The organism is Convivina intestini (genome assembly GCF_003096575.1).
In the GTDB taxonomy this organism is placed as follows: Bacteria; Bacillota; Bacilli; order Lactobacillales; family Lactobacillaceae; genus Convivina; species Convivina intestini.
Genome location: NZ_QEKT01000001.1, coordinates 121,444 through 236,786, shown reverse-complemented (window position 1 = coordinate 236,786; position 115,343 = coordinate 121,444). Strand labels below are relative to the sequence as shown.

111 protein-coding genes, 5 pseudogenes and 1 riboswitch (2 of these 117 only partly in view) are annotated in these 115,343 nt (G+C 40.3%); of the genes and pseudogenes, 64 read left to right on the top strand and 52 right to left on the bottom strand.

Annotated features, from left to right (window positions below; genetic code table 11):
* The 5 genes from adhP to C7384_RS01140 all read left to right on the top strand — a co-directional run.
* On the top strand, positions 1-309 hold the end of the coding sequence (gene adhP, locus C7384_RS01160; RefSeq protein WP_089937618.1) for an alcohol dehydrogenase AdhP. The gene continues 744 nt to the left of window position 1, outside the view; 309 of the gene's 1,053 nt are visible here — the last part of the coding sequence; the start codon falls outside the window, past its left edge; its stop codon occupies positions 307-309.
* 51 nt (positions 310-360) lie between these two features.
* Positions 361-858: a methylated-DNA--[protein]-cysteine S-methyltransferase gene (locus C7384_RS01155; protein ID WP_089937616.1), complete on the top strand. Its 498-nt coding sequence runs from the start codon at positions 361-363 to the stop codon at positions 856-858.
* Positions 859-959: 101 nt separating this feature from the next.
* The gene (locus C7384_RS01150) at positions 960-1,643 is read left to right on the top strand and encodes a CPBP family glutamic-type intramembrane protease (protein WP_089937614.1); all 684 of its coding nucleotides are present in this window, start codon (positions 960-962) and stop codon (positions 1,641-1,643) included.
* A 178-nt stretch (positions 1,644-1,821) separates the two neighbouring features.
* On the top strand, positions 1,822-3,126 hold the full coding sequence (locus C7384_RS01145) for a hypothetical protein (protein ID WP_089937612.1): 1,305 nt from the start codon (positions 1,822-1,824) through the stop codon (positions 3,124-3,126).
* Between the two features lie 80 nt (positions 3,127-3,206).
* Positions 3,207-3,467 carry a SemiSWEET family transporter gene (locus tag C7384_RS01140; protein WP_089937610.1) on the top strand — a complete coding sequence of 87 codons (261 nt, stop codon included), beginning with the start codon at positions 3,207-3,209 and terminating at the stop codon, positions 3,465-3,467.
* 32 nt (positions 3,468-3,499) lie between these two features.
* Here C7384_RS01140 and C7384_RS01135 read toward each other — a convergent pair whose 3' ends face one another.
* A complete protein-coding gene (locus C7384_RS01135) occupies positions 3,500-4,465 on the bottom strand; it encodes a LacI family DNA-binding transcriptional regulator (RefSeq protein WP_089937608.1) in 966 nt (321 codons plus the stop codon).
* A 128-nt stretch (positions 4,466-4,593) separates the two neighbouring features.
* On the opposite strand from C7384_RS01135, the gene C7384_RS01130 reads away from it, so the two are divergent.
* From C7384_RS01130 to hpt, 22 genes are all read left to right on the top strand, one after another.
* The gene (locus C7384_RS01130; protein WP_089937606.1) at positions 4,594-6,576 is read left to right on the top strand and encodes a sucrose-specific PTS transporter subunit IIBC; all 1,983 of its coding nucleotides are present in this window, start codon (positions 4,594-4,596) and stop codon (positions 6,574-6,576) included.
* 12 nt (positions 6,577-6,588) lie between these two features.
* Entirely contained in the window at positions 6,589-7,860 is a 1,272-nt protein-coding gene (locus C7384_RS01125; RefSeq protein WP_089937604.1) for a glycoside hydrolase family 32 protein, read from the top strand.
* 122 nt (positions 7,861-7,982) lie between these two features.
* Positions 7,983-8,312, top strand: a complete 330-nt coding sequence (locus tag C7384_RS01120) for a PadR family transcriptional regulator (RefSeq protein WP_089937603.1) — start codon at positions 7,983-7,985, stop codon at positions 8,310-8,312.
* 4 nt (positions 8,313-8,316) lie between these two features.
* The gene (locus C7384_RS08095) at positions 8,317-8,463 is read left to right on the top strand and encodes a hypothetical protein (protein WP_165806750.1); all 147 of its coding nucleotides are present in this window, start codon (positions 8,317-8,319) and stop codon (positions 8,461-8,463) included.
* Positions 8,464-8,581: 118 nt separating this feature from the next.
* Complete coding sequence (locus C7384_RS01115; RefSeq protein ID WP_089937600.1) at positions 8,582-8,992, top strand: hypothetical protein; 411 nt, start codon at positions 8,582-8,584, stop codon at positions 8,990-8,992.
* 57 nt (positions 8,993-9,049) lie between these two features.
* Positions 9,050-10,924, top strand: coding sequence for a glycoside hydrolase family 68 protein (locus tag C7384_RS01110; RefSeq protein WP_089937598.1), 1,875 nt, complete (start codon positions 9,050-9,052; stop codon positions 10,922-10,924).
* A 119-nt stretch (positions 10,925-11,043) separates the two neighbouring features.
* Positions 11,044-11,838 (top strand): sulfite exporter TauE/SafE family protein, encoded by a 795-nt coding sequence (locus tag C7384_RS01105; RefSeq protein ID WP_089937596.1) that lies wholly within the window; start codon positions 11,044-11,046, stop codon positions 11,836-11,838.
* Between the two features lie 226 nt (positions 11,839-12,064).
* A complete protein-coding gene (gene purE / locus C7384_RS01100; protein WP_089937595.1) occupies positions 12,065-12,550 on the top strand; it encodes a 5-(carboxyamino)imidazole ribonucleotide mutase in 486 nt (161 codons plus the stop codon).
* Entirely contained in the window at positions 12,547-13,668 is a 1,122-nt protein-coding gene (gene purK, locus C7384_RS01095) for a 5-(carboxyamino)imidazole ribonucleotide synthase (protein WP_089937593.1), read from the top strand. The genes purE and purK overlap by 4 nt, the downstream gene beginning before the upstream one ends.
* Positions 13,649-14,392: a phosphoribosylaminoimidazolesuccinocarboxamide synthase gene (locus tag C7384_RS01090; protein WP_089937591.1), complete on the top strand. Its 744-nt coding sequence runs from the start codon at positions 13,649-13,651 to the stop codon at positions 14,390-14,392. The genes purK and C7384_RS01090 overlap by 20 nt, the downstream gene beginning before the upstream one ends.
* 10 nt (positions 14,393-14,402) lie before the next feature.
* The gene (gene purS, locus C7384_RS01085; protein ID WP_089937589.1) at positions 14,403-14,669 is read left to right on the top strand and encodes a phosphoribosylformylglycinamidine synthase subunit PurS; all 267 of its coding nucleotides are present in this window, start codon (positions 14,403-14,405) and stop codon (positions 14,667-14,669) included.
* Positions 14,666-15,340: a phosphoribosylformylglycinamidine synthase subunit PurQ gene (purQ, locus tag C7384_RS01080; protein ID WP_089937587.1), complete on the top strand. Its 675-nt coding sequence runs from the start codon at positions 14,666-14,668 to the stop codon at positions 15,338-15,340. Before purS ends, purQ begins: the two co-directional genes overlap by 4 nt.
* 1 nt (position 15,341) lies before the next feature.
* Positions 15,342-17,564: a phosphoribosylformylglycinamidine synthase subunit PurL gene (gene purL / locus C7384_RS01075; protein WP_089937585.1), complete on the top strand. Its 2,223-nt coding sequence runs from the start codon at positions 15,342-15,344 to the stop codon at positions 17,562-17,564.
* On the top strand, positions 17,546-19,144 hold the full coding sequence (purF, locus tag C7384_RS01070; RefSeq protein ID WP_089937583.1) for an amidophosphoribosyltransferase: 1,599 nt from the start codon (positions 17,546-17,548) through the stop codon (positions 19,142-19,144). The genes purL and purF overlap by 19 nt, the downstream gene beginning before the upstream one ends.
* On the top strand, positions 19,141-20,178 hold the full coding sequence (gene purM / locus C7384_RS01065; RefSeq protein WP_089937581.1) for a phosphoribosylformylglycinamidine cyclo-ligase: 1,038 nt from the start codon (positions 19,141-19,143) through the stop codon (positions 20,176-20,178). The genes purF and purM overlap by 4 nt, the downstream gene beginning before the upstream one ends.
* Positions 20,172-20,762, top strand: coding sequence for a phosphoribosylglycinamide formyltransferase (gene purN, locus C7384_RS01060; RefSeq protein ID WP_089937579.1), 591 nt, complete (start codon positions 20,172-20,174; stop codon positions 20,760-20,762). The genes purM and purN overlap by 7 nt, the downstream gene beginning before the upstream one ends.
* The gene (purH, locus tag C7384_RS01055) at positions 20,759-22,285 is read left to right on the top strand and encodes a bifunctional phosphoribosylaminoimidazolecarboxamide formyltransferase/IMP cyclohydrolase (protein ID WP_089937577.1); all 1,527 of its coding nucleotides are present in this window, start codon (positions 20,759-20,761) and stop codon (positions 22,283-22,285) included. Before purN ends, purH begins: the two co-directional genes overlap by 4 nt.
* A gap of 15 nt (positions 22,286-22,300) precedes the next feature.
* Positions 22,301-23,548, top strand: coding sequence for a phosphoribosylamine--glycine ligase (gene purD, locus C7384_RS01050; protein WP_089937575.1), 1,248 nt, complete (start codon positions 22,301-22,303; stop codon positions 23,546-23,548).
* 17 nt (positions 23,549-23,565) lie between these two features.
* Entirely contained in the window at positions 23,566-25,230 is a 1,665-nt protein-coding gene (locus C7384_RS01045) for a formate--tetrahydrofolate ligase (RefSeq protein ID WP_089937573.1), read from the top strand.
* A gap of 46 nt (positions 25,231-25,276) precedes the next feature.
* On the top strand, positions 25,277-26,494 hold the full coding sequence (locus C7384_RS01040; protein WP_089937570.1) for an OFA family MFS transporter: 1,218 nt from the start codon (positions 25,277-25,279) through the stop codon (positions 26,492-26,494).
* Positions 26,495-26,620: 126 nt separating this feature from the next.
* Positions 26,621-27,916, top strand: coding sequence for an adenylosuccinate lyase (purB, locus tag C7384_RS01035; RefSeq protein WP_089937566.1), 1,296 nt, complete (start codon positions 26,621-26,623; stop codon positions 27,914-27,916).
* Positions 27,913-28,473, top strand: a complete 561-nt coding sequence (gene hpt, locus C7384_RS01030) for a hypoxanthine phosphoribosyltransferase (RefSeq protein WP_089937564.1) — start codon at positions 27,913-27,915, stop codon at positions 28,471-28,473. The genes purB and hpt overlap by 4 nt, the downstream gene beginning before the upstream one ends.
* A 72-nt stretch (positions 28,474-28,545) precedes the next feature.
* Here hpt and C7384_RS01025 read toward each other — a convergent pair whose 3' ends face one another.
* A complete protein-coding gene (locus tag C7384_RS01025) occupies positions 28,546-28,983 on the bottom strand; it encodes a hypothetical protein (protein WP_089937562.1) in 438 nt (145 codons plus the stop codon).
* A gap of 126 nt (positions 28,984-29,109) precedes the next feature.
* Between C7384_RS01025 and C7384_RS01020 the strand changes: the two genes are divergently transcribed.
* Positions 29,110-29,604, top strand: coding sequence for a PASTA domain-containing protein (locus tag C7384_RS01020; protein WP_089937560.1), 495 nt, complete (start codon positions 29,110-29,112; stop codon positions 29,602-29,604).
* 14 nt (positions 29,605-29,618) lie between these two features.
* Here the strand turns inward: C7384_RS01020 and C7384_RS01015 are convergent, their stop codons facing one another.
* Both C7384_RS01015 and C7384_RS01010 read right to left on the bottom strand, forming a co-directional pair.
* The gene (locus tag C7384_RS01015; protein ID WP_089937557.1) at positions 29,619-30,491 is read right to left on the bottom strand and encodes an ABC transporter permease; all 873 of its coding nucleotides are present in this window, start codon (positions 30,489-30,491) and stop codon (positions 29,619-29,621) included.
* Positions 30,491-31,357 (bottom strand): ABC transporter ATP-binding protein, encoded by an 867-nt coding sequence (locus C7384_RS01010; RefSeq protein WP_089937556.1) that lies wholly within the window; start codon positions 31,355-31,357, stop codon positions 30,491-30,493. The genes C7384_RS01015 and C7384_RS01010 overlap by 1 nt, the downstream gene beginning before the upstream one ends.
* A 260-nt stretch (positions 31,358-31,617) precedes the next feature.
* On the opposite strand from C7384_RS01010, the gene pdxS reads away from it, so the two are divergent.
* The 4 genes and pseudogenes from pdxS to C7384_RS00990 all read left to right on the top strand — a co-directional run bounded on the left by pdxS (position 31,618) and on the right by C7384_RS00990 (position 34,490).
* Positions 31,618-32,505: a pyridoxal 5'-phosphate synthase lyase subunit PdxS gene (gene pdxS / locus C7384_RS01005; protein WP_089937554.1), complete on the top strand. Its 888-nt coding sequence runs from the start codon at positions 31,618-31,620 to the stop codon at positions 32,503-32,505.
* A 7-nt stretch (positions 32,506-32,512) separates the two neighbouring features.
* Positions 32,513-33,079, top strand: a complete 567-nt coding sequence (pdxT, locus tag C7384_RS01000) for a pyridoxal 5'-phosphate synthase glutaminase subunit PdxT (protein ID WP_089937552.1) — start codon at positions 32,513-32,515, stop codon at positions 33,077-33,079.
* A 23-nt stretch (positions 33,080-33,102) separates the two neighbouring features.
* Positions 33,103-33,820, top strand: a pseudogene (locus tag C7384_RS08345) (DUF554 domain-containing protein).
* A 25-nt stretch (positions 33,821-33,845) separates the two neighbouring features.
* Positions 33,846-34,490: an HAD family hydrolase gene (locus tag C7384_RS00990; protein ID WP_089937550.1), complete on the top strand. Its 645-nt coding sequence runs from the start codon at positions 33,846-33,848 to the stop codon at positions 34,488-34,490.
* Positions 34,491-34,527: 37 nt separating this feature from the next.
* Here the strand turns inward: C7384_RS00990 and C7384_RS00985 are convergent, their stop codons facing one another.
* Entirely contained in the window at positions 34,528-35,403 is an 876-nt protein-coding gene (locus C7384_RS00985; protein ID WP_089937549.1) for a LysR family transcriptional regulator, read from the bottom strand.
* A 103-nt stretch (positions 35,404-35,506) separates the two neighbouring features.
* On the opposite strand from C7384_RS00985, the gene C7384_RS00980 reads away from it, so the two are divergent.
* A complete protein-coding gene (locus tag C7384_RS00980; protein ID WP_420838702.1) occupies positions 35,507-36,907 on the top strand; it encodes an APC family permease in 1,401 nt (466 codons plus the stop codon).
* A 28-nt stretch (positions 36,908-36,935) separates the two neighbouring features.
* On the opposite strand, the gene C7384_RS00975 is transcribed toward C7384_RS00980, so the two are convergent.
* Positions 36,936-37,283, bottom strand: a complete 348-nt coding sequence (locus tag C7384_RS00975) for a winged helix-turn-helix transcriptional regulator (protein WP_089937547.1) — start codon at positions 37,281-37,283, stop codon at positions 36,936-36,938.
* A 149-nt stretch (positions 37,284-37,432) separates the two neighbouring features.
* Between C7384_RS00975 and C7384_RS00970 the strand changes: the two genes are divergently transcribed.
* From C7384_RS00970 to C7384_RS00910, 13 genes and pseudogenes are all read left to right on the top strand, one after another.
* Positions 37,433-38,461, top strand: a complete 1,029-nt coding sequence (locus C7384_RS00970) for a zinc-binding alcohol dehydrogenase family protein (protein WP_089937544.1) — start codon at positions 37,433-37,435, stop codon at positions 38,459-38,461.
* A 37-nt stretch (positions 38,462-38,498) separates the two neighbouring features.
* Entirely contained in the window at positions 38,499-38,819 is a 321-nt protein-coding gene (locus tag C7384_RS00965) for an ArsR/SmtB family transcription factor (protein ID WP_089937542.1), read from the top strand.
* A 61-nt stretch (positions 38,820-38,880) separates the two neighbouring features.
* On the top strand, positions 38,881-39,612 hold the full coding sequence (locus C7384_RS00960; protein ID WP_089937540.1) for an SDR family NAD(P)-dependent oxidoreductase: 732 nt from the start codon (positions 38,881-38,883) through the stop codon (positions 39,610-39,612).
* A gap of 83 nt (positions 39,613-39,695) precedes the next feature.
* Positions 39,696-39,956 (top strand): SemiSWEET family transporter, encoded by a 261-nt coding sequence (locus tag C7384_RS00955; protein ID WP_089937539.1) that lies wholly within the window; start codon positions 39,696-39,698, stop codon positions 39,954-39,956.
* Between the two features lie 207 nt (positions 39,957-40,163).
* A complete protein-coding gene (locus C7384_RS00950; protein ID WP_089937536.1) occupies positions 40,164-41,447 on the top strand; it encodes a C40 family peptidase in 1,284 nt (427 codons plus the stop codon).
* 85 nt (positions 41,448-41,532) lie between these two features.
* Positions 41,533-43,065: pseudogene (locus tag C7384_RS00945) on the top strand (ClC family H(+)/Cl(-) exchange transporter).
* Positions 43,066-43,213: 148 nt separating this feature from the next.
* Positions 43,214-45,277, top strand: a pseudogene (locus C7384_RS00940) (DNA topoisomerase).
* 77 nt (positions 45,278-45,354) lie between these two features.
* Entirely contained in the window at positions 45,355-45,894 is a 540-nt protein-coding gene (locus tag C7384_RS00935) for a YagU family protein (protein ID WP_089937534.1), read from the top strand.
* 304 nt (positions 45,895-46,198) lie between these two features.
* Positions 46,199-47,143, top strand: a complete 945-nt coding sequence (locus tag C7384_RS00930; RefSeq protein ID WP_089937532.1) for a phosphate/phosphite/phosphonate ABC transporter substrate-binding protein — start codon at positions 46,199-46,201, stop codon at positions 47,141-47,143.
* A gap of 39 nt (positions 47,144-47,182) precedes the next feature.
* Positions 47,183-47,986 carry a phosphonate ABC transporter ATP-binding protein gene (gene phnC, locus C7384_RS00925; protein WP_089937530.1) on the top strand — a complete coding sequence of 268 codons (804 nt, stop codon included), beginning with the start codon at positions 47,183-47,185 and terminating at the stop codon, positions 47,984-47,986.
* On the top strand, positions 47,967-48,749 hold the full coding sequence (phnE, locus tag C7384_RS00920) for a phosphonate ABC transporter, permease protein PhnE (RefSeq protein WP_089937528.1): 783 nt from the start codon (positions 47,967-47,969) through the stop codon (positions 48,747-48,749). The genes phnC and phnE (C7384_RS00920) overlap by 20 nt, the downstream gene beginning before the upstream one ends.
* Positions 48,746-49,540 (top strand): phosphonate ABC transporter, permease protein PhnE, encoded by a 795-nt coding sequence (gene phnE, locus C7384_RS00915; protein WP_089937526.1) that lies wholly within the window; start codon positions 48,746-48,748, stop codon positions 49,538-49,540. Before phnE (C7384_RS00920) ends, phnE (C7384_RS00915) begins: the two co-directional genes overlap by 4 nt.
* Before the next feature lie 49 nt (positions 49,541-49,589).
* The gene (locus tag C7384_RS00910; RefSeq protein WP_089937524.1) at positions 49,590-51,128 is read left to right on the top strand and encodes a bifunctional metallophosphatase/5'-nucleotidase; all 1,539 of its coding nucleotides are present in this window, start codon (positions 49,590-49,592) and stop codon (positions 51,126-51,128) included.
* 97 nt (positions 51,129-51,225) lie between these two features.
* On the opposite strand, the gene C7384_RS00905 is transcribed toward C7384_RS00910, so the two are convergent.
* Entirely contained in the window at positions 51,226-51,690 is a 465-nt protein-coding gene (locus C7384_RS00905) for a CPBP family intramembrane glutamic endopeptidase (protein ID WP_089937522.1), read from the bottom strand.
* A gap of 7 nt (positions 51,691-51,697) precedes the next feature.
* On the opposite strand from C7384_RS00905, the gene C7384_RS08090 reads away from it, so the two are divergent.
* Together C7384_RS08090 and C7384_RS00895 are read left to right on the top strand one after the other, a co-directional pair.
* Complete coding sequence (locus C7384_RS08090) at positions 51,698-51,841, top strand: hypothetical protein (RefSeq protein WP_165806749.1); 144 nt, start codon at positions 51,698-51,700, stop codon at positions 51,839-51,841.
* 608 nt (positions 51,842-52,449) lie between these two features.
* Positions 52,450-53,692 (top strand): annotated as a pseudogene (locus tag C7384_RS00895) (DNA cytosine methyltransferase).
* Between the two features lie 249 nt (positions 53,693-53,941).
* Here the strand turns inward: C7384_RS00895 and C7384_RS00890 are convergent.
* Positions 53,942-54,769 (bottom strand): hypothetical protein, encoded by an 828-nt coding sequence (locus C7384_RS00890; RefSeq protein WP_089937518.1) that lies wholly within the window; start codon positions 54,767-54,769, stop codon positions 53,942-53,944.
* Between the two features lie 290 nt (positions 54,770-55,059).
* Positions 55,060-55,218, bottom strand: a complete 159-nt coding sequence (locus tag C7384_RS08085) for a hypothetical protein (protein ID WP_165806748.1) — start codon at positions 55,216-55,218, stop codon at positions 55,060-55,062.
* Positions 55,219-55,435: 217 nt separating this feature from the next.
* Between C7384_RS08085 and C7384_RS00885 the strand changes: the two genes are divergently transcribed.
* Both C7384_RS00885 and C7384_RS00880 read left to right on the top strand, forming a co-directional pair.
* Complete coding sequence (locus C7384_RS00885; RefSeq protein ID WP_089937516.1) at positions 55,436-56,263, top strand: undecaprenyl-diphosphate phosphatase; 828 nt, start codon at positions 55,436-55,438, stop codon at positions 56,261-56,263.
* 97 nt (positions 56,264-56,360) lie between these two features.
* On the top strand, positions 56,361-57,656 hold the full coding sequence (locus tag C7384_RS00880; RefSeq protein ID WP_089937514.1) for an APC family permease: 1,296 nt from the start codon (positions 56,361-56,363) through the stop codon (positions 57,654-57,656).
* A gap of 47 nt (positions 57,657-57,703) precedes the next feature.
* Here the strand turns inward: C7384_RS00880 and C7384_RS00875 are convergent, their stop codons facing one another.
* The 5 genes from C7384_RS00875 to C7384_RS00855 all read right to left on the bottom strand — a co-directional run bounded on the left by C7384_RS00875 (position 57,704) and on the right by C7384_RS00855 (position 60,091).
* Complete coding sequence (locus C7384_RS00875) at positions 57,704-58,471, bottom strand: DUF4097 family beta strand repeat-containing protein (protein ID WP_089937512.1); 768 nt, start codon at positions 58,469-58,471, stop codon at positions 57,704-57,706.
* Entirely contained in the window at positions 58,468-59,055 is a 588-nt protein-coding gene (locus C7384_RS00870; protein WP_089937510.1) for a DUF1700 domain-containing protein, read from the bottom strand. Before C7384_RS00870 ends, C7384_RS00875 begins: the two co-directional genes overlap by 4 nt.
* 1 nt (position 59,056) lies before the next feature.
* Positions 59,057-59,362 carry a PadR family transcriptional regulator gene (locus C7384_RS00865; RefSeq protein WP_089937508.1) on the bottom strand — a complete coding sequence of 102 codons (306 nt, stop codon included), beginning with the start codon at positions 59,360-59,362 and terminating at the stop codon, positions 59,057-59,059.
* Positions 59,363-59,483: 121 nt separating this feature from the next.
* Positions 59,484-59,813, bottom strand: a complete 330-nt coding sequence (locus tag C7384_RS00860; protein WP_089937506.1) for a type II toxin-antitoxin system YafQ family toxin — start codon at positions 59,811-59,813, stop codon at positions 59,484-59,486.
* Positions 59,810-60,091: a type II toxin-antitoxin system prevent-host-death family antitoxin gene (locus C7384_RS00855; protein ID WP_089937504.1), complete on the bottom strand. Its 282-nt coding sequence runs from the start codon at positions 60,089-60,091 to the stop codon at positions 59,810-59,812. The genes C7384_RS00860 and C7384_RS00855 overlap by 4 nt, the downstream gene beginning before the upstream one ends.
* Positions 60,092-60,302: 211 nt before the next feature.
* Between C7384_RS00855 and C7384_RS00850 the strand changes: the two genes are divergently transcribed.
* Entirely contained in the window at positions 60,303-61,331 is a 1,029-nt protein-coding gene (locus C7384_RS00850) for a serine hydrolase domain-containing protein (RefSeq protein WP_243400689.1), read from the top strand.
* A 60-nt stretch (positions 61,332-61,391) separates the two neighbouring features.
* On the opposite strand, the gene C7384_RS00845 is transcribed toward C7384_RS00850, so the two are convergent.
* Positions 61,392-62,393, bottom strand: a complete 1,002-nt coding sequence (locus C7384_RS00845) for a YeiH family protein (protein WP_089937500.1) — start codon at positions 62,391-62,393, stop codon at positions 61,392-61,394.
* A gap of 227 nt (positions 62,394-62,620) precedes the next feature.
* On the opposite strand from C7384_RS00845, the gene C7384_RS00840 reads away from it, so the two are divergent.
* From C7384_RS00840 to C7384_RS00830, 3 genes are all read left to right on the top strand, one after another.
* Positions 62,621-63,913 (top strand): adenylosuccinate synthase, encoded by a 1,293-nt coding sequence (locus tag C7384_RS00840; RefSeq protein ID WP_089937498.1) that lies wholly within the window; start codon positions 62,621-62,623, stop codon positions 63,911-63,913.
* A gap of 26 nt (positions 63,914-63,939) precedes the next feature.
* A complete protein-coding gene (locus C7384_RS00835) occupies positions 63,940-64,893 on the top strand; it encodes a GMP reductase (RefSeq protein ID WP_089937496.1) in 954 nt (317 codons plus the stop codon).
* Positions 64,894-64,957: 64 nt separating this feature from the next.
* On the top strand, positions 64,958-65,641 hold the full coding sequence (locus tag C7384_RS00830) for a YjjG family noncanonical pyrimidine nucleotidase (RefSeq protein ID WP_165806747.1): 684 nt from the start codon (positions 64,958-64,960) through the stop codon (positions 65,639-65,641).
* A 23-nt stretch (positions 65,642-65,664) separates the two neighbouring features.
* Here the strand turns inward: C7384_RS00830 and C7384_RS00825 are convergent, their stop codons facing one another.
* From C7384_RS00825 to C7384_RS00785, 9 genes are all read right to left on the bottom strand, one after another.
* Entirely contained in the window at positions 65,665-66,345 is a 681-nt protein-coding gene (locus tag C7384_RS00825; RefSeq protein ID WP_089937492.1) for a type 1 glutamine amidotransferase domain-containing protein, read from the bottom strand.
* 7 nt (positions 66,346-66,352) lie between these two features.
* The gene (locus C7384_RS00820) at positions 66,353-67,414 is read right to left on the bottom strand and encodes a zinc-binding dehydrogenase (protein WP_089937490.1); all 1,062 of its coding nucleotides are present in this window, start codon (positions 67,412-67,414) and stop codon (positions 66,353-66,355) included.
* 15 nt (positions 67,415-67,429) lie between these two features.
* On the bottom strand, positions 67,430-68,086 hold the full coding sequence (locus tag C7384_RS00815; protein WP_089937488.1) for a nitroreductase: 657 nt from the start codon (positions 68,084-68,086) through the stop codon (positions 67,430-67,432).
* Between the two features lie 133 nt (positions 68,087-68,219).
* Entirely contained in the window at positions 68,220-69,905 is a 1,686-nt protein-coding gene (dld, locus tag C7384_RS00810; RefSeq protein WP_089937487.1) for a D-lactate dehydrogenase, read from the bottom strand.
* A 155-nt stretch (positions 69,906-70,060) separates the two neighbouring features.
* On the bottom strand, positions 70,061-73,033 hold the full coding sequence (locus C7384_RS00805; RefSeq protein ID WP_089937485.1) for a type I restriction endonuclease subunit R: 2,973 nt from the start codon (positions 73,031-73,033) through the stop codon (positions 70,061-70,063).
* 27 nt (positions 73,034-73,060) lie between these two features.
* Entirely contained in the window at positions 73,061-74,104 is a 1,044-nt protein-coding gene (locus C7384_RS00800) for a hypothetical protein (RefSeq protein ID WP_089937484.1), read from the bottom strand.
* Entirely contained in the window at positions 74,091-74,795 is a 705-nt protein-coding gene (locus tag C7384_RS00795) for a hypothetical protein (protein ID WP_089937482.1), read from the bottom strand. The genes C7384_RS00800 and C7384_RS00795 overlap by 14 nt, the downstream gene beginning before the upstream one ends.
* On the bottom strand, positions 74,795-76,060 hold the full coding sequence (locus C7384_RS00790) for a restriction endonuclease subunit S (protein ID WP_089937480.1): 1,266 nt from the start codon (positions 76,058-76,060) through the stop codon (positions 74,795-74,797). The genes C7384_RS00795 and C7384_RS00790 overlap by 1 nt, the downstream gene beginning before the upstream one ends.
* Positions 76,057-78,153 carry a type I restriction-modification system subunit M gene (locus tag C7384_RS00785; RefSeq protein WP_089937478.1) on the bottom strand — a complete coding sequence of 699 codons (2,097 nt, stop codon included), beginning with the start codon at positions 78,151-78,153 and terminating at the stop codon, positions 76,057-76,059. The genes C7384_RS00790 and C7384_RS00785 overlap by 4 nt, the downstream gene beginning before the upstream one ends.
* Positions 78,154-78,308: 155 nt before the next feature.
* On the opposite strand from C7384_RS00785, the gene C7384_RS00780 reads away from it, so the two are divergent.
* Positions 78,309-78,572, top strand: a complete 264-nt coding sequence (locus C7384_RS00780; protein WP_089937476.1) for a type II toxin-antitoxin system Phd/YefM family antitoxin — start codon at positions 78,309-78,311, stop codon at positions 78,570-78,572.
* Positions 78,559-78,861 carry a Txe/YoeB family addiction module toxin gene (locus tag C7384_RS00775; protein ID WP_420838701.1) on the top strand — a complete coding sequence of 101 codons (303 nt, stop codon included), beginning with the start codon at positions 78,559-78,561 and terminating at the stop codon, positions 78,859-78,861. Before C7384_RS00780 ends, C7384_RS00775 begins: the two co-directional genes overlap by 14 nt.
* A gap of 82 nt (positions 78,862-78,943) precedes the next feature.
* Here C7384_RS00775 and C7384_RS08080 read toward each other — a convergent pair whose 3' ends face one another.
* The 11 genes from C7384_RS08080 to C7384_RS00725 form a co-directional block, all read right to left on the bottom strand.
* Complete coding sequence (locus C7384_RS08080) at positions 78,944-79,096, bottom strand: hypothetical protein (RefSeq protein ID WP_165806746.1); 153 nt, start codon at positions 79,094-79,096, stop codon at positions 78,944-78,946.
* A 40-nt stretch (positions 79,097-79,136) separates the two neighbouring features.
* A complete protein-coding gene (locus tag C7384_RS00770; RefSeq protein ID WP_089937473.1) occupies positions 79,137-79,703 on the bottom strand; it encodes a hypothetical protein in 567 nt (188 codons plus the stop codon).
* 93 nt (positions 79,704-79,796) lie between these two features.
* Positions 79,797-80,366 carry an anthranilate synthase component II gene (locus C7384_RS00765; protein WP_089937471.1) on the bottom strand — a complete coding sequence of 190 codons (570 nt, stop codon included), beginning with the start codon at positions 80,364-80,366 and terminating at the stop codon, positions 79,797-79,799.
* Positions 80,363-81,727, bottom strand: a complete 1,365-nt coding sequence (gene trpE / locus C7384_RS00760) for an anthranilate synthase component I (protein WP_089937469.1) — start codon at positions 81,725-81,727, stop codon at positions 80,363-80,365. Before trpE ends, C7384_RS00765 begins: the two co-directional genes overlap by 4 nt.
* Entirely contained in the window at positions 81,720-82,490 is a 771-nt protein-coding gene (trpA, locus tag C7384_RS00755; protein WP_089937467.1) for a tryptophan synthase subunit alpha, read from the bottom strand. Before trpA ends, trpE begins: the two co-directional genes overlap by 8 nt.
* The gene (locus tag C7384_RS00750) at positions 82,487-83,062 is read right to left on the bottom strand and encodes a phosphoribosylanthranilate isomerase (RefSeq protein WP_089937465.1); all 576 of its coding nucleotides are present in this window, start codon (positions 83,060-83,062) and stop codon (positions 82,487-82,489) included. Before C7384_RS00750 ends, trpA begins: the two co-directional genes overlap by 4 nt.
* A complete protein-coding gene (trpC, locus tag C7384_RS00745; protein ID WP_089937463.1) occupies positions 83,049-83,852 on the bottom strand; it encodes an indole-3-glycerol phosphate synthase TrpC in 804 nt (267 codons plus the stop codon). The genes C7384_RS00750 and trpC overlap by 14 nt, the downstream gene beginning before the upstream one ends.
* Before the next feature lies 1 nt (position 83,853).
* Entirely contained in the window at positions 83,854-84,873 is a 1,020-nt protein-coding gene (trpD, locus tag C7384_RS00740; protein ID WP_089937460.1) for an anthranilate phosphoribosyltransferase, read from the bottom strand.
* Positions 84,866-86,056, bottom strand: coding sequence for a tryptophan synthase subunit beta (gene trpB / locus C7384_RS00735; RefSeq protein WP_089937458.1), 1,191 nt, complete (start codon positions 86,054-86,056; stop codon positions 84,866-84,868). The genes trpD and trpB overlap by 8 nt, the downstream gene beginning before the upstream one ends.
* Positions 86,057-86,414: 358 nt before the next feature.
* On the bottom strand, positions 86,415-89,639 hold the full coding sequence (locus C7384_RS00730) for a GbpC/Spa domain-containing protein (protein WP_089937456.1): 3,225 nt from the start codon (positions 89,637-89,639) through the stop codon (positions 86,415-86,417).
* Positions 89,640-89,840: 201 nt separating this feature from the next.
* A complete protein-coding gene (locus C7384_RS00725; protein WP_176760686.1) occupies positions 89,841-90,635 on the bottom strand; it encodes a 2-keto-4-pentenoate hydratase in 795 nt (264 codons plus the stop codon).
* 450 nt (positions 90,636-91,085) lie between these two features.
* A riboswitch (TPP riboswitch) is annotated at positions 91,086-91,178 on the top strand.
* Positions 91,179-91,275: 97 nt separating this feature from the next.
* On the opposite strand from C7384_RS00725, the gene tenA reads away from it, so the two are divergent.
* The 4 genes from tenA to thiM are packed head-to-tail and all read left to right on the top strand — an operon-like array spanning position 91,276 to position 94,193.
* A complete protein-coding gene (tenA, locus tag C7384_RS00720) occupies positions 91,276-91,974 on the top strand; it encodes a thiaminase II (protein WP_089937453.1) in 699 nt (232 codons plus the stop codon).
* On the top strand, positions 91,968-92,783 hold the full coding sequence (gene thiD, locus C7384_RS00715; RefSeq protein WP_089937451.1) for a bifunctional hydroxymethylpyrimidine kinase/phosphomethylpyrimidine kinase: 816 nt from the start codon (positions 91,968-91,970) through the stop codon (positions 92,781-92,783). The genes tenA and thiD overlap by 7 nt, the downstream gene beginning before the upstream one ends.
* Positions 92,770-93,411 (top strand): thiamine phosphate synthase, encoded by a 642-nt coding sequence (thiE, locus tag C7384_RS00710; protein ID WP_089937450.1) that lies wholly within the window; start codon positions 92,770-92,772, stop codon positions 93,409-93,411. The genes thiD and thiE overlap by 14 nt, the downstream gene beginning before the upstream one ends.
* 2 nt (positions 93,412-93,413) lie before the next feature.
* Positions 93,414-94,193, top strand: a complete 780-nt coding sequence (thiM, locus tag C7384_RS00705) for a hydroxyethylthiazole kinase (protein WP_089937448.1) — start codon at positions 93,414-93,416, stop codon at positions 94,191-94,193.
* A gap of 57 nt (positions 94,194-94,250) precedes the next feature.
* Here thiM and spxB read toward each other — a convergent pair.
* Positions 94,251-96,071: pseudogene (gene spxB, locus C7384_RS00700) on the bottom strand (pyruvate oxidase).
* 382 nt (positions 96,072-96,453) lie between these two features.
* Here spxB and C7384_RS00695 point away from each other — a divergent pair.
* Together C7384_RS00695 and C7384_RS00690 are read left to right on the top strand one after the other, a co-directional pair.
* Positions 96,454-97,536, top strand: a complete 1,083-nt coding sequence (locus C7384_RS00695; protein WP_089937446.1) for a PTS sugar transporter subunit IIC — start codon at positions 96,454-96,456, stop codon at positions 97,534-97,536.
* A 48-nt stretch (positions 97,537-97,584) separates the two neighbouring features.
* Positions 97,585-97,803, top strand: a complete 219-nt coding sequence (locus C7384_RS00690; RefSeq protein ID WP_133240774.1) for an SHOCT domain-containing protein — start codon at positions 97,585-97,587, stop codon at positions 97,801-97,803.
* A 34-nt stretch (positions 97,804-97,837) separates the two neighbouring features.
* On the opposite strand, the gene C7384_RS00685 is transcribed toward C7384_RS00690, so the two are convergent.
* The 9 genes from C7384_RS00685 to thrC all read right to left on the bottom strand — a co-directional run bounded on the left by C7384_RS00685 (position 97,838) and on the right by thrC (position 107,995).
* Positions 97,838-99,274 carry a hypothetical protein gene (locus C7384_RS00685; RefSeq protein ID WP_089937441.1) on the bottom strand — a complete coding sequence of 479 codons (1,437 nt, stop codon included), beginning with the start codon at positions 99,272-99,274 and terminating at the stop codon, positions 97,838-97,840.
* A gap of 264 nt (positions 99,275-99,538) precedes the next feature.
* Positions 99,539-100,990, bottom strand: a complete 1,452-nt coding sequence (locus tag C7384_RS00680) for a hypothetical protein (RefSeq protein WP_089937439.1) — start codon at positions 100,988-100,990, stop codon at positions 99,539-99,541.
* Positions 100,991-101,015: 25 nt separating this feature from the next.
* Positions 101,016-102,392 carry a branched-chain amino acid transport system II carrier protein gene (gene brnQ / locus C7384_RS00675; RefSeq protein WP_089937436.1) on the bottom strand — a complete coding sequence of 459 codons (1,377 nt, stop codon included), beginning with the start codon at positions 102,390-102,392 and terminating at the stop codon, positions 101,016-101,018.
* A gap of 313 nt (positions 102,393-102,705) precedes the next feature.
* Positions 102,706-102,966 (bottom strand): hypothetical protein, encoded by a 261-nt coding sequence (locus tag C7384_RS00670; RefSeq protein ID WP_089937434.1) that lies wholly within the window; start codon positions 102,964-102,966, stop codon positions 102,706-102,708.
* Positions 102,967-102,969: 3 nt separating this feature from the next.
* Positions 102,970-103,323 carry a hypothetical protein gene (locus C7384_RS00665; protein ID WP_089937432.1) on the bottom strand — a complete coding sequence of 118 codons (354 nt, stop codon included), beginning with the start codon at positions 103,321-103,323 and terminating at the stop codon, positions 102,970-102,972.
* A complete protein-coding gene (locus tag C7384_RS00660) occupies positions 103,316-104,620 on the bottom strand; it encodes a Y-family DNA polymerase (RefSeq protein WP_243400688.1) in 1,305 nt (434 codons plus the stop codon). Before C7384_RS00660 ends, C7384_RS00665 begins: the two co-directional genes overlap by 8 nt.
* A 97-nt stretch (positions 104,621-104,717) precedes the next feature.
* The gene (locus C7384_RS00655; protein WP_089937429.1) at positions 104,718-105,266 is read right to left on the bottom strand and encodes a 5-formyltetrahydrofolate cyclo-ligase; all 549 of its coding nucleotides are present in this window, start codon (positions 105,264-105,266) and stop codon (positions 104,718-104,720) included.
* A 5-nt stretch (positions 105,267-105,271) separates the two neighbouring features.
* Complete coding sequence (gene glyA, locus C7384_RS00650) at positions 105,272-106,504, bottom strand: serine hydroxymethyltransferase (RefSeq protein WP_089937427.1); 1,233 nt, start codon at positions 106,502-106,504, stop codon at positions 105,272-105,274.
* Positions 106,505-106,531: 27 nt separating this feature from the next.
* Positions 106,532-107,995 carry a threonine synthase gene (gene thrC, locus C7384_RS00645; protein ID WP_089937425.1) on the bottom strand — a complete coding sequence of 488 codons (1,464 nt, stop codon included), beginning with the start codon at positions 107,993-107,995 and terminating at the stop codon, positions 106,532-106,534.
* A gap of 193 nt (positions 107,996-108,188) precedes the next feature.
* On the opposite strand from thrC, the gene thrB reads away from it, so the two are divergent.
* Together thrB and C7384_RS00635 are read left to right on the top strand one after the other, a co-directional pair.
* The gene (gene thrB, locus C7384_RS00640; protein WP_243400687.1) at positions 108,189-109,070 is read left to right on the top strand and encodes a homoserine kinase; all 882 of its coding nucleotides are present in this window, start codon (positions 108,189-108,191) and stop codon (positions 109,068-109,070) included.
* Between the two features lie 3 nt (positions 109,071-109,073).
* The gene (locus C7384_RS00635) at positions 109,074-110,423 is read left to right on the top strand and encodes an aspartate kinase (RefSeq protein WP_089937422.1); all 1,350 of its coding nucleotides are present in this window, start codon (positions 109,074-109,076) and stop codon (positions 110,421-110,423) included.
* Between the two features lie 30 nt (positions 110,424-110,453).
* Here C7384_RS00635 and C7384_RS00630 read toward each other — a convergent pair whose 3' ends face one another.
* The 7 genes from C7384_RS00630 to C7384_RS00600 form a co-directional block, all read right to left on the bottom strand.
* Positions 110,454-111,416, bottom strand: a complete 963-nt coding sequence (locus C7384_RS00630; RefSeq protein WP_089937420.1) for an asparaginase — start codon at positions 111,414-111,416, stop codon at positions 110,454-110,456.
* The gene (recO, locus tag C7384_RS00625) at positions 111,413-112,201 is read right to left on the bottom strand and encodes a DNA repair protein RecO (RefSeq protein WP_089937418.1); all 789 of its coding nucleotides are present in this window, start codon (positions 112,199-112,201) and stop codon (positions 111,413-111,415) included. Before recO ends, C7384_RS00630 begins: the two co-directional genes overlap by 4 nt.
* A 29-nt stretch (positions 112,202-112,230) precedes the next feature.
* A complete protein-coding gene (gene era, locus C7384_RS00620; protein WP_089937416.1) occupies positions 112,231-113,142 on the bottom strand; it encodes a GTPase Era in 912 nt (303 codons plus the stop codon).
* A 16-nt stretch (positions 113,143-113,158) separates the two neighbouring features.
* Positions 113,159-113,551, bottom strand: coding sequence for a diacylglycerol kinase family protein (locus tag C7384_RS00615; RefSeq protein ID WP_276329399.1), 393 nt, complete (start codon positions 113,549-113,551; stop codon positions 113,159-113,161).
* A gap of 96 nt (positions 113,552-113,647) precedes the next feature.
* Positions 113,648-114,055, bottom strand: a complete 408-nt coding sequence (locus tag C7384_RS00610; RefSeq protein ID WP_089937413.1) for a diacylglycerol kinase family protein — start codon at positions 114,053-114,055, stop codon at positions 113,648-113,650.
* Positions 114,039-114,521 (bottom strand): rRNA maturation RNase YbeY, encoded by a 483-nt coding sequence (ybeY, locus tag C7384_RS00605; protein WP_089937411.1) that lies wholly within the window; start codon positions 114,519-114,521, stop codon positions 114,039-114,041. The genes C7384_RS00610 and ybeY overlap by 17 nt, the downstream gene beginning before the upstream one ends.
* On the bottom strand, positions 114,502-115,343 hold the 3' portion of the coding sequence (locus C7384_RS00600) for a PhoH family protein (protein ID WP_089937409.1). The gene runs 169 nt beyond the window's last position; 842 of the gene's 1,011 nt are visible here — the last part of the coding sequence; the start codon falls outside the window, past its right edge — the gene reads right to left on this strand; it ends in the stop codon at positions 114,502-114,504. Before C7384_RS00600 ends, ybeY begins: the two co-directional genes overlap by 20 nt.

The window sequence follows — 115,343 nt, the reverse complement described above, 5'->3', positions numbered from 1 at the left end:
GCCGTCAATGATGCGGCCTTTTCACAAGCAGTTAACGTTTTGCGAACCAAGGGTAAGCTGGTGGCTGTTGCCCTTCCTCAAGGAGACATGTCCTTGAACATTGCGAAGACGGTTTTGGATGGTATTGAAGTTCGTGGCTCATTGGTTGGAACCCGTGAAGATTTGAAGGAAGCCTTCCAATTTGGTGCTGAAGGTAAGGTAAAGCCAATTGTTGAAACGATTGACTTTGCTGATCTAAACGATGCCATTGATGACATGAAGAACAGTAAGATTACCGGTCGTAAGGTAGTCGACTTTACTAAGTTGTAAGATTAATGAATAAAGCTCCAGTTTAACTGGAGTTTTTATTTTGGAGATAAGATGGCGTATTACGAGTATGAATCACCACTGGGGACAATTGGTATGACCAGTAAGGGGGATTATTTAACTAGTTTGTATTTTGTTGATCAAAAGGAAGGGCAGGAAATTGTCGAAGCCCGGCAGTTAACTAGACCAATTAAAGCAGCAATTCAATGGTTAGATTTATATTTTGCTGGAGAAGATCCTAATGCGGTTGTCGTCCCTTTAGACTTGGCAGTCACTAATTTTCGCCAACGAGTCTTAGCGGTGGTTGCTCAAGTACCTTATGGAAAGCGTATTAGTTATGGTGATATCTCCCAGGCTTTGCAGGCCGATGTATCAGAACCTAAAAATTTTAGCCAGGCAGTCGGTGGGGCTGTTGGCCATAATCCAATTTTATTGATTGTGCCTTGTCATCGGATTGTCGGTTCTGACGGTTCTTTAACCGGTTATGCTGGTGGATTGGAACGAAAGAAGTGGTTGTTGGATTTTGAGGCGGGGAAGTATGAAAGAATGTGAAAATAGTATATTATTATTTTAATTGGTGGATTGCTATGTCATAATTATAGAGTTGTTTTGTACAATTAAGAGAGGCATTGGTTAATAGAGAGTGTATATGGATGGAAAAGTTAAAAATTTTAAGTTGGCAACGTTGGTTGTTGGGGTTATTGTTTGCCATATTTTCGGTTGGACAGCTAATTAGTCCCTGGCCTGATCTTATTGTTGATTATCAATTTTATTGTTCACCCGTATTTATGACAATCGGCGGTTTATTGTCATTAATATTGATCTATGGCCTTGATTCTTTAAAAAAACTTTTAGCACCAATGAAAAAAGGTTCTGTTCTTCGGGTAATCTGGGGTTTTGTATTATCAAATTTGATAATTATTGTTGTGATTGGAGTTTTGATTGTTGGTTTTCATACTCCGCTTGCTACACATAATATTTTCACTGAACTACATCAAGCAGATAAACTAGACCGTTGGTTAACTATTTTGATGTTAGTTGTTCAAATTCCAGGTGAAGAATTAATTATGGCGGCTTTTACTTTGCCAATTTTGAATTATTGTTATTTTAAAAATATATCTTTTTTTTGGTCTTGGACAATTGCTAATCTAATTGGATGTATTATTTTTATGTTCCTTCACCTGCCAGCATATCAAGGTAACTTTGGTATAGTTTTAGCAGTGGGACTAGGAAGATACCCATTTACTATGCTTTGGAGAAGTACTAATTCTTTACGTGGTGGTATTTATGCGCATTACATCCAAGATTTTGTCCGTCTCATACCATTCTTGTTTTAATTAAATAAAATACGTCATTAAATGTGAAGTGGACATTAGTTACTACTTCGCTTTTTAATTTGAAAGATTATCAAATTTTAATTAAAAGTACTTATGTGAAATATTAAATTGAAATGATAATTGATTTTGTTTTATGTGATAATTGTATAGTTATTGATTACAATTTTAGGAGAAGATTATGGAAAATCAACCACAAATAAATCAATTAGATGCTTTAATTTTAAGAAACACGGTTGGCGATGAACTTAATTTAATGCGTACACAACCCGCTGAATTAGAGCAAGGCAAATATCGTGAAGTATTGGCTGACGGTACTCTAGGCGTAGCAGGCGCATTTGCTTCGGCAAATTTAACTCAAACGGTGGCAATGACTACAGATATTGGGCAACAATTGTTTACAAATGCTATGGATCCTACAGCCCTTATGCATTTTAATAATGGTGGTGTTGGAACTGCTGTTAAAAGTGTTGGCGGTAAAATTATAGGGCATAGTGGTTTTACACCTGTAAATGGAATTACCGTGGCGGGGACTGTTAGTAATCCAGCTGTTCCCTTAATTATGATGACTACAATGGTCGTTAAAGAACAATTCCAAGAGATTAATGAAAAATTGGATGTCATTACTGATAAATTAAACGCAGTAGTCGACATTATGCATGCTGAAAAAATGGGGCAGTTGCTGACAATCGATGAACGAATCAAGGCGATTACCAAGCAGACCAATATTTCAGATGCTAATTTAAACGAATTAGCGACAATGGCTAATGATGCCCAAAATGTTTATCATCAGTATAAAATTTTGTTAGATCAAAGTGATGTAACTGATTTGCTCAAGGTTAAGGGATTTAATGATCAAGGTCGGGTGAAGGCTATGATGCAAAAAGTAGCTGCCAGTGATTACATGCAGTTCTTTAAAGTGGCCTATTATGCTGATTCGTTATCATGGTTGGTACGTTTAACGATTATTGCTTCAATGGTGAAACGTGGTGAAGATTCGGCTGTAATTGAAGAACGAGTAAATGCCTTTAAGGAACAGTACGAATTAAGTTTTGTAAATAATGCTAAAACTTATGTTGAAAAGGTTCGTACCCCTATAGTAGAAAAAGCGTTGACAATGGTTACCAAGATGGACAGTCTCGGTGATGTCACGGATGGTGCTTTCAATAAATTGACCGAAGTTGCTGGTCATTTGCCATTTAAAGCGGCTAAAAAAGTTCGAAGTCATGCTGAAAATTATCAAAAAAGTACAGAAGATGAAAAAGAAAAGTTAACGTTAGACCTTGATAATCAATTTGATGCGCTTACACAGCCTGTTTTTGGTCAAGAAGTCGGTACAATTGCGGATAATGTTATTCAGCAGTTGACAACTCCACAAGAAATTGTCTATGCCATGGAAGATGGCAGTGATGAGGTTCGTATTTTTGTACGGGATGAGAAGATTGAAGTGGTTGATGGACGAATTGACCGGTTAAAATCCAATTAAATAGAAAACGCTTTCTTTCTCAAAATCTGTTATAATGGATGGGTATATTAAAAACGTAACATGATTGGAAATTTACACAAATGAAAGATAAGTTTCACGTCGTCATTGGTTCCATTGGAGCCTTCATCGGAATTTTTGTTTTTTTGGCTTATATTCCACAAATTTTTTCAAACTTAGCTGGAGATAAAGCGCAACCTTATCAGCCTTTGGTTGCTGCGATTTCCTGTTTGATTTGGGTCTTATACGGGTTAACGAATTCTCCCAAAAAGGATTACATTTTGATTATCCCCAATGCTTTAGGCGTGGTTTTAGGCCTGATTACTGCTCTTACAGCTCTATAAATAAAAAATGATAGCGTAAGCTATCATTTTTTTTATTTTTTGGTTGAAGCTCGTCTAATTAATTGACCAGGAATTACAATCTTCAGTGGCCGGATATTAGCTTCGTTACGAATTTTTTGGAAGAGGTCATAAATCTGTTCGCCAGTTTCAAAGAAATTAAATTCAAAGCTGGTTAATTCTGGGGACACAATTTCGCTATAAACTGATTGACCAAAGCCGAGGTAGTAGGACTGTTGATTTAATTCAAAACCAGCCTGCATGGCACCCACAGCAATTGCATCGGTAGCACCAATTACCAAGTCGTAATGTTGTTGACTCATTGCTTTAGCGGCATCTAATTTTGCGGTTTGCCGTTTAAAAGTCGTGATAATCTCTTGATGAGGAATATTGGCTAGAGCAGCCTTTAGGCCCTGAAAACGTTCATAACCAACCGCCCAATCTAGTTTTGAATCGACGTTTAGAATTAAAACATTTTTGGGTGCTAAGGTCTGAATATATTGGCCAACCACCTTTCCAGCCTGTTGGTCATCCATCATTACCCGGGCAAAATCTGGTTCATCTTGTCCCTGTAAAACGACTGGGATATCAGCATCAAGCAGCGTCTGGCGGATTTCATCGGTTAGATTGGCCGTTAAAATGATTAGACCAGCTACTTTTTGGGCAATGAACTTCTTAATTGCCGCTAACTCCCGAATTGGGTCTTGATAAATATTGGCAATCAAAAAAGTATCGTTTTGATTAGCTGAATCTAATCCACGTAACATCTCTACCTGAGCCATTGAGTCTAGTCGAGGCACAATCACACCGATCGTGCGATTCTTTTCCTGTTTTAACCCTTGGGCAAAGGTATTGGGAATATATTGATTTTTACGGACAATCTCATCAATTTTACGTCGCGTTTGGGGACTAACTGAGCCTCCATTTAAATAACGAGAAACCGTACTTTTGGCTACTTCGGCCTGACGGGCAATGTCTTGAATCGTAACTTTCTTTTCCATAATAGCTTTATCATATCAGAATATTGCCTTGCAATAATAAAAAAACTTGCGAATTTTATTGTAAGCGGTTACACTAAGAATGAAACTAGAACCGGTTCCTGAAGACCGGATATGTAAAGGAGAGGAATATGAAGCATAACGAGGTAGCGCAGCGGATTGCCACAGCTGTCCATCCCGAGAACGTTGTGGCCGCCGCACACTGTGCCACGCGACTGCGTTTGGTACTTAAGGATGTAAAAAACATCGATCAACAGGCCCTTGATGATGATCCTGATTTGAAGGGGACTTTTAATGCCGATGGGCAATATCAAATTATTGTTGGACCCGGAGATGTTAATAAGGTCTATGACGAATTTGTTAAGTTGACTGGCGTTAAATCAGCGACAACCGATGACTTGAAGAAAATTGCCGCTCAAAATGGTAAGCCCAACCCCATTATGGCCTTGATTAAGGTCCTATCTGACATCTTTGTGCCATTAATTCCGGCCTTGGTTGCTGGTGGTTTGTTAATGGCCTTAAATAACGTGTTAACCGCTGCTGGTATTTTTGGCACGAAATCTTTGGTAGCGATGTATCCCCAAATTACGGGATTGGCTCAGATGGTCAACTTGATGGCTGCCGCACCATTTGCCTTTTTGCCAATTTTGATTGGGATTACAGCTACACGGCGTTTTGGTGGTAGTGAAATTTTAGGTGCCGCAGCCGGCATGATGTTGGTAATGCCTGATTTGGTTAATGGCTACAAAGTGGCGGAAGTGATGGCCAGTGGTAAAATGCCCACTTGGGATTTATTCGGTCTGCATGTGGCTCAAGCCGGTTATCAAGGACAGGTTTTGCCGGTGATTGGGGTAGCCTTTATTTTGGCCACCTTGGAAAAGTTTTTCCATAAGCACTTAAAGGGTGCGGTCGACTTTACCTTCACCCCCATGTTAGCAATTTTAATTACTGGTTTTGTCACCTTTACCATTGTTGGACCAGTTTTGCGAGTTGTTTCTAACGGCCTAACTGATGGGTTAACTTGGATGGTTACGACTTTTGGATTTATTGGGTATGCTATCTTTGGTTCATTTTATTCAGCCATTGTTATTACCGGGTTACACCAAAGTTTCCCAGCTATTGAAACTCAATTACTAGCTAATATTTCAAAAACCGGTGGTGATTTTATTTTTCCAATTGCGACCTGTGCTAACGTTGCCCAGGGAGCAGCAACTTTTGCCATGTACTTCTTAGGCAAAGGGAATGAAAAATTACGGGCACTTTCATCTTCAGCCGGTGCCTCAGCTATGTTAGGAATTACCGAACCGGCCTTGTTCGGGGTTAATTTGAAGTATAAGTTCCCATTCTTCATTGCTCTTGGTGCTTCAGGGGTAGCTAGTTTGGTGATGGGGATTTTCCACGTTTTGTCATCGTCCTTGGGACCGGCCGGCGTGATTGGCTTTATTGCAATCCCGCCAACTAAGTGGATTGGTTTCTTCTTAGCAATTGCAGTTAGTTTTGCCCTAGCTTTTAGTATTACTTTGGTTTATGGCCGTCAACACATGGCTGTCATTAATGGTCAAACAGCTTCAACAACCGACGCTACTAGTACGCCAGTTGATGATGCGAATCAAGAGTCAGTAAAAAGTCAAGCTGGTTATTTGATTGATGCACCAGTTGCTGGTGAATTGATTGACATTACTACCGTTAAGGATCCAGTTTTCTCGACGGGTATGATGGGTACTGGTATTGCCATTGAGCCTAGCGGTAATCAAATTATTGCACCGGCCGATGGTGAAATTACCGTTGCCTACGGTACCAAACATGCTTATGGTATGAAAACAGATGAGGGTGTGGAGGTTTTGATTCACGTCGGGATAGATACCGTTAACTTGGCTGGTAAGGGCTTTGAAAGTCAGGTTAGTCAAGGACAGCACGTTAAAAAAGGGGATTTGTTAGGTACTTTTGATACTAAAGTTATTCAAGCAGCTGGTTATCCGGTCACAACTATGGTAATAATTACCAATACGAATGAATTTGACCGTGTCGTTGCCAATCAGCAATTCGGTCGTCAAGTCGCTACTGATCAAGTTATTTTAACGGCCATCCCCAAAGAGGCTGAAGCCAAGTCCTAAAAGGAGTTTCCTATGTTAGTAAAAAATGATCCCACAGCTTATGAAGCAAACCATTTGTATCCAGAATTTGGTCTATTAAATGATCCGAATGGCTTAGTGTACTTCAAAGGTAAATATCATGTTTTTTATCAATGGAATCCGAAGGGCTGTAACCATAAATACAAGGAGTGGGGGCACTTCATTTCGGATGATTTGCAGACTTGGCAACGAGTTGAGCCAGCTTTAAAACCATCTATGCCAGATTTAGACAGCGCTGGTATTTATTCTGGGACCGCTTTGGTAAAAGATGATCGTTTATATCTTTTTTATACCGGGAATGTACGTAATGGCCAGGGGCAAAGTGTTAAATCAACACAAATGTGGGCTGTTAGTGATGACGGCATTCATTTTGAAAAATTAGGGCAGCTTTTCCCTCATCCGGAAGGTTTTACCAAAGATGTGCGCGATCCGATGGTTTGGCAAGGAAAAAATGGCCACTATTTCTTAATTTTGGGTGCGCAACATGACAATCAAATTGGCGATATTATTATTTACGAGTCAGCTGATTTAACTGAGTGGACCTTTAAGGGTTCTTTGTTAGGGGAGCAACTTTCTGATATTCGCGGCTATATGCTCGAATGTCCAGATTTAATCGAGTTCGATGGTAAACAGGTTTTGATGTTTTCACCGCAGGGATTACCTGCGGATTTAATGCAACATCGTTTTCAAAATATCCATAACACTGGCTATGTAGTCGGTCATTTTGACGAAGAAAAGGCACGTTTTGAAGTACAAGGTGACTTTAATGAAGTCGATGAGGGCTTTGAATTTTATGCACCGCAGACCATGTTGGCGCCTAATCATCGTAAAATTATGTGGGGCTGGGTAGGCATGATGCCACCCAAGCGTGAGGCTGAAGTACCAACGATCGCTAAGCAAAATTGGGTACACACATTGAGTTTGCCACGAGAATTGCATTTGAATGCTGAGCAAAAATTGGTCCAGCAACCAATTGTAGAAATCTTAGATCCAAAACCGTTGACTAACTTTGAAGATAGCTTAAAGCCAGGCCAATATACCATTGATACGGCCGCTGACTGGACTTTAAAATTGGGACACAATGCCGAATTAAAAAAGCGGGGCGCCATTCTCCATTTTGAGCGTCGTCAGTGGGAATCCGGTGAAATTGGTCATCGCCAAATGCAGGGAAAGGTTGACCAATTACTCCTTATGGTTGATCACGATGTGATTGAAATTTACACCCAGGATGGGTTAAATGTGATGACTGGCCGTTGGTTTGGCTAAATATAAGACTAGCTTTTCTAAATTTTAGAAAGCTAGTTTTTTTATTATTAGCTAGTATGTTTTACAAACTAGCTGAAATATTTTATACTGGTAGTTGGTTAAACATAGTAGAGGTGAATACAATGCAACCCAATATATCCAGTCAAATGTTAAAGGGGATTTTGCAAGGGGTTATGCTGATGATTTTAGCTAAACAGCCTGATTATGGCTATGGTATCAGTACCCAGTTAAATCAGTATGGCTTAGATAACATCCCCAAAGGGACCATCTATCCCTTACTAGCGGCCATGGAAAAACGACATTATCTCGTTGGAAAGATGCAGCCGTCTGAAAATGGTCCAGATCGTAAGTATTATAATATTACACTGGATGGCCAAGCAGCTCGACAGGAATTCGTACAAGAATGGCAATTTTTAGCTCAAATTGTCAATAAATTGATAGAGGAGCAATAAGTAGATGAATGTTAATGACATGATTGAGAGTAATAATTTTTTACGGGAAAAGTTAAATCCGGACAACAAAAAATACTATGAAAATTTATTGATGTATGTGCGTTTATCGAGCTGGCATCATACTGATCAAGCCATTGAAACTTATTTATAAAGTAGATTAAGCCGAAAACTGTCTATTTTAGGACAGTTTTTTCATATTCATTCCTATATTTTGCTATACTAAAACAATCTGTTCGAAAGTAATTTTATCGGTATAGAAAGATTAATGTATGTTTCAAAATAAAAAACCAGACCAATTTTTTTCCATTCGTCGGCGTTGGTTGACTACAACTATGATTTGCACGATGACAGTCGGATTACAGTTGACCATGGCTAACACCAAGGTTGCGGCCAATGAGTCAGCAGGGGTCGCTAACCCTGCACAAGTCATGCAAGTAACGTTGGCTGATAAGACTGACCAGCCAACTAACCCGGTTCAGGGAAAGCAAGTACCGGTTGATCCTGAACCGCAAACCATAAGCCAGGTGCCAACTGATAATCCATCGTCTGACCAACCTTCAAGCCCAACCCCTAGTTCAGTCGACACTGTACCACCGGTAGATAATAAGTCGCAAAATGGTCCAGCAGCTGATTCTACTATTGATGATTTAACCAACCAAGTTGAATTAATGAATGCTTAGCAGGCGGTCATTGCTCCATTCGCCCAAACATTAGCTAATTTAAACTGGTGGGATATTATGAGCAATATCGTGGAGGCCCTCGGACCGGCCTTGCTCTTGCCCCTTAATGAGTGGAATTCTCCAGATATGGATTCCCCGAATGCCATGGGACCCACTAAAGATTCTTTACTTCAAACGATGCCGCTTATTATCGGCAATATTTGGCAGCAGGGACAGCAATCCCTACAAACGTTGGGAGCAGTCAATACCAAAATCGTTGATGATAATAGCCCCATGAATGAATCAATTTATTCTCTGGATTATGTCCAAAAAGATACACCCGTGTACGTTGATGCGTATTCTAACCAAACTTTGGGACAAATTGATGATTATAACGTGGCCTTAGTCAGTTTGGGGCATGCTTCTAATGGGCGTTTGCCGTTTCAATTCACACCAAGTAGCATCGGCTGGGTTGATGTGCAGGCGACAACGAAAAGTCGACAGGTTTATTATGACGATTATGGGATTGGTCATCTGACCCGTGAAAATCTACAAAGCATTAGTCAAAACGTCAATAATCCTCAGTATCAAGCCCCACGCCCAGTTAGTAAAAGTCTTAATCAAGAGTTAGAAGATGCTGTTTTAAGACGACCAATAACTGGTCGTCAAGAACCGTTGAATGTTTGGGACTCTTGGCCGGTTCAAAATCCAGACGGGACCCTGGCTAACTTTCATGGCTATCATCTAGTTATCGGTTTAACTGCACCCGCAGGGGGCATATCCGCTAAAATGGGATTATTTTCCCAACCAATTGATGGGCATCCAACGGGAACTAATTCCTGGACTTATCTAGGTTATCTCTTTAATCAATTTGGTGAAGGAGCAGTCGCTGATGATCCGTATTTGAAATACATGCAGGCCGAATGGTCTGGTTCAACAATCATGTTAAATCCCGATGATAATACCTTGCGGGTATTTTATACGAACCATACCCACTTGATGACACCGGGCGGACAGGTCCTAACCACAGCTCAAATTACCATCGATCCCAAAAACAATAGTTGGGCAAATGGCTTGTTTATTAACCATAGTAAAACTACTGATCATCGTTCGCTATACGCTGGGGATGGCAAGCTATACCAAAATCAAGATAATATGGCCGGTTTTGCTGGTTCAGTTTGGGACGATTATTGTTTAAGAGATCCTCATTTAGTATTTGATAATAATCAGTATTATCTAGTGTTTGAGGGCAATACCAGTACAAGCAACGGTAATCAGGGCTTGGATAATTTTTATAATCAGGCTTATTACACTAGTGATAAAGAGGCTTTCGTAAAAGAACGCCAACGTTTGATTCAAAGTACTGGTTCTAAGGAATACCAATTAACGTATTTGGCCAATGCTGCGATTGGCATTATGAGTTTAAATCCTGATTTTACGGTTAAGGAAGTGATGAAGCCCTTGGTGACGGCCAATGCAGTTAACGATGAATTAGAACGGCCTAATTTGATTCATTTTCAAAATAAGTGGTATCTCTTTACGGATACGCGTGGCGACCGCATGGCTAGTAGCGATGTGCATGTGCATGGTAATGATGCTGATCAGTACCCAATTTATATGCTCGGTTTTGTATCTGAAGATGGCATTAATGGTCACTATCAACCGCTAAATGGAAATGGTTTAGTGTTAGTATCAAATATTCCTAAAAATAGTCCTGACTTTACTTATGCCCATTACGTAATACCAAATCAGGATCCCAATAATAATGAATTTGTCGTAACCGCTTATTTGCATAATAAGTCTTTTGCTCCCTCTTTGTTACTAAAAATAGATGGTCATTCAACCACGATGGTGACCGACCATGTCTTAGGTCAGGGGGATTTAGTAGTCACACCGACTAAGTATCCGGCTTATCTGGGCAATGACGCTAACCAACAATTGATTTCTGTATAACCATAGGAACACAAGTTTTCTCATAGCTTGTGTTTTTTTTATATAATCTTGAGAAATTGATTAAACTGGCAATGATACAATAAAAAGTAATTATTTTTTAATCGAGGGTGGATTTGATTATGACTGAATACTGGCAACATTTTCTTTTTTTAATTCCAATGGGCATTCTAGCTGGCATTGTTTCTTCCACAGCGGGATTAGCCTCCTTAATTTCTTATCCAGCCTTGCTAGCAGTGGGGGTGCCACCAATTTATGCCAATGTTACCAATACCGCTGCCTTAGTCATGACTGGCTTGGGGACGACGGTTTCCTCCCGTAAGGAATTGGGTAATCATCGTGCCGATATTATCAAAATTTTACCCTTTACAGTTGGTGGGTCAATCCTTGGGGCTTGGTTATTACTATCAGCACCGGCAACGACTTTTGAAAAAATTGTGCCTTTTTTTGTCTTGGTTGCCGGGTTACTTTTACTATCCCAGATTAATAAATCAAATCATAACCGGCCAGCCTCAGCCAATCGTGAATCAATTGAAAATGATGATCAGCATCCACTGTATCAATTCGTTGTTTCAATCGGCATTTTACTAGTCGGTGTTTACTGTGGCTACTTTGGTGCAGCTGGGGGCGTTTTATTATTGGCCATTTTATCAGCCACAACGACCATGTCTTTTGCATCTTATAATGCTTTAAAAAATCTATCATTGGGTTGTGCCAACCTCGTTGCCACCATTATCTACATTCTGTCATCCCATATCTATTGGAGCTTAATGGTTCCTTTGGGAATTGGCCTATTTATCGGGGGCTGGATTGGCCCTCGAATTGTTCGCCGTCTACCTGAAAGATTACTTAAAATCGTGATTTCACTGGCGGCGATTGCTTTAGCTGTGGATTTGTTTGTGAAGGCTTATTTTTAATTAATTTTATTAGGGCGACGTTGAATAAAATTAGAATTTAATACGATTGAAAACCATGAAATCTGGCTGATTGTCCGGATTTTATGGTTATTTTTTTGGATTTTAAGAATTTTATTAGATAAATAGCGAACATTATCAAATTTATTCTGTTAGAATGATACGTAAATCGAACATAGAATGATTTGAAATCGTTATTTTGTATAAAAGCCGAACAATGGAGGGTGATATGGCAGATGTTGGCCTAATTATGGGGTCTAAAAGTGATTGGCCCACAATGAAACTTGCTGCGCAGCAACTAGAGGCGCTCGGGATTGCTTATGAAAAACATGTCATCTCAGCCCATCGAATGCCGATTGAATTACAAAGTTATAGCCAAAGTGCACAGAAGCAGGGTTTGCAAGTCATCATAGCTGGAGCTGGTGGTGCCGCCCATTTACCAGGAATGTTGGCGGCGAATACGAATTTACCTGTCATTGGGGTGCCAATTCAATCGCGAGCCCTGAACGGTTTGGATTCACTCTTGTCAATTGTACAAATGCCTGCTGGTGTACCAGTAGCTACGGTCGCTATTGGCACTGCCGGGGCCACTAACGCAGCCTTACTGGCGGCGCAGATTTTAGCACTACAGGATCCAGTTTTATTAAAAAAATTAAATAGTAAACGAGTAGCGGACCGACAAGTGGCCATGGCCAGTGAGGAGGAACTAAAATGACGGGACCTATTTTACCGCCAACGACCATCGGGATTATTGGTGGGGGACAATTAGGGCAAATGATGGCCTTAGCGGCCAAAAGTATGGGTTATAAAATTGGTATTTTAGATCCCGACCAAGCCTGTTCAGCTGGACAGGTTGCCGACTTTCAAATTGTCGCTGCCTATGATGATGCTAAAGCTGTGGCATCCCTAGCCCAGGCCAGCGACCTCTTAACCTATGAATTTGAAAACGTATCCATTGAGACTTTACAAACAGTTACCCGACCCATTCCTCAAGGAGAGAGATTGCTGGAGATTACGAGCAATCGGATTGCCGAAAAGACCTTTATTAAAGAAGTTGCCCAGGTAGCAGTAACTGATTTTCAAGCGGTAAATTCTAAGGCCGATTTTAAAACAGCGCTAGCGCAGATTGGTTATCCAGCGATTTTAAAAACCAGCCATGGTGGTTATGACGGGCATGGCCAGTGGAACGTTAATGATGCTTCCGATGCGCAGCGATTACTATCGGATTTTCCAGCGGGAGAGTTGATTTTAGAAGCGCGAGTCGCCTTTGACCAAGAGCTCAGCATCATGGTTACTCGTGATGCCCAAGGAAAATTGACGACTTGGCCGATTGCTCAAAATTTTCATCAGAATCATATTTTGCATCGCAGTTATGCTCCGGCTGCCATTAGTGATACTCAGGCACAAAAAATTGAAAGTTTAGCTCACAAAATTGCGGCGGCCTTGAATTTACGGGGTGTGTTGGGCATTGAATTATTTGTTACTGAGCAAGAAATTTGGGTTAATGAATTGGCGCCACGCCCTCATAATTCCGGCCACTATACGATTGAAGCTTGCAATATTTCACAATTTGAAGGCCATATTCGCAGTATCACTGGTTTAACGCTACCACCGATTACCCAGGAGCAACCGGCGATGATGCTGAATCTTTTAGGAGAGGATATAATCGCGGCCCGACAAGCTTTAGTTGATCATCCGGAGTGGCATTTTCATGACTATGGCAAAGGAACTATTCGACCTCAGCGTAAGATGGGGCATATTACAGTCATTGGCGATTCAGCCATTAAAGCTTTAGAACAGTGGGGGCAAGCACATGACCAAGACGAACTATGATAATGCAGTGATTGAACAGGGAAATTTGAAGTATGAGGGGAAGGCGAAGCAAGTTTATTTAACCAACCAGCCGGATATTCTTTGGATTCATTATCTAGATCAGGCTACCGCCCTCAATGGCAAAGTTAAAGAAACCATTATTGGTAAGGGGGAAATCAATAGCAAAATCAGTCATTTACTCTTTACCTACTTAGAAAAACATGGAGTTGCGCAACATTATTTAAAAACCGTTTCTCAAACGGATGAATTGGTACAGGCTTTGCAAATGATACCAATTGAAGTTGTTAGTCGTAATTTTGCTGCTGGTCACTTTGTTAGTCACTTTGCTGTACCGAATCAAATGCCATTACATCCGGTGGTGCAAGAGTTTTATTATAAATCAGATGCTTTAGATGACCCTTTTATTAATGATTCACAAATTTTGGCCTTGGGCTTTGCCAGCCCTGACGAGTTAGCAGTGCTAAGGCAACAAGCACAAATTATTAATGATTTACTAGGGCAATTGTTTGAACAAGTCGGGATTCGCTTAGTTGATTTTAAGTTGGAATTTGGCAGAAATACGGCAGGGACAATCATTTTGGCTGATGAACTATCGCCGGATAACATGCGGTTGATTGATCAGCAAACAGGCCATTCTTTAGATAAAGACGTTTTTCGTCAGCACACTGGTGATGTGACCGTTGGCTATCGCGAAGTGTTGCGTCGTTTAGAGCAAGTCATTTAGGAGGAAAATTATGTACACGGCAAAAATTTATGTGACTTACAAACCATCCATCGTTGATCCCCAAGGAGAAGTGATACAGGCCGCTTTACAACGAATGAATTATCAGGGTATCACTAGTGTCACGCAGGGTAAATACTTTGAAGTTAACTTGGCGGCGCCCAATGTAGCCGCCGCCAAAAATGAGGTAGCCGACTTTACGGACGCCTTGCTAATCAATCAAAATACCGAAACCTACCGCTTTGAACTTGTTTCAAATGATGATGAGGTGCAGTCATGAAGGCAGCTGTGATTACTTTTCCAGGATCCAATTGCGATTTAGATTTATTTCATGCCTTAGCCGATTTGAACTTTGAACCTACGGTGGTTTCTGCTCAAACCACCGACCTGTCAAACTATGACGCAATCTTCTTGCCCGGTGGTTTTTCTTATGGGGATTATTTAAGAAGTGGTGCGATTGCTCGTTTTGCGCCAGTTATGGCGGCTGTTAGCCAAGCCGCTGCAGACGGCAAGATTGTGGTCGGTATTTGTAATGGCTTCCAGATTTTGACTGAAGCCGGTCTGTTACCAGGCCAGTTGTTTGGTAATGCCCAACCTGGTTTTATCTGCGATGAGGTTGATTTATTAATTGATAATCCCGAGACGGCCTATACCAATGCCTATAACGATTCACGAATTAAAATACCAATCGCTCACGGAGAGGGGAATTACTATGTTGATTCAGCAACGTTAGCCCAAATGGAAGCCAATCATCAAATTATTTTCCGCTACGCCGACAATCCTAATGGTTCGGTGGCTGACATTGCTGGAATAACCAATTTAGCTGGTAATGTTTTTGGTATGATGCCCCACCCAGAGCGGGCGGTGGATGCCATTACCGGGAATACGGCTGGCCAGCCGTTTTTCAAAAGCATTTTACAGACTTTGAGTATGGCAGTAGGAAGGAAATAAGATGACGACCAGTGGGTTGAAAGAGCTAACGCCGCAGCAAATTCATGATTCAAAATTATACCTAGAGTGGGGATTAACCGAGAAAGAATATCAATTAATTGTGACTGAACTAGACCGCCTACCAAATTTCACTGAGACTGGTATTTTTTCAGGAATGTGGTCAGAACACGTTTCCTATAAAAAATCAAAGGCCGTGCTACGTAAATTTTGGTCACAAAATGAGCGCGTGCTACAAGGCCCAGGTGAAGGGGCTGGTATTTTAGACATTGGAGATCATCAGGCCGTCGTTTTTAAGGCTGAAAGTCATAATCATCCTAGTTTTGTGGAACCCTATGAAGGAGCAGCAACCGGTGTTGGTGGGATTTTGCGTGATATTTTTTCCATGGGAGCACAGCCGATTGCCGTCTTAGATTCTTTGTGGTTTGGTGAACTAGATAATGCCCATACCAAACATTTGGTTGATGGGATTGTGGCCGGCATTGCGGGCTATGGCAATGCAATTGGCATTCCCACCGTTGGCGGAGAAATTGCCTTTGATGATGTTTATGCTGGTAATCCCTTGGTAAATGTTATGGCCGTGGGTTTGATGGACCAAGCTACGATGCAGGTTGGTCAAGCTAAAGGTGTGGGAAATGCCATTATTTATGTTGGGGCCAAGACTGGTCGCGATGGTATGAATGGGGCCTCCTTTGCTTCGGCTGAATTTTCCAGTCAGGAAAAAGCTGACCGAGCGGCTGTCCAAGTTGGCGACCCTTTCTTAGAAAAATTAGTCATGGATACAACTTTAACGGCTATTCGTGACTATGCCGATATCATTGTTGGCATTCAAGATATGGGAGCGGCCGGTTTATTATCGTCTAGTGCTGAAATGGCCGATAAAGCTGGCATGGGTATTGAATTAAATTTGGATTTGGTTCCTCAGCGAGAAGCCGGGATGATTCCCTACGAATTGATGCTTTCAGAATCGCAAGAAAGAATGCTTTTAGTTGTGAAAGCCGGCCAAGAAGACAAAATTTTAGAACTATTCCGCCAAAATAATCTTGATGCCCAAGTGATTGGTACTGTCACTGATAATGGCCGTTATGTTTTGAATTTCCAAGACAAGGTTGTAGCTGATTTACCCCTGCGCTTCTTGACCCATCCACTCGAACCAAAGTTAACGGCACAAAAGCCAAAACGTTTGGAATATTTAACTAAAAATCAGTATCAACCTGATGTGAGTGATTTAAAGTCCACGATTAAAAAACTAATCGGTCAAGCTACCATTGCTTCTAAAGCCTCACTTTTCCGTCATTTTGATTCGATGGTACGGGCGGACACAGTGATTAAGCCTGGTGGCGATGCTAGTTTGGTTAGAATTCGGGGTACTAAAAAAGCCCTCGCCATGACAACTGACGTCAATGGTCGTTATCTCTATTTAGATCCGAAAAAAGGCGGCCAAATGGCCGTAGCCGAAGCAGCTCGAAACATTGTAGCAACCGGCGCTTTACCAATTGGCATTACCGACTGTTTAAACTTTGGTTCACCTGATAATCCAGAAGTCTATTACGAACTGGAACAAGCGGTAGCAGGTATTAATAGTATGGCTAAACGCTTGAACACACCGGTTATTTCTGGCAATGTTTCTCTTTATAACGAAACCGACGGGCAACCAATCTATCCGACCCCGATGATTGGTATGGTGGGCTTATTGGCAGATGTAGCGCAGGCTTTGACAATCGGTTTTAAAAATTCAGGTGATCGAATTTATCTCATTGGGACAACCAAAGACAGCTTTAACGGGGCTGAAATTCAAAAAATGCAGACCGGTAAAATTGAAGGCCAATTGTTTGACTTTAATGCAGAAGACGAATTGGCCGTTCAGAAATTAGTTATGCAGGCTAATCAAGCTGGCTATCTTGCCAGTGCCCATGATTTAGCTGAGGGGGGATTGGCAGTTGCTCTGTTAGAAGCTAGTTTTACCGGTCATTTAGGCTTTAAAATCCAAACGCAGTCACCAACGAAATATTTGTTTTCTGAAACAGCTGGGCGTTTTCTTGTGACCGTACCAGCCCGATGCCAGTCAGACTTTGAGGCCTTAGCCGGTAAGCAAGCCCAGTACCTTGGAACGGTAGTGGATGGTGATGATTTAGCGCTTGTAACTAGCGAAGAAACCGTACATCTATCACGAGCCGAGCTGCAAAAAATTTATCAGGAGAGTATCACATGGCAACTAAAGGACTAGGAAAAACCAGTGGTTACAGTGCCGAAGGCCTTCACGGCCTAAATGAAGAATGTGGTATTTTCGGTATTTGGCAGCAAGCTGATGCTGCCCAACAAACTTATTATGGATTGCACGCTTTACAACATCGTGGTCAGGAAGGCGCTGGCATTGTTGTGAACCAAGCTGGTCAATTTAAACGTGAACGCGGTTTAGGTCTGCTCAGTGATGTCTTTAGTGACCCCCAACGAATGGCAGCTTTGCAGGGGACTAGTGCGATTGGCCATGTTCGTTATGCCACGGCTGGTTCACATGGCTTAGAAAACATTCAGCCCTTTATGATAACCGTGGGGGATGATCAAATGCCGGTCGCATTAGCGCATAACGGTAATTTAACCAATGCTTTATCGCTTCGAGCTGCTTTAGAGGCGCAAGGGACAAGCTTTAATACTTCCTCTGATTCAGAAATCCTTTTGCATTTGTTAAAAAGTGCCCTCCAGACCAATTTTACGGATAAATTAAAAGCCTCTCTTAATCAATTACGAGGTGGTTTTGCCTATATTTTAATGACCTCCCATGGGCTGTATGCAGCTTTAGATCCACACGGTTTTCGACCCTTTGTGATTGGTCAAATGCCCACAGGGGCTTACGTAGTTACTTCTGAAACTGCGGCTTTAGATGTTGTGGGTGCCAAATTTATTCGAGATGTTCAACCAGGTGAGTTGATTACGATTAATAACGATGGTCTGTTGATTGACCATTTTACCGATAAAACAACCCTAAATATCGACTCCATGGAATATATCTATTTTGCCCGACCTGATTCAAAAATATATGGTGTGAGTGTTTACCAGGCCCGTAAAAAAATGGGCCAGGCCTTAGCTCAGGAACAGCCAGTACCGAGGGCTGATATGGTCGTTGGCGTGCCTAATTCAAGCTTATTAGCAGCGGCCGGGTATGCGCAAGCTGCCGGATTGCCCAATGAAATGGGTCTAGTCAAAAATCAATATATTGCCCGTACTTTTATTGAACCAACGCAGGATAAACGGGAACGAGCAGTAAGAATGAAGCTTAGTGCAGTCAGGGAAGTTGTGGCCGGTAAGAAAATTGTTTTAGTTGATGATTCGATTGTTCGTGGAACCACCTCCATGTATATTGTGCGCATGTTAAAGGCAGCTGGGGCTAAAGAAGTCCATGTGCGAATTGCTAGTCCAATTTTAAAATTTCCGGCCTTTTACGGGATTGATATGCAAACTACGGCGGAATTGCTCGGGGCTAATTACTCCTTAGAGCAAATGTGTCACAAAATTGGTGCGGACTCATTGGGCTTTTTGTCGGTAGAGGCCTTGATTAAAGCGATTGATTTACCCTTTACTGGCAACGGGAGTGGCCTCACGACGGCCTATTTTGACGGCCACTATCCCAGTCCCATGTATGATTATCAGCCGGAATTAGCACAAGCATTGGCTGAAGGGAAGGTTGATTTTGCACCAGAACCAAGTCAAACCTACCAGCCCTCACAGGTAATCTCGCTGAAAAACGAAGCATTAATGTTTTCCAATCACAAAACTATGAGTAACAAATTAAAGGAGGCCCAAAGTTGACGCAAGAAAACGCCTATCAGGCAGCGGGAGTTGATATTCAAGCCGGTCAAACTGCGGTTCAATTAATGCAAGCTGCGGTAGAAGATACCTTTACGCCTAACGTTTTAAATGGACTCGGTGGCTTTGGCGCTATGTTTTCACTGGGTTCTGATTACCGGAATCCAGTCCTAGTTGCGGGTGCTGACGGAGTTGGTACTAAATTACTCTTGGCCATTGCCGCTCATAAGCATGACACGATTGGTCAAGATTTGGTTGCCATGGTGGCTAACGATATCTTAGCTCAAGGAGCAAAACCGGCCTTTATGTTGGATTACCTAGCACTTGATAAAATGCGACCAGCAGTGGTAGCTGAAATTGTGACCGGAATCGCCCAAGCAGCCAAGGCAACGGGGATGGCTTTGATTGGTGGTGAAAGTGCTGAGCTGCCCGGTTTATATGCCCCGCATCATTATGATTTAGCTGCTTTTGCAGTCGGGGTAGCTGAAGAACAAGAGTTACTCCAAGCTCAAAATGTCAGGGCAGGGGATGTTTTAATTGGTTTGCCCTCAACTGGCCTGCATTCCAATGGTTATTCTTTAGTACGTTCAGTCTTAAAACTGAAAACTGAAGCCGATTTTCAAAACCTAGCACCGGCATTACAAGAATCATTACTAAAACCCACCGCCCTTTATAGTAGCGCGGTTTGGCCGTTAATTAATCAGCACTTAGTGACCGGGATTGCTCACATTACCGGTGGGGGTCTAGTGGAAAACCTACCTCGAGCTTATGGGGATAATTTAACTGCCCAACTTAATTGGGGTACTTGGCCTATTCCAACCATCTTTCATACCGTACAAAGTGCTGGAGAATTGAGCCTGCAAGATATGCTTTTAACCTTTAATAATGGTTTGGGCATGGTATTAATTGTTAAAAAACAGCAGGTGGAGGAGGTGCTGCATAATCTAACAGAATCACAACAAACAGCTTATGTCATTGGCGAAATGGTTCCTAAAAAACATGAACGCGTAACCTGGAGTGGGGTGGCGCCATGGTAAATAAAGTTCGTCTGGCGGTCTTTGCCTCAGGGCAGGGCACTAATTTAGACGCTTTACAAACAGCCATTATTCAAAGAGATTTACCGGCACAAATTGTGCGAGTTATTGTCGATCAACGCCAAGCCGGGGCCTTGGCAATTGCTGCTAAGTGGAACTTACCAGCGCGACTGGTAGATTATCGACAATATTCCAGTAAAAGGGCGGCTGAAGCAGCGATTTTAGACCAGTTAGCTCATGATCAGGTTCAAGGAATTTTATTAGCCGGTTATATGCGGATTTTATCTCCTACAATGGTTCATGCCTATGCTGGTAAAATCATCAATCTCCATCCCGCCCTCTTACCAGCTTTTCCTGGTCGGCAAAGTATTTTAGATGCCTATCAAGCCGGTGTTAGTCAAACCGGAGTGACCGTCCATTTTGTTGACGATGGGGTTGATACAGGGCAAATTATCGCCCAGCAAACAGTGATTCGTCATCCCGACGACCAACTGAGTGATTTGGAAAATCGAATTCATCAAGTTGAGCATCAGTTATACCCACAAGTCTTAGCAGCATTATTAGAAAAAGGAGTGTTTACAAAATGAGTCGAGCATTATTAAGTGTTTCTGATAAAAGTGGTTTGGTACCTTTTGCGCAAAAGTTAGTTGAGTTAGGCTATGAATTAGTTTCGACGGGTGGGACCTATCGCACTTTAGCCGAAGCTAAAATTCCAGTTATACCAATTGATGAAGTAACCAATTTCCCTGAGATGTTAGATGGGCGGGTTAAGACCTTGCATCCCCGTGTTCATGCTGGTATTTTAGCTCGACGCGATTTACCAGAACATATGGAAAAATTAGCCGAATTTGACATTAAACCAATCGATTTAGTGGTTGTGAATTTGTACCCTTTTAAAGAAATGATTCAAAAACCGGCCGTGACTCAAGAACAGGCGATTGAAAATATTGATATTGGTGGTCCTTCTATGTTACGTTCTGCGGCTAAGAATTTTACAGCCGTATTGCCAATTATTGACCCCAAAGACTATGAGATTGTTATTGAAAAAATTAGTCAGGGAACAGTAGACCAAAATTTTCGGCAACAATTAGCGGCCAAGGTTTTCCAACATACGGCTGCCTATGATGCTTTGATTGCCAATTATTTGACGGATAGTGAGTTCCCCGCTAGCCTAACCTTGCCATATGATAAGTTTGGGGACCTTCGTTATGGCGAAAATGCCCAGCAGCAAGCGGCCGCTTATACGGATGCTCTACCAGAAAACTATTCAATCCTACAGGCTGATATTTTGCATGGTAAACAGCTTTCCTATAATAATATTCGCGATGCGGATGCAGCCTTGCGTATTATTGCCGAATATCCCGAAACAACCGTCGTGACCGTAAAACATATGAATCCAGCTGGAATTGGTCAGGGCCAAACCATTGAAGAGGCTTGGGATAAGGCCTTTGCCGCCGATGATGTCTCCATTTTTGGTGGGATTGTCGCTTTAAATCGTGAAGTTGATGCGCAAACAGCGGCGAAAATGCATAGTATTTTTCTAGAAATCATTATTGCACCCAGTTTTACCCCGGAAGCTTATGAAATCTTGGCTGCTAAGAAAAATTTGCGTCTGCTAACGTTGCCATTTACCAATCAAATTCCACAAGAACTGGAGGTAACCTCGGTCTTAGGTGGTGTCTTGGTTCAAGAACGTGATTTGGTCGCTGAATTATCGGAAAATTGGCAGGTCGTTTCCAAGGTTCAACCGACTTCAGAGCAGTTAGCCAGCATGCTTTTTGCCCAAAAAGCCGTAAAACATGTTAAGTCAAATGCAATTTTGGTTGCTCAAAATGGGCAAACATTAGGCATTGGCGCCGGTCAGCCGAATCGAATTGACTCAGTTGTCTACGCTATTAATAAGGCTCAAGCTAAAGCTGGCTTTGAAAATGCCGTTTTGGCTTCGGATGCCTTCTTCCCAATGGCTGATTCAGTCGAATATGCTGCCCAACACGGGATTCAGGCAATTGTTGAGCCGGGTGGATCAATTAAGGACCAAGATTCAATTGATAAAGCCAATGAACTCGGTGTGGCCCTGGTCTTTACTGGTAATCGCCACTTTAAGCACTAAGACAACGGGGAAAATATGAAAAAAGTACTGATAGTTGGTTCAGGAGCACGGGAACACGCTTTAGCCCAAACTTTTCTAAAGAGTCCACAGGTTGACCAAGTGATCGTTGCTCCTGGCAACGATGGCATGACGGATACTGATTTAAAAATAGTACCCATTCCGGTTACAGATTTGATAGCCCTTCGGCAATTGGCTTTAGATCAACAAATTGATTTGACCTTTGTCGGCAGTGAAGCTCCTCTGACGCTGGGAATTGTGGATGAATTTGAGCAGGCTGGCTTAGCTGTTTTTGGTCCTAGCCAAGCCGCTTCCCAGCTGGAAGGTTCCAAATCTTTTGCTAAAGACTTATTAACTAAATACAATATTCCCACTGCTCGGTCAAAAACGGTCCATTCATTAGACGCAGCTACAGCTCTCCCAGCTAAATTTGGTTTCCCCTTAGTAGCTAAATTAGACGGTCTTGCTTTAGGTAAAGGCGTCAGTATTTTTGCCAATGAGCAACAGTATCAGGATTATCTCAAAGATATTTTTACAAAAGACCCGCAGGCTACCTTGGTTATCGAAGAATTTTTAAAGGGCGTAGAATTTTCCATTTTTTCTCTGGTTGGTAAAGACGGAAAGGTGGTTCATACCCCTTTAGCCCAAGACCACAAACGTCGTTTCGATCATGATTTAGGTCCAAATACTGGGGGGATGGGCGCTTATAGTCCATTAACCTGGGTCAGTCCTGCTCAAAAGCAAATGGCCATTGATCAACTAGTCACGCCCATTTTGGCGGCTATGCAAAGTGAAAATACGCCCTTTGTTGGTGTCTTGTACACTGGGGTGATGTGGACTACAACTGGCCCCAAGGTCATTGAATACAACGTGCGTTTTGGTGATCCTGAAGCCCAAGTTGTGTTACCCCAGTATCAGGGTGATTTTTATACGCTTATTATGGATCTGCTTGATGGCAAAGTAGGGCAGTCCGACTGGCAACAAAAAGCCATCTATTTGGGCGTGGTCTTAGTTGCACCGGGTTATCCTAATGCTCCCCAGACTGGTGCCCTAGTACCAACAGTAGTGCAAGTAGCTCCTTTAACAATTAATTATGCCGGTGTTAAAGATGGGCGAGCGGCTGGTGGTCGGATTGCTACGGTTGTTGCTCATGCGCAAACAACTAGTTTGGCACAAGCAGAGGTTTATCGTAAACTAAGTGTAATCGACACAGCGTTAGACTATCGCCATGACATTGGCTATCAAGCTGACCTAAATCATCTTTGACATAAAAAGGGGAAATTATGCAAACAGACATTGAAATTGCACAAGCAGCAGAAGTTTGGCCGATTCAAAAAATTGCTCAAGCTGCTGGAATTAAAGAACATGAATTGGCACCATATGGTTACGATAAAGCTAAAATTAATTTGGATCCGCAGGTTAAGCGTTCCCAGGATTTAGGTAAATTAATCTTAGTGACCTCAATTAACCCTACGCCCGCTGGAGAAGGGAAGTCCACGGTAACAGTTGGTTTAGCTGATGCTTTGGCCATGGCCGGTAAAAAAACGATGATTGCCTTACGAGAGCCTTCCTTAGGACCCGTTATGGGGTTAAAGGGTGGTGCTACCGGTGGTGGTCAGGCTCAAGTCGTACCCATGGCCGATATTAATCTACATTTTACGGGAGATTTTCATGCTCTAACTTCGGCTCATGATACTTTGGCAGCCCTGCTGGATAATAGTTTGCAACAGGGGAATCCGCTCAACATTGATCCGCGACGAATTATTTGGAAACGAGTCCTCGATATTAATGACCGGGCCTTGCGCAATACGGTGATTGGTATGGGTGGCCCTAAGTCAGGAGTCCCTCGCACTGATGGCTTTGACATCACGGTGGCTTCCGAACTAATGGCGATTTTGACACTTTCGACTAGCTTAATGGACTTAAAAGCCCGGATTAAAAAAATTGTGGTGGCTTATACCTATGATGAAGAACCCGTAACCGTTGATGATTTAGGAGTAGCCGGCGCCTTAACCGTCCTACTCAAAGATGCGATTAAGCCTAATCTAGTGCAAACGTTAGCCCACACACCGGCGATTATTCACGGCGGACCTTTTGCCAATATCGCCCAAGGAACCAATTCAATTTTAGCCACTAAAACGGCTCTCCAACTAGCTGATTATGCCGTGACCGAGGCTGGTTTTGGTGCTGACTTGGGTGGTGAAAAGTTTCTCGATGTCAAAGTGCCTCTATTGGGTAAAACGCCTGATACAATTGTGATTGTCGCCACCGTTCGGGCCCTCAAACATCACGGCGGGGTCGCTTTAGCTAACTTAAACGAGGAAAATTTAACCGCCTTAGCAGCTGGGCTAGAAAATTTGGGCCAACATTTAGCCGCCATGCAACGCTATGGTGTCCCAGTACTTGTTGCTATTAATCAATTTACGGCCGATACACCAGCTGAAATGCAGTTAATCCAAGACTATGTACAAGAACATGGCGCTCAGGCCTATGTCGCTAACGTTTGGGGACAAGGTGGGGCTGGTGCTCAAGAATTAGCCCAAGCCGTAATTGATGCTACCGCAAAAGAAAGTAACTTTACGCCACTTTACCAAGAGCAAGACTCAGTGGAAGACAAACTCAATGCCATTGTGCAAACAATTTATGGCGGTGCTGGTTTTGAATTATCCGCACAAGCCCAGCGCCAGCTCGCTGAATTCCAGCAACGAGGTTGGGATAAGTTGCCAATTATCATGGCTAAAACGCAGTATTCTTTGTCTGACGATGCTAAGCAACTAGCTCGACCAGAAGATTTCACCATTCATATTCGTGAATTTATTCCAAAATTAGGGGCTGGTTTTCTTGTAGCATTGACCGGTTCGGTTCTAACCATGCCCGGTCTACCAAAACATCCGGCTGCTTTAGATATTGATATTGACGAAAACGGTCGCATCACTGGACTATTTTAATTAGTGCAAATACTGCTAGACCAACCAGACTAGGAGAGTAACTCACATGGAAAATCGTTGGATTCGCGCTGCTTTACCTGCCTTATTAATTCATGGTTGTATTGGCACTGTTTATGCCTGGAGTGTTTTCAAACAGGCGATTGCTAGTCAAATTAGTGCTTCAGTGGCCAATGTTGAATGGGCCTTCTCCTTGGCAATTTTGTTTTTAGGTTTATCAGCGGCTTTATTAGGCCACTTTGTCGAAAAAGATATTAAAAAATCGGCCTTACTAGCCACTTTTTTCTTTACGGTGGGGATGATTGGCACTGGGGTTAGTATTCAGCAAAAATCCCTGATTGGTATTTATCTTTTTTACGGGGTGATTATGGGGATTGGCCTAGGGATTGGTTACCTGACCCCTGTGAAAAATTTGATGCTGTGGTTTAAAGAAAATAAGGGCCTAGGTACTGGTCTGGCCGTAGCCGGTTTTGGGCTAGCTAAGATGATTTTTTCACCAATTATGGTTAGCTTGCAGTTAACTTTTGGCCTCTGGCAAATGTTTGTGATTTTAGGTTTTGTCTTTGCTATTTTGATGTTAATTGGCTGGTGGTTAATTCAAAAACCAGCTGGTTGGGTGGAAGTGCCACTCAAACAAGCTTTTAAACCCTGGTCCTTCTTCAAGAATCGAAATTTTATTGGCATTTGGTTGATGTTTTATTTAAATATCACAGCTGGTTTGGCCATCATTTCTCAGGAAAAAGATATTTTAATGGGACTTAAAAGTTCATCAGGGTCGTTGGTTTTTTCTCTAGCAGCCATGACCACCATTATCAGTATTGATGCTTTCTTTAACGCCGCCGGACGAATTGGTTTTGCCACTTGGTCAGACAATTTAAAGGATCGCAATAGCATCTATCAAATTATTTTCATCTTGTCTCTAGTGGTTTCCCTCCTATCGTTTACGATTCCTAATTACAATAATTTCCTGCCAATCGTGATTGTTATCGCTTTCTTTTCAATTAATGCTGGTTACGGTGGGGGATTTTCAGCCTTACCTCCGCTATTGGCTGATCGCTTTGGTATGCGGGCAATCTCTAAAATTCATGGTCTGGCCCTCACCGCCTGGGCTGCTGCTGGTTTAACCGGGAATCAATTAGCCAGTCTGATTGTTCATGGTTGGAAATTACCTTATCAAGATGTCTTTTTAGCGATTGCTGTTTTGTATTTGTTAGCTTGGGTTATTAGCCGTTATGTGGTAACGCCAAAACGAATGTTGTTGGATTAATGTTCGTGTTTTGCGCTAATTGTTTAAATATATTTTAGATTAGGTAATAAATAACGAATAAAATTCATAATTTAGCTGTTATACTGGTTATAGTACAGAAGAGAGCACTAGATAAGGAAGTAAACAATGCTAGAACGTTATTCTCGTCCCGAGCTGCGCCAAATTTGGTCCTTAGAGAACCAATATCAGAGCTGGCTTGACGTTGAAATTGCCGTAATTGCTGGTTGGGTAGCTGTCGGACATGTTCCGGCTGAAGATTTGGCTCAGATTCGAGCTAAGGCCAGTTTTGACATCGACCGAATTGCTGAAATTGAGCAATCAACCCGCCACGATGTGGTCGCTTTTACTCGTAATGTCTCCGAATCCTTGGGTGAAGAACGCAAATGGATTCACTATGGTCTAACTTCGACTGATGTAGTTGATACTGCCCAGGCCCTGCGTTTGCGTCAGGCTAATCAGGTCATCAAGGCAGATTTGCAGGAATGGCGTGAGGCGATTAAGCGTTTAGCCTTGGCCTACAAAGATACGGTTATGATGGGGCGGACGCACGGTGTGCACGCTGAGCCAACAACCTTTGGGTTAAAGATGGCTCGTTTCTACGCTTCTGCAACTCGGGCAATTGAGCGTTTTGACCGAGTTGCGGCTGAAGTTGAAACTGGTAAGTTATCGGGTGCCGTGGGTACTTTTGCCAATGTGCCACCAGAAGTTGAAGCGGTAGCCATGCAAGAATTGGGACTAACGGCGCAACCGATTGGATCTCAAGTTTTGCCTCGAGATTTACATGCTGATTACATTCAAACGATTGCCTTAATTGGCACCCAAATGGAAGAATTAGCGACTGAAATTCGTTCTTTGCAGCGTTCAGAAATTCATGAAGTTGAAGAAGGTTTTGCTAAGGGACAAAAAGGTTCATCGGCTATGCCACATAAGCGGAACCCGATTGGTGATGAAAACATTACTGGTTTGGCCCGGGTGCTACGGGGCTATGCCGTCACTGCGTTAGAGGACGTGACCCTCTGGCACGAGCGAGATATTTCCCATTCTTCGGCTGAACGAATTATGTTGCCCGATGCGACTAGCCTCTTGGATTACATGTTGAACCGTCACACCGGTATTTTGAATAATTTGGGTGTTTTTCCAGAAACGATGCGCAAAAACATGAATCGCACTTATGGTTTGATTTATTCACAACGACTCTTGCTGAGTTTGATTGATGCGGGGATGTCCCGAGAAGCCGCCTATGATACAGTCCAACCGTTGACAGCTCGGTCATGGGATGAGCAAATTATGTTCCGAGATTTGGTTGATGCTGATCCAACCATCACTTCGAAGTTAACCAAGGAAGAAATTGATGACGCTTTTGATTATCATTACCATTTGCGCCATGTCGATGAAATTTTCAAGAGAGTAGGCTTAGCATGAGATCATTAATTAACCATCCAGCGATTAAAGGTGTGTTAGCAACTGAAACTGATATTCAGGCCCAAGTGCAACGGGTAGCCAACGAATTGACCGAAGAATTTGCCGATCATAAGCAACGGCCAGTTTTCATTGCTGTGCTAAAAGGTGGCGTGATTTTTGCCACGGATTTATTACGCAAAATGCCTTTAGATGTGGATTTTGACTTTATTGATGTTAAAAGCTATTCCGGTGACTCTTCCACCGGTCAGGTTAAAGTCGTCCACGATGTCAGCATGGACTTAACCGGTCGCGATGTCGTCGTTGTTGATGAAATTATTGACTCAGGTCGGACCATGCAGTGGTTGAACGATTACTTTGAGTTGAAGGGCGCTGCCAGTGTGACTACGGTCGCTTTGGCCGATAAAAAAGCCGCCCGGGTGGTCGACTTTGAAGTTGATTATGCCGGTCTAGAGGTCCCCGATGAGTTCTTAGTCGGGTACGGCATGGATTATAATAATTCCTTTAGAAATCTGCCGGTAATTGCCGTGGTGGATTTGGATAAGATTGATTTGATATGATTTTGAAAAGCTGACTGAGGTTGGCTTTTTAATTGAAAAAAATAGCAAATATTTTGCTATTTTCTGCCACTATTATTCCAGAGCCATCTTCATGTCTAACACTTGTAAATCTTTTTGCTCAGCGCGACTATCATCTTTATTAATTTCAATGAGCATATTGTAGCGAATTCTAACTACTGCTGGTGATGTGGATTGTACAGTGTACCCAAAGTAGTATTGATGCGCTTGGTTAACTTTTTCAATGTATAGGTTCTTGTCTTCCAAGTTTTCCCACTTAATCTTGGAATCGTTATTAATCGCCTTTTTCAGTGCTTCTCGTGCCAGCTTAAACATTTCATCTTTTTGTTTACCTGATGACAATTTATTAACCTTGTCAGATAAAACAACATGATTGCCCTCATCCTGATAGTAGGGGAGTTCGTGATTATTTTCGGCTAAGAGTTCTAGACTTAAAATCGTAAGGACAATGCTAACAATTGTGACTATCAGATACTTATATTTTTTCTGCATATTTATTCTCCTTTATGCAAACATTCAATTTGAAGACTTGCTGTCTTCACTATAGGCTATGTTTTATTTGCATGTTTTTAGCCACAATCCTGTATAATTTAAGAAAAGGAATGAAGGAGTACTACTATGGGAACATTTGATAAGTTGATGAAGGGTATTGGCAAAGGAGCTTTAACATCAGTTGCCCTTGATGAAGCTGCTAAAATCGCAAATCGAGAACTAGAAAAACGCAGCCATTACGTAAAATTACCGGATGTTCGCTCCCTACCAGTTAGTGAAGCTGAATCAATTTTACAAGATTACGATTTTAAGTATTCTCTAGTAAAGCTAACCTCTGATGCTAAATATGCAGATGTCCTGGCGAATCATGTTGTACGTATGATGCCTCATGGTGGCGCCAATGTTGATCCGAAAACTTTTATTAAAATGTATTATGCTGATGAGCAAACGATTCAAGCTAGCCAAGTACTAGCTGAAAAATTGGCCGAAGAAAAAGCTTTAAAAAAGGCTAAGAACCAAGCAAATATTCAACATGTTGTTGATGTGACTGCTAAGGTATCCTCGAATGTTACTGAGAAATTGCATTTGAAAAAATCAATCGAAAAAAAGGAAGAACAGTAAAAGAGTAGCTCAACTCAACGAGCTACTCTTTTATTTATTTTCAGTGAAAACTTCATTGTTAAACCAGTTAACATCAGCAAACTCATTAAAGTAATCATGACCACTACCGCCAATGTTTGATTAAAAGTCAATAATTTTGACCACTGGATTTGCACACCCATGTATGCACTAAAATTATTTTGTTGATTAATGTTGTTACTAAAAATTTCGGTTAACGTATCATTCATTAGGACCTGCCGATAGAGGGAGGCAACGTAAGTTCCAGGTGTTAACTTCATCATTGTTTGGGCGAAATCGGGTAAGAGGCCGATGGGGATGTAACTGCCAACTAAGAAACCGGCACTGGTACCAATCAAGGTGGAGACTTTGCTTAAATTAGCTTGGTTATGAATAAAATTAACCAAAATAGCATTCATTAAACTGGCCAAAAGGGAACTTAACATTATTAATCCAGCCATACTAAAGCTCTTTTGCCAGGGAAAATTGAATGTATCAGTCAGTGTAAAATAGACGACCATAATCAATAACATCAATCCTTGCATGATTATGCCAATGAAGGTGGAGCTAGAAATATAACTTAATTGTATCTTTATGGGGCTAATGTCTGTTAATAAAATATCTTGGTAAACCTGCTGCTCACGATCTTTTACCATTTGGGTTAATCCAGCAAACGTAGTGGTAATACCTGTAATGGACAGCGTCCCGCCAATCAGCCACATATCTAGCATTTGTTTGACATCTTTAATTTTAGACCAACCATCGACCATATTATTTTTTAAAAAGATAATATATAAAATAAAAGAGATTAAGGCACCCATTAGGGATAAAATCACACCACTGCGGTCTCTGAAGTAAAGCAAAAGATTTCTGTTAATCATGGCTAACATTAGCGTATATCCTTTCCCGTTAAGTTAACAAAAGCGTCATCCAGAGAACCAGGATGATATTCAAAATTAGTAATGATAGATTGGTATTGATTTAAAATATTTAATGCCTGGCTGGCGCTCTCTGTGGTAAATTGGACTTCATTCTGATTAATCAATTTGACCGATATATCATCTGATAAAGATTGGGCAATCCTTTCAGCCTGATTAGTAAATAAAATTAGTTGATTATGACTGTACTGTTGCCGAATGTCTTCAGCCGAACCTTGGACAATCATTTGACCGTGATCAATAATATAAATCTGATCAGCATAATTAGCTTCATCCAAATAATGGGTTGTTAGGATGATTGTTAAGCCTTGGATTTCTTGAAGTTGTTGGAGCAGTTGCCAAATAGCTAATCGGGTTTGAATATCTAATCCAGTGGTCGGTTCATCTAAAAATAGAATATCTGGCTGATTTAATAAGGCTCGAGCAATATTGACACGTCGTTTTTGACCACCGGATAAGGTGCCGTAGTTTTGGTTGAGAAAATTAGTTAGTCCCAATTTCTTTACCAGCACTGGTATATATTTTGTTGCAGGTTTCTTATACAGTTGAGCTCTTAAATTTAGATTTTCTTTAACAGTTAAATCATCATCTAAAACACTGTTTTGAAAAACGACGCCAACTTTAATATTGTCTCTATAAATAACCTGACCGCTAGTCGGATCTAAGATACCAATTAACATTTTTAGGGTTGTCGATTTACCAGCACCGTTGGGACCTAGTAGGGCGGTAAAACTGCCAGATGGGACACTTAAATTAATTGAATCGACCGCTACTTTTTGGCCATATTTTTTGCTTAAATTAATAGTTTTTAATAACATACTGATTCTCCCTTATGTCATTAACTTATTAATTTTTAAGAAACTCCTCAAGCAAAATTAACTAAATGGTTATCTAGAAATAACTAAGTGGTCAGCGTAATGAAAATAATTAATTATGAGCCTTATATGAGTAAATGTCATTTTAATATCACTAAATTTTAAATAAAATCCTATTTATACTTATTTACAGACGTTTACTTTTCTCATTTATATCTTTACAATAGATAAATATATGTGAATGTGAAAGGATGAATTAATACATGAGAGAAACTGGATCACAACGAATTAAACGAGGCATGGCCCAGATGCAAAAAGGTGGCGTTATCATGGACGTTGCCAATGTAGAACAAGCTAGAATCGCTGAAGCAGCAGGGGCTGTCGCCGTAATGGCCTTAGAACGAGTGCCATCAGACATTCGTGCTGCTGGTGGTGTCGCCCGGATGTCTGATCCAGCGATGATTGAAGAAATTATGGCCGCTGTTAGTATTCCTGTAATGGCTAAAGTCCGAATTGGACACATTGCTGAAGCTCGTATTTTAGAGAGTATCGGAGTTGATTACATTGATGAAAGTGAAGTTTTAACGCCAGCCGATGACGTTTATCACATTGATAAAAACGAATATCAGGTGCCCTTTGTCTGTGGTTGTCGTAATTTAGGAGAAGCCTTACGTCGGATTGCTGAGGGAGCTTCAATGTTGCGAACCAAGGGAGAACCAGGGACTGGCGATATCGTTGAAGCCGTGCGTCATATGCAAAAAGTTAATCAACAAATCCGTCAAATCGTCGCTACAAAATCAGAACACTTAATGGACATGGCCCGTGAACTACAGGTTCCATTGAATCTGGTGCAAGAAATTCATGAACAGGGAAAGCTACCAGTGGTTAACTTTGCCGCCGGTGGTGTTTCTACGCCAGCTGATGCAGCCTTGATGATGAATCTGGGTGCCGATGGTGTTTTCGTAGGGTCAGGAATTTTCAAATCAGAAAATCCAGCTAAATTTGCCAAGGCAATCGTCACGGCAACGGCCCATCCAACCGATTATCGATTGATTGCAGAGGTTTCTAAGAATTTGGGTAAACCGATGAAAGGCATTGATGCGCTTAGTCTAGACCAACATGACAAAATGGCTCCTCGTGGCCAACATTAGGAGATTTATGAAAATAGGTGTATTAGCATTACAGGGAGCCGTTAGTGAGCATGAGCAGATGCTGGCTGATTGTGGTGTCGATGTTCAGTTGGTCAAAGGCGTTACTGATTTAATTGACCTTGATGGTCTCGTAATTCCTGGTGGAGAAAGCACGACCATTAAAAAATTGCTAGCTAAAGCCAGTATGCTTTCGGTTTTGAAAGATAAAATTCTAGCAGGAATGCCAGTCTTGGGCACCTGTGCCGGCTTAGTATTATTAACTCAAGATGATGCCTTAAACGGGTTAGATGGGCAGGTTCAACGGAATGGCTTTGGCCGCCAAATTGATAGTTTTGAAGAAAATATTACAATAACTGGCCTTGATCATCCTTTTCCGGGTATTTTTATTCGCGCGCCGTACTTAGAGACAGTGGGTCCTGAGGTGGAGATATTGGGTAAAACCTTTGATAATCGAATTATTGCCGCCCGGCAAAAGAATGTTATGGTAACGGCTTTTCATCCGGAATTATCAGAAGATAGTAGTATTCATGAGCTCTTCATTACGCAATGTGTTAATGAAAATAAAATGAATTAATTAGTTGCGGGAGATATTTTAAAATGATGGGATTAGGGACTATTGTTAATGCCGGTGCCATTGTCTTGGCTGGTATCATTGGCTATTTTTTTCAAAGATTGATACCCCAAAAAGTTCAAGAAACTGTCCTACAAGCAATGGGGTTAGGTGTTATTTTCATTGGAATAGCCGGCACCCTTAGCAAAATGCTGATATTTAAAAATGGTGAATTCACAACCGTTGGAGCAATGTCCCTCATCGTTTCCTTAGCCCTTGGCACAATAATAGGGGAGTTAATTGACATTGACCGCGGCTTAAATGCTTTCGGACACTGGTTATCGGGGATTTTTAGCCGAGGTTCCACTTCCAAGTTCAGTGAAGGTTTTGTCTTATCCAGTTTGACAGTTTGTATCGGTGGCTTTGCTATTGTGGGCGCTTTGCAAGATGGTTTATCCCTCCTTACTTTTTACCAAAGCATCGATTGATTTTATTATAATTTTGCTATTTGCTGCCACTTACGGTTTAGGTTGTTGCTTTGCGGCCATTGGGATTCTTGTTGTTGAAGGTGGCATTACTTTACTAGCTATTTTTATTAAACCTTTGCTCACAACGCCAATGATTGTCGGTATTTCACTAGTGGGTGGAACGCTTATTACCTTGATTGGTGTTAACATGCTATTGAATTTAAAAATTAAGGTTGCTAATATGTTACCTGCCATTCTAGTCGTGACTTTTTACATTCACTTTTTTGGTTTAAACTAGGATTATCAAATCTTGGGAGTTCATAATGGAAAATTACTTATTCGATTTTGATGGTACACTGGCTGATTCAGAAGAAGCAGCCCAATTAGCAACCAAAGCGGCCTTTCAAAAAGTTGGCCTAGCTGCACCAACCACCGACCAAATTAACTATTATATGGGCATTCCCATTGAAGTATCATTTAAAGAGATGGCTGGGGAACATCGTTTTACCGATACTGAGTTTGAGGCACTGTTAAATGCTTTTCGACAATATTATCGTGAGTTTGAAGACGAACATATTACCTTATTTGATGGTATGCAATCGACCTTAGCGCAGCTAGTAGCTGAAGGAAAACAACTTTTTGTTGTTTCTAGTAAGCGGTCAGATTCCTTAATGAGAAATTTACAAAGTCTCGGAATTGCTGAATACTTCCAGGACGTTCTAGGATCAGATATGGTCACGGCCTTTAAACCTGCGCCAGATGGTGTTTTGGCTGTTTTAGATAAATGGCAGCTAAATCCAGCAGAATCAATTATGATTGGGGATGCCATTTTTGACTTGCAGATGGGCAAGGCCGCCTATATTCATACCTGTGGGGTAACCTGGGGTGCGCATGATGCGGCCAGTTTGAAAGCCGAAAACCCTGATTATTTAGTTCAAGCAACTACTGACTTACTTAAAATTAAGTAAAAAGACTAATTATCACATATTGTGGTAGTTAGTCTTTTTAAGGTAATTGTTCTTTTCGAGCAACAACATAGTTGATAAAATTTTTACTGGCAATCGATAGGTTGCTCTGGTTAAGGTAGGCGATTTCAATTGATTGAACGATTTCAGGAACCGTTGCAGCGTGGGCAATTTTAAAATCAGAATTACCGACCATTAATTCTGACACAAGACTGACCCCCAGACCAGCTTCAACCATAGCCATGACCGTATAATCATCTTGTATTTGGTCTTTAATGTGAGGATTAACCCCAATTTGATCAAAGGCCAGGGTGACATCGCTATGAGAACCCTCCGGAATTAAAATGATATTGTGTGACTGCTGTGTTAAATCTTGTAAACTAACGACTTTTTGCTGGGCAAGGGGATGGCTGGCAGCCATTACGGCCAGTAGGCGTTCTTTTTTAAGTGGGATGGTTTTTAAGCCACCATTTAAAGTTTGTTTTAAAAAGCCAAAGTCCACCCGTCCGGCTAAAATATCAGCTTTAATTTCATCGTAATCGCCCTGATATAAGGTGAAGTGAACGTGTGGATATTGGTCTTCAAAACCCTTGATTAAATTTGGTAACCAATAACGGGAAATACTATTGCTGGCGCCGATTCGTACAGTCCCAGTTTCAAGCCCCTTGAGGTGGTCGGCCACTTCTTTCATGTCAAAATATTGTCGGGTTATTTTTTGAAACTCTGGGTATAATTTCTGTCCAGCTGGGGTTAAATTAATACCTTTACGTGAACGTTTTAATAAGGCTAAATCAAATTCTTTCTCCAAATTAGCAACAGTTTGGCTAATGGCTGATTGAGTATAGCCCAGTTCTTTAGCAGCTTTAGTAAAGCTACCAGTTTCGATTATTTTTTGAAAAACAAAAAAACGGTTCATTTGATTATTATTCCTAATGTATTTATTAAAAAGATTAATTTTACTAATCAAACTACCCTTGATACCATAATTAAGTTCCAAAAAGAAATTATGAGGGAAGAAAATGATAAGTAGAATATTTCGTAAGGAGTCAGTTAGTAATTATTTAAAAGCTGATTCACAACTAAAGCGAACACTTGGTCCTTGGGATTTAATTGGTCTTGGGATTGGCGCAGTGATTGGGACCGGAATCTTTATTTTACCGGGACATGAGGCTGCTCAACACGCAGGTCCTGCCGTAGCCATTGCCTTTTTAATTGCGGCGTTATTGTCTGGTATTGTGGGGATGGCGTACGCTGAGTTCTCCTCGGCCATGCCCATTGCCGGTTCAGCCTATTCCTTTGCTACCGTTGTTTATGGAGAAATTATCGGCTGGATGTTAGGTTGGGCTTTAATTTTAGAGTATTTCTTAGCTGTATCGGCCGAAGCAACTGGATTTGCAGCATACTTTAACAATAATATTTTAGATGCTATCGGCGTTCACTTACCAAAGGCGTTGCAAAGTGGTCCCATGGACGGAGGAGTGATTAATATTACTGCGGTGTTAATTATCTTAGTCATTGCCTTTATTGTTGCGCGTGGATCGGAGTTATCTAAAAAAGTTGAAAATACAGCAGTCATTGTTAAAATTGCGATTATTTTATTGTTTATTGGTTTGGGTGTTTTCTATATTAAATCAAGTAACTATGTGCCCTTTTATCCAGCAGAATTCCATAGTTCATGGTTAGGATTAGGTGGTATTTCAACGGCTGCAGCAACGGTTTTCTTTGCCTTTATTGGTTTTGATGCCTTAGCTTCTAATTCAGCCGAAACAATCAATCCGCAGAAAAATATCATCCGTGGTATTTTAGGGACTGTTATTATTGCTGTAATTTTATATGTTGTCTTTTCACTGGTATTGGTCGGTATGGTGCCATATACACAGTTAAATGTTGATGACCCAGCGGCGTATGCGCTACATTTGGTACACTTGGATGGTTGGAATAAAGTCATTACCGTTGGTGCACTTTTTGGTATTTTTACTGCCATGCTAACGATGTTCTTTGGCGGTTCACGCTTAGTTTACGCCCTAGGTCGCGACGGATTATTATCAGGTAAAATGGGTAAAATTGATCCTAAATACAAGGTGCCTAAAAACGCTATTATAATTGCCCTTATTGTTCAAGCCTTCTTTGCTGGGGTGGTTCCGCTGGAGCAATTAGCTTCACTGATTAATGCAGGAACCTTATTGGCCTTTGCCGGGATGTCATTTGGTATTATCCCCCTAAGAAAACGCAATGACATTACCAATACAGGTTTTAAAATGCCTTGGTATCCAGTTTTGCCAGTCTTTGCTGGTTTGGCAAGTATTTACTTTATTATCATGTTACCGGATGCAACTAAAATTTCAGTGGCCATCTGGTTGTGCATTGGCTTGATAGTTTACTTTGCTTATGGCATTAAACACTCCAAATTGTCTGATTAAAATACTAACAACAAAAGTCATGGCTAGTTCATTTCGATGAAGCTGGGTATGGCTTTTTTATGTAATTGTCTCCCCAAGCTTCCATGGCCAAAATCACGGGTTGAAAACTCTGACCGAAGTCACTCAAGCGGTACTCGGTTTTTACTGGGATCACGGGATAAATCCTCTTAATAATCAGACCATCAGCTTCTAATTCAGCTAGTTGTTTAGCTAACATTCGTTTAGAAACGTAGGGGAGTTTACGCTGTAATTCGGAAAAACGCAGTACTCCTGCCTGAAATAGATGATATAAGATAACGCTCTTCCACTTACCCGCGATAAATTGTAGGGTGTTTTGAACTGGACAGCCAGGATCACAATCATAAATTTTACGCATATAAACCTCAATAAACTCGTAGTAAGCCTAATTTTATCATTGTTAAATAAAAATTTTAGGGTGAATTTAAGTGCACCCGGTGTTTTTAAATTCACGTCTTCTTTTTGAATTGCGACTGGTCTAACCTAAGTACAAAGAGGTGCCATAAAATGACAAAAATACAAGCAGTTGGGTTTTACCAACATTTACCAATTTCTAATGAAAATAGTTTTCAAGATATTTCAATTGATGAGCCAACGTTAAAGCCCCATGATTTATTAGTCGCAGTGGATGGCGTGTCGGTCAATCCAGTAGATACTTATGTTCGAAAAAGTGGTCGAGCTACATCTTTAGCCCATCCAAAGGTTATTGGCTGGGATGCAGTTGGCCGTGTTCTAGCAGTCGGAGAGCAGGTTAAACTCTTTAAAATTGGGGATCGGGTATGGTATGCCGGTGATTTTAAACGGAGTGGTAGTGATTCTCAGCAACAAGTTGTTGATGAGCGAATTGTTGGTTTTGCGCCTGAGTCCCTAAATGACCAACAAGCAGCGGCTATCCCTCTAGTGGGTCTAACTGCTTATGAATCACTATTTGAACAGTTGAAAGTTGGCTGGAATAATCATAATCAGACCATTCTAATCATTAACGGGGCCGGTGGTGTCGGTTCTATGGCTGTCCAATTAGCAAAGCTAGCCGGCCTTAAAGTCATTGCTACTGCTTCTCGTCCTGATTCCATTGCTTGGGTTAAAAAGCTTGGCGCTGACCAAGTCGTTGATCACCATCAAAATTTAGTTAATCAAATTAGAACTAAAGAGATGCCATATGTGGATTATATTTTGAATTTAAACAATTTGGATGCTCATTGGCATGAAATTGCGGAGTTAATTAAACCGGATGGCCACGTTGCCGCAACTACGGAAAATCACCGGTTGATTGATTTGCAGAAATTGACTAAAAAAAGGGTAACCTTTGCCTGGGAGTGGATGTACAGTAAGTCCTACTATCAACTCGATAGCATGATTTCCCAACACGAAATTTTAAATCATTTAGCCCAACTTTATGATCAAGAAAAACTGGTTTCAATTCAAACGAAACACTATCAGCCCATTAATGCTGCTAATCTACGAAAAGCCCATGCTGATGTTGAAACAGGTAAAATGATTGGCAAGGTAACTTTAACTGGCTGGGATAAACATTAAGTATTTACATATCGCTAAATAACGATATAATAAGAACATGAAGTTAGATGAAAATATATTTAAAGCCTTAGCTAATCAGACGCGAATTGATATTTTAGCTTGGCTAAAAAACCCAGAAGTTGAATTTACTGATGTACCGGTTGAAAATATCCGATATATGCTGCAACATTTTGGCGGTATTTGTGGTTCTTCAATCGTTACTCGTTCCGGCTTATCTCAATCCACTATTTCAAATTATTTAAAAATATTAGTGCAAGTAGATTTAGTGCAGACAGAACGGCATGGCAAGTGGACCTATTATCGTCGAAATGAATCAATGATTCAAAATTTAGGTAAGAATATTCAGTGTGATTTGTAGCGCTGTTTATTTTTAGTTTTTATAATACATATCGCTATATATAGATATAAAAGGGGCAATAATGAAAAATATCGTCATCACTGGTGGCACATCCGGGGTGGGTTACGCCATTGCTAAAGACTTAGTTCAAGATAATAACATCATTATTATTGGCCGAGATCATCGCCGGGGACAAGCAGCCCAAAATATACTTGGCAGCCATGCTCATTTTCTCGCGGGAGATTTGAGCACTGAAAATGATTGTCAAAATATTAAAGAATCTATTGAACAATTATGGGGAAAAGTGGATGTCTTAATCAATAGTGCCGGTATTTGGCCTAAAAATACCGAAAATAATATTTCAATTAACTTACGCGCTCATTATGCCTTTACCATGGCATTAGGCTCATTACTGAGGCACGGTCGAGTCTTAATCGTCTCTGGTAATCCAATGGCAATCCAAAATCTGCCAATCTGTGAGCAGCAAGGCACAACAATGCAACGGGCGAGCTGGTTATTAACCCATAAAACTTTATTAACAATTTTATTGAGTAAAATCCTGGCTAATAACGACACGACAGTTAACAGTTTCTTTCCTGGTGATATTCAAAGTAACTTAATGCCTTATACCCAACAGCTTATGCAAAAGACGGTACCAGTAGGACGGTTTTTAGCTTTAGATGAGTCGTTGGCGCATGTAACCGGACAATTTTTCGACAATCAGGGACAGCTTGTACCATTGAATCCTAATAAATATAGTATCGAAGAAGCCCAAAATCATTTAACAAATTATTTAAAATTTCATAAAATGTAATACTTTAAAATAATTGTAATCATTTTGTATTGTTATCAACTTCTCAAGTGAGTATCATTTACTTTGTAAAGGAGTGAACAAATATGAAATTACAAACATTTATTAAATACTTAAGTTGGGTGGCGACTGTGTTGGCAGTTATGATGTACGTTTCATACATACCACAGATCCAGGCTAACTTAGCCGGGCATAAGGCGGAACCACTTCAGCCGCTAGTTGCGGCTCTTAATTGTACTTTGTGGACCGTTTATGGCTTGTTTAAAAATCCACGAGATGTACCAGTTGCCTTTGCTAACATGCCAGGTATTTTGTTCGGATTATTAACTTTCATCACTGCTTTGTAATTTAATTCACTAAAAATCCTGTCTTTTTCAGGATTTTTTTAAAGAATAATTTTTATCACCTGATTAAACTTGCCTACATTACTTAAGAATTTCTTAATATTATGTTAGAATAAACCTATGTTAGAATTGGATTCGAGCATTAGAGTTCGTATTATCAAGTAGTGTATTAAAATTGAATCAGAACTAAATATTTGGGAGACGTTTTCAATGTCAAAAAATAACAACGTAAATAACCAACCTAAACACCGTACCTCTAAGATTATGTCGTCGATGCTTTTGCTAGGAATGATGGGCTTGTCAGCACAACAAAGTGCTCAAGCTGCTGATTGGCAAAGTAACAGTGCCAATACGATTTCTTCTAAGAAGGGTCAGACTTTTAACGCAACGACAAAGACTTATAAGATTCAAAGTGGTGACACTTTGAACGCAATCGCTGAAGCTTTTGATGTGAAGACAGCTGACCTGGTTGCTGCTAACCACATTCAAGATGCCAACTTGATCTATGCTGGTCAAGAATTGAAGATTGAGGGTGTTGCTGCAACAGCTTTCCCTACTCCTCAAGCAACACAAACTTACAGTGCTGGCGAGCCAATTATTAGTACTGATCCAGCTATGCAAGCTGTACCAACCCCTGAACAAGGACCTACTAACGAACAGACTCCTTATCCGACTGTTGATGCAGCCGCTCATGACATGAACCCGGTTAGCACGACTAATCAGCCAACTCAAGGTTTGGTATCACAAGTTACTAGTCAAGCTGCTACTTCAACAGTTCAGAGTCAAAGTGCTGCTGCGCAAGTGCAACCAGCCTCAACTAGCCAAGTTGAAAGTCAAAACCATGGCATCAGCGTAACTAGTTCAACAAGCCAGAGCCAAACTAATCTTGTTTCTGAACAAGTAGTTTCTCATCCACAAGCAACTCAAAGCCAAGCTGTTCAAGTTCAAACGCAACAACCATCACAGGCAACGAGTCAAGCTGCTGCTCAACCACAACCCACTGTTCAAACACCTAGTTCACAACAAAGCGGTGTAAATAGCGAAAAGGTTGTCAACTGGTTTACTAATAATCAAGGTAAGTTGACTTATTCAATGAACGGTTCACGTAATGGATCTGATGGAACTGCTGATTGCTCTGGTTCAATGACTGAAGCTATCTACGAAGCTGGTGGTTCTAAGCCTGCTTATCTATATAATACGGATAGCTTGCATGGTTATCTTACTTCAAACGGCTACAAGTTGATTGCTGAAAACCAAGGTTGGAATGCTCAACGTGGTGACATTGTTGTCTGGGGTCAAAAGGGTCAATCAGCCGGAGCTGCTGGTCATGTAATGGTTATCAGCCAAAGTGATGACGCTAACGGTAATGGTGCCAAGGAAATCTCTACTGATTATTCTACTGGTGGCGCCGCCAACAGTGCGGTAAGTGAACATAACTATGACGCCTACGCTAAGGCTAACGGTAACCCTTACTCATACGTTTACCGTCAGTAATTAATTTAAGATAGTAATTTAAAAAGACTTCCATTTGGAAGTCTTTTTATTTTTGGTTAGCTGATAAGGGTTGTATACTAAAATTATGATAAAAAAACATTTTCAATTAAAAACCGATAAATTATCAATTGTTGTCTATGCCACCATAATTGGCTTATTCACTGGTTTAGTGGTCAGTTTATTTCGCTTTTCCATTGAAAAAGGATTGTATTTTTTTCAGACTCTTTATATTGCTGTAAGCCATGGTCATTTAACAGCCCTACTGTTAGTTTTGGTTTTCAATCTATTGATTGGTCTAATCGTGGCTGCTTTACTAAAAAAGGAACCCAATATTTCAGGATCCGGTATCCCTCAAGTTGAAGGACAGTTAATGGGGGATATCAAGGCTGACTGGTGGTCAACTTTATGGCGTAAATTCATTGCTGGTATTTTAGCAATTGGCAGTGGTCTAATGCTTGGACGGGAAGGACCTTCCATTCAATTAGGATCTTCGATTGGGCAGGGACTAGCGCAGTCCTTAAATTTAAGTCATAATCGCTCTAAAACTTTCATTGCTAGTGGTGCAGCAGCTGGCTTATCTGCTGCCTTCAATGCTCCTTTAGCCGGGGTCATGTTTGTCTTGGAAGAAATTTATCACAGCATTTCACCCTTTGTTTGGGTAGGCGCTTTAGTAGCAGCCAGTGTGGCTGATTTCGTATCGACGGTTGTTTTTGGTCAAAAACCAGTTTTAGCATTAGGGTATTTGCCTATTTTTCCAGTAAAGTTATACGGTCTCCTCGTCATTTTAGGGATTATACTCGGAGTTTTAGGATTTCTTTATCAAAAAACACTTTTATTCAGTTTGACCACCTATAGCAAATTAAAATTACCCAAATATTGGTATGGTCTAATTCCGTTGATATTAATCATACCAGTCGGAATATTTTGGCCAAATATTTTAGGTGGGGGAAATGGTATTATTTTATCCCTACAAAAAATGTCATTTAGTTTACCTTTACTATTTGGTTTAGTGACTTTACGCTTTATCTTCTAAATGGTCAGTTATGGATCCGGTTTGCCAGGTGGTATTTTCCTGCCTATTTTAACTTTAGGAGCTTTAAATGGCGCATTAATGGGTCAGATTTTTATTATGTTGGGCTGGATACCGGCTACCTATATGGTTAATTTCATTGTAATTGGTATGGCAGCTTATTTTGCTTGTATTGGAAAGGCGCCCTTCACAGCCATTATTTTAATCGTTGAAATGGTCGGTAGTATAACCCACATTTTACCGCTAGCGCTGGTTAGTCTAATCGCTTATTTAGTCGTTGACATATTAAATGGGGCGCCAATCTATACTTCGCTTTTACAACGATTATTAAAAAATAAAAATCAACAATTATCGATTAATGATCTTGTCACAATCGAAATACCGGTATTGGCGGGAGGATTGATGGAAGACTGCCTAGTGCAAGATTTGCCATTACCACCCAAAGCGTTGATTACTCTGGTAAAACGCAGTGATGAAGTTTTGATTCCAAGTGGTGACTTAGTGTTACGTCCAGGCGATTTGGTCTATCTGCGTTTGAAAAAAGCTAATTTAGAAAAAATAAAAAGTTTAGGCTATGAACTTAATTAGAAAATAATTTTAATAGCCCAGTGAAATTATATACGGTGTAAATTTATACTTGAAAGGCGTTAAAAGCCCATATACAAGTGTTTCAACGCCTTTTTATGCTATAGTAAATGAGTAAAAGCTTCATATCAAGCCATCAAAGGAGCGTATCGTGCCGAAGTATCTAATTATTACCGAAAAACCGAGTGCCAAACGTAATTTTGAAAAAGCACTGGGTGGTGCGAAGGGACAAATTAGTGACTATGATTATGAACTCGCGAATTTACGCGGGCATGTTATGACCCTAAAAGAACCAGCTGATCAGGTACCAGTCGACTTAAAAGCCAAATATAAGTCCTGGAAACTACAAGATTTACCATGGGATTTACATGATTTAGCTTGGAAACGTACATATATTAGAGCTTGGAATCCTCGTAGTAAAAAATTAGAAAGTACAAAAAGTCTAGTTGATTAATTAAAGACTCAGGCTAAAAGTGCTGATGCCTTAGTGATTGCTACGGATACCGACCCGTCAGGAGAGGGAAATTTATTAGCCTGGGAAGCCATTGATGCCATCAAATGGCAGGGACCGGTTTTTCGAGCCAATTTTGCTGATGAGAGTCAAAAAAGTATTGTGAAAGCCCTAAACCACTTAGTGGCAATTGAAAGCAAGGAAAAGCACGGCGCTTACCAAAAGGGATTAACTCGTAACAAATGGGATTTCGCTTCTATGCAGCTAACCCGAGCGGCCACGACTTTGACTAAAAAAGAGGGCTATTTCCTAGTTTCACGGCAAGGTCGTCTGAAGTCAGCCATGTTACTTAAAATCTATCAGCAACTCGAAGCCATTAAAAATTATCAAAAAATTCCATTTTTTGAATATCGATTTAAAGATAATCAAGGAAATATCTATGCTCGACCGGTCGAGGCTAAGCAAGAGTCAGTACCATTTCGTTATCCAACGAAAGAAGCTTTGGCAAAATCGGAATCCTATCCGGATACTGTCAATGTAAAACAAGATTCGATAACGGAAAAAACAAGCAAGCCACCGAAATTGTTGGATTTATCTTCCTTGTCGGCCATCTTAGCCAAAGAGGGTTATAAGGCCAAAGAAGTGTTATCAACTTATCAAAAGCTTTACGAAGCGCAGTTTGTTTCTTATCCACGTACCGAAGATAAGACCATCACACCGGAGCAATTTAACGACATGGTCCCGTTGATTGATGATATTGCGCAATTAGTAGGTACTGATACAAGTTTATTAACCCACCGGCAGCCCCGTGCTTCTCATGTCAAAGAAGAGGGCGCCCACGGAGCTAATCGGCCTGGTACTAAGGTGCCAGCTAGTTTGGATTCCATCAGTAAATACGGTCCTTCGGCTAAGCGAATTTATGAAATATTGGCTAAGAATTTCTTAGCCATGTTTGCTCCAGACTATCGTTACCAGCAAATTAAAGGATCAATTGTTGAATATCCAACATTTAAAACTACGTTGAATATACCAATTTCAATGGGCTGGAAGGCTGTTTATCAAGACCAGGATAATGAATCAGACGATAATCCAACGATTAAACAATTGGGTAAGCAGGCCAAACCACTGATTCATGAAGGACAAAATCCTAAACCAACAGCGCCAACCTGGAAATGGCTCAAAACTTTTCTTGAGAAAAATAATATTGGTACCGGAGCTACTCGAACTAGTACTTATGGGGAGCTATCTAGTGGTAAAAACGCCTATATCATCGATAAAAAAGGAAAAATTGATTTAACAACGGATGGGAAGGCTGTCGCCATTATGGCTCAAGGAACTTGGTTAGCTCATCCCAAAATAACGAAACGAGTTTTTGATATTTTTGATCAGGTTGGTAAGTTTGAAATGAGCGCTGATCAGGCGTTAGACTCAATTGTTAAAACAGTTGCTCATGATATTCCGGTAATGGAGGCCAATGCCCAACTTTTGGTGGGGCAGTTGGGTGAACCCAAGAAAGCTAAAAGGGCACCTGCAAAGACGAAAGACAAAGTAACGGGTCAATGGCAGGGGCAAGAAATTTCCTTTACTGCTGAATTTTCAGGGCATAAATTCACGCCAACAGAAGTTGCCCAACTCTTACAGGGGGAAACGATTGCCTTTGAAGCCCGCAGTAAACGGGGAAGCAATTATCATGTTTCTGGTAAACTGGCTAAACAGACTTATCGCAAGCGCTCTTTTGTGGGTTTTAAGCCTGAGTTTAAGTAATTTAATATTTATTGATTATTCAGGAATAAAAGACTATACTCTTTATTGTACAAAAATTCACATTACAGGAGATTGTTATGTTTTCTTTAACTAAGCCACAAGCTAACTTAAAAGAAATTATCGTTAAAAGTGTTTGGTTCGGTCTAATCGCTGGAATGATTTCTGGGATGGTAAAAATTGGGTGGGAAGCTATCTTTCCACCACGTACCATTGCCCGTAATTTAATTAATCCACCGCAACATATGGCCATGCAAATGGGGATTCCCAAGAAATTAGTTGAATCATATGTTTACTTCTCACAAGATCAAAAGGTATTTTGGTTCACATTGATTTTGCATTTTTCTTTCGCCATTGCTTTTTCAATTTTATATGTCTTTGTATCTCAGTATTGGCCTAGTGTTGGCTTATGGCAGGGTGCTGCTTATGGTATTGTTTTATGGATTGTGTGGCATGTTGTTTTGATGCCGGCTTTTGGAACAGTCCCAGCCCCATGGAATCAACCATTTGATGAACACTTTTCAGAGTTCTTTGGACATATTGTGTGGGCCTGGTCGATTGCGGCTACAGTTTATTATTTAATTGCCAAAGACAAGAAGGGTCATTTGGTAAATATTTAAAGAAGCAAGGACAAATTAGTATTTTAGTAAACCTACTCAAAGAGAGTAGGTTTTTTATTTATTAAAAACGAAAGACGGTGTTGTAATTTAAAAACTAATAAATAATATTTTTGTTACAATGTTCGTATATTTATATATATAATTAAATTTTATGATAAATGTTCGTGTTTATTTGCTTTTTTCTGTAAAAGAACAATTGAATGTTATCAAAAAATAGGCGATACTATTATAGTGTTAAAAATCTAAAATGTTTAAATCATATGTTTTCACGCGTATGGTTAGCCCTATCAGGAGAAGGAGAACAATGAAAAAATTCCTTGTTGGATTGATTATCTACATCATTGCCATGACCGTCTTTTTCACCCTCACCGCCAGTGATGGTAAATCAAATTCAGCGAATAACCATGCGCATAACGGGATGGATTTAAAAGAGCTTAATATTCAATTTGTTCCATCCATTCAGTCAGAGACTTTGTTAGCTAAGGCAAAGCCGCTGGAACAATTACTTAGCCAGCAACTCGGTATTCCGGTTCATGTTTCCCTTTCAACCGATACGAATTCAGTCATTGAAGCTATGGGTTCTAAAAAAGTTGACATGGGCTTTCTATCACCAGATGCCTATGTAACAGCCCATCGAGAATATGGGGCTAATGTAATTTTACAGTCAACTCGCTTTGGTATCAAAGATGATAATACTGGTGATTCGACTGGAAAATTGACGGATCGGTATCATGCAATAGTCATTGTGGGTAAGGATTCCAATATTAAGACTGCCAAAGATTTAAAAGGGAAGAAAATTGCCGTCCAGGGGCCAACTTCGACTGCCGGTTACGTTTTTCCAGCTGTTGAATTGAATCAAAAAGGCATTAATATCACCAAAGAATCAACATTGGTACAAGTTAAAGGGCATGATCAAGGGGTATTGGCGGTCTTAAAGGGAGACACGGATGCGACCTTCATTTTCGGAGATGCCCGTAATGTTTTGAAAAAGGATCGTCCAGATGTATTTGATAAAACCCGCATTTTGTATACGACTTCTGCTATTCCAAATGATACGGTGACTCTTCGAAAGGACATTACAGCATCGGATTCTCATAAAATTAAACAGGCCATGAAGGAAATTGCCACGACACCGGACGGAAAGAAAGTTCTACATGACGTCTATGCATGGCAAGGAGTTGCCGATTCCAACGATAGTAATTTTGACACGGTTCGCAGTCACAACAAATTAATGGAACGGATTCGTTAATGACACTAGTACCAGAAAGAGTAGGACTAAGAGGAATATATGACTACAAACAAGGGTAACATCATCTTATCTGATGTCTCAAAAATTTATTCAAATGGCACGGTTGGCTTGGAAGATATTAACTTGACATTTAATCACGGGGAATTTGTTATGATTGTTGGCCTTTCCGGATCTGGTAAATCCACTTTACTGCGTGCCATTAATCGTTTGCATGATGTTAGTACTGGAACAATTTTAATTAACGGTGAAGATATCACGAACGCTTCAGGAAATAAATTACATAAATTACGCCGTTCAGTGGCGATGATTTTTCAAAATTATAATTTAGTGAAAACATCATCCGTATATCGTAATGTTATGTCTGGACGGGTGGGGTATTATCCTGCCTGGAAGTCAGCTTTTGGAATTTTTACTAAAGAAGACAAGGCAATGGCCGTGGCTAATTTAAAGCGAGTTAACCTGTTAGACAAATATTATGTAAAAGCCAAAGATCTTTCTGGTGGACAGCAACAACGAGTTGGTATTGCTCGGGCAATGATGCAAGAGCCGTCGGTCATCTTAGCTGACGAACCCGTATCTGGTTTAGATCCTAAAACAACAAAGCTGGTAATGAATGATTTGAAACGTCTCAACGAAGAAGATGGGATAACGATTGTCCTAAATGTTCATTCTATTGGCTTAGCTTTAAAATATGCTAGCCGTATCGTGGGTTTGAAAAACGGTCGAATCGTTTACGATAAATTCATTGAAGATGTGGATAAACGTGATTTTAAGGAAATTTATCGTGAAGCCGGGGACCTTAGCGACAATGGGGAGGCAGATGATGAACCAAACAATCCCTAAACGTCCTTTTATCAAGGAATGGCATGTTAAAGGCTATATTATTTTTCTCTTGCTTAACTTTGCCTTAATTTTATCTGCACGAATAACTGAAGTAGGACAAGATTTTTCTTCTGAGCAGTTCTTTGATCTTTTCGTTAAAATGGCCCATCCAGATTGGTCCTTTTTACCCAGCATCATCACCCCGCTCTTACAAACTGTTCAAATGGCTATTGTTGGAACAGTAATTGGCGGCTTGATTGCCATTCCAGTTGCGCTACTGGCGGCAAAAAATATTGTGCGTAACCCTTTTGTTCGTTTTACGGTTCGTTTTATCATGAACTTGATTCGTTCAATTCCAGAAATGCTTTTAGCGGCGCTGTTTGTTGCCGTTGTTGGAATTGGTGTTTTATCTGGAGTAGGTGCTTTGTCCGTCTTTTCGTTTGGGATGATGTTTAAATTATTATATGAAGCCATTGAGACGATTGACCAGGGACCTATCGAAGCTATGAGGGCTGCTGGTGGTAATCACACCCAAATCGTTGTTTTTGCCGTGATACCCCAGGTTTTAAACCAATATTTATCTTTTGTCCTATATACCTTAGAAATTAACGTGCGTTCTTCAGCCGTACTGGGTTATCTAGGAGCTGGTGGAATTGGTTTGTATTTGAACACAACCCTGGAAACTTTCCGTTATGATCGAACTGCCGTAGTCATCTTAGGTATTTTGGTAGTAGTTATATTGGTCGATGTTCTATCTAATAAAACCCGGGAGGCCTTATCGTGATTACTAGAAAACGTTCTTTATATCAGCATATTCGGCCTTATTTAGTGGTAACACTGGCCATGGTGATTATTGCCTGGGCTTTCTCAGGAATTCAATTTACAGGAATTAAGGATTCAGCTGGTCAAATTTTAGGCGCCATCCTGTCTGGATTATGCCATCCAGATTGGTCTTTTGTTTATAGTGGGCATGGTGAAGATTTAACCTCAGCCTTATTGGAAACCTTGGCCATTGCCTTTTTAGGAACGATTGTATCGGCCATTATTGCTGTTCCATTTGCTTTTTGGGCAGCCAAAGTCACCAAAGGTTTTTCGCTTCGTTCAACTACTGGGAAGTTAATTCTAACTATTATTCGAGTATTTCCAGAACTAGTTTTGGCCATTATGTTTATTAAAGCAGTTGGGCCAGGTGCTTTTGCTGGGGTTTTAGCTATGGGAGTTCATTCGATTGGTATGATGGGTAAACTATTTTCGGAAGGAATCGAAAACTTAAATCGTGGGCCCGAAGAGGCAGTTATTGCAGCTGGGGGTAGTCGTATAGATACATTGAACTGGGCAACCTTACCAGCAATGGTTCCTGAATTTATCAACTATACCTTGTATCGCTTTGAAATCGCTGTTCGGTCAGCCTCCATTTTGGGAATTGTCGGTGCTGGTGGGGTTGGGGCTCCTTTGATTTTCGCCCTTTCTACTCGTTGGTGGTCGCGTGTTGGTATTATTTTAATTGGTATTATTGTGATGGTTACAGTTATTGATTGGGTATCCGGTGCTATTCGGCAAAACTTATTGAAGTAATAAAGCGTAGGTGTAAAAAATATGCTCTACTTTTTGATTGGAGACGCAGATGAAATTACAACTGTTATCGACGTCAGATACCCATGGTTTTTGGTGGGACGATGATTTTATTAAAAAGGGACAAATTCGTTCCGATGGCCTTTTGCGCGCAGCTTCAGCTATGGCGGTAGTGGACAGTCTAGCCCAAGCTCAAGGAGACTGGGTCTTAAAAATTGAAAATGGGGACTTTATTCAAGGATCTCCCTTAACGACGTATATCGCTGAATGTGCAACAGACCAAGCCAATTTGTTTGAAACAATTCCAAAAGCAATTGGATATGATGTACGTGTATTAGGGAACCACGAGTTTAACTATGGCCGTGATTACTTAACTAATATTTTTAAAAATGATAAAACACTGCTAAATGCTAATATATTAGACAGTACAACTGGGCAGCCGTTTATTGGCCAGCCATTTAAAATTTTTGAAAAAAAGGGTTATCGAGTGGCCATCATTGGTTTAACTACTAAAGCGATTCCGCGTTGGGAAAAACCAGAAAACATTACTAACCTTCATTTCGCTGATCCAGTTTTAATTGCCAGACGGCTTGTAACCGAGCTAGCATCACAGGTCGACGAAATTGTACTGGCTTATCACGGTGGGTTCAGCCGAGATTTAGTAAATAATCAGATATTAGAGGAAGAGACCGGAGAAAATCAAGGCAATGAATTACTAAATATTTCTGGTGTTTCGGCCATCATAACCGGGCATCAACATCGATTAATAGCCAATACATACCAGCAAATTCCCATTAGCCAACCGGGCTATCGAGCAGAAGCCATTGGCCAGTTAACGCTTGATTTAGGTCATATTGAACCAGCCCAATCGCGCTTAATTAAAACAGCCAATTGGCCAGCCAACGCTCAACTTAGTAAAAAACTGACCCACATACGAACTGAGCTAGATAATTGGCTAGATCAACCAATTGGACAATTAGCTACTGATATAGTTTTGACTGATGTCGCCCAAGTTCGTAGAACCGGACACCCTTTTGTGGATTTAATTAACCAGGTACAACTTGCTGCAACTGGTGCTGACCTTGCTGCAACTGCGCTTTTTAACGATGAAATGCCTGGATTCCATAAAATTGTTACCCGTCGCCAACTGTTAGCCAACTATCCCTTTCCCAACACCCTGGTAACCGTCGCTATGACAGGTAAACAGATTAAAGAAGCCCTTGAAGTAAATGCTGGTTATTTTACCTTAGAAAACGGGGAAATAAAAGTTAGTGACCGCTATCATTTTCCTAAGCAAGAAGATTATAATTACGATCTTTGGGCTGGTTTGAATTATGAATTTCATCTAAATCATTCTTTAGGGGAGCGTGTAACTGTTAACAGCATCCGAGGGCTGCCCTTTAATCCTAGTAAAACATACTCTGTGGCAATAAATAACTATCGGGCTACTGGCGCAGGCAATCCTATTTTTGCTCAGGGAAAGGTCCTTCATCGTGGAAAAATTCCACTAACAAGGTTAATTCAAAACTATTTGCAGCAACATCCCGATTTGGTTTTAAAAACAAAGAAACATTTTAAAATACAATCTTGACCACTATAATCAAGTAAGTGGTGTATTCAATTTGTTGGTTAGAAATAAAAGGGACCGAATATATTTTCGGTCCCTTTTGCTTAAAACAATAGAATGTTTAATTCAATGACTGCTTAATGTTTTTCACTAATTGTGGTGTATGTTTACGATCATACCAGAGAAAATATACCACTACTAATATTGTGAAATAACCAAAAATTGCTAGGGCAGCGGTTTGTATTGATGAATCAATGCCTGTATTAGGAGCTCTTAGAAAATTATTCGTAAAATGAACGGCAACGGCATACCAAATGCTACCAGTTTGTACGTAAATAAAGGCAAAAGTAAGGCCACCCAAAATTGAAATAATGACTTGCATAACTGTGAGAGGAAAAGGAGCATGGGTTAGGTTAGTGAAATGCAGGAGGCCAAAAATAGCACTGGAGCTTACAATCGATAAGATTAATTTTTTGTAAGTATAATCGTATTTGATAACATAGGTTAAAAATGCCCCTAGCAAAACACCTCGGCAAAATAATTCTTCGGGAACACCGCCCATGAGACCGCCGGCAATTCTTTCCATTCAAGGAATGTGGCGTAAACAAAGAGCAGGTAAAAAAGCAGAAAAAGCAAAAAAAGAAATGAATGAAGTAAACGCTGCTAAAGAAGTATTAAACTCTACAAATGCGACACCGGCAGATAAAAAAGTATTCAAGAATTTGCCAAAGCATTAGAATCCGAGGATAATAATATTTCTTCTAAAACTAAAAAAAAATTAATTGAAGAACGTGCAAAATTAACACATACTTATCAAGCTAATCATAGCGTTTATAAAGAATTGATACCTAACAATTTTAGTGTACCCGATTCTGTTGGTTCAAAATTACGTAGATTACGTGATGAAATGGATTTAGCTTCAGCTGAAAAAGATGACGATAGATTTATTTTAACTCAAGGACTTCTACTTCGTGCGTTAATCGAATCTACCGCAACAACGTTATGGATTTAAAAAAAATCATCAAATGAGAATGAAAAACAAATTTCTAACGAAAAGTATAAAAAAAGTACAAGAAAATGCTCACAATTCTATCTGACAATGACAAACTAGAAAGTACTGACTCGGTTGCAAATGCGATGACTAGGATTGATCAAATTAAAATGATAGAAAATCTAAATTTATTAATGCATAGTTCGGATAATTGGCCAAAATTTGAGCAACTTAAAGCAATTTGGGATGAAGTTAATGAGTATTTGATGAAATCTTTTGAAATAATCAGTGATTAATACATTCATTTAAAAGAGAATAATAGTCTATTATCTTTATAGGGAGACGATTCTTAATATGGTTAAGAAAAAAATTATTGACCTGTTTTCTGGAGCTGGCGGACTAACGGAAGGGTTTAGGTCTGATTTTGATATTATAGGTCATGTGGAAAAAGAAAAAGCTGCCATCCAAACTTTAAAATTGCGTGATGCATATCATTGGCTGAAAAAAATAATAATCTAGACTTGTACTATAAATTTTTAAACCAAGAAATCACTAAAATACAGCTATTATCTTACGTGCCGCAAGAAGTTTTACATCGTTCTATAAATGCAGAAATTAATGATGAGACGATTCAAACAATTTTAAATAAATTTGATGTATTACTCGGTAAAGAACAAGTTCGTGGTGTTATTGGTGGTCCACCATGTCAAGCTTTCAGCACTATTGGGCGTGCACAGAATGCACATAAAAAAGCAACGGATGGCAGAATTTATTTGTATCGTTACTATATTGACTTTTTAGAGCGCTACTCCCCAGATTTTTTTGTATTCGAAAATGTTAAAGGGTTACTAAGTTTTAAAGACGCTGATGGGGAACCACTTTTAGCTAAAATAATTAAAGAATTTAATGAAGCCGGTTATTCTTTAGGATACCGTATTGAAAATACTAAGAATTATGGCGTTCCACAGTCGAGAGAACGCATAATCATATTTGGGGTCCCTTTAGGACACGAATCTCTCATTGAATCTTTTTTTCAACTTTGGAATCATTTCAAGAACCCGAAGTTAGTCTTGAAAAAGCATTAAGTGATTTACCATTCGTTAAGGCAGGCTCACAAAATAATGTATACAATAAAAAACCGACTGAATATGTTGCTTTACATTATCGTTTGGATTCTAGAACACCTCTGACCCAAAATATCGCACGAGCAAATAATATAAACGATCTAAAAATTTATAAGGAAGTGGTTAAGTCAAAGCACGAAGGCCATAATATGAAATACAATGAGCTATCAGAACGATTGAAAACACACAAACATCAAGATAAATTTTTAGACCGTTATAAGGCGTTAGATTATAATCGTCCTTCACATACCATAGTTGCACATATAGCGAAGGATGGACATCATTATATTCATCCGGATATTGACCAAAATCGTTCAATTACATTGCGTGAAGCTGCACGAATTCAAGGTTTCAGTGACGATTTCTATTTTGAAAATTCTCGAACCGCTGCATTTATTCAAATCGGCAACGCCGTGCCTCCAATTTTTAGCGAAAAAATTGCGAAAGCAATTAGGGAACTAAATCTTACTTAATACTTTTTATGATCACCGATAGATAGCTAGTTAAAAATTGGCAAAATTATTTGTAAAGATAATGATAAACGATTAATAGTTGTTTGGGATGTTTACGACCTATATAATCGACGATAGGTAATAATTCCATCACTTTTGCGTATTTAAAATCAATGAGATACTGTAAAAAGCCTTTAAATTCATCATCTTACGTGGGAGACTATCTAATCTTCACAACATCAGTAGATGGATAAATTAAAGGCTTTATTACTAATTATTGTTGTTTTCTTTATCAATAATTTCAAATTGGTTATCGTAAAGAGACCGTGCGTTTTCAATCAGGTTGTTGAATGTTTTAACTTCAATATGATTATCATCGAATTTACTGAGTTGATTCCGATCCATCCATTTTTCCAATGCTTCATCTCCTACCACTACTACAGCTTTTATTTCACCAGCCCTGTGTGATTCTTTATGGTGGGCTGGTGCAGCGTTAAAAAGGCCTTCGCGGTATTTATCAATTTGTGCAATCAGAGCCATAGCATTAGGCGTGGAGTATGTGGTACTTGTTTCTCGTTTAACTTCAACAATCACAGGAAAACTCTCTTCAGATACATAAACCAAGATATCTGAAAAACCAGTTATCTTTTCATTGGGGTTATTGGGTAAACTAAACTTATAATATTTTTGCTGAGTGATTTTTTGGTTGTCAATGCGTTTATTGTCCCAGTATGGGTTTATAAGCCAAGCGTTCTTAGCTAGGCTGTTCTCAAAAGTTTTTTCCTTTTCTTTTTGTTCTTGTGCATTTTCCAAAGCTCGTATAACACCAAGGCGATCTTGCAATGTTTGCTGAATACGCCAAGCTTGATTCATTTCCAAATCCTTAAATAAATTTTTAAATATTTGTAGTTGTTGTTCGGTGTCTTGATCCTTAATTGTGTCCGCAGTTTTCTGTATACTTTGCGAAGTAACAAGGGAAAAAATACTTGGTCCAAGCATTTCCATTTCAGTTTTTCTAGTTTTCAGATCTTTATATGATGTTTCTGCAAAAAAATCGACAACAAGTCGGCTGACGTTTTTTTGTTTTTCCTCATCCATATTGTCGTAAATTTTTTGTAAACGAGGAACGTTCTGAAATAAATTCTGTAATTCTGTCTGTTTTGATGCGGTGACTTTTGCCCGTAAACTTTTCCATTATCAATTTTTACTCCATTTTTTAAGTTTAAGGTTCAACTAATTTTACTATAGTCTGAAATACCTATTTAGATCAATTTTTATCTGAGAACTATTTTTTACAAAGAAATACTTGAGAATTATAAAATACTTTGAGGAAAGCGTTAAAAAATCGATATTACGTTAAGGGTGATGATATCTGCAAAAAATATATTTTAGTTTACATAATATATATTATCGAAAGTTGCTAAATGTAATTCATTGGCTTTGAGTTCCTTAGCCAAGTGCTGGCTTGATTCTTTAATTGAACCATTAGGTTCCACCAGTGATACCCCCTGACCGGTTATTAAGAGAGCCGGTCTTTTTTCTGCCATCCGAATTGTTATTTTGAATTATCATTTATAAATTCCTTTTTATATCAATAATTGAATAGTATTATATTAAACATAAGTAAAATTATGGAGCAGATACAATGGCTAATACATTAGACGGTTACATTGAAAAAGAATTAAATGACTCAGTCTTTGCTACTCTTTATGAGTCAGCAACAAAACAATTGGAAAACACTGTTACTTTAGGAGAATTTAAATAATGTTAGATATTTTAAAGGCCATTATTATTGGTATCGTTGAAGGAATTACCGAATTTCTTCCAATTAGTTCCACTGGCCATATTGATTTAGTTAGTCAATTTGTCAAAATTAATCAAAACGCTGACTTTATGTCGATGTTTGAGTATGTCATTCAATTTGGTGCCATTTTGGCCGTGATTATTCTATACTTCAACAAATTAAATCCATTCAGTCCTAAAAAAACGACAACTGAAAAGTCACAGACCTGGTCATTATGGTTTAAAGTGGCCATTGCTTGTTTACCATCAGTCATTATTGGTCTACCACTAAATGACTGGATGGACGAACATCTACATACACCATTGGTGGTAGCAAGCATGCTGATTTTGTATGGTATTTTGTTCATCGTCATTGAGAATTTGTACCGTAATAAAAAGCCACAATTTATAAATTTTAGCTCAATTGGTTACAAAACCGCCCTATTTATCGGGGCCTTCCAAGCGCTATCAATTGTTCCAGGAACTAGCCGTTCGGGAGCTACCATTCTAGGCGCTATTATTCTAGGAGCTAGTCGTTACATTGCGACCGAATTCAGTTTTTTCTTGGCCATTCCAACCATGTTTGGGGTTTCAATTCTTAAAATTGGTAAATTCCTACTGAAGGGTAATACCTTCACCGGCGAACAAATGCTAATTTTGGCGACCGGAACGATAGTATCGTTTGTAGTTGCGATTATAACCATAAAATGGTTGATGAAATTCGTACAATCACACGATTTCAAGCCATTTGGATGGTATCGAATCATTCTAGGAGCCATTGTCCTGATTACACTCTTCATACAACATTAAAAGCAAAAACCACTACATGATAAAAAATGTAGTGGTTTTTTAAATTTATTTAATATATACTCTTTAATTATAATTTGGTGAGAAAAAAGGAGATTATATGAATAAAAACTCTATTAAACATCACAAAATAGGATTTTGGAGTATCGTTCTTTTAGGTGTAAATGCCATTATTGGATCTGGTATTTTTTTACTACCAAATGTAGGAATGAAACTATTTGGTCCGGCAAGTATTATCGTATTGCTTTTTGATGCCTTACTGGCCTTTGTCATTGCCCTATGTTTTGCTGAATGTGCTAGTTTTTTTAGTAAAACTGGGGGACCTTATCTATATGCCAAAGCAGCTTTTGGTAATTTTGTCGGTTATGAAGTCGGCTTTGTTACCTGGGCCATTCGTATTATTGCCGAAGGAACCATGTACGTTGCCTTCGCAATAGCTTTAAGTGGATTTTTCCCTCCCTTAGCTCACCCAATGGCTAAAAATATTATAGTAACCATTTTGGCCATTGCTCTAATGATTTTAAATATCAGCGGTGTCCGTTTAACAACCCTAATTAACAATGTTGTCACAGTCGGTAAAATTGTTCCGATTTTATTAGTAATCATCGTGGGCTTATTTTTCATCAATGGCAGTAATTTCCATCCTTTTTTCATACCAAATTTAACCCACACTAGTAACTTTGCTACAGCCGCTATTACCCTCTTTTACATTTTTACCGGTTTTGAGGGCGTGGTCGTAATTGCCGGCGAAATGGATAATGCTAAAAAGAATCTACCAAAAGCCTTGGTGCTCTCTTTACTATGTGTCGCAATCACTTATATCGCCATCATGATAGTTAGTATCGGAGTATTAGGCCCTGATTTGGCCAAGACTGCTGTGCCATTAAAATCAGTCTTTGAAAAGTTGGTTGGTCCTTGGGGTGGTATGTTAATTTCACTAGGAATGATTCTTTCCGTTGGCGGAATCTGTGTTGCGTCCTCTTTTATCACGCCGCGTTCGGGCGTTGCTTTAGCTGAACAGAAAATGATGCCGGCCATTTTAGCTAAAACAAATCGTCGTCAGGCCCCTTATGTCGCCATCATTGTTTCAACTTGTATCTCCTTAATAATCGCTTATTCTGGCACTTTTACTGCTCTGGCACAAATCAGTGCGGTTTCACGTTTTGCCCAGTATATTCCGACTTGTTTAGCTGTTCTAGTATTCCGTCGCACCAAACAACAAGTTGGGCATTCCTTTAAAATCCCATTTGGTCCTTTGGTACCCATATTAGCCTTGCTTACCTCTGGATGGTTGTTATTTCATATTCAAACCTCCAATGTACTGTGGGGTCTGGGGGCTTTAGTTGTAGCCATTCCTTTCTACTTCATAACAAGGCAAAAAAATCAGTCTAACTAAATAGCAAAAAACCAACTACATTGCATGAAGTAGTTGGTTTTTACTATTTAAGACATGGAAACATCGCCATTGTTATTATCAATGAATAATGTCGCATTTCCAGTATTATCACTTTTATTCTTATCAGTCATAAATTCCCCTTTAATTGTTTTGACTGAGTATGGTGGTAAGTTGCTACCACTAAAATGAATATCACCATTATTATTGGAAATTTTACCGCCCTCTGTTATCTCAGATTTCACAACGATGTCGCCATTATTATCAGAAATGTTTGCAGTTTTCATGGTATTACTGTATAGCATAATGTCACCTTCTTGACTATTTAAAGTCACGACTGCAAGTTTACTATGAGATAAATGAATATCTCCAGAAGTACTGCTAATTGAAATATTTTTGTCATCAAAACCATTGGGAATGGTAATGATAACTTGTGGAGAGTTATCATAAAAACCAGTGATATTAATTTTTAGATTACTATTTTTAGTAGATTTAGATTGAAGTGATAAAGTTCCTGATTCTTCATTAAAAATAAGTGGTGTTTTCAACTGGGAATCATTTGATTCTATTTTAAAAGCTTGTCCATGTTTGACAACTACGTCAGTATTTGCGACTGATAGGTTTATATTTTTAATCTGCTCCGTACTTACCTCTGATGGTAGGGCAAGTGTTGTTAGCTTATTTTTATGATTTTGACCGTATACAAATTTACCATTTTCCCAGGCAATATTTCCTGGCCGAGCCACATAAAAGGCGGTTGTGGCCATGATGATACCAATTAAACTAGTGGCTAAACCTACAATCACAACTTTTTTCATTTGCTAGACCCCTCTTTTTTAAACTTGGTTTGTAAATATTTGGCAATTTTTAGGCTTAATGAAGAAATTAGTTTGATGACTGTTGGCATAAAAGACAGAATAACAGTCATTAAGCCGCCAATAGCTAGGCCGATTCCCACATAAAATAGTCCACCCCAAAGAGATTGACTGATTATTGCTAGCCCGCTAACTATTGTTACTAAACTAGCAAAAATTAAACTAATCGAAACTACTATAACTGTAAAAATCAATGTCACAAGTATTATCAAAGGTACAAAAATAAGTGTTATCAGAATAGGAATAGAAATTGGCAAAGAAAGAATCCCCAAAATAACAATCCAGAGTACCCGAACATCTTTATGTTTTACTGGTTCGCTTTGTCGATCATCGTGTAAATCGTTATCCATAAAATAATCAAACTTTAATTTTTGAGCAAGATTTTTCGGATTACCTAATTTAGTAACCAATTCATCTTCGTTAAAACCAGCATCTTCGATATATTCCTGATAATAATTAATGATATTGTCCTGCTCGGACTGCGGTAGTTCCTTCAAATGTCGCTTTAAATCCTCTAAATACTTCATATTATTCTCCCAAAATACTATTAATCTGAGTGGCAAATTCGTGCCAATCTTGCTTTAACTCTTTTAAGCGAACCCTTCCCTGGTCAGTTATCTTGTAGTATTTCCGACTGCGTTCTTCAAAGATAACTGTGTGAGTTTCTAGTAATTCTGCTTTTTCTAACCGGCGTAAAACTGGATAAGTAGTCGAATCCGAAATATGGGTAATTTCTTGGATTTCTTTGGAAATTAGATAGCCATACAATTCACCTCGGTCTAAAATTTGCAGTACTACCGCATCCAAAACTAGCGTGGGTATTTTTAGTGCCATTTTTTGCTCCCTAAATATATTATATATAGTACTATACAACAGATAGTACTATATGCAATGAAATATGCAAAGTATTTTTCCAAAATAAAAACGATACAAATCAAATCGACTTGTATCGTGGTTATTTATATTTTTGATTAGCGTTATTAAATAAGGTTTGATGAGAACCAACTCGCACACCGACTAGAATTAATTCATCGTAGTCCCAACGATAAACAACTAAAACATCATTGATATCATTGGGGTTAGTTCCCTTGGGTGTATCACGTAGATGAAATTCCTGATACCCGCTCCAACGGCGTTGTAGAGGGTGATCGCCAAATTCTTCTGGCAAACGACCGGCTTCTAACAAGATATCAATCGCTTCCCGGACCTCATCAACAATGCTACTATCCAGTTTGGCCAAGCGTTTTAAATCATGTTCAAAAGTTTTACGAGGCTTGAATTTCATTTGAATTGGTTCCAGTAAGTATCATCTGATTCAACCGCCTGAGTATCATCTGCAATTACCCCCTGCTGAATCAACTGGTCTCGAGCGATGGCATAATCTAAAGAATCTTCCCGAGCCGAAACAGCCTTTTCCAACCAATTTAATTTTTCTTGGCTAATTACGGTCGCAGTCCGACCATTCGTGCGCGCAATATAAACCGTTTCATTATCATCGGTTACTCGATCTAGATAGTCTTTAATATGTTCGCGAAAATCACTTTGAGTTAAGGCAATGGTCATGAATGCACCTCCATTTGTATTTATATTGTACATGATTATGTACTTAAAGTCAGCAACTAGTCAAAACAACAGCTAGTTAGCTTGTGAATTTATCTCGACTTGAATTGTAGTATACTGGGACTTAAATGTATAAAATTTGAAATAATAGGAAATCACAATGATTTATCGATACATATTACCCATAATTGGCTCCGTTTTAACAATAGTTCTCGTGCTGGTCTTGCTAATTAGCAAATTGGGGTCTAGCCCTAATTCGTCCACCAGTAAATCTTCAACCACCAAGCAACAACTGGCTAAGGTTGATAATAAAGGACTTTCCGACTTACTGAAAAGTGAAAAATTTTCTGGCGTAGCGCTAGTTTATCGACGCGATAAAATTGTGTTAAATCAAGCCTATGGTTATGCGGACCAAAAAGAGAAACAGGACAACCAAATCAGTGACCGTTACTATATTGGCTCAGCGCAAAAGTCAGTGATTGCCACCGCCGTCCTTCAGCTGGAACAGCATGGCAAATTAAAAGTAGACCAACCGGTTAGTCATTACTTTTCTGATTTTCCAAACGGCGCCAACATTACTTTAAAGAATTTACTAAATCACACTAGTGGTTTAAATGAATTAAAAGAGAATGGCAAAAGCGTTACCCCTAAAGAATTAGTTCATCAAATCATGGACGCCAATCCTAACCCGGAACCCGGTTCATGGCGGTACTCCGACAGTAATTATGCCATTTTAGCCTATATTGTCGAGATGGTTAGCAAGCAGAATTTGGCTGATTACGTCCAAAAAAACATTTTTAATCCGAGTGGCATGGTTGATTCCGGCTTTAATCCTAGTAATAAAAAGATCAATCATTTGACAACCAGCTACCGCACCAAAGATGGTAATTTAAATCCAGCTCGGATTCCTTATTTGTCAGAGTTATTTGGTGCCGGTGATATGTATACCAATGCCGTTGATGTGTATCGCTTTGATAAGGCTTTGATGCAAGGCGACCTATTAAACGAGCAAGAACGAGCTAAAATGTTTGATCCCGGCAGTCGTTCAACTTATGGCATGGGTTTTTATGTTAACCCTAGCAGTTACTCTAGCCATGGCATTTTGGGTGGTTTCAACACCATCAATACCTTTACCCATACCGGAAAAACTTATATTGTCTTGATTACCAATACCGACCAAGTATCAGCTTTAGGCAAACTATCGGATAAAATTTATCAGTATTTAAGTCAGCAGGAGTCATAAACCCATCCTATCAACAATATTTACCAATCTAAAAGAGCGTACCCATGGGTGCGCTCCTTTTTATTTAAAGAAAACAAAGATTAGAATCAACGCCAAGATAACTTGAATAGCACCGACCAAGGCCCCATAAGAAATAAATTTCACGCCACTCTTTTGAATGGTTGACCATTTTAGATTAAGCCCGATGGCGGCCAAATTCACAACTCCAAAGAAAGAAGTAACTGTGTGGCATATTTGATGGATTGGCTCGGGCAAACTGACAAAAGAATTAATTAAAATTAACACAATGAAAGCTTGAATATACCAAGGCAGGAACGTGATTTTTGCCTTACCGGTCGCACCTTCTTCGTCATGGTTAGTTTTACGAGCCCAATAAGCCATACCGACTACGACTAAAGCCAACATAATCACCCGCAGTAACTTAAACAGGGTCGCATAAGTAGTTACTTGATTATTAACCAAGGCTGCCGTTCCGACTACTTGCCCGACCGATTGAACCGTGCCACCAATTAAGGCCCCAATCAGAAGGTTATTTTGACCAAAAATCCACTGACTTAAACCGGGTAGTGTTAATAGTAGCAACATCCCGGTTAGCGATACTGTCGCCACGGCTGTCCGACGGTCATTATCTCGTGCCCCAATCGCTGGGGCCACCGCTGCAATGGCACTACTACCACAAACCGCGTTACCAGCTCCCATCAATAATCGATCAGCAATATCGACTTTGAAAATATATTTACCCAAAGCATATACAATCGTAATGACCAAAATCATATTAAGGATAATGAAACCGATTCCTTGCCAGCCCAACTTAGCAATCGTTTTAAGCGTCAAAGTTGCTCCCAATAAGGCAATACCAATTTCAATCGGGTATTTTTCGGCCCATTTAACACCACTATTATATTTTTCTCCACTAAATATGGTATTCCCTAACAGAATTCCCATTAACATGGCCAATCCTTCCGCGCCAATTTGTGGCAAATAATTCGCTAGAGCCATTGCCACCAATGAAAGTAGCAAGGCTAAAAGAATGCCACTCCACTGTCCCTTTTTTATTTGCATATTTTTCTTCCCTTCTATATCTTATTAATTTACCAAACTAGGGCGCTTGTGTAAAGTTATCAAGAAAAACACGAACAATGTACAATATAAGTATAAAATATTAGCTTTTATTAGATTTTAAAAGAATTAAAAACGAATATTATTAGGGTTTAACTTGCTTTCTTTTATAAAAACCTTTACAATTCATTTGGTTCAAAAAAGAAAAATAGTAGATATGAGGTAAATATATGTCGTCAATTGTAATTGTCGGAAGCCAATGGGGTGACGAAGGTAAGGGAAAGATTACTGATTTCCTTAGTCGCCAAGCTGATTTTGTGGTTCGCTACTCCGGTGGAGACAATGCAGGCCATACGCTGGTCATCGATGGTAAAAAATTACACGTACAGTTAATTCCTTCGGGGATTTTCCTACCCCAAGTTACCAATGTTATCGGAAATGGTGTCGTGATTAATCCCGCGACCCTCTTTGCCGAACTTGATTATTTGACACAAAACGGCGTAAACCCTAAGAACCTTCGAATCTCTAGCCGGGCGCAAGTCATCATGCCCTACCACATTCAATTTGATGCCCTTCAAGAGAGACTAAAGGACAACCAAATTGGCACAACTCACAAGGGAATTGGCCCAGCTTACATGGATAAGTTGGAGCGAATTGGTATTCGGGTTGCTGACCTCTTGGATCCAGAAAGCCTGGCCGAAAAATTACACCAAGCTTTAAAAATTAAGAATTTACAGTTAACTAAATTATTTGATGAAGAACCATTAGAATTTCAGCCAATTTATGACCAATACTTAGAATTTGGTCAACGGATGAAGCCTTTTGTAACCGATACTTCCTATTTAATTAATGAAGCCTTGGATCAAAATAAAAAAGTCCTTTTCGAAGGCGCCCAGGGTGTGATGTTAGATGTTGATCACGGAACCTATCCCTATGTCACATCTTCTAATCCAATTGCCGGTGGTGCAGTAACCGGAATTGGTATTGGCCCTAATCGGATTAACCAAGTTATTGGTGTATGTAAGGCCTATACTTCCCGAGTTGGAGATGGTCCTTTCCCAACCGAACTATTTGATGAAATCGGTAGCCATATCCGTAAAGTTGCCCATGAATACGGGGTGGTAACCAAGCGTCCCCGTCGAATTGGCTGGCTTGATGCTGTGGTTTTGCGCCATGCTAAGCGGGTTTCTGGTTTGACCTATCTTTCATTGAATTGTTTGGATGTCTTAAGTGGCCTAAAAACTATTAAGATTGCTACCCAATACGAATTAGATGGCCAATTAATCGATTACTATCCTGCTAGCAATCGTGAATTAGCTCGTTGTAAGCCAGTTTATGAAGAGCTACCTGGCTGGGATGAAGACATTACTGACTGCCAAACCCTTGATGATTTGCCAGTTAATGCCCGCCATTACTTGGAGCGTGTAAGTGAATTAGTCGACTTACCATTAGACACCTTTGCGGTTGGTCCAGATCGTGAACAAACCCACGTCTTAAAAAACGTTTGGGATGTTACTGAATAAGCGCTCAAAAATAAAGGGGAATTTTAATGCAAGTATTTGATTATGATGACGTTCAACTGATTCCAAACAAATGTATCATCGAAAGTCGACGTGAAGCTGATACCAGCGTCACATTAGGCGCTCGTAAGTTTAAACTTCCCCTAGTGGCGGCCAATATGGAGACCGTGATTGATGAATCATTGGCTACTTGGTTTGCCAGTAACGATTATTTCTATGTCATGCATCGTTTTAAGCCGACTGAACGTTTAAATTTTGTGGCCGACATGCATGCCAAAGATTTATTTGCTTCTATTAGTGTCGGAATTACTAAAACTGAGTATCAATTAATTGATGATTTGGCTGCTAAAAATTTGGTCCCAGAATATATTACGATTGATGTGGCTCATGGGCACTCTGAATTTGTGATTGCCATGATTCACTACATTAAAGAAAAGCTCCCTGCTACCTTCTTAATTGTTGGTAACTTAGGGACTCCTCAAGCCGTTAAGGAAATCGAAGCCGCTGGTGCTGATGCTACTAAGATTGGTATTGGTCCAGGGAAGGCTTGCATTACCAAGTTAAAGACTGGTTTTGGTACTGGTGGTTGGCAATTAGCGGCCTTGAAATGGTGTGCTAAGGGCGCTACCAAGCCTATCATTGCGGATGGTGGTATTCGAGAAAACGGTGATATTGCCAAGTCAATTCGTTTTGGCGCAACCATGGTCATGATTGGCTCTCGTCTAGCCGGTCATTTGGAATCACCTGGTGAAGTTGTTGAAGAAAACAATAAAAAGTATAAAAAATACTGGGGTTCTGCTTCAGCTGTTCAAAAGGGTTCTAGCCACAATGTTGAAGGCCGTCAGTTACTAGTACCCTACCGTGGTCCAATCACCGATACTTTGACTGAAATTAAAGAAGACTTACAATCTTCGATTTCCTATGCCGGCGGTAAGGATTTATCGGCCATTCGTACAGTCGATTACGTTATCCTACACTCTTAACCTAATCAGTCTAGACATGGTAAACTAATACTAGAATTGTAAAAATTTTAGGGTGGTAACAACCGTGTATAAATATTTAATTTTTGATTTGGATGACACTGTCTTAGACTTCTCGGGCGGTGAAGCTGTCAATATTCGACGAATCTTTGCAGGGCTAGGCTTAACTGACGATGACCTGACGAAAGCTATTGACACCTACCGTGGGATCAATCATAAGCTTTGGGGCCAGTATGAAATGGGAAAAATTCCCCGCAACGAAATTTTTGAAGTTCGTTTCACTAAAACCTTGAAGGCCTTGAACCTAGAAGGTAGCGGGATGGATTTGGAAGCCAAGTATTATGACATGATTTTGCATAATTACCGGATTCTTCCCCATGCTAAGCATATTTTAAATGAATTAGGTCGTAAGTATACTTTGATTGCCGGTACCAACGGACAGGCTGAACTTCAACGGATGCGCTTGAAAAAGACCGATATTGAACGTTATTTTGATCAGATTTATATTTCTGAGGAAATGGGTAGCAAAAAACCTCAAGCTAGCTTCTTTGATCAAATTTTCCAAGATAATCCTGAAATGACCTTAGACAACACCGTAATGATTGGTGATGGTCTCTATACTGATGTGCTGGGTGGTAATAATTACGGTATCGCTACCTTGTGGATTAACCATCACGGTACCTCCACACCAGAAAATATTGACCCTACTTACGAAGTTCATACCCTTGATGAAATCATGGACATACTATAAAAGCCACCTTGCGGTGGCTTTTTTTATTGGATAGCAGCGCGCAGTAAGCGAGCTGTTTGTCGTGGTGAAAATGGATTCTGTCCGGTAATAATCCGTCCATCTTGGATGGCAAAGGGTTTGTAGGCCCGAGCCTTTTTAAAACTAGCCCCCTGTTCTTGGGCAACCTTTTCATTCCAAAAGGGAATTTTTTTGAATTTACCACTTAAATATTCTTCGGTGGTGGTAAAACCGGTAATTTTCTTACCAGCAATCAAGGGGTGTCCCTGGTCATTTTGTAAGAAAAATAAGCCAGCGATTCCGTGACAAACTGAGGATAAATAACCGCCCTGCTGGTAAATTGTTTGGGCGATTTGAGCTAGACCATTATCATGAGGGAAATCCCACATAACGCCATGTCCGCCGGTATAGTAAATCGCAACATAATCAGCTGGATTAATTTCAGCTGGGCGTTTGGAATTGCGTAGCGCTCGATTTTGAAAATCACTTGATCGATAATAACCAAAAATATTTTCATCAGCAAACTTTAGACTGCGAGGATCAACCGGTACATAACCGCCATGCGGACTGACATAGTCAAAGGTAACATCACTGTCACGAAATTCATCAATAAATTCAGTTGCCTCGCCTAACCATAGACCAGTAGCATCATCAGCTTGGCCATAGGTTGGCATGTTCGTTAAAACAATTAGTATTTTTTTAGTCATAATTTTTCTACATAACTGGTAATTCAGTAGGGCTCACAATCACTGCTGATTTAATTGCTTCGCGTTTTACCATGGCTTGATAGGCACTATTAATATCAGCTAAAGCAAAGGACTGAGTGAAGACTTTTCCAGGGTTAATTTCGCCATTCAAAACTGCCTGTAACAATATTTTTTTATCATAGGTGGTAACCGAAGCCGGTCCACCAGCAATGGAAACGTTTCTTCTAAAGGTTGTAGCTAAGTTTTGATCCTTGCCATGTGGCAAACCAACCCGTCCAACTGTAGCTCCTGGCCGGGCGATAGCAAAGGCCGTAGCGGTTGATTCCTCAGTACCGACACACTCCAAAACTGCATCCGCACCAGCCCCATTGGTCATAGACATTACTTGCTGAATGGCTTCATCGCCACGTTGGGCAATAATATCAGTTGCACCAAAGGCCAACGCTAATTTTTGACGATCTTCATGGCGGCTCATGGCAATAATTCGCCTAGCGCCTCGCATTTTAGCCGCAATTACGCCACAAAGGCCAACGGCCCCGTCACCGATAACTACCGCCGTATCGCCTTTACCAACTCGCGCAGTTCGAGCCCCATGATAGCCAGTCGGCATCACGTCCGCTAAAGTTAAGAAAGACTTAATCATACCGGCAGTGTAGTCGGCCGGTTGACCTGGAATCTTGACCAGCGCCCAATTCCCATGTTGGTAACGGATATATTCAGCCTGATTACCTGACGAATAATTATCAGAATGAGATAGACAGCTACCCTCATAGCCTGCCAAACAAGCGGCACAGTGGCCACAACCATGATCAAATGGCGCAATCACAAAATCACCAGCCTTTACCGTATCAATTGCTGATCCAGTTGCCTCCACAATGCCAATGGCTTCATGACCACCGTTTTGGGAATTAGTAGTTTTGTCGTCCAAACCACGATAGGCCCATAAATCAGAACCACAAACACAGGCCATTAAAACTCGAATAATTACATCATCATCGGCCTGGATTTCAGGTTTTGCAACCTCTTGGATTTCTACCCGACCAGCTTTAATAAAAATTGTATCTTTCATCAATATCCTTCTTTCCTACTTTAAAATCGTTAAAATTTGGTCTATTGAAACACGGTCAGCTTGAATTTTATTAATAGCAGCGGCCTCATCAATATACCCTAGACCGATTCCTAAAATAGGTACCTGATCATTGGGTAGCTGTAGGTTAGTACGTAAAGCATCAGCATATTTCACAAATTCAAAGGCTGGTAAGGAACCGAGTCCCTGATCAGCTGCAGCCAACATGATATTTTGACTAAAGGCACCCAAATCAATTAGCGACCACTCGGAATAGTCTTGCGGTAACGATAGGTATACCACCGCCTGTGCTTGGTACATTTCATCGGCTGCCGCTGTGGTTAATAGGCGCCAGTCAATGCCGACATGTTCAATGTTGCCCTCAAACCAGGCATTCATATTAGCCTGTGAGCGATCGTCCCATTCGTTTTTAGGACGGTACGGAATCACAGAATCAGTATGAACACTCGTATCTTGGTTCAACTGAGCATGGTCTTGTCGCATTTTTTCTAAGGTGGTACCGGTAGCAATTCGGACTTGAACCGGCTGACTATTGACCCAGGAAGGTGCTTTTTGGGCCAAGCGGATGATATTTTCTAGAACAGTTGAATCAATTTTTTGATCAGTAAAGGCCCGACTAGCGTGCCGATTCATAACTACTTTTTCAAATTCCATGAGTGATTTCCTTTAAATAATGACGTTAAAATCAAGGCGATGAGCATTAATTTTGTATAGGCCATTATGAACTTTTAGGCAGGAAATTTCAAATTGGTATAAGAAAAAAACGACCAATCGGCCGTTTTTAAACTTAAAACTTACCCCAATACTTTTCCATGGTCGTTAAACCAATTCCAGGGTTAAAGCTGTTGGTTGGGTCATTACGCTTGTAGTGTTCAACCAAAGCTGGTGCAGCGTGGTACAGGTGGCCGACGTTGTGTTCAGCTGGATAAATGGCATTCCTTTCATCCAACAATTTCAACATCTCAACCTTAACATCGTGAGCTTTAACACCCTTCTTCAAGATGTAATCTTGATGCATAACGTGGTCTAAGAAGTGACCATAGTAAATCTTGTATTCAATCTTGTCTTCGATTTCCTTTGGCAAATGCTCGAACCAGTCAAACTCATTTCGTGGCAAGGCAATATCCAAAGGTAAGATTTCGATTTTGTCATCTTGGAAAACTTCTGAATAACGAATCGCCACCCCAGCGGTGACATAACGATGGGTGGCAACACGCTCGGCTTCCTTAGGGGTAGCCTCGAAGTAGTCCCCTTCTTCGTTTTCAAAGAATGACTTCAAGAATTCACGAGCCTCTTCAACCCCATCACCAGCCATTTTCAACTGCAGGTAGTGATCATACTTTTCAGCAAATTCGTCCATCCGCTTTGGCAACTGGTTGGGGAAAATTTGACCCAAATGTTGCAAAACTCGGTCAGGGAAATAAGGCTTAAAGGTTGGAATGTGGTCCAGAATTCGCTCAGTGGTTGACTTCATGCCAAATAAGTAAGGCAAGGCATTGGTACCGATTGTGTCAATCACAATCAAGGAATCCTTACCATATTTCTTAGCCATGTCATAGGCCACCTTGTGCATGTACTCACCAGAAACTGGCAAGTTTTTAAACTCGGATAGGATGTGACGACGCAAACGCTCAAAGACAGCAGGATCGTTGGTCCCCAAGTAGAACATCTGATAATCTTTGGCCTTAGGGAAAGTGTCCAAACGAACAGCAAAGGCAGCTAACTTACCTGATGAACCAGAGACTTCATAAAGTTCCTCGGGGTCTGCGTTGTAGCGGGTTGGCGTGTCGGCATCGATGTCACGCACTCGCTTTTCATAGTCGCGGTTATGACCAACACGTTCAGTACTGTCGGCAACGTGTTCCGTATCGAAATTACGGTTTTCTAAATTAGTAATAATTTCTTCAGGGGTGCTACCCAAATCAATTCCTAGGTGGTTAACCAGGTGGAGTTCATCGTTCTGGTCAATTTGAGCGTATAAAGACAATTCAGTATAGGCTGGTCCACGTTGAATCAAAGCCCCACCGGAATTGTTGTTGATACCACCAATGACCGAGGCCCCTAAATTAGAGGAACCAATCACTGAGTGAGGTTCACGATTCACCGTTTTTAGTGTGTTTTCCAGTTTGTACAAGGTTGTCCCAGGAAAAGCCAAAACTTCCTTGCCCTGGTTAAGCAACTGAACACCTTTAATCCGAGTTCCATTCACCACCACACAGTCACGATCGTAACCAGGGGCTGGAATGGAACCCTCAGTTAAACTAGTGTTGGATGCCTGCATAATGATAATGATATTGTTGTCGTGTAGGACTTTTAATACCTGCCATAGTTCCATCAGCGTTCCTGGTAGAACAACTGCCAAGGCATCCCCCCGACCACTGCGGTAGCCTTTCCGGTAACGCAACGACTTGGCTGGGTCGGTCACAATATGATGCTCACCGACCACTTTTGTTAATTCTTCAACTACGGTCATAATTAATCTCCTTGCTTTTCTCACAATTTAATGAGAGAACTTCTAGGTTTATTATGCCACTTTTGAGCGGTTTTAGGTGATAAATTTGTGAAAAATGTAAGCGTTATCTGAAAAGGAAGAAAAACCGACCAAGCGGTCGGTTTTAGCATGAGGAACTAAACTTTTTCTTTTAAACTATTGTAAACATCATCAACAAACACCTGCGCAACGCGCTTCTTGAATTCATTATTGTTTAACAGTACTCGGAAGAAATCTTGATTCTGAGCATAACCATCAGTTAGAGCCGTATCAATTTCATCATTGAAAGTGAATTTAAAATCATCTCGTGAATTAACCTGTGCTGATTGCTTCAGCTTTTGATTCTTCTTCATCAATTCCCTGACAGCAATTGCTCCCGTGACGCCGACTGTACCATCAATATTTAATTCAAGTTGTTCATTAATTTCTTCGATAATTTCAGAAAGTTTTTTCTCTTGATCCTCTGAAATATCACTAACACTTGGTTTATTAAGTTTAATCTGATATTCAGCAGGCATTTCAGCTACATGAAATTCTCCAGTTTGCTTATGTCGCATATAATCAACGACAATCTTATCGGCAATGGTGAAATCATCATTACCCAAACGTACATCAATCATCTTAACTAGTGATTGAAGATAGTTATATTTTTCGTGCAGAACTTCGTTTTGATAAGCAGTGGCTTGAATTAAGAAAGTATACATTCTAATGAAACTACGAATATCTTTTTTAATATTCAATTGTTCCTGTTCGTCAAATCGTTGCACACTGGCATAACCTTGATTCAATAAAGCAGTCATCTTCTGTTTATCTCGACTATTACGTTTAGGTTGATACAAAAAATTATTAAATTCATGAACTATGTCACTATCTAAAATTTCATAACTATCAATTTTGCGCTCTAATTCTAAAATATCAGCAGGGGAAATAGTTTCTGATAGAACCGTTTTATGGTAGTAAGGTGCAAAAGACTTATTAATGTCATCATAAGAGTTTTTAAAATCTAAAATAAAAGTCTTCTTATTATAGCCCTTAACAATCCGGTTCAATCGTGACAAAGTTTGTACAGCAGCAACATCTCTTAATTTCTTATCAACATACATGGCTACTAATTTGGGTTGGTCAAAACCAGTTTGGTACTTATTAGCCACAATTAACACTTGGTACTGCTCACTATCAAATTTATCCTTAAGGTTCTCTTCACTAAATCCGTTCATGCCTGCTTCAGTAAATTCTTGATTATATAAATCAACTTTACCAGAAAAAGCAATAATGGCTTCAATACTAGTGATATGATGTTCCTTCATGTAGCGCTTAAAGGCTTGCTGATACTTAACGGCTGCTTCTCGTCCAGAAGTTACAATCATGGCTTTTCCATTGCCACCAAGCTCAGCCATAATATCGTGGGTCACAAAGTGATCCATGATAATTTCAACCTTACCTTTAATATTCTCATCTGATAATTCAACGAACTTAGCAATTCTACGTTTAGCAATTGTAGACTTAAATTCCGGATCAGCTTCAATCGATTTATTGAGCTTATAATAAGTTTCATAAGTGACATAGTTATTTAAAACATCTAGTATGAAACCTTCTTCGATGGCTTGTTTCATAGAGTACACATCAAATGGCTCTTTACCAATACCATCTTCTGTTGTCGTTCCAAATAACTGTAAGGTTGTAGCTTTTGGTGTGGCTGTAAAGGCGATAATCGAAACATTATCTTGTTTTCCCGTACGGGCAATTTCTTGTTCAATTACATCACCAGTTGAAACCTCTTGGACTTCATCAATGCTACCATCGGCAACATCCGTTTCAGTTAATACTTGGCTAACGGCACTCATATAGGAACCAGTCGTTGAACTGTGCGCCTCATCAATTAAAATAGCAAAATTTTTATCAGCGGTTGGTCCGGCAGTCATCCAATCAGATTTATTAATTTGGGCAAATTTATGAATTGTAGTAGCAATAATTTTAGTATTACTAGCCAGGGCATCCGCTAAATCACTGGAGGTTGCCTTATCCCCCATCACTTTAATTAAATCTTGCTGATGATTGATGGCTGAAACAGCTTCTTGTAGTTGACGGTCAACCACAATTCGATCAGTAACGATTAAAACTGTGTCGACAACAGGTTGATTTTGTGCATCGTGAAGACTGGCCAAGCTATGAGCTAGCCAGGCAATTGTATTGGTTTTTCCTGAACCAGCAGAATGTTGAATTAGGTAATTACTTTCAGTGTGGTTAAGGCGCATATCATCTAAAACGCGTGAGACCGCTCGCCTTTGCTGATATCGTGGGAATATTAAATCTTTTTTACTAGGTTTTTTAGGGTCTACTTTTAAGAAAATGAATCGCTCAATTAATTGGAAAATGCTTTCTTTGGTAAAGACATTTTGCCATAAGTAGCTTGTATCCGGTCCCTCTTCATTGTGCGGATTTCCGGCACCTTGATCAATTCCGTCTCCTTTACCAATGTTAAAAGGTAGAAAATAAGTATCTGCCCCTTTCAGTTGCGTTGTTACAAAGACTTCTAAGGTATCTACCGCAAAACTTGCTAATACACCTTTATTAAATTGGAATAAGCGGTTTTTGGAATTGCGCTTTTTTAATTGACGCATTGCATCTTGGACACTTTGACCATTAGCATTGAATTTTAATTCAAGGGCAAATAAAGCTAAACCGTTCAAAAAAATAACTAAATCAATGCGGTCTTCATGCTCATAGTTAACCTCTTCCATCACCGATAAATGATTGAAGTCATAGAGCTGGTTAGCTTTCTCATTAAATGAAGTGGCCAGCGTATGAAACATTAGGTCAAGCTTCTGATTTTCTAGAAAAACGCCATTTTTTAAGCTATACAAAAAGCCACCTTTAATGATTTCTTGATTAATCATATTAAGAATGGTTTCTTTTTTGAACTTCTTGAGGAGTTTATCAATCGTTTTTTCTTGGGTATTGACTAGAAATTCCCAAAGTAACTCCGGATCCATGGCAAGCCGAGAATCATACTTTTTAGATGAACGCTTTTCAAATCCATTTTTCTCAACTAAGTCAGATAAAATCCATTGTTGGAAGTCGTAACGTTCTTTGATGTTGGGTAATGGCATGTAATCCTCCTCCATAGATCTATTATCTTAAAGATTTGCTTGTGTTTCTTCGTGAATTTCATTTGTCCAAATTTGACCATCTAAAATTGCTGCTAATGTTCCTACAGATTCTTCGGACACATATAATTCAACTGGCTTTTGATTTTTATCATATGAAACTTTAAGTGGCCTATGCATGTTTTTTAAACTACTTTGTAACTTATTATTAGCTTTGACTATATTTTCAATAGGATATTGTTTATCGTCATCAATATCTCTCGCAAATTTTTTAGCAATATTTACATTTTTATTGTTGAAAAATTCATCTGGATTAAATTGATTATTGTCCCAACTAACAGGAATGTTATCAATAGAAATTGTTCTTTTTTTATCTGGATTCGAGTCAGCAAATTGTTTAAATTTACTCTTCGCGTATTTAAAATAAGAATCTTTTAAATTAAATGCTTTTTCGTAGGAACTCGGATTGTGTACAAACAACTGTATTGTTGGTGTATCAGCTTCTTCATTGTAGATTGCGGACGCAAAAATTAACGGTTCTATTAAAATTAAATCTTCTAAAGAAAAAGATGACCTATTGGGATTTATAACATCTGGATACTGCACAGGTTGTGTCTGTAATAAATTTTTATTTTTTAATACATGGTATCTAGGAATAAATCTGGCAAAATGATATACAGTTATTCCTTTATCATTTTGTGATTCAATAACATAAAATCGATATCCATCCAAATCACCCGTAGAATTTAATTTTTCTCCACTAGGGGTTGATAAACTGGTAACTTTTTTTATATCAGTTAATAAATTAAATTCTTCTTGAAAAAATGTTTCTTCCCGCTGACTAATATTGATTTGATATGGAGTAGCTTCCTTAATAATACCTCCACTAAATCTCCCAAGCTTACTTTGAGCTTCTTCAAAAGAAGTATATTCTCCAAATTTTGTATCATTCCATACAGAATCAAATTCATCATTTTGTTCAGGTAATTGAACACTACCAATAGGGTCTTCATGATTGTCAAAAAAATTTCTACTTTTCCATGCAACTAAAAAAATATTTTTAATCTTTTGCATTATTATTCTCCTGTACCACATATAAACGATTTCTTGTATCCGTGGATGCAAACGGGACAATTCTTTTTATACCTGTTAATCGATACATAAGATCTTTCCGATTCATTAATATCCAATACTTATCTTCTATTACTATAGTATCTTGTTTCATTAGTACCAAAATGATATTTGGTACGGCATCACTACTATTCATTACATACAGCCAAATTAATAATTGAACAATAAAAAAAATCAAAATTTTAATTAAAATTGAATTAGACCATGAAAAAGAAAGAGTTCCTGAACTAAATACTGTACCTAATAGGTAACCTATTAAATTAGGGTTCACTTTATAAAACCCATGAGTTTCTACACATAAAATATTAGATTGTCCATTTTTATAAGGTGTTTTATCAAAATCATTAAAATTAATTTCTATAATTCGTGTAGCTTTAATTTTATTTCTTTTTATCTTTATAAAGTGAAACAAAACAAATATAGATATCACAGATATTATAGTAAAAATGTACAGTACTACCCACTGTAACTCCCGTAAAATAAATATAGTTCTTTGGGATCCAATCGGCCAATATATTTTTAGTACAGTGTCACTTAACTCCGAAAAAATTCGTAGAATGAAGATAATATACGCTGGAATCATTGAAGTCCAAAAATACGAAAATTTAAAACTCCATTTTGTTCCAAAAAACATTATTTCACCTGCTTTTTTCCCGTAACATAGCTATAGATTAAGGTGTTTTTTTGCCTAGTAAGTACCGTAACTTGCAATTCTTTATTTCGTATAATTCTATCGACTATACAAATTTTCCTAGTCAAATTATCGACAATACTAATTTGTTCCTCACTACTGGGAACCGCCATTTTTAACCCATCCCATTCAGATTTGTTTAAAGTTTTAAGTGAAACATCGATTTGTTCTGAGACAATCTTTTCCATTCCAACTTTTAATACATAGAATGTAAATAATCGGTTTACAGAAGATAAAAGACTAAATCTAATTACATGATCTGTATACAAAGAGTTGTTTTTTGGAATTTGGATTGATCCCGCACCATTTCTTGCAACTAAAATATCAAGATTTGTAGTCAATTTATTATTGGGAAAAAATTTAAAATCCCCCTTAATTGGTAATTGACCAGCTGTATAAATTAACTGATTTCCATTTTTATCCCAATCATTTTTTGTAATGGATATACCTGTATTAGCATTTTCATAAAGATATTTAAATCTTTTTACCTCCCACCCCTTCGGCACCTCACCAATCCACTCAACGCCAGAATCTTTCATCTCAACTGTTGGATCTAATCCCTTTGTGACAGCTTGATAAATCACGCTCTTACGATATTCTTTCAACTTCTCAATTTGTTCATTTAGTAAGCGTTTAGCTTCATCAAGTTTTGATATTTTTTCGTCTAGAAACGAAACTATCTTCTCTTGCTCTTTTAGACTTGGTAAAGCAAATCTAAATTCCCCCATTTTTTCTTGAGAAAGAGAACTCATAGTACTACCACTAGAAACTAATGAAAAATAATTTTCAAATTCAAGTGAACTCAACACATAATATAAAAACAAATTTATATACCTATTGTGCAAAGGACGCATTACTAATAAATGGCTATTTAAAGAAGCCTTATTGGGCAAAATATCAATAAATGCTAGTTTTCCTACTGTACCATCTTTAGTAACTAGTAAATCTCCTTTCTTTAACTGTATTTCGGGAGCTTCATCATATCTTATATTTGAAATATGATAGGAAGTATCCCAATTAACACGGCCATTTTTAAAGTCTGTTCCCGTAACTAGATACGGTCCTTTTTCTGTAAATTCTTCTGCCTTTAATCCTTGCCATCCTATACGGCCTTTCATATAGGTAAAATATTTAATTTTAGTAATTTCCCAATCACTAGGAATTTCACCAATCCATTCAACACCACTAGGTTTCATTGACTTTGTCATTTCAATTCCTCCAGTAACGTTTGCAATTGAGCTTCCAAGTCTTGGAATTCCTTTAGAAGGACTTCTGCTTTTTCGGGGGCCTTATACTCATAAAAGTAACGAGTAAATGGAATTTCAGCACCAGTTTTATTTTCATCCCAATAATGGGCATCCGGCACATGCGGATATACTTCGCGTTCAAAATATTCATCAACGTTTTCAGATAATTTGATAATTTCTGTATCCTTGGTCGTCTTATCATAGACAACTCCATCCGCAATTTCACCCATCTTATCTTTTTTCTTAGTCGTAATGACTTTAGCCGTTTTATCCATTTCACTCATAGCCAAGGCCATTGCGTTACGGTTAGCTGGCGTTAATTTAAAGTCTGACAAGAGCGTTTGGAGCATAGCCGAAAACTCTTCAAAGTCATCATAAGTTTTTTCAGATTTAGCTTCTTGAAACGTTGCAATCAGAGCTTGCTGCATTGCTTTACCGTCTTCTAACTTGCGCACCGTCTTTTCTTGCTTAGCATTGCGTGGTTCAATTTCCATCAATTCGTTATATTTGACTTCATCAAAAAGCTTGGTAAAGAACTGGATACCTTTCACATTTTCAATTGTTTCATCATTAATGGCACCACGTCGTTGCAAGGGCTGCATAACTGTATACTCTTTATACACAAATTCATTTGTATCAAAAATTTTGACATGTTTATTTTCAGTATTAGCTTGATACCACTTAACAATATCAGCAATATTTTCATCCGATAATTCACGCCGCTTTTGTCCCAATGACTTGCGTAAGGGTACAAATTCATTGGTCGCATCGATGAATTGCACCTTATTTTGACGTTCAGCTGGTTTGTTTTTATTGTAAAGCCAGATATAAATTGAAATACCAGTGTTATAAAAGAACTGACCGGGTAGGGCAACAATTGTTTCTAACAAATCATTTTCTAAAATATAACGCCGTATCTGACTCTCACCAGAAGTTGTACCACCTGAAAATAGTGGTGAACCATTAGAAATAATCGCCGCACGACCCGTTTTATCTAATTTTTTCAGGGCATGCAAATGGAACAACCATTGTGCATCCCCACTGGTTGGCGTATCAACAAAGCGGCCTTCTCGTCCGTCAGTGGCCACCCATAATTCATGGTCCTTTTTAACCGCTGCTTCAACTCCGTCATCGGCATCCTTACCACCCCAACTTTGACCAAATGGTGGATTAGCAATTACAAAGCTCATATCAATATCTTGAAATGGATCGGGATCTTTAAGTGTGTCAACATTCACGAAATTATCAGAATCATCCTGACGAATTAACATATCCGCCTTACCAATACCATAGGTTTCATCGAGGTATTCTTGCCCAAACAACCGAATATTTACCTTATTATTTAATTGTTCAATGTATGACTTACTAGTAGCCAACATTCCACCTGTACCGGCCGCCACATCTAAAATTTTAATTTCTTTGTTATCCCTAAACAAATCATTATTAGCGCCAGCTAAGAGTAGGTTAACCATCAAGCCAATTACTTCACGAGGCGTGTAATGGGAACCAGCTTCCTCATTTTCAGAAAAGCGGCGGATAATATCTTCAAACATGTAACCCATTTTAATTGTATCCACAGCACTGGGTGACAATTTAGGAACTAACTCAGAAAACTTCTTAATCACGCCATATAGACGTCCTTTATCACTAAGGGTTGCAATCTGTTCAGAAAATTTTAGATTTTTTAAGATATCTTGAACTCGTGGTGAGTAGCCCTCTAAATAACTTTCAAAATTAGTCCTAATGTTATCTGGATCGCCCAAAAGATTGGTTAGGGTAAAGCGACTTGTATTGTAGTACTTGTAGCCCGAGATATGCTCTAATATTTGTCTTGGTGTATTCTTATCCTTATCATAGGCTGTCAATACTGCATCTTTAGTGGGCAGTAAAGCTGCTTCCAAGCGAGCAAGCACAAACATAGGAATAATGACATCACGATATTTGTCAGCACGATAGGCACCCCGTAAAGTATTGGCAATTGACCATACTAAAGAAACTTCAGTTGCGATATTTACATCATTTTTTTGAAAAATTGGTAAATTTAAATTATTCATTAATTATTCTTCCACTCTTTTACGTAATATTACTTATTAGTAGTATATCTGTTTTCAACAGGTATTTGTCACTATCCATAACATACAGTATCACTAAAAAAATTGACGTACATTATCCCGTACGTACATAATAAAAACATAAGCGAGGTATCACTATGGAGAAAATTATCAATCCTACGAAAGCACGCACTAATCTTTTTTCACTCATTAAGGATACAAATCAAGATTCTCAGCCGATTATTATTGCCGGTTCAGATGATTCTCGTAGTGCGGTACTAATGGGTAAGGCTGACTACGACGCTATGCAAGAGACCATGGCATTGATTTTAAATGGTCAGCTACAAGATACACTCAATCGTGAACAAGACGAATCAATTAATCTAGATCAAATGATTGCTGAGATTAATGATGAGCAGTAATTGGCAAGTTGAAATTAAATCATCCGCCAAAACTGACTTGAAAAAGATTTTAAAGAGTCCTCTCTGCCAATCTTTTATGGAAATTAAGCAAGTACTAGTGGATAATCCCTATCAACCCAGTCATTCTTTTGAAAAATTAACACCACCTGTTGCCGGCTTCTATTCTAGACGGATTAATAGTCAGCATCGCGTGGTATACACCGTTAATAAAGCGGCAAAGACCGTTACGATTTACTCTTGTAGGTTCACCACAGTCACAGTGCAGTCTAACCGAAAAATAACCAATTAAAAAATAAACAGCCCGTTGTCGATCAAATACCGACAACGGGCTGTTTTTAGTTTCTGGAATATAACTTATTAATAGCTTTTCTTCACGAACGCTTCATGTACTGAAATCCGTTTAAAAGACTGACCCTTTCAAGATCAATTTTATTTTGACGCTTTAATTGTTGTAGCATTTTATCTAAATCTTTTTCTTTTAGCTTAGCGCCAATTTGCTTTTGACGAGTTGAATTATTTACCATATAATAACCTCCTCTTTTCTTGAATTATAGCACGAGTTAATTAACTTATCTGTTTCATTTGCCACTGTTTATATATTTTAGCTAAAAAAGTTAGCCTTCCACTATCTTGAAGAAAAATAAAAAATTCATAGTTCTCATTGATGATATCAAAAATTGTATTTTTCATTAATTCTTCTATCATAGCTTCATCTACTAACTGATAATAAATGGAACTAATAACATTATCCAAATACTCAAAATAATAAAATAAACCATGCTCTAGGCTCAGTGATATCTTCTTTTCAACTAGAATTGTATATATTTTATTGTTAAATGGCCTTTTAAAATTATTTGATTTTTCAAAGTGTTCTAAATCCAAATTGATATCCTGTTGAATTATTTTTAATTCAGATATTTGATTTAAAAAAGAGCGACTAACTTCCATCGTGTATTTTTTAATAGATATTGTATCCGCTAAATTATTTCGTCTTTGCGTTTTAGTATACGTAAAAGTTGCAATTATAACGCCAAAAGCTCCTAATAAGTACGAAGCACCATGGAGTAATTTAAAAACACTCCATGGTAACGGTGGTAGATAGAATATCTTAAAAATAATGTGTAAAATCATGTTTTTAACTTCCATAATGGATTATACGAATTTTGATTTCATTTTATTTATTCAAATGCCTTCCAACCAAAAAACCAGCCCCTCGGCTGGTTTTTACTTCCCCTCAATCTCTGCCACAAAACGCTTAATCATTTCCTGACCAGCTGGTGTGCCGATTGATTCTGGGTGGAATTGTACCCCATAAATTGGCAAGCTATCATGCTCAATAGCCATCACTTCCCCATCATCAGTGGCGACGCCCGTCACTTTGAAATGAGCGGGCAAGTGGTCTTTATCAACAATCAAGGAATGATAACGCATGATGTCAACATCTGGCGCTTCATCAAACAACTTAGACTGACTAGTCTTCATCTGCGACATCTTCCCGTGACGAATCTCAGGAGCATGGGCGACCTGACCGCCAAAGACTTCGCCAATTGCTTGATGACCCAGACAAATGCCTAACATCGGTTTATCTTCGGCGTGTTCTTTAATCAGCGCTTCCATCTGGCCGGCTTGGTCCGGTGAACCTGGACCTGGCGAAAAAATAATCCCATCGGCCTGTTGGGCAACAGCCTCTAATTCTGGATCATCATTGCGTAATACTTGAACTTCCGTTAACTGACCGACAATTTGGGCCAAATTATAGGTAAAAGAATCGTAATTATCTACCAGTAAAATCATGATAAACCTCCAACATGCAACAAGGCTCGGGCCTTATTAAGCGTTTCTTGATATTCATTAGCCGCAACTGAGTCATAAACAATTCCGGCACCAGCTTGCACGTAACCCTTCTTATCCTTGACAATCATTGTTCGAATACCAATGGCAAAGTCCATTTGATTATCCTGGGACAAATAACCAACTGCACCAGCGTAAACACCGCGTTTAACAGGTTCCATCTCATACAACCGTTGCAAAGCACGAACCTTAGGCGCACCCGACACGGTACCAGCCGGCAAAGTTGCCTTTAAAGCGGCAATTGCTGGTGTATCGGCCTTTAATTTCCCTTGGACTTCGGACACCAAATGCATGACATAACGGTATTTTTCAATATCCAGCAAACGAGTGACCTGCACGGAACCATATTCACTAACCTTACCAATATCATTGCGCCCCAGATCAACTAGCATGCGATGTTCAGCTAATTCCTTTTCATTGCTAAGCAAGTCATCAGCCATTTGCTGGTCAACAATTGGATCAGCACTGCGTTTACGGGTGCCCGCAATCGGATTAGTCGTGACGACATCGCCGCGGACCGTTACCAAACTCTCTGGTGAAGCCCCAATAATCTGGTAATCACCATAATCTAGAAAATACATATAGGGGGATGGATTTGACCGTCGTAATTGACGATAAAAATCAAAGGGTTGGTCAACGAAATCAAAAGAGAATCGTTGCGATGGTACGATTTGGAACATATCTCCGTCAGTAATCAATTCCTTAGCCCGTTCGACAATCGCTTCAAACTGTTCCGAGGTCAGATTAGATTTTGGTTTTAGCTCATGCAAATGGACTGGCAGGACCTCAGCGGGACTAACCTGATGCAACTTAACTTCCAAGTTTTCAATGACCTGGTCCAAATCCGTCCGACCAGAATAAACATTATCGGCCACAAGGGTCATGGTTTGAGCTTGATGATCAAAAACGACAAAGGTTTCATATAAGAAAAGATGGGTATCAGGCATGCTCAAGTCATTAGCTGGCTGCTTCCCTAATTTTTCATAAACGGCAATTGTATCAAAACCAACATAGCCAATCGCCCCACCTTGAAATGGCAAACCTTCAATTGGTTCATCCTGATGAACGACCAGTTCTTGTAAGGCCTGCAGTGGATCATCGGTAGTCTGGGTTTGACCGTCAATGACTACCGTCTGTCCCGTTGATTCAAATTCGTGCACTGGGTCCAAAGCAATTACCGAATAACGGGATGATTCGGCTTGATGGCCCATCGATTCTAGCATGAAACTGTGCTTCCCACGTAGGCGGAAATAGGCACTAACCACCGTGGTCGTATCAGCGTCAATGATTTTTACTTTACGCATTTTGAGCCTCTTTCATTTTGGTAATGAATTCAGTCAAATAAGGGCCGGCATCGTGGGGATGATGGGCGATGATATCAACAATCGCTGAACCAACAATGATGGCGTTGGCTGCTGGGAACTGACGCGCTTGCTCAACTTGGCTAATCCCAAAACCAACCGCCACCGGAATATCACTGTACTGGCGAATCTGCTCAATTAATTGATTGGCTTCGTTGGAAAGCTTTTGTCGCGTACCTGTGATTCCTAGCGAAGAGACCACATAGACAAAACCAGAGGCATTTTTCAAAATAGCTGGCAAACGCTCTCCCGACTGACTGGTTACTAACTGAATTAAATCTCGTTCATACTGCTTAGCCAATGCCAGGAACTCGCCCTGCTCTTCAAGTGGCAAATCCGGCAAAATGATTCCCTGGACATCAAAGGCCTGCATTTGAGCCAGAAATTTTTCATAACCGTATTTAAATACAATATTGGTATAGGTTAAAAATACTAAAGGTACATCCGTTTTTTGGCGAATCTTAGCGACCGTTTCAAAAACTTTAGCAGTCGTTGAGCCGTTATTTAATGCCCGTTGATCAGCGCTTAAAATGGTTGGGCCATCGGCACTCGGATCACTAAAGGCAATCCCCAGCTCGACCACATCAGCGCCGGCTTGAGCCATATCGACCACATACTCAACGGTATGATCAAAATCAGGGTCACCAACGACGGTAAAGCCGATAAAGTTGCCCTTGTCTTGTAATGTTTGGGTTAATGATTTCATGATAACTCCCTTACTATTTGTACTAAGCGTTGCATAGTAGCTAAGTCCTTGAGACCGGCCACTTCACTTCCTGAAGATATATCAACGACTGCTGGTTGCGTTTGGGCAATAGCCGTCGCTAAATTATCGACGTTCAAACCCCCAGCCAAAATGGTTGGCGTTGGACTGTCTTCTAATAACTGCCAATCAAAATTTTGACCACTACCAGCACCGGCATCAACTAAACGGTAATCGGCCTGAGTCGTAACCTGCTGGCCAGGTTGCATGACTTGAATAACCGGTAATCCAGCTGCTTGTAGCTGAGCGACCATGCGTTCATCTTCTTGGCCATGCAACTGCACATATTGAATGATGCCCTGATAAGCTAAAATTTCAGCTAAATCTTGGTTAACAAACACCCCAACTAATGGAATTTTAGGATCTAAGTCCCGTCGCATGGCTTTTGCCAAGTCACGATCGACACTACGACGATGACCTGGCGCCAAAATAATCCCAGCAAAATCAGGTTGAACTTGATTTAAATAAGCCACATCAGCCAAACGAAAATTACCACAGAGTTTAATCTTGGTCATGGCTAAAGCCTCGTAAACGATTAATTTCAGCCACCTTATCGGGTGCTCTCATAAAAGTTTCACCAACTAAAATCCCGTTAATGCCGGCTTGCTCTAGCTGCAACACGTCGCTACGGCTTTGAATCCCCGATTCAGAAATTACCGCAATATCGGCTGGAATGTTTTCACGGAGCCGTTGTGTATTGCCAAAATCAACCGTAAAGTCCTTCAGATTACGATTATTCACGCCAATAATTTCCGCCCCCGCTTGCACTGCTCGTTGAATTTCGTCTTGGTCATGGGCTTCGACAATTGCCGATAAGCCTAATTCTTGCGCCAAAGCCAAATAATCGGTTAGCTGCTGATCGGATAAAATCGCTACAATTAGCAAAATTGCACTAGCGCCAGCCGCTTTAGCTTCATAAATCATGTAAGGATCAATGGTAAAATCCTTCCGCAATACAGGGACATCGGTTGTAGCCACAACAGCCTTTAAAATATCTAGGGAACCCTTAAAATACTCTTCTTCGGTTAAGACCGAAATCATGTCGACTTTGGCCTGCGTATAGTCACGAGCAATTTGCCGATAATCAAAGGCTTCACGAGGAACGATTTGCCCCTTGGATGGTGAAGCCTGCTTAATTTCAGAAATGACTGTAATTGGTGCTTGGGCTAACTTTTGATTCAACACCAAGGCTGGTCTTTGATCGGCAGCTTGTTCAATCTGAGCCTTTAAATCAGCCAAAGACACTTGTTCTTGGCGCCGAGCCATATTTTTTTTAGTAGCAGCTACTAGGTCATCTAAAATCATTTCAGGCCTCCTTGGTCGCCGTCCGTAGTTTAGCTAATTGCTGATAGGCCGAACCATCATGGAGCAAGTCCTGGGCTAAGGCCAAACCTTCTTTAAAATTAGCTACTTTCTGGTCAGCTAACAGAGCCATGGCAGCGTTAATCAGGACAATATCAGTCTTTGGACCAGCTAATTTACCAGTCAGAATGGCCTTAGTAATCTGGGCATTATCGGCTGGCTCGCCCCCTTGCAATTCGGTCAAATCACAAGTTTTAAAACCAAATTCCGTTGGATCAAAGACCGTTTCACTAACCTGACCATTTCGCAAAATTGCCATATCCGTTTTAGTTGTCAGGGTAACTTCATCTAATCCGTCTTGTCCATTAACCAAAATAGCATTTTTAACTCCCAATTCATTTAAAACGTGGGCCAGTGGTACTAACAGATGCTTAGAGTAAACACCCATCAGCATGCTCTGCGGCCGAGTCGGATTGACCAAAGGACCCAAAACATTAAAGACTGTTCGGAAACCAAGGGCCTTACGAACATTAGCGACATATTTCATGGCTGGATGATAAGTCCGGGCAAATAAGAACGTTTGACCAACTTCCTTAAGGACTTGAGTGGCTTGATCGGGATTGAGGTCAATATTGATACCCAAGGCTTCTAACGCATCAGCGGTCCCCGACTTGGAACTCGCTGCCCGGTTACCATGTTTGACTACCGGAACGCCGGCGGCTGAAACAATAAAACTAGCCGTTGTCGAAATATTAAAAGTGTTGGACATATCGCCACCAGTGCCGACAATATCCATGGCCTGTAATTCGGCTGGAATCTTAATACTATGGTCAATCATAGCCTGGGCTGAACCAGTAATTTCTGGAATCGATTCATTCTTGACTGCCAAGCCCATCAAATAAGCAGCAATTTCAATGTCTGAAGCTTGACCTGACATAATTTCATTCATAACGTCTTGAGCCATTTGAGCACTCAAATCTTGACGCAGCGATAAAGTTTTTAAAGCAGCTTGCATTTTACTCATGTAGGTCAACTCCTTTGTAGCGAGCAATGGCAGCAACATCCTTATCCCCACGGCCACTCAAGGTCACCATAATCTGTTGATCAGGGCGCATGGTTGGCGCTAATTTCATGGCATAGGCCAAGGCGTGAGAACTTTCAATGGCAGCGATAATTCCTTCTTGTTTAGCAATATATTCAAAGGCTTCCACGGCCTCATCATCGGTAGCCGGTACATACTGGGCTCGATCAATGTCCCGTAAGTAGGCATGTTCTGGACCAATTCCGGGATAATCTAGTCCCGCCGAAATACTATAAACTGGATCAATTTGTCCATCAGATGACTGTAAGAATTCTGACTTCATCCCATGGAAAATCCCAATTGAACCTCGGGCCATCGTGGCCGCAGTTTGATCAGTATCAACTCCCTTACCAGCGGCTTCGACCCCAATCAACTGAACTTCGGGATCATCGACAAAATTAGCAAAGGAACCAATCGCATTAGAACCACCACCGACACAGGCTAAGACAGCATCTGGTAAGCGACCAGTTTGATCTAAGAACTGCTGGCGAGCCTCTTCACTAATAACTGACTGGAAATACTTCACCATTTCAGGGAAAGGATAAGGGCCAACTGCCGATCCCAAGACATAGAAAGTGTCATCAATTCGCTGGGTCCAATCTTGGAAAGTCGCATTTACGGCATCTTTTAGAACCTGTGTCCCGGTTGTGACGGCGTTAACCTTGGCGCCCAACAGTTCCATTCGATACACATTTAAGGCCTGGCGATCAGTATCTTCTTTACCCATGAAAATCTCACATTCCATGTCAAAGAGCGCAGCCGCCGTAGCTGTGGCAACCCCGTGTTGACCAGCACCTGTTTCGGCAATCAAACGGGTCTTGCCCATTTTTTTAGCAATCAAAGCTTGGCCCAAGACATTGTTAATTTTATGAGCACCGGTATGGTTTAAATCTTCACGTTTAAGGTAAATCTGTGCTCCGCCTAAATCCTTAGACATATTCTTAGCATGATAAAGCAAGGAAGGCCGATTGGCATAATTAATCAATAAATCTTTGAGTTCCGCTTGAAAAGCTGGATCCTGACGATAGTGATGAAAAGCTTCTGCTACTTCGTTAACTGCCGGCATTAGTAACTCTGGAATAAACTGACCACCATATTGGCCAAAGTAACGTTGATCATTTGTCATAATTTTTCCTCACTTTTACATATACACAAAAAACCGCCCAGAAATTGCTTTCACAAAATCAGGACGGTTTTCCCGCGGTGCCACCTGTTTTCAGTTACCTTTCGATAACCACTCTCCACAGCCTGCTAACACAGGCCTGACAACTGACGTATGTCATTACGTTCTAACCTACTTGCAATAATGCTTTCAGCAGACCCTCGATGGTCCATTTGCCAATTTGCGTTCGTCCCAGCTCTCAGTATCCCGGGCTCCCTGTGCGTGCACAATTGGTTTGATCTCCATCTCATCGGTTTATTGGACGATTAAATTAGCTATATTCTAATTTGTATTTAATGCTTTGTCAATACTTTTTAATAAATTATTGATCTTGACGACGGCGACCCATCAAACCAAGTGCGCCAACACCAGCACTAAGACCTAAGAAGAAGGCTACATCAGTACTGTGCGATTGCTGCTGACTCGTTTGACCAGTCTTTGGTAAAGTCTTAGCCTTAGCACTCGTCTGCCTTGGTTGGGCAGATACATCTGTATCCCAAAGGGGCTTAGGAGCAATCGTGCTTTCTGAAGTCAAACCATTCACACTAGCTGCTGATTCAGAACGAACCTGTGAGTTAGAAGTTGACAATGAGTCAGATAATGAATGGAATTGTGAATCAGAAGTCGACTGTTGCGCTGAAGTAGATGGATAGTTCGATGTGGAAATCGAACCACTAGTTGAGGCCGCTTTAGAATGGTCACTTGATGTTGATGCAGCAGATGAAGCTGAAGTCGACGCATTCTTTGAGTCTGAGGCCGAAGTACTTCCTGAGACAGAATCCGATGCAGCCTTGGAAGTCGACGCATTGTGTGAATCACTCTTAGACTTCTCATTTGACGTTGAAGTCGAGGCTGATGCTGAAGTTGAGGCTTTCTTGGAATCTGAACCTGACGCACTTGCTGAGGTAGAATCTGCTTGTGACTTCGACGTTGAAGCATTATGTGAATCACTCTTAGACTGGTCATTTGAGATTGAAGCTGATGCCGAAGCCGAAGTTGAGGCAGCCTTGGAATCACTTACTGAAGTTGAGGCTGAATGACTAGCCGATGTTGAATTTGAAATTGAATCATGGGCTGATACTGATCCAGAAATCGACTGGTGGGTCGAAGTGGAAATCGAATTATTTTCTGATTCAGAACTTGATTCATGGTCCGAAATCGAATTAGAAGTTGACGCATGAGTCGAAGCTGAAGTTGAAGTATTCTTAGAAATCGAATTAGAAATTGAATCATGGGTAGAAGTTGAACTTGCACCCGAAGCATCCTTAGAGGTTGAAGTTGAATCTGACGCTGCCTTAGAGGCTGAAGTAGAATCAGATGCAGCCTTGGATGTTGAAGCAGAATCAGATGCTGCTTTGGATGCCGAACTTGAATCCGATGCAGCTTTAGAGGTTGAAGTAGAATCAGATGCTGCCTTAGAGGCTGAAGTTGAAGTAGATTCTGACCCTGCCTTAGACGTAGATTCCTTACCAGATTCAGAATTAATTTTACTTTCTGAATTAGAAGTTGAAGTAGACGTAGAAGCTGATTCGGAGCTAGTATCCTTAATTTCAACTGTGTTGTAGTGGTAGTCGACCGTCTTGTCTTCCTTTTTAACTAAATCATTTTCGTGGTAATGAACCGAGATTGGATCCTTGGCTGCTGCTTCGTCATAAAGATGATACTCGCTCTGAATGGCCGTTGGCTTAACTGGTTCCGGCAACTTTTCCGGTGCCTTTGGCTCAACTTCTGGTTCATAGCTAGGAGCCACTGGTTCAGCTGGCAAAGTACCAACCGGCACGAAAGTACTACTCTGTGCCCAAGTAAATGGATTAGTGTCCATTGGTCCAGAATCAGTTTCCAAAGTTGACTTAATGGCCGAAGCCCCGGTATTCAACTGATAAATTGCTGATCCAACGTAGAAGTCCTTGCTAGAAATGTCATCCCAATTTGAATCAGCGGTACTGTTATCCTTGCTGGCAAAAGCCCAACCAGAACCTTGATCACTGATGCTACCGCCGGTAATTGGAATGAAACGAGCATCCTCGATCCGCACTTTTTCAATGTGGCTCTTATTAGCATCCTCACTCCAGTTATTCAATGAACCAACGGTGATAACGGCATCCTTATCAAAAGTAATTTGCTTACCATCTTGGTCAAAGAATGTTTCAGTTTCAATAACTTGGCGCTTGTAAGCATCCTTAACTTCGTTACCCGCATGGGCATGGTTCACAGAACTGTTGTACCAAACGTTTAAGACAGGGTTCTTACCAATGTACATTTCAATTGGTTCGTTATTAACATTTTCACCATAGGTAAAGGTACGAACAATTTTACTAATCTTTTGATCACGGTAACTAGAATTGGACAAGTTAGTATAGGAAACTGTGATCGTGTCGCCCTTACTTAAATTAGTCTTGTAATAGCCTGGTTGCTTGTTAGGTGCATCACTGTCAACTGGCTTAGTAACATTTCCAGTATAAGTGATATCCGACTTAGCCTGCTCTTCTGATCCCAAATGCAAAGCTTGCGTCAATAATTCACTAGCGTAACCCTTTTCATGGGTCTTAGCGATTAATTCGGCCTTCTTGGCATCGTAATCAGCAACAGCCTTGTCATAAGCAGCTTTCATCTCAGCATTCTTTTTCTTAGCAGCCGTATAAGCTTCTTGGGCCTTGTTATAAGCATCTTCATTGGCTTTATTAGTAGTATTTACTTTTTCCAAAGCAGCTTCGTACTCTTTTTGAGCCAGTACTTGCTTATCTTGTGCATTTCTCAACTGATTAAGCTGTTGTTCTTTATCAGCTTGCAAATCGGCCAAAGTAAAGTCTTTTTTATTATCAGTTGGCTTTAAAATAACACCAGCATCTTTGGCTTCACTAACAGCCTTATTGACCTCAGCGTTCGCATCACTGACAGCTTCATTTAACTTAGTTGTCGCTTGATTTTGTTGCTTTTGCTGTTCAGTAGCAGCATCAATTTGCTTAACTTGAGCGGCAGCATCCTTTTGAACATCAGCAATAGTTTGCTGTGATTGATTGGCATCCTTGATCACATCAACACCTTGATCTTGGGCTGCTTGAGCAGCATCATGAATAGTAGCATTTGACTCTTGCGTTGCCTTTTGATCAGCCGTATTTTGTTGTTTCTGGCTAACCTGCTGATTAATTGTATCGACTTGTTGTTGATAATCAGCATCGGCTTGTTTGACCAAATTACTATAATCATCAATTCGACCCGGAAAGTTTTTACCAGGAACTTCTTGCGTTTTCAAGCCGGCATCTTGAGCATTTTTAACGGCCTGATCCAAACTAGGACTAGGCACCTTGCTTTTTTCATCCTTCTGGACGGTCTGGTTAGACGGCGTTGCAGTAGCTGGCGCACTAACAGTTTGAGCTTGGTTAGCAACCGCTGTTGGCGTAACCGTATCGGCTGAGGCTAGTTGATTTTGTCCAAATAAACCAATTCCCGTTACACCAGTAACCGAAAGCAATCCCAAGGCAAACTTTGTTTTTGTATTTAGACCATCAAATGATGGCTGATTGGCATGTTTCATATGTTTTCCCATCACTGCTCCTTTTTAGAGAAGAAACAAGTTAATTATTAACTTTTTGTTAAGATTTCTTTCCTGTATGAGTACATTCTACCAGATTTTTAGTAATAGTTGGAAAAACTTGACTTATATGAGAATTTTTATTTTATTTTTGCGAGCAAAATGCCATAAAAAAGCTTAACCTCTAAAATTTCAAAGGTAAGCCATTAATCATAACTATTCAACTGTTAAGGTTACATCCGAGAAACCATGATTAAAACTAGCCTGCCACTCCCCAGCAGTTAAGTGTGGCGGTAGAAGGAAGGTACCGGATGATACCCGCTGTCCAGCGGATAATTCTTTGCCTTGCTCAGCTAACTTTTTAACCAACCATTGTAAAGAATTAAGTGGGTTACCTAGTACTTCAGCCGAACTACCTTGGGCTACTTCTTGACCATCGTGAGAAAGGGTCGTCGTAACTTCAGTTAGATCTGACATACTGAAATCATTTGTTTCCCGTTCGGTACCATAGACAACATAACCACCAACAGCCGCATCGGCCATCACTAAGTATTTAGATAAAGATGGGAACCAATCACTAAAGCGAGCATCTGGCACCTCAACACCAGGTGCCACCGTAGTTTTACGAGCCAAATCAGCTAAAGTATCGGTAGGCAAAAGTGGCTCCTTGGCCTTAAAGACCAGTTCAACTTCGGCCAAGGGATCCATTAAATCGTGTTTTAAGGAAAGTTTAGCAGGAGAAGGTACAAAATGCTGGGCTACCTGGGCGCCAAAGAGTGGCTCCTTTGAATCAAACATATCCTGGGTTTGCTGACTAGTTAAGCTGACCTTATAACCCCCAACCTGCTGTCCTTTTAAATCCATTAAACGTGCTTGTACCCGGTAAGCTGCTGCATCATCTTGGACTAAATCTTCCCATTCAGCCATGTCTAGAGCCACCTGACTGGTATAGGCCTGGTAAAGGGCCTGGGCTAACTTCTCTTCATTTGCTGTTAATTGAGTTTGAGTCATAATTTTGTGCTCCATTTCATATTTTTTATAAACAAAAAGCGCCCCATCTCCGCTACATAAGTAGAAAAGATAAGGGCGCTAAAGCGCGGTACCACCTTATTTCACTGCAACCGTTAATGGTTGAGTCTTCACGTACAGCACGAAGCGATACGCTGGCAGGATAACGGTCGCAGCCGAGCAAACTTACTTGATTCGGTTTGCCTGCTAAAGAGTGATGGTTACCCGTTGATCTGCTTGTATTGTTCCACCACCCCAATACTCTCTATGTTTTCAATCAAGGAACAGCTCTTATTTTCGCCTTTTGTTTATGAATTGATTCTTAGTATAGCTAAATTATGAGAAAAGTCAAGTTTTTATCATTTTATTTTAATAATTAGATTTAGTAGACAAGCTGTAAATCCTTATGCTAGACTGAGGTCGCAGCCATTAGCTGTAAAAATTTAATAAGATATTTGTCCACTGGGGTGCCAATTTGGCTGAGATGATACCCATTGAACCTGATTCTAGTTAGCACTAGCGTAGGAACGTGGCACGGATACACTGATAGTTTTTTTAATTGGTAACGTGTAGGCACCCCAAGTTAGTCTTGTGGGTGCCTTTTTATTTCTCCTAATCTGGACAAATATTATCTGGAGGACTTATGCAATACTCAGAGTACTTGATTCAAAAGGCGCAACCAATTCTAAAAGAAATTTTGGATCATCCCTTCGTTGAGGGAATTAAAAACGGACAATTACCCCAAAATGCCGTCACTTTTTATGTACAGCAAGATTATCAATATTTGGATGAGTTTGTTCGTATTTATGGTCACGCCATTGCCTGTAGTCAAGAACGAAAATTTGCGCAATTTTTCAATGAACAAATTAGTTTTTTAATGGATCAAGAAAGTAAAGCGCATCAAATTCTATGTCAAGCGGCTCAGCTTAATTATGCAGAACTTAAAAATGCCATCCCCTCACCCAAAGCCTATCTCTACCAATCACATATGCTCCGGGCCGGACAAACTGGTAGTCTACTAAATATTTTAGCTGCCCTGCAACCCTGCCCTTGGACTTATCTAGAAATCGGACAGCATTTAACGGTTACTTCAACTAGCGACAATCCTTATCAAGAATGGATTAATTTTTATGCTGACAGTTCGACGACCACTGAAACAATTTTTCAATTCATTGATCAACTAGCTAACAAAGCAACTGCAGATGAACTAAAAACCGCCACCCAGTATTTCTTAAAAAGCTGTGAGCTGGAGTGGCAATTTTGGCAGCAAGCCTATTATCAAGAAGACTGGCGTTTTAAGCAAGTCTTAAGTGCGGCCGAAAAGGAGCCCTTTTCATGGTAAAAAATGTCCCTGAAGTATTAACCATTGCCGGCACTGATTCCGGAGGCGGAGCCGGTATGATGGCTGATATCAAAACCATGCAGATGTGCCATGTTTTTGCCACGGGCGTGGTCACTGGCGTGACTGCTCAAAATACACTGGGCGTTCAAGCTGCTCTGCCCTTACCAACTGCCATTATTGATCAACAGTTTCAGTCTGTTGCCAGTGATTTTACCATTCGGGCCGTTAAAACTGGTGCCCTGTTTGATCAGCAACGAGTAGCCTGTGTAGCTGAAAACTTACAAAAATATCATTTCGGACCCTTAGTCGTCGATCCAGTCATGGTTGCTAAAGGTGGTGCTAAGCTACTAACCGATGCAGCCATTGATACCTTAATCCAAGACTTACTTCCTCTAGCTGATTTAATTACGCCAAACCTGCCCGAAGCACAAGTAATAGTAAATCAAGAACTAGCCAACGAGGATGCCATTTGGCAAGCCTGTGCCGAAATCCAAGCGATGGGCGCCAAAAACGTGGTCATAAAGGGTGGTCATTTGACCAATCAAGCCAATCATGACTTCGTTTTACTAGCTGATGGCCGCCAATTAACCTTAACTGGTGACTGGGTCAATACCCGTCGAACACATGGCACTGGCGATACCTTTTCTTCAGTAGTCGTTTCGCAATTAGCTAAAGGGCAAGAATTAATTGACGCCCTGCAAACTGCTAAATCATTTTTAAATACTATTCTACAAGATGAAATTATAGTCGGTCATGGACATGGCCCATTAAACCATTGGGGAGCAGAGGATACTAATGTACAAATTTAAACCAGAAATGCTAAACCTCTATTTAGTTGGAGGTAGTCAAAACGTAGCCGGTAATCAAATCCGCTTCTTAGAAATCCTCGAACAAGCTTGTCAATTGGGGATTACCGCTTTTCAATATCGTGAAAAAGATGGCAGTACTCTCAGCAAAGAGGAAAAAATTAATTTAGGGCATCAGGTCCGTAAAATTACCCAACAATACCAAATTCCATTAATTGTTGATGATGACTGGCAGTTAGCCCAGAAAATCGGAGCTGACGGTCTGCATTTAGGACAAAGTGACGTGCCCTTAATGGATATTTTACCGGAAGTTAGCAATTTAATTTTAGGCCTATCAGTCCATGATCAACAGGAATTACCGGCAACAGACCTCTTAAATCAACTTGATTATTTAGGAGTTGGACCAGTCTATAGCACGCGCAGTAAGACTAAAATAAAAACACCGATTGGTCTGGACGGTCTCAAAAATGTAGTTCAGCTAACCGATAAACCCATCGTCGCCATTGGAGGCATTCACCCGGATAATGCTTGCGCAATTCGTACCACCGGCGTAGATGGCCTAGCTGTTATATCGGCAATCTTTAATAGTTCCCAACTAACACAAGACATCAGCAAACTAAAGGAGTCTTAAAAATGTTATCAATCAATACTGTCCGCCAGCAAAATCCAATTGTGCTCAACATTTCTAACACCGTTACCCAGCAACGCGTCGCCGATGCCATCAGTTTTTTTGGTGGCTCACCAATTATGTTTACTGATATCGAAGAAACTAAAGATTTACTAAGTATCGCCCAGGCACTGGTTATTAATCTTGGATCGGTGAATGAGCATAGTTTAAGCCAAGCAATTGAAGCCGGCCAGGTCGCTAATCGACTAGGTATTCCGGTCGTCGTTGACCCCGTTGCAGTTGCCGTGACTAAGGTTCGACGGCAAGCCTTTCAACAATTAAGTGCGGCAGTTAATTTTACAGCCATTCGAGGAAATGCTGGCGAGCTAGCCTACTTGGCTGAAATCGATTGGCATAGCCAAGGTATTGATGCTGGCCAGGGTGATTTATCCCAACTTAGCTTAATTGCTCAAAAAGTAGCTCAACGTTACCACACTTTCAGTGTTTTAACCGGGCCAACTGATTATATTTCCGATGGTAATATTGTCCAAACCGTCGCTAATGGACATCCCTATTTTCAGACTAATGTCGGTAGCGGTGATATGCTAGATGGCATTTTAGGCGTCGCTTTAGCAATTGAAAATTCACTCAATAGTCTAAGTTGGGCCACCGGTATCTTTGGCCTAGCTGGTGAATTGGCTGGGAAAGAAACCCCTAGCCAACCGGCGAATTTTATTCCAGCAGTACTAAATCAATTGCACCAGCTAGATGATGTGACAATTCAAAAACAAGTAAAATTAAATTAAACCATAATAAAAAACCTGTAATCCATTCGGACTACAGGTTTTTCAACTTCATTCTAATTAAAACTTAACGCCATATTCTTCAAAGAATTCAGTGACTGGCTTCAAACTCTGGCCGTCATAACTATCCAAGAAGTCGCGTAAGTTGGCTGGCTGTTGCAAATCCAAGTTTTGGTTATAGTTTGGATTAACAGTCTCGGTAATGCCGTCAGCAGTAGGAGTCAAAATCAACTCTTCAACTGGCAAATCACGCTTAGCCGTAATCTTAGCATCAATCAAGAATGGCTTACCAGCCTTAGTGACCGCCAAAGCCTTTTCAAAGGCGGCTGGCAAATCAGCTGACTTAGTAACTGTTACTGATTCAACACCCATTCCCTTAGCAATCATGGCAAAGTCTTGATCAGCCAAATCAATACCAGAATGGTGCATTGGCAAATCATCTTGCTCACTTTTAATAAAGTTCAAAGTGGTGTTAGAAGTAACGATGTTAATGATTGGCAAGTTGTACTTCTTTTCCGTCAACAAATCCTGCATGACCATTGAGAAAGCACCATCACCAGCAATGTTAAAGGCTTGACGATCTGGGAAACTCAACTTAGCAGCCAAAGCGCCTGGAATACCACTACCCATTGAAGCAAAGAGGGCTGAAATGACCCATTTGTTCTTAGGGGTCAAGTGCAAATGACGGAAGCTGTTAATAATGTTATCCCCAACATCAATCGAGAAAATGGCATCGTCATCAGCAACTTCATTAATTTGCTTGTAAATCGCTTCAAATTGAAGTGGATCAGATTCGCGATTCTCCAACATTGTCAGATATTCTTGCCAATTCTTCATGTCGGCTACGGCAGCCTGGAAGAATGGACGCGCTGGTTGCGCTTCACTGCGTTCCAAAGCCTTTTCAACAAAGGCCGTTGCATCCGACCAAATACCCATATCAAGATTGTGATGGCGACCCAACTCTACCCGATCGTTGTCAACTTGAATAAATTCAAATTGGTGCGTTTGGTAAATTAAGTTCGCAAATGGGAAATCAGCACCGATAGTAATCAACAAATCGGCAGCGGCCATAATTTCATCAGCAGCCTTAGAGGCAGCACGGTTAGCAAAACCAATGTTTCCTTCATAATCGTCTGGAATCATGCCCTTTGCCAAACCAGTCATTACCAATGGAATTTGCAACTTCTTAGACAACTCGGCAAGCTTTTCACCACCGGCCTTAATACCACGACCAACATGGATGACTGGGCGCTTGCTTTGGGCAACCTTAGCCAAGAAAGCATCAACTTCGGCATCCGTGGCTACTGGTTGTGGTTCTGGCTTGTTATCAGTTTCTGAATGTGATGAATAAATTTCATCTGGAATTTGCACGTAACCAAAATCATTTGGAATAATCACAACGGCCACGCCCTGGTGCTTATAAGCTTCACGAATGGCTTGGTCAACAACGTGCGGCAAGCTTTCAGGCGTCATAACAGTTCGGTTATAAACCGAAACATCATCAAACATAGGGCCTTCATTAAATTCTTAGAAGAAATTATAGTTCATTACCTTACTTGGTGTTTGACCAACCAAGGCTAGAACTGGAGCATGATCCTCACGCGCATCATATAGACCAGTCAGCAAGTTCGTTGCCCCAGGTCCAGCTGAACCAAAAGCTACACCAATTTTGCCAGTTAACTTAGCATCCGCCGCGGCAGCCAAAGCACCAACTTGCTCATGGCGAACCTGAATGTACTGGATATGGTCCTTTTGAAGATCAAGAGCGGCCATCGTTGAGTTAAATGAACCACCCGGATAACCGTACACATGTCCGATACCCCATGATTCCAAAACCTTCAACATAGCAACACTTGCTGCAACAGTCTTCTTTGCTGTCATTAGGAAATACCTCATATTTCTTTTTTATTTCTTTTGCTACGAGCTCATTGTAGCACCATACGACGCCTATAAGCTCAATAATTGCACATGTTAAATTAATAATTTCTCTTCGAAATATTATCTTATTGACATTGTTTTTTAATTAAGTTAAGATAATTACATTGATTTAGGAGATAGATTATGAAAACGATTTCAACATCACAATTGAATCAAATCATCGTGATCAGCCAAATTGTCATTATTATTTGACAAATAGCTGGTCAATTTTAGAGTGCCAGCTCAAAAATTACTAAGCTGGCTGATAATTTTTTTCGTAAAAATTAATTTTGACGCCACTTAGGCGTCTTTTTTGTTGGTCCGTCATAACAGATAGGAGAGAATTATGGAAAATACAGCAAAAGTTCGACCACAGACTAAATCAGAAATTGTCTACGAGGTATCACAGGGAATTTCTTATTCAATTCTATCCGTGCTAGGAATGGGACTATTACTGGCATCCGTCGGTAGTTGGGTTCATTTCCAACCGCTAGTCCAGGCCGGCTTGATGGGGCAAAAAATGTTAGCGCCTGCTTTAGGTGTTGGGATTGCCATTGCCATGCGGGCCAATGTTTTAACAACTGGGGCCGCCCTCATTTCTGCTACTGTCGGCTCCAATGCCGTTTACTTTTCACCTGCTATTGTTGTAGGTACTAAAACTGCCACAGGCTGGTTGGCCAATCAACCGGCTGGCTCGCTAGTGATGACCAGCGGACAACCAATTTCAGCTATCTTGGCTGCCATCGTTGCTGTCTTAGTTGGAAACTGGTTATCCGGTCGAACTAAGTTTGATATGATGTTAGTCCCCTTTGGTGCCACTTTACTAGGTGCTTTAACCGGTCTATTCTTTGCCTCCTTTACTACCCCAATGTTGAATTGGGTTTCTGAAAAATTAGCTGAAACCATGCAGGTCAATCCTTTCTTAGGGGCCTTTATCGTGGGTGTCTTCTGGTTCCTATTTTTAATGACACCAGCATCTTCGGCCGCCTTAGCAATCGCGGTCATGCTTGATCCCCTTTCAGCAGGAGCCGCCATGGTTGGTACTACAGCAGGATTTGTGATGTTTACTGCGATGAGTTGGACCCAAAATGACTGGGGCGCTCGTTTTGCTCAATTTGTGGTAACCCCTAAGGTTCAATTCCCTAACTTACTTAAAAATTACTGGTTGTGGTTAGGCCCCGCTGTGATTGCTGGTTTTTCGGCAACTTTAGCAGTTGGCTTTTTCCAATTGAAGGTCCCCTACGCAATTTCTGGTTTGGGATTAAATGGCTTCATCGCCCCTATCGCCCTATTAACTAATCCACGGGCCTTATTATTAACAATGGTCTTTGGGGCAGTCCTTCCGGCCGTCTTAAGTCTATTATTCTATCGACTTTTACGGCAGCTTGGGCGAAGTAAAGAAAATGATTTACATTTAGATATTGTTTAACGATCAAAAGAACTAAATTAGATTTAGTTCTTTTTTCAGTTATAATAAATGAAAAACGGAGAAAATGAGATGAACCGAGTTAAGTGGTGGGACCAAGGCAGTAAGCAACGCTATGCTAATCCTAGTCTGGCCAGCCAAAGTCAACTACGAGAGCTCCATGAATTACAGCAATTGTTAAGCCAAGGAGCTATCACGGTTGAAGAATATCAAATGAAAAAGGCTGAAAATGGTTTAAAGAATTTTCCTGATGATTTCATTAGTCAGTAAAAAACCGCTCTTTTAAAACAGAGCGGTTTTTTACTTAGTCATGGAATAATCCATTTTTGGTTAAGGTATTTTTTTTTAAAGTAAAGACTCCCTGTTTACGATCAACAATTTTAATTTGTCCATGCGCTTCAATCGCTTGACGTAAGTGATTACTTACCATTGGTGATAAATCAGCAAAACCATTTAAGGCTGGTATTTGACACTGAACCCGTTGACGATTATCAGCCAGCTGGACCAGACCAGTATAAATATCAGCGGGCAACTGTGCTACTAATTGAACAGCCGGCATTTGGGCCGGATCGGTTAAACGACGACGTAAATCGCGTAACCAATCGGCTGATATGTTTTCTACCTGGGTAAAGCTGATTAAATCATCCAAAAGTGCTAATGCTTCTCTTTGACAGGCTGAAACCTGAAGCGGATTTTCTAAGGCAACCTCTTCATTCTTTTGTCGGCTGACCAATAAAAACTGATCAGCCGATTTTTGATCCGAGATAACCGCAGGATTCATCAGTAAATAAATAAAAAATAGTCTCGTAAATTTAACCGTTAGAGCTGATACGCCAGTCTTGTTTAACGGATCCAAGTCAAATGTACGTAATTCTAAATATTGGACGCCTGTACGGGCTAAATCATCCAAATTTTCTGGACCTTTTAGACGAACCACGTCATAAAATTCTCGTTCCGCAATTAAATCGCCTTGCTGCACATCATCCTTTATTTTTTGGATATAACTATCAACGGATTGATACGAACCATAAACGCCATTACCAAATCCATAACTAGAATTACGCACCGAACGTACTAAATGCTTTAAACTTTTTTCTTGATTTGCATAAAAACTCTGGTCAGCCCAGGGAGATTCGCCAAAAAGTAGCGTAAATAGCCAACGATATGCCATAAAACCTTGGGCCAGCTTGATATAAACGGCATTGATAAAATCAATTGATGAAGTAAATTGATCTGTAAAATCAGCCTGATAAATATCGGCCATTAATGCTAGGGGTAATCCTAAATTAATATGGATTCCGCTAATCAAAGTCCGAGCAATATCACGACGTTTTGCTACAGTTTGCATATAGTTGCTCTTATATTCGTCAGCCGGTGCAATCCTAAATTCATGTCGATCTGCTGATAAGTATGGTGGCATGGAGTAGAGCCACAAGGCTTCATCAGCAGCTAAATTTTTACGAAGAACGTCATTAAAAGCGGTTAATAAATCTAAATTAGCTTCCAAATCTGGTCCACTTGGTGTAATGACCTCAACCTGCGTATCGCCAAAGTCATTACGAATCGCTTGGTGTTGCACTGGATTCCCCAATTGAAGCGGATATTTAGCCCTTGATAAATGACCTGTTTGGCGATTAATTCGATGGCCTTCAACTTCAATGCCAAAAGACAGTTGCTGCATAAATTGGTTCGTGTTTTGTGAGTGAATAATTTTTCCAAGTAAAGAATATCGATTAAGCATAGCACCATACTCCTTGAGCGTTACATTAAGAAAATAAAAAACCCAGCTACACGATTGCAGCTGGGTTTTAGGAATTCATAAGTCAGCTGCCTATCATTAAGTAAATAATGGTAGGCAACACAAGAATCAGCTCCTACCTAATGGGTAACGGAACTGACACTCACTGTTAAATTGATAGATGCTGACTTAATCATAATAATTTCCTCTTTTATAAATTATTTATATTAAATCAAATCTCGTTTTAAATGTCAATAATCTAATTTATTACTCATTCTTTTGAAATAAACCCTTCTTTGATAGTAGGTATTCTTGCCCTTGAATTTGGACAAAGAAAGTGCCCAACCGACGGTTAACAACATTTACATCCCCGTGGGCTACTAATTCTGCCTGTAACTGTTTTTGTTCGGTTAGCGGTAAGTCGCTAAAACCAGCTAAGCCTCTTAAGCGTAATTGGCCGACTTGACGCTGGTTAGAAAGAGCTAACATGCCCTGGTAAAAATCATCAGTTAAAAAGGTAATCAGCTTGGCTGCTGGACTTTCGAGTGGATCGGTTAAACGCCGTCGTAACTCCGGTAGCCAATCCGCCTTAAAGCGATTGTCATAGGCAAATTCTTCTAAATTGCTTAGCAAGGATAAGGCCTCAGCTTGATACTTAGAAACATTAAAAGGATCTTCCAGAGCAACGCTTTCATTTCTTTGTCGACTTTCTTGCAAAAACTCATCCACATCATGACCATCAGGTACTACTGATTCAGTCATCATCAAATAAACAAACAATAATTCCGTGAACTGGACCATTACCTCACTAACCCCAGTTTTAGATAGGGCATCCAGGTCTAACATCCTCAACTCCAAATACTGCACACCCTTCGTGGCCAAATCAGCTAATTCATCCTGTCCCTTGAGTCGGACCACGTCATAAAATTCCCGCTCAGCAATTAAATCACCCAAGGCGACATCTTCTTTAACCTTGGCAATGTAGCTATCCACATCTTGATATGATCCCGTAACACCATTGCCAAAACCATAACTAGAACTACGTACTGAACGGACATAGCCCTGTAAGGAATCACGTCCTTCATAAAAACTAGCATCAGCTACTGGCGCCTCACCAAATAAAAGTGTGAAAACCCAACGATAATGCATCAAGCCCTGGGCAATTTTCATGTAGAGTGAATTGGTAAAGTCAACTTCATTTTGATATTGATCTTCAAAAAATTGATGATAAACATAATGCAAGACATCTAAAGCCAAACCTAGGTTAATATGAACACCACTAGTAATTGAACGAGCAATATCACGCCGGGCAACTACGGTTTCCATGTAGGCGGTTTTAACTGGATCAGCCGGAGCAATTTTAAATTCAGTCCGTCCAGGATTTAATACTGGTGGCATAGAATATAACCACAACGATTCATCGGCGGCCAAATTTTTTCGGACTGTATCATTTAGGGCAGCCAACATATCTAAACTCGCAAAGACATTAACATTAGCTGGCGTAATGACCTCCATCTGGGTATAACCAAAATCATTTTTAATGGCATGATGTTGGACGGGGTCGCCCAAACTGGTAGGATATACTCGATTTGATAAATGACCATCCTGCCGATTAACTCGATGCATTTCTACTTCTAAGCCCATGATTAACTGACTTAGTTGGCGACTAAGATCATTAAAACGAATTGTTTGACCGAAATTTGAGTAATAAATTGACATGATTCTGCACCTTTTTTATTATATTTTAATCTAAAACCTGATCTGCTATACCATCTACATCCTTTAGCAATTGAACTTGCTGAGCTCGTTGCCAAGTTAGACCAACTAGTCCACCCAAAAGTGCCGGCAATACCCAACCAAATCCATCGGCAGCCAAAGGTAAATGCTGATGATAGCTGGCAACTAAGTCTGCCATCGGTGCCCATCCAGCAACGGGTGAGCTGGCAAAAGCATCCAAAAAAGCGGGTAGCGTTACAAACCCCATCACCGCACGATAAATAGTAGGAGATTGCTTAATCCAAGGACTAAGCAATGATAAGGCAATCAAAGCTAAAGCATAGGGATATAGTAACATCAAAACCGGAACAGTCCATTTGACAATATTCGTCAAGCCTGCATTTGCCGTTACAAAGGAGCCAAAGGCAATGACGCGTAACCACCATAGGTAGCTTACCTTGGGGAAGACACGGTTCAAATCTTGGGCAAAGGAAACAAACAATCCCATGGCGGTTGTAAAAACCGCTAAGGTTACTATAACACCTGTTATTAGAACACCAAAGTTGCCCATATAATGGGTCACGATTTGACTAAATGCTGCGCCACCGTTTTCAGCGGGCTTAAACTGACCAAGACTAGATACGCCCAACAAAACCAAAGCAACATAAAGCAAAGATTCCAAAACAATACTCAAAAATCCAGCTTTTGCTAGTACTTTGGAAACAGCCTGACCATGAAAGCCCATACCACGAACAGCATAGACAACCGACACAGCTAGCGCCAATAAAGCCAAACCGTCCATTGTATTATATCCATCTAAAACCCCTTGAAAACCAGCATTCTGTTGATACGTAGCCGACACCGTTTGATTAAAATTTCCCATCGGCAATATTAAAGCTAGTACCAAAACAACGCCCAAAACGATTAAAAATAAAGGATTTAAGTACTTACCCACCCATTTGGTTAAGCCTGCTTGTTTAACTGTTAAGACATAGGCTAACCCAAAGAATATAGCCGAGAATATTAGCATCATCCCCTGCTGATACTGTGGAGCCACAAAGGGACTAACGCCCATTGCAAACGCCGTAGCTGCTGTTCTTGGCGTGCCCGATAAGGGACCAATTGTAAAGTGAATCGCTACTAAGACCACCGTGCCAAACCACGGGGCGACGGGCGCGGCCAAATCATAAACACTTTTACTATTAGTCATACTCACTGCTAACATTGCTAAAAATGGCATTAATGCACCAGTCAGTAGAAAGCCAAGGACAGCCAATAACCAATTATGACCTGCCAATTGTCCCAATTGAACTGGGAAAATCAAGTTTCCCGCCCCAAAAAACATCCCAAAGATTAAAGACGTAACCAATAATAATTGCTTACGGGTTAATTTTTGTTTTTCCATTTTACATTCCTCATAATTTCTGTTCGTATTACTGTCCAATTATCAAAACTGTTAAAAAGCCAGAAACAAAGAAAGAGACCAGCTGCAAAATTTGCAGCTGGTCTCTTCTCTATACCATCAGCTGCCTATCACTAAGAATCATGATAGGCACCACAAAGTATCAGCACCTACCCTACGGGATAATAATGCTGATAATAATTTCTGTGTAATTAGCTGAATAGTTATACATCTTGCGCCTCTTATATATTTGATAGTTTTATTAAAACAAAATTAAAGAAAAATGTCAATTCTAATCAGCAGTTATTTTAAATCATTAATCAATCAAAACGCTCATCTGGGTCTCTTCGGTTAATTTCTGGGCAATCTGATCTAGATCTAAGAGATGGTCATAAGGGATGGTGCCAATTTGACGGGAAATCGTTGCTCGTCCTAAACGATGCCACTCAAAAAAGACGTTAAGTTGCTGGCTATAACGCTGATTAATAATGTGAATTTCATATATGGTATTTGGTTCGCTGTGATTTACTGGCTGAAGGCTGCCTGCCAATTGATTAATGATTTGATTAAGTGTCATATTCTACCTCTCCACAATATTTAAAACCTCATCCCAATTCAAAATTTGCCCAGTAATTTGAATGGTTTGATTGGTCATTTCCTCAATCAAACCCGTCACCGGTGGTAAAAACTGCCCATCTAAATTTTGACTATTACTTTGGACCGTAACTAGGTGATGATTTGCCCACGCGTGTTGGCTAAGCTGAATAATCGTTGATAAGGTCATTTCAGTAGAGTCAATCACGGACTCTTGCTGATGCTTTTTCATTTGCAGGGTATGATCAGAGAGAAAAAAGCCATTCCACTTTACCTTGCCACGCTCACGATAATCGTTTTCAAAGTAGTTTTTAACCCGTACTAACTGTTCCTTATTCATAAGCGTTACCTCCGTTATGACCGCCAACTAAATTAGCTCGAGCAATCGCTGTTCCCCCTTCTGCTAAAGAAAGGCCTCGTAGTAAGGCGCCATTGCCAAAGCGCTGACGAATTTGATCAATCGCAGTATCCAAATGATTTTGATTAAGATCATTTTCATAGCCTTGGAACAAATCCAATTGTTGGTGAGATTGATCCTGTAAATCACTAAAAGAAACGCCCAAATAGCGCACTGGCTGCCCTGTCCAAACCTTTTGCAGTAGTTGATTTAGGATACTCATCAAAATCTGACTACTATTAGTCGGCCTAATATTTAAAGATTGATGGATATTATGGCGTCGATCGTGCCGATTATAAAATTTAACGCCCTGGTTAGCCGCCCCTAAATAAATACTCACCCGGCCAGTGACCAACTTTTGCGCCCGAATACGACTAGCAACTTGATCAGCCATTTCTTGTAAGACAATCTGTACCTGACTTAATTGATGATAATCATGCGGTAACACTTGCGAATTACTATAAGAGCGATGATGGCTCACCACTGCCGCTGTTAACTCAGAGCGGTCAATCCCCCAGGCAGTGGCATATAATTGTTCGCCCATGAGCCCCATTCGCTCTCGCAATTGATAAGGGTTCATAGCAGCCAGATCGCCCATTGATTGAATGCCCCAAGTCTGTAACTTCTTTGCCGTTTGATGGCCAATGCCCCATACCCTACCAAAATCTTGAATTGGCCATAATCGTCTCGGAACATCTTCATAATGCCACTGGGCTAGTAAATGGGGTGCTGATTTAGCATCTAAATCTAAAGCTAACTTCGCCAATACTGGACTATCCCCAATCCCGACTGATAAATAAATACCCGTTTTCTGGAGGACTTCGGTTTGAATTCGGCGAGCCACTGCCGCTGGGCTATTGCCGAAAAGATGCCAAAACTCGGTCATATCTAAAATAACTTCATCAATAGAATACGGCAGCAGATGTTCATCATCGACATACTGTCGATATATGTCGTTAATTACTAAATTCTTTTGAATATACAAATTCATACGGGGCTCAGCTTTAATTAGGCCCGGTACATCTGGCACATCTTTTTGGCGAGTTACATTGCTAATTCCTAATTGCTTTTTGGCCATGGGTGAAGCCGCCAAAACTAAACCGCCACTCTGATTTTCTTGATGTGACATGACTACTAGCACTACTCGGAGCGGATTAAGCATCCGTTCAACACACTCCACACTGGCATAAAAACTTTTAGAATCAATCAAAAAAAATAACACGACGTTTTTCTTGCGCATAAACCGCTTGAAATGGATCAACCATAATATGTACCCCCATGACCTTTTCATTATACGAACATTTGTTCGTATAAGCAAGTTAAAAAAACCACTGTTTTTAGCAGTGGTCATCAAAAAGAATTGTCATAATTCTTTGATCATATTTATCTTGCGGTAAATCTAGTACAATTTGGCAACTTAAGGCTAAGGCAACAGTTGGTCCCGCATAATTTACTAGAAAGCGGTCATAGTAACCAGCCCCAAATCCTAATCGTTTCCCAGTTTTGGTAAAGGCCAAACCAGGGGTAACGACTAAGTCAATGGTCTCCGACTGAACAATGGTTGCATCACAGGGTTCTAAGATACCCATAGGCCCTGCTTGGTAGCTAGTCTGTGGCGTAATTTCTACAAAAACCATCGTTTGGTGTTTAATTTGGGGAACAACCACTTGCTTACCAGCCTGCCAAGCCGCATTAATTAAGGGCTGAGTGTCCAATTCAAAGGGCAAACTAAGCGTCAAAGCCACTCGTTGAGCTGTTTTCCAGCTGACCATTTGTAACAGCTGCTGTCGTAAAACCGCTTCTTCTTGCCTACGATGAGTTCCTTGATAACTTTTTAAACGCTCTTTTTGCTTTAAGCGCCAGTCCTTTTTATCCAATTGCACCATCGTAATCAAGCAAAACGGTGGGCCATGGACAGAATCTCAACCTGTTGCTTAATGGCTTTAAGTGCTTGGGAATCATCGTGTTGATGGATAGCTTGTTCAATAAAGTGAGCCACTTGCTGAGCATCTTGTTCGTTAAAACCACGAGTGGTAATTGCTGGAGTTCCAATGCGAATACCAGAGGTCACAAAGGGACTCAATTGTTCATTTGGCAAAGCTTCCTTATTAGTCGTAATTGAAACCGAATCTAACAATTCTTGCGTTTGTTTTCCATTAAGACCCGTCTGCGTCAAATCCAAATTAAAGAGATGATTATCCGTCCCACCTGTTACCACACGAATATCCGCACTGGCACTAAAGACATCGGCCATAGCCTGGGCATTAGTAATCACTTGCTGGGCATAGTCTTTAAAACTTGGTTGCAAAGCTTCCCCAAAAGCCACGGCCTTAGCAGCAACCACATGTTCCAAAGGTCCACCTTGCGAACCGGGGAAAATAGCTGAATTAAGCTGTTTAGCGTACTTTTCTTGGGACAAAATAATACCACCACGTGGTCCCCGTAAGGTTTTATGGGTTGTCGAAGTCACAACATCAGCAATGCCAACGGGATTAGGATGTAAGCCAGCCGCAACTAAACCAGCAATATGGGCCATATCGACCATCAAGTAGGCCCCCACTTCATCAGCAATGTCACGGAACTTTTGGAAATCAATAATACGTGAATAGGCCGAGGCACCAGCGACAATCATTTGTGGCTTAACTTGGCGGGCAATGCGAGCAATATCATCATAGTCTAGCCGTTCACTATCAGAATCAACACCATAAGTATGAGACTCATAGATTTTCCCAGAAAAACTAACCTTAGCCCCATGAGTCAAATGTCCCCCAGCATCTAAATCCATACCTAAAATCTTATCACCAGGCTTTAAAAAGGCCATATAGGCTGCGGCATTAGCCTGGGAACCTGAATGAGGCTGAACGTTGGCATATTCAGCGCCGAATAAGGCCTTTAAGCGATCAATCGCGACTTGTTCAATCACATCGACGTATTCAGTTCCACCGTAGTAGCGTTTATAGGGATAACCCTCAGCATATTTATTGGTCAAAACTGAACCTTGCGCCGCCCGGACACCCTGAGAAGCAAAATTTTCCGAAGCAATTAATTCAATATTACGATTTTGACGAGCAGCTTCTTGTTGAATGGCACTCCATACTAGTGGATCTTGATCTTGATATGACATTATTCACCTCGTTCTTTTTAGTTTGAGTTAGAAAAGTAATTGATTAATAGTGGCTTGAATTTGATCAGGCTCAATCACCTGCTTATGCAAAATTGGTTGATCAAATAGACTTTGAATCTGGGCCGGAATTTTTGAATTGGTACAAGTTGCTAAGGCTACTAAGCCGGCTTGTCCACCAGCGTCCGGTTGATCCAGCGCTGTTAAGACTGCCTGGGGGAACTTATAGGGACTAGCAGTTGCGGCTAGTAAGGTTGGTCGCTTCAAATCACTATGTTGGCCGATTACAAAACGTCCCACAGCTGTATGCGGATCTAATAAATAATCGTCTTGTTGGAAAGTATTGTGAATCGTAGCTTTAATTTGTTCTTCATTAGCATAACCAGCCTTAAAATGACTCAAATTAGCTTGGGTAGTACCCTTAAGCTGATAAAAACCATTTTCATCCAAGGCTTGCATATACTCAGCAACTTCTTGGCTATTTTGACCACTAGCAAAATAAATCAGTCGTTCTAAGTTACTAGAAACCAAGATGTCCATCGCCGGAGCACTAGTAACCTTAAAATCCCGTCGCCGATCATAACGACCAGTATTAAAGAAGTCAGTTAGCACATTGTTTTCATTAGAGGCGACGGTAAACTCATTGACAGGTAGGCCAATTTGGCTAGCATAATAGGCCGCTAAGATATTCCCAAAATTACCAGTTGGTACGGCAATATCAACCATCTGGCCGGCTTCAATTTGTCCTTGTTTAACTAATTGCGCATAAGCATAGATATAATAAACGATTTGTGGAATCAACCGGCCAATATTAATCGAGTTGGCTGATGAAAAGCGCAGCTGATGTTGGGCCAAACGCTCATGGAGTTCTTTTTGACCTAAGAGGGATTTAACAGCCCGCTGGGCATCATCAAAGTTACCGGTGATAGCCGTTACATGCGCGTTAGCAGCTGGCTCTGTTTGCATTTGTTGCCGTTGAATATCACTGACACCAATTTCAGGATAAAAGACCAAAATTTCAGTTTGATCAACATCCCCAAACCCACTCATAGCAGCTGTTCCCGTATCACCAGAGGTCGCTGTTAAAATGACGATTTTGTCATGATTGCCTTGCTTAGCAGCAGCGGTTGTCAATAGATGTGGTAAGGCTTGTAAGGCAACGTCTTTAAAGGCCAAAGTTGGTCCGTGGAAGAGCTCCATGTAGTGAAGGTTTCCGGTTTGATGCAGATTCACAATTTTACTACTATCCCATTGCGCTCCATAAGCCGCTTGGACGACTGACTGAATTTCCATCGGGGTAAAGTCATCTAGAAAAGCAGCTAAAATCAGTTCTGCAATTTCTTGGTAGGACTGGTTGGCAAGCTCTTGCCAGTCCAGACTAATTTGAGGCCATTGTTCCGGCACATATAGCCCACCATCCGGTGCAATACCAGCTAAAATAGCTTGACTAGCACTGACAGCTGGGGCTTGCCCACGAGTTGATACATAGCGCATTAGCATTTCTCCTTTTCAAGTCCTACAGGGTTAAATCTAATTATAACAAAGTATTTTGTTTTTATGAGGGATGTGATAAAGTTAAAAATTAATGAGTATACCATAAATAAATTTTTTATTTATGTTTACTAGTGCTTTTTGTTAAAGTAAAAATGAATTTCAATTAAGTTTATGAAAAAGTGAGGATATGAACTTGCAATTTACTATTCAAGTACCAGCTAGTAGCGCTAATTTAGGACCTGGTTTTGATTCATTAGGCCTAGCCGTTAGTCGTTATTTAAAGGTCCAAGTCTTGGCGCCCAGTTCTAAATGGGTAGTGGATCATCCCTTCGGCGATAGCGTTCCTTATAATCATAATAATTTAATTGTCCAAATTGCTCAAAAACTAGCACCTAACTTACCAGCTCATCATTTAATGGTCAGTTCAGATATTCCACTAGCACGTGGTTTAGGCTCTTCTTCATCGGCCATTCTAGCCGGCATTGCTTTAGCCAATGAGTTAGGTCAGTTGGCACTCAGTCAAGCTGACATGCTATTAGCCGCTACCCAGCTAGAGGGTCATCCAGACAATGTTGCCCCAGCCCTGTTAGGTGGTGGTGTCGCCGCTTATTATGACCAAAAAAATGTCTACCAAGCGCCTTTAACCCTCCCCCAAGACTTCAGTTTGGTCACCTTTATTCCTAACTATCCTTTAAAGACTGCCGATGCCCGGGCCGCTTTAGCTACCGAATTAGCCCTGCCACAAGCTGTCGCCGCTAGTGCTGTGGCCAATGTTATGATTGCCAGTTGGCAGGCCGGTAATATTGAGCAAGCTCGTCGACTCATGGAAGCTGATCAATTTCACGAACAAGCTCGGGCTAGCCTAGTCCCCCATTTGGGCACCATTCGTCAAGTAGCACACGAATTAGGTATTTATGGTACTTATCTATCTGGTGCCGGTCCGACAACGGTGACTTTAACAACTGGCCAGCAGACACAAGCGTTAATCACACGCCTACAAGCATTAGATTTACCGGGCGAAATCGTGGCTTTAGTACCCGATTTTGACGGTCTAGTAATTCAACATAAGGAGTAAATCATGAAAGTTGCCAAATTTGGTGGTTCATCCCTAGCCGATGGCCCTCAACTAAAACGGGTATTTGAAATTGTATCAGCTGACCCTCAGCGCCAAATTATCGTCGTTTCGGCCCCCGGCAAGCGGCAAGAAGACGACATTAAGGTAACGGATCTACTAATTGAGTACGCCCAAGCTGTCATTACTGACCGTGATTATCGTGATATTGTCCAACAAATCAAAAACCGTTACCACGAAATTGGCGAATATTTTGAACTAAACGAGATTGATTTAGCCGATATTGATCAACAAATCGATCATTTAGCCCAAAAGCACTACCGCTCTTTTGATTACCTTTTCGCGGCTTTTTGTGCCCACGGTGAATACCTTAACGCCCAGTTAATTGCAAAAGCCTTTACGCATCAAGGCCTACCAGCTCGTTTCGTTGATCCTAGAACGCTGGGCTTTTTGGTCGATGACAATCCTCGTAATGCCACCTTACTAGAAGACTCGTACCAGGCTATGGCTGAATTTGAACTAGCAGTCGGAGAACGTCTAATTGTTCCTGGATTTTTTGGCTATACCAAAAATGGTGATATGGCTACATTTTCCCGGGGCGGCTCTGATATTACTGGAGCTATCATGGCCCGCGCCTTCCAAGCTGATCTTTATGAAAACTTCACAGATGTTAGCGCCATATACGCGGCTAATCCTAAGTTAGTGGATCATCCCCAAGCAATTGCTCAAATGACCTATGATGAAATGCGGGAGCTTTCCTATGCCGGCTTTGCTGTTTTCCATGATGAAGCAATCATTCCAGCCATCCAAGGTCAAATTCCGATTAATATTAAAAATACGAACCGACCAAATGATCCCGGTACCATGATATTACCGCGCCAGGCTATTCAAAATACACGGCCAGTGACAGGCATTGCTAATTCCAATCGGTTTGCCGCCATCTATTTACACCGCTATCTCTTAAACAAAGACTTTACCCGGCAAATTTTAGAAATATTAAGCCAGTATGGTCTTTCTTATGAGCATATGCCCTCTGGAATTGATGATTTAACGATCATTCTGGATAAATCACTAACTAACCAAGAACAAATTGATCATGTACTAGCTGCGATTCAAGAGCAAGTACAGCCCGATGAACTACGATGGATCCCCAATTATGGCATCATCATGATTGTTGGGGAAGGTATGCGAAACCGGGTTGGGGCTATGACTGATATTGTCACACCATTGAAGGAAGCTGGTATTAGTTTACAGATGGTTAACCAAGGAGCTAGCGAAATTTCCATTATGCTGGGCATTCAGCCTGAGCTGGCCGCCGAAGCTGTTCAAGCAATCTATCACAATTTATTTCAGTAAAAAAGCGTGGATCTTAACGAATCCACGCTTTTAAAATTCCTGCAAATATTTATTTAGTTCTTGCGGACTAAGATTATTTTCCAACCCAATCAACAGCTTTAACCGAGCTTTTTGCCCATTGACACTCGAAGCAAAAATGGCTCCCGCCCGTTCTAATTGAACACCGCCACCTAAATAATCATAGACCGGTTCAGCAATGCCTTTGAAACTACGGGAAACAATCACGACAGGAATATTGCGTGATAGTAAATAGCCAACTCCCCGAGCGGCATCTTCTCCCAAATTACCAGCACCCAGAGCCTCAATGATAATACCGTCGACATTAGTAGCCGCCAGTAATTCTAACAATTTTCCGTCCATACCGGCGTAAGCTTTAATGACTGGAATATCCTTATTCACCATACTAATCGGATAAATGGTATGCGCTGGTAGTTCATATAAATAAATAATCCGGCGCTTAGTAATAATCCCCATCACACCACTAATCGGTGAGGCAAAAGTTGCCACATTAGTTGTATGCGTCTTGGTCACAAAACGAGCAGCATGAATCTCATCATTCATGACCACCATGACCCCGCGGTTAACCGATTGATCATCAATGGCCACCCGAATGGCTGACTGATAGTTATATAAACCATCCGCCCCAAGTTCATTGGATGAGCGCATAGCGCCCGTCATCACAATTGGAAAGTCAACATCTAGCGTACTATCTAGGAAAAAAGACGTTTCCTCCAGCGTATCCGTCCCATGGGTGACAACCACGCCATCAAAATCATGACCAGCTGCTAGAATCCGTTGTTGAATTTGTAGCATATGAATAGGGCCGATATGTTCGCTGGGGATATTAAAAATATTTTCAACTTGCAGCTCGACTTCTGGCAATTCGATTTGCACGGCATTCAGCGGATTAATTTCATCTGGTTGGACATCGCCAGTGGCATCAGCGTGCATGGCAATTGTACCGCCCGTATGTAGTACCAAAATCTTTTTCATTGTTGTTTCCTTTGTTGTGCTAATTTTTGCGCTGCTACCTGCCAGGTAGCCATTTGCTGAATAAAATGTTTTTCCCTTGGGACCAGACCAACTTGCTTTTCATAAATATAATCAATCACCCGCTGTAAGCTTCTTTTAGTCGCCGGAGAAAGCTTAATTTCATGAATTTGAGCCAAGTCAATTTGGCTAAACTGACGTAAATAATAGATGGTTTTCTGATCCAAATGTAGGCGATTATCATCTAAATTAAAGTGATTTTGACCGAGAATCCCATTATATTTTTCCGAATAATCAAAAATACCCGTCATTTGGCCATCCAAAGGATCAGCCCGCCAATTAGGAGCCACCCCTAAGGGCGTTAATAACTTAATTTCAAAAATATTAGCTATAATTTGGGGATCTAAACCAGCATTCAGTTTTTCTAAGGCTACTGTTAGTTCTTGATACCAGTCCGGCAGTGGTATCCCCTCTTCAAAACTGGCATCAATTAACTTAACGATTAGGGCCACATAAGCACTAATCCCGACATCTTCAGTAATTTTTCGATAAAAAGTACTGCCCTGAACACTGTTAATAAAACCTAGGCCTTGATTATTTTTTGGTAATTGACCATCAAAAGTAAACTTGGTGTAGGGTTGGGTGGCAGCGGCTAAGGGGGAATTATTTTTTTTAGCGCCACGTGCAAAAAAAGTCCGCAAACCAGCCTTTTCAGTTAGCATGCGCACTAATAGGTCACGTTCTTTATATGGACGGGTATATAAAATAATCCCTTGAATAATTGCCATTCAGCCTACTCCATCTTCAGGCTACTTGATTAATAATCCTCTGGTCGATACCCCATGGATTGCAATGCTTGGGGGCGATCCCGCCAACGTGGCTCAACTTTAACCCAAGTTTCCAAAAAGACCTTACTACCTAATAATCGTTCAATATCTTTACGAGCTCGAATACCAATCTGTTTGATCATTTGGCCTTGTTTACCAATGACGATATTTTTTTGAGTTGGTCGTTCAACGATAATCGAAGCCTGAATATGAACTTTATCGCCTTCTTCTTGTTCAATTTGATCGATCACCACAGCGACGGAATGAGGCACTTCCTGCTGGGTCAACTGCAATACCTTTTCACGAATTAATTCGCTAATGATAAATCGTTCGGGATGATCCGTTAGCTGATCAAAATCAAAGTACTGTGGGCCTTCTTCTAGCTGATCAATGACCCCATCTAATAATTCAGGGACATTATCACCTTCAGTCGCTGAAATTGGAAAGACTTCGGCCCATTGCGGTGCATCTTCTTGATACGAATTAATCACTTCAAATAATTGGTCTTTTGGAAGCAAATCAATCTTATTAATAATCAAATAAATCGGTGTTGACTTTACTTCTTTTAAGCGGTCAATAATAAAATTATCACCACGCCCACGCTCTTGACTAGCATCAACCACAAACCAAATGGCATCAGCTTCATGCAAAGCCGAAAAAGCTGATTTCACCATAAAATCCCCTAAAGAATTTTGTGGCTTATGAACGCCGGGCGTATCGATAAAAACGACCTGAGCATCATCAGTTGTGTAAATCCCTTGAATCTTATTACGCGTTGTTTGCGCTTTATCAGACATGATGGCAATCTTTTCACCAACAATCCGATTTAATAGGGTGGACTTTCCTACGTTAGGACGACCAATAATAGCCACAAAACCGGACTTAAAACCTTCTTTAACCATACAATTTACCTTTCAATTAATGCAACAAAGTAGCGACCAACTGGGTGCTCCAGCCTAATTGATGCCAGATATGGGGTTGGAAAATAAAAGCAACGACAATCAAACCCATGAACATCGCCAAATCGACGATCCCACCACCCACATCCTTAGCTAAACCGGCAATCGGATGATACTTTTTTTCAACAATTAAATCGACAATTAACTCAATCGCCGTATTTAAAAATTCACAATAAAAAACCCAGAAAATAACAATAATCAACCAAATCCACTCTGAACGGGACAGGCCAAAATAAACACCAGCTAAGATAAAAACCGTGGCGCAAAATAAATGTAAACGCATTGCCCGTTCATTTTTAATAACCGAACCAATTCCATGGAGCGCGGTCTTTAACGCTCGCCCAAAATTAATATTACGAGATACGCGGGGATCCCCCGGGGATCCCCGTTAGTCTCTTTGGATGCCATACTCTTTCATACTCCTTTATAATTCAACTTTTCTTATTTTTTAGTGCCAAAGCAAATGATATACATATGGTTCAAAAATGATTAATAGAATAATCATCTCAACGCCTACTGCTACTAGCACTAAGCCAGCGGCCAAATCTTTGGCTAAGCCGGCTAAAACATGGTAACGGCGACCGACTATCAAGTCGACAATCGATTCAACAATCGTATTTAAGAATTCACTATAAATAACTAGAAAAACCCCAATCGTCACCCATAACCAATCCGATCGTCGTAAACCACAATAAAGTCCAGCCAGTAAAATCATAAAGGCCGAAATAATATGAATCCGCATATTACGTTCTCGTAATACCACTACCAAAATACCATGAAGAGCATTTTTTAAGGCCATGGCAAAATTATGATTGCGGGTAACTTGCGGTTGCTTATCTTTATCTTCTGAGGCCATAGCTATCCAAAATATTCCTTTGTAGATCAAACATTTCTTTTTCTTCGGCGTCTCCTAACATATGGTCATAACCATTGAGATGCAAGAAACCATGGACAACTAGAAAGCCTAATTCTCTTTCAAAACTATGCCCTAAATATTCAGCCTGTTGGGCAATAATATCAACTGAAACTAAGATATCTCCAATATTTTTAGCTAAATCCTCACCCATTTCTTCATCCGGTAACAGGGGGAAATCATCATCATCATCTTCAATAGCAAAACTGATAACGTCGGTAGGCTTATCAATATTACGATATTCACGGTTATAACGATGGATTTCATCGTTATTCATAAAGGTTACCGACATCTCAGTATTGTCAGGTAATTCCATATATTGTCCGGCATATTCCAAGACACATTTTACTAAATCACGATGGTACTGGCTTACGCCAGGCTTACTTTGATCAATTATGGCTAAGTCCATCTCGAGTTTGCTCCTTCTTTAATTCAGCTAACCGGTTATCAGCTGCTTCATACGCGTTGACAATTTGACCAACGACCGGATGCCGTACAACATCAACACTACTAAAGTTAATAAAATTAATATGATCTATATTTTTTAGAATCCGTTGCGCCGCAATCAAGCCTGACTTAGCGCCACGGGGCAAATCAATTTGCGAAATATCACCATTCACAATCATTTTCGAACTAAACCCTAATCGGGTTAGGAACATTTTCATTTGTTGATTAGTCGTATTTTGGGCCTCATCGAGGATAATAAAGGCATCATCCAGGGTTCGACCACGCATATAGGCTAGCGGCGCAATTTCAATTACACCCCGCTCGACTAATCGTTGGGTATGTTCACTACCAATTAAGGTATTCATGGCATCATAGATTGGTCGCATATAGGGGTCGACTTTTTCTTTTAAGTCTCCCGGCAAAAATCCCAACGATTCACCAGCTTCAACCGCTGGTCGAGTAATAATAATCCGCTCGACTTCGCCCCGTCGTAAGGCAGTAATTGCCATCACAACAGCCAAAAAAGTTTTTCCAGTTCCAGCTGGACCGATACCAAAAGTTACATCATTTTTTCGAATCGACTGAACATATTGTCGTTGACCAAAATTTTTAACCCGAACTGAGCGTCCTTTTTGATCGCGAATTAATACCTCAGTGTAAAGGTCGCCAAAGTATTCTAAGGTTCCTCGTTGAGCCATATTAGTGGCACTAACCACATCAGCTTGACTAATGTTAATTTGGCGTTTAATTAAAGTAACTAAAGCGCCCACTACTTGGTAGGCCA

Coding starts and splice junctions, on each gene's coding strand:
- purB (WP_089937566.1), top strand. CDS start 26,621: ATGCTAGAACGTTATTCTCGTCCCGAGCTGCGCCAAATTTGGTCCTTA.
- C7384_RS00855 (WP_089937504.1), bottom strand. CDS start 60,091: ATGACCATTGCCTTAACTCAAAGTGATTTTCGCGAACATATTAAAGAC.
- C7384_RS00910 (WP_089937524.1), top strand. CDS start 49,590: ATGAAATTACAACTGTTATCGACGTCAGATACCCATGGTTTTTGGTGG.
- glyA (WP_089937427.1), bottom strand. CDS start 106,504: ATGTCATATCAAGATCAAGATCCACTAGTATGGAGTGCCATTCAACAA.
- C7384_RS00885 (WP_089937516.1), top strand. CDS start 55,436: ATGTTAGATATTTTAAAGGCCATTATTATTGGTATCGTTGAAGGAATT.
- C7384_RS00750 (WP_089937465.1), bottom strand. CDS start 83,062: ATGACCAAGATTAAACTCTGTGGTAATTTTCGTTTGGCTGATGTGGCT.
- C7384_RS00670 (WP_089937434.1), bottom strand. CDS start 102,966: ATGACACTTAATCAAATCATTAATCAATTGGCAGGCAGCCTTCAGCCA.
- C7384_RS00790 (WP_089937480.1), bottom strand. CDS start 76,060: ATGACAAAGTCAATGAAACCTAGTGGTGTTGAATGGATTGGTGAAATT.
- C7384_RS00960 (WP_089937540.1), top strand. CDS start 38,881: ATGAAAAATATCGTCATCACTGGTGGCACATCCGGGGTGGGTTACGCC.
- C7384_RS00990 (WP_089937550.1), top strand. CDS start 33,846: ATGGAAAATTACTTATTCGATTTTGATGGTACACTGGCTGATTCAGAA.
- C7384_RS00865 (WP_089937508.1), bottom strand. CDS start 59,362: ATGGCACTAAAAATACCCACGCTAGTTTTGGATGCGGTAGTACTGCAA.
- C7384_RS00870 (WP_089937510.1), bottom strand. CDS start 59,055: ATGAAGTATTTAGAGGATTTAAAGCGACATTTGAAGGAACTACCGCAG.
- C7384_RS00800 (WP_089937484.1), bottom strand. CDS start 74,104: ATGCAAAAGATTAAAAATATTTTTTTAGTTGCATGGAAAAGTAGAAAT.
- C7384_RS00680 (WP_089937439.1), bottom strand. CDS start 100,990: ATGTCAATTTATTACTCAAATTTCGGTCAAACAATTCGTTTTAATGAT.
- C7384_RS01145 (WP_089937612.1), top strand. CDS start 1,822: ATGGAAAATCAACCACAAATAAATCAATTAGATGCTTTAATTTTAAGA.
- dld (WP_089937487.1), bottom strand. CDS start 69,905: ATGACCGTAGTTGAAGAATTAACAAAAGTGGTCGGTGAGCATCATATT.
- C7384_RS00950 (WP_089937536.1), top strand. CDS start 40,164: ATGTCAAAAAATAACAACGTAAATAACCAACCTAAACACCGTACCTCT.
- C7384_RS00985 (WP_089937549.1), bottom strand. CDS start 35,403: ATGAACCGTTTTTTTGTTTTTCAAAAAATAATCGAAACTGGTAGCTTT.
- C7384_RS00775 (WP_420838701.1), top strand. CDS start 78,559: ATGATGAGCAGTAATTGGCAAGTTGAAATTAAATCATCCGCCAAAACT.
- trpC (WP_089937463.1), bottom strand. CDS start 83,852: ATGATTTTAGATGACCTAGTAGCTGCTACTAAAAAAAATATGGCTCGG.
- C7384_RS00660 (WP_243400688.1), bottom strand. CDS start 104,620: ATGCGCAAGAAAAACGTCGTGTTATTTTTTTTGATTGATTCTAAAAGT.
- C7384_RS00845 (WP_089937500.1), bottom strand. CDS start 62,393: ATGCAAATAAAAAAGGGACAGTGGAGTGGCATTCTTTTAGCCTTGCTA.
- C7384_RS00765 (WP_089937471.1), bottom strand. CDS start 80,366: ATGATTTTACTGGTAGATAATTACGATTCTTTTACCTATAATTTGGCC.
- C7384_RS00935 (WP_089937534.1), top strand. CDS start 45,355: ATGTTTTCTTTAACTAAGCCACAAGCTAACTTAAAAGAAATTATCGTT.
- C7384_RS00725 (WP_176760686.1), bottom strand. CDS start 90,635: ATGACTCAAACTCAATTAACAGCAAATGAAGAGAAGTTAGCCCAGGCC.
- phnE (WP_089937528.1), top strand. CDS start 47,967: ATGAACCAAACAATCCCTAAACGTCCTTTTATCAAGGAATGGCATGTT.
- C7384_RS01105 (WP_089937596.1), top strand. CDS start 11,044: ATGACTGAATACTGGCAACATTTTCTTTTTTTAATTCCAATGGGCATT.
- C7384_RS00690 (WP_133240774.1), top strand. CDS start 97,585: ATGAAAAACGGAGAAAATGAGATGAACCGAGTTAAGTGGTGGGACCAA.
- C7384_RS01115 (WP_089937600.1), top strand. CDS start 8,582: ATGTTTCAAAATAAAAAACCAGACCAATTTTTTTCCATTCGTCGGCGT.
- trpD (WP_089937460.1), bottom strand. CDS start 84,873: ATGAGTAAAATGCAAGCTGCTTTAAAAACTTTATCGCTGCGTCAAGAT.
- C7384_RS01120 (WP_089937603.1), top strand. CDS start 7,983: ATGCAACCCAATATATCCAGTCAAATGTTAAAGGGGATTTTGCAAGGG.
- C7384_RS00780 (WP_089937476.1), top strand. CDS start 78,309: ATGGAGAAAATTATCAATCCTACGAAAGCACGCACTAATCTTTTTTCA.
- C7384_RS00730 (WP_089937456.1), bottom strand. CDS start 89,639: ATGGGAAAACATATGAAACATGCCAATCAGCCATCATTTGATGGTCTA.
- C7384_RS08085 (WP_165806748.1), bottom strand. CDS start 55,218: ATGGCAGAAAAAAGACCGGCTCTCTTAATAACCGGTCAGGGGGTATCA.
- C7384_RS00860 (WP_089937506.1), bottom strand. CDS start 59,813: ATGAAATTCAAGCCTCGTAAAACTTTTGAACATGATTTAAAACGCTTG.
- pdxS (WP_089937554.1), top strand. CDS start 31,618: ATGAGAGAAACTGGATCACAACGAATTAAACGAGGCATGGCCCAGATG.
- C7384_RS00695 (WP_089937446.1), top strand. CDS start 96,454: ATGGAAAATACAGCAAAAGTTCGACCACAGACTAAATCAGAAATTGTC.
- C7384_RS00655 (WP_089937429.1), bottom strand. CDS start 105,266: ATGGTGCAATTGGATAAAAAGGACTGGCGCTTAAAGCAAAAAGAGCGT.
- purL (WP_089937585.1), top strand. CDS start 15,342: ATGACGACCAGTGGGTTGAAAGAGCTAACGCCGCAGCAAATTCATGAT.
- pdxT (WP_089937552.1), top strand. CDS start 32,513: ATGAAAATAGGTGTATTAGCATTACAGGGAGCCGTTAGTGAGCATGAG.
- C7384_RS00890 (WP_089937518.1), bottom strand. CDS start 54,769: ATGGATGAGGAAAAACAAAAAAACGTCAGCCGACTTGTTGTCGATTTT.
- trpA (WP_089937467.1), bottom strand. CDS start 82,490: ATGAAATCATTAACCCAAACATTACAAGACAAGGGCAACTTTATCGGC.
- C7384_RS00805 (WP_089937485.1), bottom strand. CDS start 73,033: ATGCCATTACCCAACATCAAAGAACGTTACGACTTCCAACAATGGATT.
- C7384_RS00820 (WP_089937490.1), bottom strand. CDS start 67,414: ATGAAAGATACAATTTTTATTAAAGCTGGTCGGGTAGAAATCCAAGAG.
- thiE (WP_089937450.1), top strand. CDS start 92,770: ATGTACAAATTTAAACCAGAAATGCTAAACCTCTATTTAGTTGGAGGT.
- C7384_RS08080 (WP_165806746.1), bottom strand. CDS start 79,096: ATGGTAAATAATTCAACTCGTCAAAAGCAAATTGGCGCTAAGCTAAAA.
- C7384_RS00825 (WP_089937492.1), bottom strand. CDS start 66,345: ATGACTAAAAAAATACTAATTGTTTTAACGAACATGCCAACCTATGGC.
- C7384_RS00610 (WP_089937413.1), bottom strand. CDS start 114,055: ATGGCCTCAGAAGATAAAGATAAGCAACCGCAAGTTACCCGCAATCAT.
- C7384_RS01090 (WP_089937591.1), top strand. CDS start 13,649: ATGACCAAGACGAACTATGATAATGCAGTGATTGAACAGGGAAATTTG.
- C7384_RS01130 (WP_089937606.1), top strand. CDS start 4,594: ATGAAGCATAACGAGGTAGCGCAGCGGATTGCCACAGCTGTCCATCCC.
- C7384_RS00930 (WP_089937532.1), top strand. CDS start 46,199: ATGAAAAAATTCCTTGTTGGATTGATTATCTACATCATTGCCATGACC.
- purF (WP_089937583.1), top strand. CDS start 17,546: ATGGCAACTAAAGGACTAGGAAAAACCAGTGGTTACAGTGCCGAAGGC.
- purN (WP_089937579.1), top strand. CDS start 20,172: ATGGTAAATAAAGTTCGTCTGGCGGTCTTTGCCTCAGGGCAGGGCACT.
- C7384_RS00785 (WP_089937478.1), bottom strand. CDS start 78,153: ATGAATAATTTAAATTTACCAATTTTTCAAAAAAATGATGTAAATATC.
- purH (WP_089937577.1), top strand. CDS start 20,759: ATGAGTCGAGCATTATTAAGTGTTTCTGATAAAAGTGGTTTGGTACCT.
- recO (WP_089937418.1), bottom strand. CDS start 112,201: ATGGCAATTATTCAAGGGATTATTTTATATACCCGTCCATATAAAGAA.
- C7384_RS01150 (WP_089937614.1), top strand. CDS start 960: ATGGAAAAGTTAAAAATTTTAAGTTGGCAACGTTGGTTGTTGGGGTTA.
- thiD (WP_089937451.1), top strand. CDS start 91,968: ATGGTAAAAAATGTCCCTGAAGTATTAACCATTGCCGGCACTGATTCC.
- C7384_RS00905 (WP_089937522.1), bottom strand. CDS start 51,690: ATGGAAAGAATTGCCGGCGGTCTCATGGGCGGTGTTCCCGAAGAATTA.
- brnQ (WP_089937436.1), bottom strand. CDS start 102,392: ATGGAAAAACAAAAATTAACCCGTAAGCAATTATTATTGGTTACGTCT.
- purE (WP_089937595.1), top strand. CDS start 12,065: ATGGCAGATGTTGGCCTAATTATGGGGTCTAAAAGTGATTGGCCCACA.
- C7384_RS00630 (WP_089937420.1), bottom strand. CDS start 111,416: ATGAAAAAGATTTTGGTACTACATACGGGCGGTACAATTGCCATGCAC.
- C7384_RS00975 (WP_089937547.1), bottom strand. CDS start 37,283: ATGCGTAAAATTTATGATTGTGATCCTGGCTGTCCAGTTCAAAACACC.
- C7384_RS00840 (WP_089937498.1), top strand. CDS start 62,621: ATGTCGTCAATTGTAATTGTCGGAAGCCAATGGGGTGACGAAGGTAAG.
- C7384_RS00980 (WP_420838702.1), top strand. CDS start 35,507: ATGATAAGTAGAATATTTCGTAAGGAGTCAGTTAGTAATTATTTAAAA.
- C7384_RS01015 (WP_089937557.1), bottom strand. CDS start 30,491: ATGTTAGCCATGATTAACAGAAATCTTTTGCTTTACTTCAGAGACCGC.
- era (WP_089937416.1), bottom strand. CDS start 113,142: ATGGTTAAAGAAGGTTTTAAGTCCGGTTTTGTGGCTATTATTGGTCGT.
- C7384_RS08095 (WP_165806750.1), top strand. CDS start 8,317: ATGAATGTTAATGACATGATTGAGAGTAATAATTTTTTACGGGAAAAG.
- C7384_RS01135 (WP_089937608.1), bottom strand. CDS start 4,465: ATGGAAAAGAAAGTTACGATTCAAGACATTGCCCGTCAGGCCGAAGTA.
- C7384_RS00875 (WP_089937512.1), bottom strand. CDS start 58,471: ATGAAAAAAGTTGTGATTGTAGGTTTAGCCACTAGTTTAATTGGTATC.
- C7384_RS00665 (WP_089937432.1), bottom strand. CDS start 103,323: ATGAATAAGGAACAGTTAGTACGGGTTAAAAACTACTTTGAAAACGAT.
- C7384_RS01045 (WP_089937573.1), top strand. CDS start 23,566: ATGCAAACAGACATTGAAATTGCACAAGCAGCAGAAGTTTGGCCGATT.
- thiM (WP_089937448.1), top strand. CDS start 93,414: ATGTTATCAATCAATACTGTCCGCCAGCAAAATCCAATTGTGCTCAAC.
- trpE (WP_089937469.1), bottom strand. CDS start 81,727: ATGCGTAAAGTAAAAATCATTGACGCTGATACGACCACGGTGGTTAGT.
- C7384_RS00835 (WP_089937496.1), top strand. CDS start 63,940: ATGCAAGTATTTGATTATGATGACGTTCAACTGATTCCAAACAAATGT.
- purD (WP_089937575.1), top strand. CDS start 22,301: ATGAAAAAAGTACTGATAGTTGGTTCAGGAGCACGGGAACACGCTTTA.
- ybeY (WP_089937411.1), bottom strand. CDS start 114,521: ATGGACTTAGCCATAATTGATCAAAGTAAGCCTGGCGTAAGCCAGTAC.
- purS (WP_089937589.1), top strand. CDS start 14,403: ATGTACACGGCAAAAATTTATGTGACTTACAAACCATCCATCGTTGAT.
- C7384_RS00770 (WP_089937473.1), bottom strand. CDS start 79,703: ATGATTTTACACATTATTTTTAAGATATTCTATCTACCACCGTTACCA.
- C7384_RS01020 (WP_089937560.1), top strand. CDS start 29,110: ATGGGAACATTTGATAAGTTGATGAAGGGTATTGGCAAAGGAGCTTTA.
- C7384_RS01110 (WP_089937598.1), top strand. CDS start 9,050: ATGAGCAATATCGTGGAGGCCCTCGGACCGGCCTTGCTCTTGCCCCTT.
- phnC (WP_089937530.1), top strand. CDS start 47,183: ATGACTACAAACAAGGGTAACATCATCTTATCTGATGTCTCAAAAATT.
- C7384_RS01040 (WP_089937570.1), top strand. CDS start 25,277: ATGGAAAATCGTTGGATTCGCGCTGCTTTACCTGCCTTATTAATTCAT.
- C7384_RS00955 (WP_089937539.1), top strand. CDS start 39,696: ATGAAATTACAAACATTTATTAAATACTTAAGTTGGGTGGCGACTGTG.
- C7384_RS01125 (WP_089937604.1), top strand. CDS start 6,589: ATGTTAGTAAAAAATGATCCCACAGCTTATGAAGCAAACCATTTGTAT.
- C7384_RS01010 (WP_089937556.1), bottom strand. CDS start 31,357: ATGTTATTAAAAACTATTAATTTAAGCAAAAAATATGGCCAAAAAGTA.
- C7384_RS01140 (WP_089937610.1), top strand. CDS start 3,207: ATGAAAGATAAGTTTCACGTCGTCATTGGTTCCATTGGAGCCTTCATC.
- C7384_RS00795 (WP_089937482.1), bottom strand. CDS start 74,795: ATGTTTTTTGGAACAAAATGGAGTTTTAAATTTTCGTATTTTTGGACT.
- purK (WP_089937593.1), top strand. CDS start 12,547: ATGACGGGACCTATTTTACCGCCAACGACCATCGGGATTATTGGTGGG.
- tenA (WP_089937453.1), top strand. CDS start 91,276: ATGCAATACTCAGAGTACTTGATTCAAAAGGCGCAACCAATTCTAAAA.
- C7384_RS00965 (WP_089937542.1), top strand. CDS start 38,499: ATGAAGTTAGATGAAAATATATTTAAAGCCTTAGCTAATCAGACGCGA.
- thrC (WP_089937425.1), bottom strand. CDS start 107,995: ATGCGCTATGTATCAACTCGTGGGCAAGCCCCAGCTGTCAGTGCTAGT.
- C7384_RS01025 (WP_089937562.1), bottom strand. CDS start 28,983: ATGCAGAAAAAATATAAGTATCTGATAGTCACAATTGTTAGCATTGTC.
- C7384_RS00815 (WP_089937488.1), bottom strand. CDS start 68,086: ATGGAATTTGAAAAAGTAGTTATGAATCGGCACGCTAGTCGGGCCTTT.
- C7384_RS00970 (WP_089937544.1), top strand. CDS start 37,433: ATGACAAAAATACAAGCAGTTGGGTTTTACCAACATTTACCAATTTCT.
- C7384_RS00635 (WP_089937422.1), top strand. CDS start 109,074: ATGAAAGTTGCCAAATTTGGTGGTTCATCCCTAGCCGATGGCCCTCAA.
- trpB (WP_089937458.1), bottom strand. CDS start 86,056: ATGACAAATGATCAACGTTACTTTGGCCAATATGGTGGTCAGTTTATT.
- hpt (WP_089937564.1), top strand. CDS start 27,913: ATGAGATCATTAATTAACCATCCAGCGATTAAAGGTGTGTTAGCAACT.
- C7384_RS00685 (WP_089937441.1), bottom strand. CDS start 99,274: ATGCTTAATCGATATTCTTTACTTGGAAAAATTATTCACTCACAAAAC.
- C7384_RS08090 (WP_165806749.1), top strand. CDS start 51,698: ATGTGGCGTAAACAAAGAGCAGGTAAAAAAGCAGAAAAAGCAAAAAAA.
- C7384_RS00880 (WP_089937514.1), top strand. CDS start 56,361: ATGAATAAAAACTCTATTAAACATCACAAAATAGGATTTTGGAGTATC.
- purQ (WP_089937587.1), top strand. CDS start 14,666: ATGAAGGCAGCTGTGATTACTTTTCCAGGATCCAATTGCGATTTAGAT.
- C7384_RS01155 (WP_089937616.1), top strand. CDS start 361: ATGGCGTATTACGAGTATGAATCACCACTGGGGACAATTGGTATGACC.